The sequence below is a fragment of the Enterobacter sp. R-25 genome (genome assembly GCF_049913205.1).
Lineage (GTDB): Bacteria > Pseudomonadota > Gammaproteobacteria > Enterobacterales > Enterobacteriaceae > Enterobacter > Enterobacter ludwigii.
Genome location: NZ_CP183982.1, coordinates 3,673,898 through 3,786,870, shown reverse-complemented (window position 1 = coordinate 3,786,870; position 112,973 = coordinate 3,673,898). Strand labels below are relative to the sequence as shown.

Genomic DNA, 112,973 nt, shown 5'->3' with positions numbered 1-112,973 from the left:
CTGACGAAACGCCTGGAACAGACGGGACTGATCCCGCTCCGGAATACCGATGCCGGTATCGCGGATCTGAACTTCAATCTGAACCTTGTTATTACTGATGGAGCGCTTTTCCACCAGAATATCAATGTTGCCGCTTTCGGTGAATTTGATGGCGTTACCGACAAGGTTTGTAATCACCTGCTGCAGGCGCAGCGGGTCGCCAATGACGTTATCCGGCACGTCATTTTTAATGTTGAGCGTCAGCTCCAGGCCTTTATCGTGCGACGAGTGTGCGAGCAGCGTCACCACTTCATCGAGCGTGCTGCGCAGCGGGAACGGGATGCTCTCCAGGATCAGCTTGCCGGCCTCCAGCTTGGAGAAGTCCAGCACGTCGTTGATGATCGCCAGCAGGTTGTTGGCCGAGCGTTCAATGGTGTGCAGATGATCGCGCTGGGTTGGGTTCAGCTCGCTTTTTAGCGTCAGACGGGTAAAGCCAATCACGCCATTGAGCGGCGTACGCAGCTCGTGGGACATATTCGCGAGGAACTCGGATTTGATACGTGCGGCTTCCTGCGCGCGTTTTTTCGCCAGATCCAGCTCAACGTTCTGAATCTCCATCTGCTCCAGGGTTTCGCGCAGGTCAGAGGTCGCCTGGTCGACGTTGTGCTGCATCTCTTCGTGATACGCTGCCAGCGACATCGCCATCGAGTTAATGCCGTTTTTGAGCATATCGAGCTCGCCCAGCATAAACCCTTCCACCCGGCTGTCGAGCTGGCCCCGGCGAATGCGGTCGACGGTGTTAACCATGTTGCGAATGGGCCCCGTCACGTCACGCATCAGGCGCCAGCCGAAGATAAGTGCTATCCCGATACAGAACAGCATCATAACGCCGGAGATGAAAATTTCTTTGTACTGCTGCAGACGCACCGACTTGAGATCCAGCTCCAGCGCCACATATCCGAGCATATTGTCGCTGGATTTGGCGTCAGACTGGGCGGATTCATCGGGTGAATAGCTTTCCGAAATAATCGGGGTGCGCAGGATCATGATATCGCCGCGTCGCAGCACGGTGAGGTGGCGCGGGAAGGGCGTACCGTCAGGAATTTTCAGGGCCGCTGGATCCAGATGAAAATTTGAGGTGACAAAGAGGCGGTTATGCTCGTCGTAAACGGAGATGGCACGCACGATATCCGAATGACGGCGGTGCAGCACGCTGATTAACTGACCTATCGATTCGCGGTTTTGCAGGTTCATCCCATACTCACTGGAGACGGCCAGCGGTTCGATAATGCTGGCACCGGCATCTTCCAGTTGCCGCTGCAAATCGTTATAGCGGTGCACCACAAAAAAGATACTCAGCAGCAAACCGATGAGAACGGTGGGGGCGAGGATCAAAATCATCATGCGCGCGCGCAGGCTGTAGTTGGTCATGGCGTTCCGTTATGGGACAATTAGGATAATTATGTTTATGTGAGAAAAATCTCGGCGATGGCGCAATTCTACTCTGCAAAGCGACGCGTGACGACGCGTCAGATCATAACTGTTGAAGCCACTGACCTCGATCCCTTTGGCCAGGGGGTTGCGCGTCATAATGGTAAGACGCTGTTTATAACAGGTTTACTGCCAACAGAACGAGCAGAAATTACGCTGACGGAAGATAAACGCCAGTTTGCACGCGGGCAGGTTAAGCAGCGTCATAACGATAGCCCGGACCGCGTGAAGCCTCGCTGCCCGCATTTTGGCGTCTGCGGTGGCTGCCAGCAACAGCATGTCAGCACAGAATTACAGCAAAAAAGTAAAAGCAGCGCCCTGGCCCGCCTGCTTAAGCACGACGTCAACGAGATCATCGCCGACCAGCCCTGGGGCTATCGTCGTCGCGCGCGTTTGAGCCTGAACTATCAGCCAAAAACTGAGCGGCTGGAGATGGGGTTTCGCAAAGCCAGCTCCAGCGATATCGTCGATATCAGGCAGTGCCCCATTTTGGTGCCCCGTCTTGAAGCATTGCTTCCTGACGTGCACGCCTGCCTCTGCGGACTGGACGGCGTTCGTCACCTCGGGCACGTTGAACTGGTCATGGCCAACAATGGCCCGCTGATGGTGCTGCGCCACACCGCGCCGCTGTCGACAAAAGATCGCGAAAAACTGGAACGCTTTTCGCATTCCCACGAGCTGGCGCTTTTCCTTGCCCCCCAAAGCGAGATACTTGAGCAACTGACAGGTGAAGCGCCCTGGTATGCGTCAAACGGGCTACGCTTAACGTTCAGTCCGCGAGATTTCATTCAGGTAAATGATGGCGTCAATCAGCAAATGATTGAAAAAGCGCTGATGTGGCTCGATGTGCAGAAGAGCGATCGGGTACTTGACCTGTTTTGCGGAATGGGCAATTTCACGCTGCCTTTGGCCCGGCAGGCGGCAAGCGTTGTGGGCGTCGAAGGCGTTGAGGCGCTGGTGGCTAAAGGGCAGGAGAACGCACGACAGAACGGCTTGCAAAATGTGACATTCTTTCACCAAAATCTTGAGGAAGATGTGACGCAGCAGCCGTGGGCGACGCAGGGGTTTGACAAAATTCTTCTCGACCCGGCGCGCGCAGGTGCACCGGGTGTAATGCAACATATAATTAAACTCGCGCCCAGGCGCGTGGTCTATGTTTCCTGTAACCCGGCAACGCTTGCCCGAGACAGTGAGGCATTAATCCGTGCGGGTTACCAGATTCAGCGTCTGGCAATGCTGGACATGTTCCCGCACACTGGGCATCTGGAATCGATGGTGTTGTTTGAGCACATCTAATTAGTTTGGCTTGTCGACTTCGACAGGCCCTGGTCCCTAAAGGAGAGGACAATGGTTGCGGTAAGAAGTGCACATCTTAATAAAGCTGGGGAGTTTGACCCACAAAAATGGATAGCAAGTCTGGGGATTTCCAGCCAGCAGTCGTGTGAACGCTTAACCGAAACCTGGGCCTACTGTCAGCGCACCACTCTGGGGCATCCTGACGCCGAACTGTTATTGTGGCGCGGCGTGGAGATGGTTGAAATCTTATCCATGCTGAACATGGATATCGAAACGCTGCAGGCCGCGCTTTTGTTCCCTCTTGCCGATGCGGATGTCGTCACTGAAGACGTGCTGCGCGACAGCGTCGGGCAATCCGTCGTGGCGTTGATCCACGGCGTACGGGATATGGCGGCAATCCGCCAGCTCAAAGCCGCACATACCGATTCCGTCTCCTCGGAGCAAGTTGATAACGTTCGCCGGATGCTGCTGGCCATGGTGGACGATTTCCGCTGCGTGGTCATCAAGCTCGCTGAACGCGTTGCCCACCTGCGCGAAGTAAAAGATGCGCCGGAAGACGAGCGCGTACTGGCCGCGAAAGAGTGTACGAACATCTATGCACCGCTGGCGAACCGCTTAGGGATTGGTCAACTGAAATGGGAGCTGGAGGATTACTGCTTCCGTTACCTGCACCCGGCAGAATATAAGCGGATTGCAAAACTCCTGCACGAGCGGCGCATTGACCGCGAGCACTATATTGAGGAGTTCGTCAGCGGATTGCGCCAGTCGATGAAAGAAGAGAATGTGCGGGCCGAAGTCTATGGTCGACCCAAGCACATCTACAGCATCTGGCGCAAAATGCAGAAGAAACATCTCGCCTTTGATGAGCTGTTTGACGTGCGCGCTGTGCGCATCGTTGCGGAGCGTCTGCAGGATTGCTACGCCGCGTTAGGGATAGTACATACTCACTTCCGCCATCTACCGGATGAGTTTGATGACTATGTCGCGAACCCGAAACCTAACGGCTATCAGTCTATTCATACCGTGGTGCTGGGGCCTGGCGGCAAAACGGTCGAGATTCAAATTCGTACCAAACAGATGCACGAGGACGCTGAGCTTGGCGTCGCGGCGCACTGGAAATACAAAGAGGGGACGTCAGGTGGCGTGCGCTCTGGTCATGAAGACCGCATTGCCTGGCTGCGTAAGCTGATTGCGTGGCAGGAAGAGATGGCGGATTCCGGCGAAATGCTGGATGAAGTGCGAAGCCAGGTCTTTGACGACCGGGTCTACGTCTTTACGCCGAAAGGTGACGTGGTCGACCTGCCAGCAGGCTCCACGCCGCTGGACTTTGCCTATCACATCCACAGTGATGTGGGGCACCGCTGTATCGGGGCGAAAATCGGCGGGCGTATCGTACCGTTTACCTATCAGCTGCAGATGGGCGACCAGATTGAAATCATCACGCAGAAGCAGCCTAACCCGAGCCGTGACTGGCTTAACCCGAACCTGGGTTATGTCACCACCAGCCGCGGGCGCTCAAAAATTCACGCCTGGTTCCGTAAGCAGGATCGTGACAAGAACATTCTTGCCGGTCGCCAGATCCTCGACGACGAGCTGGAACATATCGGCATAAGCCTGAAAGAGGCCGAGAAATTCCTGCTGCCGCGCTACAACTTCAACGAGCTGGATGAACTGCTGGCGGCGATTGGCGGCGGTGATATCCGTCTTAATCAGATGGTGAACTTCCTGCAGGCGCAGTTCAACAAGCCAAGCGCGGCGGAGCAGGATGCGGCGGCGCTGAAGCAGCTGCAGCAGAAAACCTATGCGCCACAGCAGCGCAGCAAAGACAATGGCCGCGTTGTGGTGGAAGGGGTGGGTAATCTGATGCATCACATTGCCCGCTGCTGCCAGCCAATCCCGGGTGATGATATCGTTGGCTTTATCACTCAGGGACGCGGGATTTCCATTCACCGTTCAGACTGCGACCAGCTTGCCGAGCTGCAGTCGCATGCACCGGAACGTATTGTGGAAGCGGTCTGGGGGGAGAGCTACTCGGCGGGGTACTCACTGGTGGTTCGCGTCACCGCAAACGACCGCAGCGGCCTGCTGCGTGATATTACGACCATTCTCGCGAACGAGAAGGTCAACGTGCTGGGCGTGGCCAGTCGCAGCGATACGCGCGAGCAGCTTGCCACCATCGATATGACCATCGAAATCTACAACCTGCAGGTGCTGGGCCGCGTGCTTGGCAAACTGAACCAGGTCCCGGATGTGATTGACGCACGTCGTCTGCACGGCGGGTAAGCCCACCTTTCTGTAAGCCGGGTAAGGCGTAGCCTTTACCCGGCATTTATTTTTAATCAGGACAGAATTATGACCCAAATTGACCGCCTGCTTGGCATCATGAAACGCCTGCGCGATCCGGAAAACGGCTGCCCGTGGGACAAAGAGCAGACTTTCGCCACCATCGCCCCGTACACCCTCGAAGAGACCTATGAAGTGCTGGACGCCATTTCACGCGAGGATTTTGACGACCTGCGTGGTGAGCTGGGTGACCTGCTGTTCCAGGTGGTGTTCTATGCGCAAATGGCGCAGGAAGAGGGGCGTTTTAACTTCGACGACATCTGCGCTGCCATCAGCGACAAACTGGAACGCCGTCATCCGCATATCTTTAGCGATGCCACCGCAGGCGATAGCGCGGAAGTACTGGCGCGCTGGGAACAGATTAAAAGCGCCGAGCGCGCGGAGAAATCCCAGCACTCGGCACTGGATGATATTCCCCTGAACCTGCCTGCGCTGATGCGGGCGCATAAAATTCAGAAACGCTGCTCCGCGGTTGGCTTTGACTGGACGTCTCTTGGCCCGGTGCTGGAAAAAGTGCATGAAGAGATCGACGAAGTGATGCACGAAGCGCAACAGGCTGTGGTAGATGAAGCAAAGCTTGAAGAAGAGATGGGCGATTTGCTGTTCGCGACCGTCAACCTTTCTCGCCATCTGGGTGTAAAAGCGGAAACCGCCCTGCAAAAAGCCAACATTAAGTTCGAACGACGTTTTCGCGAAGTTGAGCGGATTGTGGCCTCGCGCGGCCTGGAAATGAGCGGAATTGACCTCGATGCGATGGAAGAAGTCTGGCAAGAAGTAAAACGCCAGGAAACTGATCTCTAACGAAATTTTGCGATCAAGCGCAATTTGTGTGATTTTTTAAATGACAAGCGCTTGATTTGCGTCAAAAACATTTACCCAAAAGGGGCTATTTTCTCACTCCTTATGTTTGTCATTGGCTGGACAGGAGACGGAGAATGAAAGTTTGTGGCGCTCGCCGTGTTCGGGTATACTACTTTCCCGTCTTGGTTATTCCATCGTTTCACCCTAACTTCTCAGGTTCAGCATGACAACGAACTATATTTTTGTGACCGGCGGGGTCGTATCCTCTCTGGGTAAAGGCATTGCCGCAGCCTCCCTCGCAGCCATTCTTGAAGCCCGTGGCCTCAATGTGACCATGATGAAACTGGATCCGTACATCAACGTCGATCCGGGTACCATGAGTCCAATCCAACACGGGGAAGTGTTCGTTACTGAAGACGGCGCTGAAACCGATCTGGATCTTGGCCACTACGAGCGTTTCATCCGCACTAAAATGACCCGTCGTAACAACTTCACGACAGGCCGCATCTACTCCGACGTTCTGCGTAAAGAGCGCCGTGGTGATTATCTTGGTGCTACCGTTCAGGTTATCCCACACATCACTAACGCTATCAAAGAACGCATTATTGCGGGCGGCGAAGGCCACGACGTGGTGCTGGTTGAAATCGGCGGTACCGTGGGTGATATCGAATCCCTGCCATTCCTGGAAGCGATTCGTCAGCTGGCGGTTGATATTGGCCGTGAAAACGCGCTGTTCATGCACCTGACGCTGGTGCCTTACATGGCAGCCGCAGGTGAAGTGAAAACCAAACCTACTCAGCACTCCGTTAAAGAGTTGCTCTCCATCGGTATTCAGCCAGACATCCTGGTTTGCCGTTCCGATCGCGCGGTTCCGGCGAACGAACGCGCGAAAATTGCATTGTTCTGTAACGTGCCGGAAAAAGCCGTTATTTCAATGAAAGATGTCGATTCCATTTATAAAATCCCGGGCCTGTTGAAATCACAGGGCCTGGACGATTATATTTGTAAACGATTCAGCTTGAACTGTCCGGAAGCTAACCTGTCTGAATGGGAACAGGTTATTTACGAAGAAGCGAATCCGGCTGGCGAAGTGACTATCGGCATGGTTGGCAAGTACATTGAACTGCCAGATGCCTATAAGTCAGTTATCGAAGCGCTGAAACACGGTGGTCTGAAGAACCGCGTCTCCGTTAACATCAAGCTGATTGATTCGCAGGATGTTGAAACGCGTGGCGTTGAAATTCTGAAAGATTTGGATGCGATCCTTATCCCTGGCGGCTTCGGCTACCGTGGTGTAGAAGGCAAGATCGCCACCGCACGCTATGCGCGTGAAAACAATATTCCATACCTCGGTATCTGCCTGGGTATGCAGGTTGCGCTGATCGAATTTGCGCGCAACGTAGCGGGAATGGAAAACGCGAACTCTACGGAATTTGTGCCAGACTGTAAGTACCCTGTCGTGGCGCTTATCACTGAATGGCGCGACGAAGAAGGTAACGTCGAAGTCCGTACCGAGAAGAGCGACCTGGGTGGCACGATGCGTCTTGGCGCACAGGCCTGCCAGCTGTCTGACGATAGCGTCGTTCGCAAGTTGTATGGCGAGCCGGTTATCACCGAACGTCATCGTCACCGCTATGAAGTCAACAACATGTTGTTGAAACAAATTGAAGCTGCGGGTCTGCGTGTTGCGGGCCGCTCCGGGGATGATCAGTTAGTCGAGATCATCGAAGTGCCAAACCATCCGTGGTTTGTCGCCTGCCAGTTCCACCCGGAATTTACTTCAACGCCACGTGACGGGCATCCGCTGTTTGCAGGCTTTGTGAAAGCCGCCAGCGATTACCAGAAGCGCCAGGCGAAGTAAAAAAAGTTAGAACGGCAACGCGTACCTCTGGTACGCGTTGTTTGTCTGGAGTTTTAGTTTAACTTGTACTGAGGAAAATCTAATGTCCAAAATCGTTAAAGTCATCGGTCGTGAAATCATCGACTCCCGTGGTAACCCGACCGTTGAAGCCGAAGTTCACCTGGAAGGTGGTTTCGTCGGTATGGCAGCTGCTCCGTCAGGTGCTTCTACTGGTTCCCGCGAAGCGCTGGAACTGCGCGATGGCGACAAATCCCGTTTCATGGGCAAAGGCGTACTGAAAGCTGTTGGCGCCGTAAACGGCCCTATTGCTCAGGCAATCATTGGCAAAGACGCTAAAGACCAGGCTGGCATCGACAAGATCATGATCGATCTGGACGGTACTGAAAACAAATCTAACTTCGGTGCTAACGCAATCCTGGCCGTTTCCCTGGCGAACGCCAAAGCTGCAGCGGCTGCTAAAGGTATGCCACTGTTCGAACACATCGCTGAACTGAACGGCACTCCAGGCAAATACTCCATGCCTGTACCGATGATGAACATCATCAACGGTGGTGAGCACGCAGACAACAACGTTGATATTCAGGAATTTATGATTCAGCCAGTTGGCGCGAAATCCCTGAAAGAAGCAGTACGTATGGGTTCTGAAGTGTTCCACAACCTGGCTAAAGTTCTGAAAGCTAAAGGTATGAACACGGCTGTTGGTGACGAAGGTGGCTATGCGCCAAACCTGGGTTCTAACGCAGAAGCACTGGCTGTTATCGCTGAAGCGGTTAAAGCAGCAGGCTACGAGCTGGGCAAAGACATCACTCTGGCGATGGACTGTGCAGCGTCTGAATTCTACAAAGACGGTAAATACGTTCTGGCTGGCGAAGGCAACAAAGCGTTCACCTCTGAAGAGTTCACTCACTTCCTGGAAGACCTGACCAAACAGTACCCAATCGTTTCTATCGAAGACGGTCTGGACGAGTCTGACTGGGATGGCTTCGCATACCAGACTAAAGTACTGGGCGACAAAATCCAGCTGGTGGGTGACGACCTGTTCGTAACCAACACCAAGATCCTGAAAGAAGGCATCGAGAAAGGCATCGTTAACTCCATCCTGATCAAATTCAACCAGATCGGTTCTCTGACCGAAACGCTGGCTGCGATCAAAATGGCGAAAGACGCTGGCTACACCGCTGTTATCTCTCACCGTTCTGGCGAAACTGAAGACGCTACCATCGCTGACCTGGCTGTTGGTACCGCGGCTGGCCAGATCAAGACCGGTTCTATGAGCCGTTCTGACCGTGTTGCTAAATACAACCAGCTGATTCGTATCGAAGAAGCACTGGGCGAAAAAGCACCATACAACGGTCGTAAAGAGATCAAAGGTCAGGCATAATCGCTAAGCCTTAAAAGGAAAATGCCAGTCGCAAGACTGGCATTTTTTTTGGCTATTTAAAATCGACCGCCATTTGTTCCGGAATGGTCAGCCCCTGAGTGGTTTGCACGCAGCGGGCAATATAGTCCGTAAAGCGGGGTGGCTTAGGCATGCCCATGCTAAGCAGCTTATCATTGCTGAAGCGCACGTTGAGTGTGGCAAAAGCACCGTATAAACGCATTGCTTTCAGCATCAGGCGCTCGTTGCACGGCCCAAAAATATCCTTCAGTTCGCGGCGCATTCTGACCAGCGTTTCGTAACTTACCTGAGCGTATCGATCTCCGACAGGGGCTTTCTCCAGCGCCTGCGCCATTGCCTTATCAATATCAGCAAAGCGAACGCTGTTCTCTTCCCCGGCAGAAATATGTACCACTTCCCCTGAACGTGCATCACTGGTAAGCAGCATTAACAGCGCGTCGGCACAATAGTCCACCGGAACGACATCGATTTTGTCTTCCATCGAACACATGAATTTTTGCAGCATTAACCCCATGCTAAAGACCCAGAAAATACTGCTTGAAGGCGTGCAGCCGTGACGGGTATGGCCGACGACGATAGACGGGCGGGCGATGAGCAGCGGCAGGTCAGGACAGTGCTGGCGCATCAGCTGTTCAATGGTGGATTTCGAATAGGTATATTCCACCAGATGCTCGGCGTTCTCTCTGAATTCTGCACTTTCGGCGACCAGCGAATCCTGCTCCGGCGTGCAGGACATCGCCGTGCCAACGTGCAGGAAGCGCTGTAGGGTCGACACCCGTTCCATGCGGCGCGCCAGCGCCAGGGTTCCCTCGACGTTCACCTTCCAGATAAGCGGATTGTTGCCAAATGACGCGACGGCCGCGCAGTTAACGACATGCGTCACCTGTTCAAGACGCGGATCGTTCAGGAAGGCTTCCGGCTGGCTGAGATCGCCAATGAGGATATTCTCCACGCTCAGCGAGGCCAGTGCATGCTCAGGCACGTTGAACTTACGCATATTCTCCTGCACTCGCGCCAGCCCACCTTGCGGGTCGCTGGCGCGCGCAAGCAGAAGTAAATTTACGGCGCTCTCGCCGGTCAGGATTTTTTCAAGTACTGCACCACCCAGAAATCCGGTCACGCCTGTAATCAGTAAGGTTTTCATTGATACCGTCTCATTATGATTGATGAGGCGGATTGTAGGCGGGCGAAAGTAAACGGCGTTTAAATAAAAAAATGGCCAGCCTTACCGTTTCTTAAGCTTATTTTAAGGTAAGGAATTCAGGGGGTGAGATTGGACATTGCAGGAGGGAAGAAAATTCAATTTATAAAGATATTTATTTTAAATTACTGATTTATATATTATTAATGTGCTTCCTGTGTCGTGGGAATATTAAGTCAAAATGTAATTATAAAAATACTTTGTAACATCATTCATTGATGCGGTAAATAATTTAACGGATGCTTAAGTACACTTAAAATAACGAACTCGCAGGCTATTGATATATAGCCTGCGAAGGTTTTTTACAGCAACAGCGGAAGCGTTGCGCTGGCGGTTTGTTGGCTGACCTCGCCGTAATGACCGTCTATTGCAATAAGGGAGTGGGTAAGCAACTCGACCAGCAACATAACGCCCACTTTGGCATTGAGTGCGCCTGCGCTAAGCGGCCCCTCGGGTTTGGCTGCAACCAGAAGCATATCGCTAAGGGACGCCAGCGGGCTACGCGGCGTATTGCTGAGCGCCAGCACGGGGACGCCACGTTTGCGCGCAAGTTTTACGACGTGAAGTAAATCCCGCGTTGAGCCTGAACTGGAGATGGCTACCACCAGCGACGCTTTAGAGAGGGTGGTCGCATTCATGGCTGCACGGTGCATATCGCTGAAGAGCTGCACAGGTTTGCCCAGGCGCAACAGCTTATAATGCAGATACTCGCCGAGGATCGCACTGGCAGCGACCCCATAAATCTGGACTGACTGCGCCTGATGCAGTGCCTGCGCCGCCTTTTCCAGCAGCGCTCTGTCGAGCAGTCTGGCGGTATCCTGCAGAGCCTGTACAGACTCTTCCACTACGCTATCAATTTCATCACCGGCCTGACGCTCTGGCTGACCCTGCTGAATGTCCAGCGCAAGTGCCATTTTGAATTCCGTGTACCCCTTACAGCCCAGCGTGCGGCAAAGACGCGTCACGCTGGCCTCGCTGGTATGACTTTCGCGCGCCAGCTCAGTGATCGTCAGGTAAAGCACCCGGGCAGGATCGTTGAGGACAAACTCTCCCAGTTTTCGTTGCGTTGGGCTGTACCCGGAAGCCTCCTGGCGTAGCTTCAGCAGCAGGTTTTCATGGTCTGACATGCGAGATCCTTAATGCATTCTTCTGTCGACTAGTGTGGCGGAAAGCGGGGGAAAGATGCCAGTCATTTCGAAAAAGTATGATCGTCCTCCTGGTTATTGATGATAATTTTCACTATTAATAATTAATGTGGTAAAAATTTTCATCTATACACGAGGGGATGAAAAAATGATGCAAATATTCAGTGGGGCTTCTTCTGGCGGATGGTTTGAGAAAGCGCAGCGCTTTGGCAAATCATTTATGTTGCCCATCGCCGTCTTGCCCGCGGCGGGTTTGTTGCTGGGGATTGGAGGCGCGTTATCAAACCCCAATACCCTCACGGCCTACCCGTTTTTAGATGTCGCGTGGCTACAGGCCATCTTTACCATTATGAGCAGTGCCGGTTCGATTGTGTTCGCCAACCTCTCGGTGCTGTTTGCTGTCGGGGTCGCCGTCGGGCTGGCAAAAAATGACAAAGGAACCGCAGGGCTGGCGGCATTGCTCGCTTTTCTGGTGATGAATGCCACCATCAATGCGCTGCTGATCCTGACCGGAAAACTGGCGCTTGAGAACCCGGGTGCCGTAGGGCAGGGAATGACGCTGGGGATCCAGACGCTGGAAACCGGCGTATTTGGTGGCGTCGTCATCGGGCTTGTGACCTGCGCGTTACATCATCGGTTCAATAAGATCGCGCTTCCGCAGTTCCTGGGTTTCTTTGGCGGTTCACGTTTTGTACCGATCGTCAGCTCGCTGGCGGCAATACTTGTCGGGGCATTAATGACCGTCATCTGGCCGCATTTCCAGAAGCTGATCTTCGGTCTGGGCGGGCTTGTGGATGCCACCGGTTATCTGGGGACGATGCTGTACGGTTTCATTTTGCGCATGCTCGGGCCGTTTGGTTTACACCACATCTTCTATCTTCCCTTCTGGACGACCGCGCTTGGCGGCAGTGAGATCGTTAACGGTCAGCTGGTAGAAGGTACGCAGCGGATCTTCTTCGCCCAGCTTGCCGACCCGACAACACGCCAGTTTTATGAAGGCACGTCGCGTTTCATGTCCGGACGCTTCATCACGATGATGTTTGGTCTGCTGGGTGCCTGCCTCGCGATGTACCACACGGCAAAACCGGAGAACAAAAAACGCGTCGCGGGGCTGTTACTTTCGGCGGCATTGACCTCGTTCCTGACGGGGATTACTGAACCTATTGAGTTCTCATTCCTTTTTGTTGCACCGGTGCTGTACGTCATTCACGCCCTGTTTGACGGGCTGGCGTTTATGCTCGCCCATATTTTACACATCACTATCGGGCAAACCTTCTCAGGCGGTTTTATCGACTTCGTGCTGTTCGGCATTCTCCAGGGCGAGGCCAAAACCCACTGGATGTTCGTGCCGCTGGTAGGGGTGCCGTGGTTCTTCCTCTACTACTTTACGTTCCGCTATCTGATTAATCGCTTTGATTTTGCCACGCCGGGGCGTGAGAAAGAGGCGATGGTGGATGAAGTGACCTTTTCGCAGAGCGAGCGTGCTGTTGCGGTGATCGCCGGGTTAGGTGGCAAAGACAATCTCGAAGAGGTGGACTGCTGCGCGACGCGTCTTCGCGTCACGGTGAAGGATGGCAGCAAAGTGAATGAATCGGCGCTGAAAGCGACCGGCGCGCGTGGCGTTATCGTCCGCGGCAACGGTGTTCAGGTCATTTATGGGCCGCATGTCACGATTATTAAAAACGAAGTGGAAGAGATCTTATCGTAATGAAAACTGTACTGGATAACCTGAAGGGAAAACTGGTCGTCTCCTGCCAGGCGCTGGAGAATGAACCTCTGCATAGCGCGTTTATTATGTCACGAATGGCGCTGGCCGCCGCGCAGGGTGGGGCGGCAGCGATCCGTGCCAATAGCGTGGTGGATATCGAAGCCATCAAGCAGCAGGTAGCGCTGCCGGTTATCGGCATCATCAAACGCGATTATCCGGATAGTGAGGTGTTTATCACCGCCACGATGAAAGAGGTGGATGAGCTGATGACGGTTTCTCCGGAAATCATTGCCCTGGATGCGACTGCGCGACAGCGCCCTGGCGGCGAAGACCTGGCGACGCTGGTCGCGCATATCCGCACGCGGTACCCGTCGGTACGCCTGATGGCGGATATTTCCACAACAGAAGAGGCCGTGACGGCGCAGGCGCTGGGTTTTGATTGTGTGGGGACCACGCTTTACGGTTATACGACAGAAACCGCAGGCCATGCGCTACCGGACAATGACTGCGCATTTCTGAAAGAGGTACTGGCTGCCGTCGACATTCCCGTGGTGGCCGAAGGCAACGTTGACACACCTGAACGGGCGGCGAGGTGCCTGGAACTTGGTGCCTTTATGGTCGTTGTCGGCGGGGCCATCACCCGCCCACAGCAAATTACTGCGCGGTTTATGGCAGCGATTGGCGCTCAAAGCACCGATGGAGCATGACCATCTGACGGGGATCTGCGATACTTATCGTTTATCCCCTTAACTGAGATGACTATGCAGTACCCGATTAACGAGATGTTCCAGACCCTGCAAGGCGAGGGTTACTTTACCGGCGTTCCCGCCATTTTTATTCGATTACAGGGATGCCCGGTTGGCTGTGCCTGGTGTGATACCAAACATACGTGGGATAAACTCGCAGATCGGGAAGTGTCGCTGTTTAGCATTCTGGCTAAAACCAAAGAGAGCGATAAGTGGGGCGCGGGAAGTGCAGAAGATCTGCTGGCGATCATTGGCCGTCAGGGCTGGACGGCGCGCCACGTGGTGATTACCGGGGGGGAACCCTGCATCCACGACCTGACGCCGCTGACCGAGCTGCTCGAAAAGAACGGCTACAGCTGTCAGATTGAAACCAGCGGCACGCATGAAGTGCGCTGTTCTCACACCACCTGGGTGACGGTTTCGCCGAAAGTTAACATGCGCGGCGGCTACGATGTACTCTCTCAGGCGCTGGAGCGTGCTGATGAGATTAAACACCCGGTTGGCCGCGTGCGTGATATCGAAGCGCTGGATGAACTGCTCGCCACGCTGACGGATGAAAAGCAGCGCATCATCGCGCTGCAGCCTATCAGCCAGAAAGAGGATGCCACGCGCCTGTGTATTGAAACCTGTATTGCCCGCAACTGGCGGCTGTCGATGCAGACGCACAAGTACCTGAACATCGCCTAAAAAAAAGCCCGGATATTCCGGGCTTTTTTTACTCACCGCGATAGATACAGCCCGCGGTGCAGGTCTCTTTGATCATCACCGCGCTCAGCAGAGGCACCTGCGGTTTCATCTGATCCCAAATCCATTTAGCCAGCACTTCACTGGTCGGGTTTTCAAGGCCCGGGATATCATTCAGATAGTAGTGATCCAGACGATCGTAGGTCGGTTTGAATGCCGCCTTCAGCTCGGCAAAGTCCATGATCCAACCGGTATGCGGATCGACGTCACCGGTTATCTCAAGACGCACCATAAACGAGTGCCCGTGCAGACGGCCACATTTATGCCCTTCAGGAACATGCGGAAGGTGGTGGGCGGCTTCGAAGGTGAAATCTTTAAACAGTGTGGTGGACATTATTGCTCTCAGTAATGCGGAAAAAACCGCCGCATAGTACCGGAAAGCACAATTTTTATCATTAACTAAAACGGCTCTGTTGCCGCAACGTGGTGCATACGAGAAAGAACTACTATTTTATGATTGAATTTCAATGGGTTAGTTAATCGCTTTTACCGTTAAGAACGATAACTAAAACAGGTTAGTCCATTTGGTTATTTATTATTTCCATCCCTTCTTTAATTGTTATTATCCTCGCCGTTAACCTTATCTTCAGTTTGGATTTATTCGCTTAAAGTCCGCTTGGCTACTGGAACATAACGACGCATGACAACACAGGCCCCACCTTCAAATTTGCTTCCCCTGAACCCGGAGCAACTGGCGCGCCTTCAGGCTGCCACCTCTGATTTTTCTCCCACCCAGCTTGCCTGGGTCTCCGGCTATTTCTGGGGAATGCTTAACCAGCAACCGGGCGCTGTGGCTGCTGCACCGGCAACTGCGGTAGAAATTCCGGCGATTACGCTGATTTCTGCCTCGCAGACGGGCAATGCTCGCCGTGTGGCCGAAGCGCTGCGCGACGACCTGCTGGCCGCCAAACTGAACGTGAACCTGGTGAACGCCGGGGACTATAAATTCAAACAGATCGCGTCCGAAAAACTGCTGGTTGTGGTTGCCTCAACCCAGGGTGAGGGTGAGCCGGCTGAAGAAGCAGTGGCCCTGCATAAGTTCCTGTTCTCGAAAAAAGCCCCAAAACTGAACGGGACGGCGTTCGCCGTGTTTGGCCTGGGCGACACCTCCTACGAATTTTTCTGCCAGTCCGGTAAAGATTTCGACAGCAAACTGGCGGAACTGGGCGCTGAGCGCCTGCTGGACCGCGTTGATGCGGATGTGGAATACCAGACTGCAGCCGCTGAATGGCGTGCGCGCATCGTTGACGTGCTGAAAGCGCGCGTGCCGAAAGAGACCCCAGCGCAGGCTGCCGTCACCGCGGCGGGTGCAGTCAATGATATTCACACCAGCCCGTATACCAAAGAGGCACCGCTGGCAGCGAGCCTGGCAGTTAATCAGAAAATTACCGGTCGCGCCTCTGAGAAAGACGTGCGGCATATTGAAATCGATCTCGGTGATTCCGGTCTGCGTTACCAGCCGGGCGATGCACTTGGGATCTGGTACCAGAACGATCCGGCGCTGGTTAAAGAGCTGGTCGAACTGCTGTGGCTGAAAGGCGATGAGCCTGTCACCGTCGACGGTAACACGCAGCCGCTCTCTGAGGCGCTGCAGTGGCATTTCGAGCTGACGGTCAACACGCCAAACATTGTTGAAAATTACGCTACCTTAACGCGCAGTGAATCGCTGCTGCCTCTGGTGGGGGATAAGGCGAAGCTGCAGCATTACGCCGCGACGACGCCGATTGTCGATATGGTGCGTTTCTCTCCGGCACAGCTGGATGCGGATGCGCTAATTGGCCTGCTGCGTCCGCTGACGCCGCGCCTCTACTCCATTGCCTCTTCCCAGGCCGAAGTGGAGAGCGAAGTGCATATCACCGTGGGCGTGGTGCGTTATGACATCGAAGGCCGTGCCCGTGCGGGCGGGGCATCAAGCTTCCTGGCCGATCGCGTGGAGGAAGACGGTGAAGTGCGCGTGTTTATCGAGCACAACGACAACTTCCGTCTGCCTGCGAACCCGGAAACACCGGTCATCATGATTGGGCCGGGTACAGGTATTGCGCCATTCCGCGCCTTTATGCAGCAGCGCGCTGCAGATGAGGCGCCGGGTAAAAACTGGTTGTTCTTCGGCAACCCGCACTTTACGGAAGATTTCCTCTACCAGGTTGAGTGGCAGCGTTACGTCAAAGAAGGCGTCCTGACGCGCATCGACCTGGCCTGGTCCCGCGATCAGCAAGAAAAAGTATACGTACAAGACAAACTGCGCGAACAGGGCGCAGAGCTGTGGCGCTGGATCAATGACGGTGCCCACATTTATGTCTGCGGCGACGCCAATCGCATGGCGAAAGACGTTGAGCAGGCATTGCTGGAAGTGATTGCCGAATTCGGCGGTATGGATGCCGAAACGGCGGATGAATTTTTAAGTGAGCTGCGCGTTGAGCGCCGTTATCAGCGAGATGTCTACTAATGAGCGAAAAACATCCAGGGCCACTGGTGGTCGAAGGTAAACTGACAGACGCCGAGCGCATGAAGCTGGAAAGCAACTATCTGCGCGGCACCATTGCTGAAGATCTGAATGACGGTCTCACCGGCGGCTTTAAAGGCGACAACTTTCTGCTGATCCGTTTCCACGGTATGTATCAGCAGGACGACCGTGATATCCGCGCCGAACGTGCAGAACAGAAGCTGGAGCCGCGTCATGCGATGCTGCTGCGCTGCCGTCTTCCGGGCGGGGTGATCACCACGAAACAGTGGCAGGCGATCGATAAGTTTGCGGGTGAAAATACCCTTTATGGCAGCATCCGTCTGACCAACCGTCAGACCTTCCAGTTCCACGGCATTCTGAAGAAGAACGTGAAGCCGGTACACCAGATGCTGCACTCTGTCGGGCTGGACGCGCTGGCCACGGCCAACGACATGAACCGTAACGTGCTCTGCACCTCGAACCCGTACGAGTCCGAGCTGCACGCCGAAGCCTATGAGTGGGCGAAGAAGATCTCCGAGCACCTGCTGCCACGCACCCGCGCCTATGCGGAGATCTGGCTCGATCAGGAAAAAGTGGCCACCACCGACGAAGAACCGATCCTCGGCCAGACCTATCTGCCGCGTAAGTTCAAAACCACCGTGGTGATCCCGCCGCAGAACGATATCGATCTGCACGCCAACGACATGAACTTCGTGGCGATTGCCGAAAATGGCAAGCTGGTGGGCTTTAACCTGCTGGTGGGCGGCGGTCTCTCCATCGAACACGGTAACAAGAAAACCTATGCCCGCACCGCAAGCGAGTTTGGTTTCCTGCCGCTGGAGCACACGCTGGCCGTGGCTGAAGCGGTAGTCACCACGCAGCGCGACTGGGGTAACCGTACGGATCGTAAAAACGCGAAAACCAAATACACCCTGGAGCGCGTGGGCGTAGAGACGTTCAAAGCGGAAGTGGAGCGTCGCGCGGGGATTAAGTTTGAGCCGATCCGTCCGTATGAATTTACGGGACGTGGCGATCGTATTGGCTGGGTTAAAGGCATCGACAATAAATGGCACCTGACGCTGTTTATTGAAAACGGCCGTATTCTTGATTATCCGGGCCGCCCGCTGAAAACCGGTCTGCTGGAAATTGCGAAGATCCATAAAGGTGAATTCCGTATCACCGCTAACCAGAACCTGATCGTTGCCGGCGTGCCGGAAAGCCAGAAAGCGAAGATTGAGAAACTGGCGCGCGACCATGGGTTGATGGACGCGGTGAAGCCGCAGCGTGAAAACTCAATGGCCTGCGTGTCGTTCCCGACCTGCCCGCTGGCGATGGCGGAAGCAGAGCGTTTCCTGCCGTCATTCACCGATAAGGTGGAAGCGATTCTGGAAAAACACGGTATTCCGGACGAGCATATTGTTATGCGTGTCACCGGCTGCCCGAACGGCTGTGGCCGTGCGATGCTGGCCGAGCTGGGGCTGGTGGGTAAAGCGCCGGGTCGCTATAACCTGCACCTCGGCGGCAACCGTATCGGAACGCGTATTCCGCGCATGTTCCGTGAGAACATCACCGAGCCGGAAATTCTTGATTCTATCGACGAGCTTGTCGGGCGCTGGGCGAAAGAGCGCGAAGCGGGTGAAGGCTTCGGCGACTTTACGGTGCGTGCGGGCATTATTCGCCCGGTGCTCGATCCCGCAAGGGATTTCTGGGAGTAAACACGAGAGGTAATTATGTCCGTACTCGATCTAAACGCCCTAAATGAACTGCCAAAAGTCGATCGCATTCTGGCGCTGGCAGAAACCAATGCGCAGCTTGAAAAGCTCGACGCCGAAGGCCGCGTGGCATGGGCCCTGGAAAACCTGCCGGGTGATTATGTGCTCTCGTCGAGTTTTGGTATCCAGGCAGCGGTGAGTTTGCATCTGGTGAACCAGATTCGTCCGGACATTCCGGTGATCCTGACCGATACCGGCTACCTGTTTCCGGAAACCTACCAGTTTATCGATGAGCTGACGGACAAGCTCGGGCTGAACCTGAAGGTCTACCGCGCGGAGCAAAGCGCGGCCTGGCAGGAGGCGCGGTATGGCAAACTGTGGGAACAGGGCGTTGAGGGCATTGAGAAATACAATGAGATCAACAAGGTCGAGCCGATGAACCGGGCACTGAAAGAGCTTAACGCGCAGACCTGGTTTGCGGGGTTACGCCGCGAGCAGTCCGGAAGTCGCGCCACGCTCCCGGTGCTAGCGGTTCAGCGCGGGGTGTTTAAAGTGCTGCCGATCATCGACTGGGATAACCGTACGGTTTACCAGTACCTGCAAAAACACGGACTGAAATACCACCCGCTCTGGGACCAGGGTTATCTGTCCGTTGGCGATACCCATACCACGCGTAAATGGGAACCGGGCATGGCGGAAGAAGAGACGCGATTCTTTGGACTTAAGCGCGAGTGCGGATTGCACGAAGGGTAAATTCTGTTCCCTTTTCCCTCACCCTCTTACAAAGGGTGAGGGACATGTTCTGTTCTACGCTTTCCCAGCTTTTGCCAGCTCTTTCACCAGCGGCAGCATCACTTTAACCACATCCCGACTGCGATGTTCAATCCGCTGCGGCAGTGCGCTATCAATATGCTGCTGATTATCCAGCAGCACGTTATGCCAGCTCGTCCCGTCCGGGAAAGCCTTCGATTTCACCCGCTGCTGATAACCGTCTTTCTTACCCAGCATCCAGTTAGTGGCTTCCACGTACAGAACAGGAATGCCCGCTTTATCGAACACTTCACCATCATTACAGCAGCCGGTTCCGCGAGGATAATCGGGATTCCCGCCCGGGTTGCTGGTGGCATACACCCCATGGCTGCGGGCGATTGCCAGCGCGCGGTCGCGCGTCAGTTTACGCACGGTACCCGGCGTACTCTGTCCGCTGTTGAAATAGAGCTTATCGCCGACGATCAGATTATCGAGGTTAATCACCAGCAGCGTATTTTTCCTCTCCTCGGCACTCATGCGTTTCAGGAGATTCTCCGCGCCAAGTTTTCCCTCTTCTTCACCGCTGGTGGCAACGAAACGGATCCCGTATTGGGTTGGAATGTCTTTCATTCGCTCTGCCAGTTCGAGCATCACGCCCAGACCCGCCGCGTTATCGTCCAGCCCCTGTAACGTCAGCCCGCCGAGATTATTGTCGGTATCGACGTCGCTCATTGGCGCGTAGGTGTCCAGGTGCGCCATGATAATGATCTGTTCCGCCGCGCTACCTTCATGCGCCGCAATGACCGTACTGCCGGTCACGTTGTGCCAGTTTTTTGTTTTATTGCGCGAGGTATAGACGTAGCGGCTGTGAAACGATCGAATATCGCTCTGGTAACCCATGTCAGCAAATTGCTGGCGAATATAATCGGCGGAAAGCATTTCCGCTGGCGTGCCGGTCATACGACCCGGAAAGACGGTCGCAATATGCCGCGCCTGCATATTCGCGATTTCACCATAGGGCTGATTTTTTGCCTGGGCCGGAAGGATAAAGCAAACGCCGAGCGCCAGGGCAGCGATACGGTGGCGCGTTGCGGAAAACATAGTGAGTCCTTAAAAACAGAGCAAAATTTTAACCCGCCTAGTATGAAACTGTGATCGACCATACACAATTTGAATTGCTCTTAAATGCCCGAAAATTCGCGTGTTAAGCACTTTTTGATCTTTGCTTTTCCACGGCGTTATTCCATTGAGTAACTACTCATTCCAATTCGTAATTTCATTCGATCTAAGCCGCCCCCTATAGTCCCACTATTCCTTGTTGTTAGTGAGTTGTAGCTTGTGGACTATCTGCCCCTTTTTGCCGCGATAAAAGACAGACCTGTGCTGGTAGTCGGCACCGGTGAGGTTGCCGATCGCAAAATCGCGTTTCTGCAGCGAGCGGGGGCGCAGGTACGGATAGTCGACGAGGCGGATTTCGACGAGTCGCAAATCGACAGCGTGGTGCTGGTGATTGCGGCAACCGATAACCGTGAGCTCAACCGCCGTATTTCAGAGGCGGCTCAGGCCCGTCACCGTCTGGTGAACGTGGTGGACGATCGGCCGCTGTGTTCGTTTATCTTCCCGTCGATTGTTGACCGTTCGCCATTGCTGGTGGCCATCTCCTCCGGCGGGACCGCGCCGGTGCTGGCACGCGTGCTGCGGGAAAAAATCGAAGCGCTTTTGCCTACCAGCCTTGGGCGGATGGCGGAGAAAGCGAGCTTCTGGCGTAACCATCTGAAAACGCGGCTGACCAGCGTGACGGAACGCCGTCGCTTCTGGGAGCGCGTGTTCCGCGGCCGATTTGCCAGCCTGATGCATGCCGGAAATGAAACGGCGGCGCAGCAGATCCTCGAAGATGAGCTGGATAACCCTGGCAGTAGCGGCGGCGAGATCATTCTGGTCGGTGCGGGGCCGGGTGATGCCGGGCTGCTGACCCTGCGCGGCCTGCAGGTGCTTCAGGATGCCGATGTGGTGTTCTATGACCATCTGGTCACCGACGGGGTGCGCGAATTGATTCGCCGTGACGCAGAACAAATCTGCGTAGGCAAACGGGCGGGCGAGCACTCTGTACCGCAGCATGACACCAACCAGATGCTGGTGGCGGCGGCAAAAGCGGGCAAAACGGTGGTGCGGCTTAAAGGTGGCGACCCGTTTATCTTTGGTCGCGGCGGGGAAGAGCTGCAGGCGGCGGCTGAAGCGGGCGTGCCGTTCCAGGTCGTCCCGGGTATCACGGCGGCTTCTGCAGTGACGGCCTACGCCGGTATACCGCTTACTCACCGCGATTACGCCCAGAGCGTGACCTTTGTCACGGGCCATTACAAGGCGGACAGCGCCCCGTTTGACTGGTCGCATCTGGCCCAGAGTCGTCAGACGCTGGCTATCTATATGGGCACGATGAAGGCGGCGGACATCAGTGAACAACTTATTCAACACGGTCGAGAGGCAACCACGCCGGTCGCCGTGATTTCTCGCGGCACGCGCGTCGATCAGCATGTGGCTATCGGTACGCTACAGGATCTTGCCACCCTGGCGAAAGAGGCCCCTATGCCCGCGCTTATCGTGGTAGGGGAAGTGGTGCACCTGCACAGCACACTCGCCTGGTTTCAACATACAACAGACTCAGAGGGGTTTGGCTCCTCTGTGGTGAATCTGGCTTAAGGAACGGTTATGGACCAAAAACGACTTACTCACCTGCGGCAGCTCGAAGCGGAAAGTATCCATATTATCCGCGAAGTGGCAGCCGAATTCTCTAACCCGGTGATGATGTATTCCATCGGTAAAGATTCCAGCGTGATGCTACACCTGGCGCGTAAAGCGTTTTACCCGGGTACGCTGCCGTTCCCGTTGCTGCACGTTGATACCGGCTGGAAGTTCCGTGAAATGTATGAATTCCGCGACCGTACGGCAAAAGCCTACGGCTGCGAACTGCTGGTGCATAAAAACCCGGAAGGGGTGGCGATGGGCATTAATCCGTTCGTGCACGGTAGCGCCAAACACACTGACATCATGAAAACCGAAGGGCTGAAGCAGGCGCTGAACAAATACGGTTTTGACGCGGCCTTCGGCGGCGCACGCCGTGACGAAGAAAAATCCCGTGCGAAAGAGCGTATCTACTCTTTCCGCGACCGCTTCCACCGCTGGGATCCAAAAAACCAGCGCCCGGAGCTGTGGCATAACTACAACGGCCAGATCAACAAGGGCGAAAGCATCCGCGTGTTCCCGCTCTCCAACTGGACCGAGCTGGATATCTGGCAGTACATCTATCTGGAAAATATCGAGATCGTGCCGCTGTACCTGGCCGCTGAACGTCCGGTGCTGGAGCGTGACGGCATGCTGATGATGATCGATGACGATCGCATCGACCTGCAGCCAGGCGAAGTGATCAAAAAACAGATGGTGCGTTTCCGTACCCTCGGCTGCTGGCCATTGACCGGTGCCGTGGAGTCCAGTGCGCAGACGCTGCCGGAGATCATTGAAGAGATGCTGGTGTCGACCACCAGTGAGCGACAGGGCCGCGTGATTGACCGCGACCAGGCAGGCTCCATGGAGCTGAAGAAACGTCAGGGTTATTTCTAAGGAGCCGCCATGAACACGACCATTGCTCAACAAATTGCCAATGAAGGCGGCGTAGAAGCTTATCTGCACGCGCAACAACACAAAAGCCTGCTGCGCTTTCTGACCTGCGGCAGCGTCGATGACGGGAAAAGCACGCTGATCGGCCGTCTGCTGCACGATACGCGTCAGATTTACGAAGATCAGCTCTCTTCCCTGCACAACGACAGTAAACGTCATGGTACCCAGGGCGAGAAACTCGACCTGGCACTGCTGGTGGACGGCCTGCAGGCCGAGCGCGAGCAGGGCATCACCATTGATGTGGCATATCGCTATTTCTCCACCGAGAAGCGCAAATTTATTATTGCCGACACCCCGGGGCACGAGCAGTACACCCGTAACATGGCGACCGGTGCGTCTACCTGTGAACTGGCGATCCTGCTGATTGACGCCCGTAAAGGGGTACTGGATCAGACTCGTCGCCACAGCTTTATCTCCACGTTGCTGGGGATCAAACACCTGGTGGTGGCGGTCAACAAAATGGATCTGGTGAACTTCAGCGAAGAGAAGTTTGATGAGATCCGCCAGAGTTACCTGACGTTTGCTGAACAGCTGCCGGGTAACCTGGATATTCGCTTTGTGCCGCTCTCTGCGCTGGAAGGCGACAACGTGGCTTCCCAGAGCGCCAACATGCCGTGGTATAGCGGCCCGACGCTGCTCGAAGTGCTGGAAACCGTGGAGATCCAGCGCGTGGTCGACACCCAGCCGATGCGCTTCCCGGTTCAGTACGTTAACCGTCCTAACCTTGATTTCCGCGGTTTCTCCGGCACTCTCGCGTCGGGCACCGTGGCGGTCGGGCAGCGCGTTAAAGTTCTGCCGTCTGGTGTGGAATCCACCATCAGCCGTATCGTCACCTTTGATGGCGATCTGCCGCAAGCCGGCGCGGGTGAAGCGGTCACGCTGGTATTGAAAGATGAAATTGATATCAGCCGCGGCGATCTGCTGGTGGACGCTCAGGAGACGCTGGCAGCGGTGCAGGGGGCTTCCGTTGATGTGGTGTGGATGGCTGAACAACCGCTGACCGCCGGTCAGAGCTACGACATTAAAATCGCGGGTAAGAAAACCCGAGCCCGCGTGGACGGTATCCAGTTCCAGGTGGACATCAATAACCTGACCCAGCGCGACGTCACCGAACTGCCGCTGAATGGCATTGGTCTGGTCGACGTGACCTTTGACGAGCCGCTGGTGCTGGATCCCTACCAGCAGAACCCGGTAACGGGTGGGCTGATCTTTATCGATCGCCTCTCCAACGTGACCGTGGGTGCCGGTATGGTGCGTGAGCCAAATGAACAGGCTACGGTGGCCTCTGAGTTCAGCGCTTTTGAGCTGGAGCTGAATGCGCTGGTGCGTAAGCACTTCCCGCACTGGGGTGCGCGCGATCTGCTGGGAGGCAAGTAATGGCCGCCCATGATGAGAACGTCGTCTGGCATCCTCATCCGGTCACCGTCGCGCAGCGCGAGAAACTTCACGGTCATCGTGGTGTGGTACTGTGGTTTACCGGGCTATCCGGCTCTGGTAAATCCACGGTAGCGGGCGCGCTGGAAGAGGCGCTACACCAGCAGGGGGTCAGTACCTACCTGCTGGATGGCGACAATGTGCGCCACGGCCTGTGCAGCGATTTGGGCTTCAGCGACGACGATCGTAAAGAGAATATTCGCAGGGTGGGGGAAGTGGCCAGCCTGATGGCGGATGCCGGGTTAGTGGTACTGACCGCGTTTATCTCACCGCATCGTGCCGAACGCCAGATGGTGCGCGAGCGCGTCGGGCAGGATCGCTTTATCGAAGTGTTTGTCGATACGCCGCTGGAAATTTGCGAAGCACGCGATCCCAAAGGGCTGTATAAGAAAGCGCGCGCGGGAGAGCTGCGAAACTTCACCGGGATTGACTCGGTGTACGAAGCGCCTGAATCGCCTGAAATTCACCTGGAAGGTCAACAATTGGTAACAAATTTAGTAAGCCAATTATTAGACCTGCTCAGACGGGACGATATTATCAGATCCTGAGACGGTATCGTTCGGGAGCTGTCTTCCCGAACGATCAGTCACGGTCACAGGATCAGCTATGCGCAACAGTGAGAACTACATTATTACCACCGGGTCGGAGCCGTTAGCGACCGACGACGAGACGACCTGGTCCTTTCCTGGGGCCATAGTCGGCTTCGTCTCGTGGTTGCTGGCCCTGGGCATCCCTTTTCTTATCTACGGCGGTAATACGCTGTTCTTCTTTCTCTATACCTGGCCTTTCTTCCTGGCGCTGATGCCTGTGGCGGTTGTCGTCGGTATTGCGCTGCACTCGCTGCTTAATGGCAAACTCCTTTACAGTACCGTGGTCACGATTGTGACGGTGGTTCTGATGTTTGGTCTGTTATTTTTGTGGCTCATGGGCTAACTTCAGCCATAATTCAAACCGTAAACAACTGTGTGACGATATTGAGCAAGGCGATTCTGCGGAAAAAATGTGGTACATTTGCCCGCGATGTTGCGGCATCTCTGTTACCCCGGCAAAGAGATCTGGGGGCGTTTTGGGATGATGATGCCGTTTTTCAGGGGGCAGGATGGGTAAACTAACGCTGCTGTTGCTGGCTTTGCTGATCTGGCTGCAATATTCGCTGTGGTTCGGTAAAAACGGACTGCACGACTATAGCCGTGTAAGCGATGACGTCGCGGCTCAGCAGGCAACAAACGCCAAACTTAAGGCGCGAAACGATCAACTCTTTGCTGAAATTGATGACCTCAATGGCGGGCAAGAGGCGATTGAGGAACGCGCACGCAATGAACTCAGTATGACTAAGCCGGGCGAAACTTTTTATCGTCTGGTTCCGGATGCGTCTAAACGCAATCAGGGCTCAGCACAAAACAATCGATAATCAGGCCCAGGATTACGACATGGCAGTAACTTTTTCGGACGTATGCGCCGTGGTGCCGGCTGCGGGTTTTGGCCGGCGCATGCAGACAGAATGTCCCAAGCAATACCTCTCTATTGGCGATAAAACGATCCTCGAACACTCTGTGGCGGCGCTGCTGGCGCATCCGCGGGTGACGCGCGTGATTATCGCTATCAGCCCGGGTGATGCGCGTTTCGCGCAGTTACCGCTGGCAAATCATCCGCAGATTACCGTTGTTGACGGCGGCGCCGAGCGTGCCGATTCCGTGCTGGCGGGCATTCAGGCCGCCGGTGAGGCACCATGGGTTCTGGTCCATGACGCTGCCCGTCCGTGCCTGCATCAGGATGACCTTGCGCGCCTGCTGGCGCTTAGCGAAACCAGCCGGGTAGGTGGTATTCTTGCCGCCCCGGTACGCGACACCATGAAGCGCGCTGAGCCGGGCAAGCAGGCTATCGCGCACACCGTTGAGCGCGTCGATTTATGGCACGCGCTGACCCCCCAATTTTTCCCCCGCGAATTACTCCACGACTGCTTAACGCGTGCGCTTAAAGAAGGTGCGACCATCACGGACGAAGCCTCGGCGCTGGAGTATTGCGGTTTCCATCCTGAGCTGGTTGAAGGACGCGCTGATAATATAAAAGTGACGCGTCCGGAAGATTTACAGCTCGCGGAATTTTATCTTACCCGTTCGACCCATCAGGAGAAGGCATAATGCGAATTGGACACGGTTTTGATGTACACGCCTTTGGCGGAGAAGGCCCAATTATCATTGGCGGCGTACGCATTCCTTATGAAAAAGGGCTGCTTGCGCATTCTGATGGCGACGTGGCATTACATGCCCTGACCGATGCATTGCTGGGTGCTGCGGCACTGGGCGATATCGGTAAGCTGTTCCCGGACACTGACCCGTCCTTCAAAGGCGCGGACAGCCGTGCGCTGCTGCGTGAAGCCTGGCGTCGTATTCAGGCGAAAGGCTACGCCCTCGGCAACGTGGATGTGACGATCATCGCTCAGGCCCCCAAAATGCTGCCGCATATCCCGCAGATGCGCGTGTTCATTGCAGAAGATCTCGGTTGCCACATGGATGATGTTAACGTCAAAGCGACGACGACAGAGAAACTGGGCTTTACCGGTCGTGGTGAAGGGATTGCCTGTGAGGCCGTGGCGCTGCTGGTGAAGGCAAGCCAATGATGGACTTCGACAACCTGACCTGGCTACACGGTAAACCGCAGGGGAACGGGCTGCTGAAAGCCAGCCCTGAAGATTTTGTTGTGGTGGAAGACCTGGGATTCGCGCCGGATGGCGAAGGCGAACATATCCTGGTACGCATTCTGAAAAATGGCTGCAATACCCGTTTTGTGGCCGATGCGCTGGCAAAATTCCTGAAGATTCATGCCCGCGAAGTGAGCTTTGCCGGGCAGAAAGATAAACACGCCGTCACCGAACAGTGGCTCTGCGCGCGCGTGCCGGGTAATACGATGCCTGATTTAAGCAAATTTGAGCTTGAGGGCTGTAAGGTACTGGAATACGCGCGCCATAAGCGCAAACTGCGTCTGGGCGCGTTGAAGGGCAATCATTTTACGCTGGTACTGCGTGAGATTTCGGACCGTGACGATGTGGAAAAACGCCTGAACGCTATCAACGCATGCGGCGTACCAAACTATTTTGGCGCACAGCGCTTTGGTATCGGCGGCAGCAACCTGCTCGGCGCACTGCGCTGGGCGCAAAGCGATGCCCCGGTCCGCGACAGGAATAAACGCAGTTTTTGGTTGTCGGCGGCCCGCAGTGCGTTGTTTAATCAGATTGTGAGCGAACGGCTGAAAAAACCGGACGCGAATCAAGTTGTTGTCGGCGATGCGCTACAATTAGCGGGACGCGGGAGCTGGTTTGTGGCAACGGCTGAAGAAATGGCCGATGTGCAGTCGCGCGTGGATACTCAAACGCTGATGATTACCGCAGCCTTGCCCGGCACGGGCGACTGGGGTACGCAGGGCGATGCGCTGGCTGCTGAGCAGTCTGCTGTCGCTGATATGCAGGCATTACAAACATTGCTGGTGCGGGAAAAAGTCGAGGCGGCACGCCGTGCGATGCTGCTCTATCCGCAACAGTTGAGCTGGAACTGGTGGGACGACGTAACCGTCGAGTTACGCTTCTGGCTGCCGGCAGGTAGCTTTGCCACCAGTGTTGTCAGGGAACTTATCAACACGTCGGGTGATTATGCGAATATTGCTGAGTAACGATGACGGGATCCATGCGCCGGGTATACAGACCCTGGCGAAACACCTTCGCGAATTTGCGGAAGTGCAGGTCGTGGCACCCGATCGTAACCGCAGTGGAGCGTCTAACTCTCTGACGCTGGAGTCGTCGCTTCGCACCTTTACCTTTGAAAATGGTGATATCGCCGTCCAGATGGGCACGCCGACCGACTGCGTTTTTCTGGGCGTGAACGCGCTGATGCGCCCGCGCCCGGACATCGTCGTCTCCGGTATTAACGCCGGGCCCAATCTTGGCGACGATGTGATTTACTCCGGAACCGTGGCCGCCGCCATGGAAGGGCGCCATCTGGGGTTCCCTGCGCTGGCCGTTTCGTTAAACGGCCACACGCACTACGACACGGCGGCAGCGGTGACCTGTTCTCTCCTGCGGGCGCTCAATCGCGAGCCGCTGCGTACCGGGCGCATCCTCAATATTAACGTGCCGGATCTGCCGTTGAATGAAATCAAAGGCATTCGCGTAACACGTTGCGGAAGCCGACACCCGGCTGACCAGGTGATCCCGCAGCAAGATCCGCGTGGCAATACGCTTTACTGGATTGGTCCTCCTGGCGACAAGTGTGACGCCGGACCGGATACCGACTTTGCCGCTGTTGATGAAGGATATGTCTCGGTTACGCCGCTGCATATAGATTTAACCGCGTATAGTGCGCATGATGTGGTGTCGGGTTGGCTGGATCGCGCAGGAGTGAACGCGCAATGGTAAGCAAACGTGTACAAACTCTTCTGGAACAGCTACGCGCTCAGGGGATCCGCGACGAGCATGTGCTCGACGCGCTCGCCCAGGTGCCGCGTGAGAAATTTGTAGACGAGGCGTTTGAACACAAAGCGTGGGAAAACGTGGCGCTGCCTATCGGGCAGGGCCAGACGATTTCACAGCCTTACATGGTGGCGCGTATGACGGAGCTGCTGGAGCTCACGCCCCATTCGCGCGTGCTGGAAATTGGCACCGGGTCGGGGTACCAAACCGCGATCCTGGCGCATCTGGTGCACCATGTTTGCTCCGTTGAGCGTATTAAAGGTTTGCAGTGGCAGGCGCGTCGTCGCCTGAAACAACTTGATTTACATAACGTTTCGACACGACACGGTGATGGATGGCAGGGTTGGCAGGCACGCGCCCCGTTTGACGCGATCATCGTGACGGCTGCTCCACCTGAAATTCCCGCTGCTCTGTTATCGCAGCTGGATGAAGGCGGCATTCTTGTTCTGCCTGTCGGGGACGAGCAACAGCTCCTGAAGCGCGTTCGTCGGCGTGGCGGCGAGTTTATTATCGATACCGTGGAAGCCGTGCGCTTTGTTCCTCTGGTAAAGGGGGAGTTGGCCTGAGACTCAGAATTATCCAGGGTTATTAAGGCAAATTCAGCGTATGGTGTGGCGCGAAAGATTCGTGTCATCACGGTAAATTTTAAGTCACTGGTAGTTAACACATTCCTGGGGGATAAATGAGCGCGGGAAGCCCTAAATTCACCATCAGCCGTGTTGCGGCATTATCACTGGTTTCGCTCTGGCTGGCAGGCTGTACAAGTTCTAATAATGCACCTGCGCCCGTCAGTTCCGTGGGAGGATCCAGCAGCTCGGGTAACACGTCCAGCGGAATGTTGATCACGCCTCCGCCTAAAATGGGCACTGCTGCGGCACAACAAAATCCGCCCATTCAGCCAATGCAGCCTCCTGTTACGCAGCCAACACAGGTTCAGCCAGTGGAACACCCTGTGCAGACTCAAAATGGCCGCATAGTGTATAACCGCCAGTATGGGAACATTCCGAAAGGTAGCTATACCGGTGGGAGCACCTATACCGTAAAACGCGGCGACACGCTGTTCTATATTGCGTGGATCACCGGGAACGATTTCCGTGACCTGGCGCAGCGTAATAACGTCCAGGCCCCGTATGGTCTGGAAGTCGGCCAGACGCTCCAGGTGGGCAATGCGACGGGTACGCCGCTCACGCCTGGCAACACCGTTTCAGCGGCCGATGTCACTGCGCAAAATAACAGCGTTAAGCCTGCACAAAAATCCACCACGGTGGTTGCTTCACAACCGGTAATTACGTATTCTGAGGATTCAGGTGATCAGACTGCTAACAAAATGTTGCCGAATAATAAAGGGACTGCGACTGTTGTCACAGCACCGACTACGGCACCTGTGGTTAGCTCTACTGAACCGACTGCCAGCAGTATGACCTCCAGTTCGCCAATTTCTGCATGGCGCTGGCCAACTGACGGCAAGGTTATCGAAAACTTCTCTTCCTCCGAAGGAGGAAATAAAGGGATCGATATCGCAGGGAATAAGGGACAGGCTATTATCGCGACCGCAGATGGTCGTGTTGTATATGCCGGTAACGCTCTGCGCGGTTACGGTAATCTTATTATCATCAAACATAACGATGATTACCTGAGTGCCTACGCCCATAACGACACAATGCTGGTCCGGGAACAACAAGAAGTTAAGGCGGGGCAAAAAATCGCTACCATGGGTAGCACCGGCACCAGTTCTACACGCTTGCATTTTGAAATTCGTTACAAGGGGAAATCCGTAAACCCGCTGCAGTATTTGCCGCAGCGATAAGTTGACGGGGCATGCCAGCCAGGGTGTCTCGTTCAGGGATCACGGGTAGGAGCCACCTTATGAGTCAGAATACGCTGAAAGTTCATGATTTAAATGAAGATGCGGAATTTGATGAGAACGGAGCAGAGGCTTTTGATGAAAAAGCCTTAGTAGAAGAGGAACCCAGTGATAACGATTTGGCTGAAGAAGAGCTGTTATCGCAGGGCGCCACACAGCGTGTACTGGACGCGACTCAGCTTTACCTTGGGGAGATTGGTTACTCCCCACTGTTAACGGCCGAAGAAGAAGTCTATTTCGCACGTCGTGCTTTGCGTGGTGATGTTGCCTCGCGCCGTCGCATGATTGAAAGTAACTTGCGTCTGGTCGTGAAAATTGCCCGTCGTTACGGCAATCGAGGTCTGGCTCTGCTGGATCTGATTGAAGAGGGCAACTTAGGTCTCATCCGCGCAGTTGAGAAGTTTGACCCGGAACGCGGGTTCCGTTTCTCAACCTACGCGACCTGGTGGATTCGTCAGACCATCGAACGGGCGATTATGAACCAAACCCGTACGATTCGCCTGCCGATTCACATCGTCAAAGAGTTGAACGTCTATCTGCGTACTGCGCGCGAGTTGTCCCATAAACTGGACCACGAGCCAAGCGCGGAAGAGATCGCCGAACAACTTGATAAACCGGTTGATGACGTAAGCCGTATGCTGCGTCTCAACGAGCGCATTACCTCCGTTGACACCCCGTTGGGTGGCGACTCCGAAAAAGCGCTGCTGGACATCCTGGCCGATGAAAAAGACAACGGTCCGGAAGACACCACGCAGGACGATGACATGAAACAGAGCATCGTCAAATGGCTGTTCGAACTGAACGCCAAACAGCGTGAAGTGCTGGCACGTCGTTTCGGTTTACTGGGGTATGAAGCTGCAACACTGGAAGACGTCGGCCGCGAAATTGGCCTGACCCGTGAACGTGTTCGTCAGATTCAGGTTGAAGGTCTGCGTCGCCTGCGTGAAATCCTGCAGGGGCAAGGTCTGAATATCGAAGCGCTGTTCCGCGAATAAGCAATCTTTCATCAAAAAAGGCCCGTCGTGAGACGGGCCTTTTTCTTTTGCGTTACGGTTGTGCCGTTTCGTGCAGCAAACGCCACGTTATCTTGCCATCCTTCTGATTGAGCACGGCGGTTGACCAGCGCACATTGACGGGCTGATCCGGGCGAGTTTGCGTTTCCCGGTAGTGAAGCACTGCGCCGTTGGCCCACGTCTGTAGCGTCGTTATCTCATCAAGAACAATCTCCAGACCAGGACGGCTGCCGCGCTGAAGGTCCAGGAAACCGACAAGCGCGTTATAGTCAAAATGGACGCCACCTGGGGTGAGCATCATAAAATCCGGCTGAAAGTGGGCAAGCAGGGCGTCAACATCCCCTTCGCCCTTACCCAACCAGTTCTCCAGCTTAACGTGAACGTCGATAATGTCCTGTTCGAAATGGGTCATGGTTTCTCCTGTTGCACCTCTGAAAGCACCTGCGTGTTGTTAAGACGAAAGACGTACACGACGGGCAGTAATGTGATGGCCGCAGCAACACTAAACATCCAGTGCCATGCGGCGAGCGGCGTGAAAAACGCCAGTGTCAGGTTCAGCACCTGCGAGAGCAGGAATGCCCCGGCAAAAAAACTGATCTGACGATTAAGATTCCATAGCGCGCTGGCGTCAGGCATATCGTCGCGCGCCGTCGTTAAAAATGCGCTGCTTTGCGCCGTACTGCTGCAAAGACTGCCGCCCGCGCCCATTAACGTAAACGCGGCGCCAGGCAACAACACTGTGGTAGTGGGGCTGACGTTAAGCAGCAGTAAAACGCCCAGCGCCTGTAACAGGCAACCCACGACAATGAGAGGCCGGGGACCCACGCGGTTAAAATAACGTCCGGTCGCGGTGATCGCCATAAACGAGGCCAGAGACCATGGCAGCATCAGCATCCCCGTTGCGGCAGGTGTCATGTGCGCCTCGCTCTGAAGATAATACATCCCCGTGACGTTCACCCCAATAAACATGCCGGGTACGCACAAATAGACAAGCATGGAAAAACGCAGCAGCGGGTCGGCCAGCAGGGGCAGGTTTAACAGCCTGCTCGCTTTCACGGGGGCCCTCTCATTCTTAAGCCACACGCAGGCCAGGAAAAACGTCACGGCGGCGACAGGCGTTGTGGCAAAAAATATCCATCGCCAGCTGAGTGCCTGAACCAGCACTCCCCCCACGGCGGGTGAGCATGCAGGCGCAAGCAATGCAACCAGCATGACCGCTGAGGAGAGCCTGGCACGCTCATGGGGTTTAAATTGTTGCCAGGTCAGCGCCTGTCCGACCGGGATCAGTAAACCCCCTCCCATGCCCTGCAGCACTCGCCAGGCAATCAGGCTCTCAAGTGAGGACGACAAACCTGCCGCAACGGAGGCGGCGCTAAAGAGAAAAAGCGAAAGCAGAATGACATGCTTCGGCCCGAGCCTGCGCGTCAGCAGGGTGCTGAAGGGGATGACGAGTGTCAGACCGGCAATATAGCCGTTACTGACCCAGGCAAGCGATGAGGGCGTGGCGTTGAACGCCTGAGCCATTGCCGGAAAAGCGACGCTGGCGATAAACATATTAATTAAATCAAGAAAAAAGCCCAGCAGATAGACAACGGCGACTTTGCTGCGATACGACATGGCGGCACCTCCAGTGAGGGGCGTATCGTATCGGGCAGGGAGGAACGGATAAACGTTATAAAGCGCGATATACTGTCAAAAAATTTTTGACAGTAATAGGGCTGACCATGATTAATTTGCAGCGTACCGCGATGTTTGTCGCCGTCGCGGATAGCGGCAGTTTCACCGCCGCAGCAGAGGCAATGGGGCTGACAAAAGCGGTGGTCAGCTTCAATATCCGCCAGCTGGAAGATGAACTGGGTGTCACCCTGTTGCTGCGTTCCACCCGTCGACTGACGTTAACCGAGGCAGGGAGGCTTTTCCATCAACGGAGCGTCGCGCTTTTAAAGGATGCGGAACGCCTGAAGGACGACGTCCGTGCAAACCATGCAGGTCTCACGGGGGAGTTGCGGATCACCACCACACCGGAGTACGGCTCGCAGGTTGTGGTCCCGTTACTGGCTGAGTTTAGCCAGCAACACCCGGACCTTCGCGTGCGTCACGTTTCGTCTTCACTGCATGCCGATCTGATTTCAGAGCGCTTTGATGTCGCCATCCGGCTGGGAACCCTTGCCGATTCACGCTACCACGCGGCACTGATAACGCAGTTCACTATTTTCCCCGTAGCAACGCCCGGCTGGCTGCGTAACCATCCTGTAGAATCGCTTGAACAGCTGGCGAAAGCTGACTGGATTATTCATGAGCGCTTAGCCTCGCCGCTGCGCTGGCAGGTGAACGATGCCTGCGGTGAGCCCGCCACGCTGGAAATTAAAAAAGCACCGCGTTTGTTTGCGGACAGTGCTCAGGCGCTGATGGCCTTTGCGCTCGCGGGATGTGGCGTGGCGCTGTTGCCGGCGTGGCTGGTGCGCCATGCGCTTGATGACGGCACGCTGGTGTCGGTTTTACCGGAATATACCTTTGCGCGGCAGGGCATCTATGCGGTTTATCCCGATGCCCCGCATGTGCCTGCGAAAGTGCGCACCTTTATCGACTTTATGCGCACCCGGGTTAACTAGTCGCGCATCATTTTTTTGACGAGTGCGGAGAATTGCGCCCGCTCGTCGTTGCTCAGCCGCCCTAAAAACGCCTCATCCACGTCATTGCCGAGCGGTTTACAGCTGGCAAGCAGCGCTTCACCTTCCGGCGTCAGAAAGACGAAACGACGGCGCTTGTCCGCCGGATCGTGCTCGCGTTTTACCAGTCCACGCGCCTCCATGCGGCTCAGCATCTCCGCGAGCGTCGCCTTTGTGCTGACCGCCACTTCTGTCAGCGCAACTTGCTCAATCCCCGGATTTTCGGCAATAGACCGCAATACCGCGTACTGCGGTTTGGTCAGTTCCGGCAATGCATGTTGCCAACGGGCAGTATGCTGTTGAAAAAGCTGGCGTAACAGGTGAAACGCCTCTTGTCTCAGTTCCATGAACACTCCGACGAAAAATTCTCTCCCTATGATAGCCGCTCTTGCCCAGGATTTTAACGCGGCAATTTTTAGCAATTAATGTGATCGTGTACGAACAATATTGTCAGAAACAGGATCCGGGAGTAACGTATTTAATATGTTCGTATGCGAACGAATTAATTGAGGTGCTGAATGAGATTGATAGTTGGAATGACGGGCGCAACGGGAGCGCCGCTGGGCGTAGCGTTGCTGCAGGCATTACGTGACATGCCGGAGGTGGAGACCCATCTGGTCATGTCGAAATGGGCAAAAACCACCATTGAGCTGGAGACACCCTACACCGCACAGGATGTGGCTGCGCTGGCCGATGTTGTCCACAGCCCGGCCGATCAGGCTGCCACTATCTCATCCGGCTCGTTTCGCACCGACGGCATGATCGTCATTCCCTGCAGTATGAAAACCCTGGCAGGCATTCGCGCAGGCTACGCCGAAGGACTGGTGGGCCGTGCGGCAGATGTGGTGCTGAAAGAGGGGCGCAAACTGGTGCTGGTTCCTCGTGAAACCCCGCTCAGCACCATTCATCTCGAGAATATGCTCGCACTGTCCCGTATGGGCGTGGCAATGGTGCCGCCGATGCCCGCGTATTACAACCACCCGCAGACCGCCGACGATATCACCCATCACATTGTGACCCGCGTGCTCGACCAGTTTGGTCTGGAGCACAAAAAAGCGCGCCGCTGGAACGGGTTGCGGGAAGCAAAACATTTTTCACAGGAGAATAAAGATGGCATTTGATGATTTGAGAAGCTTCCTGCAGGCGCTCGATGAGCAAGGGCAACTGCTGAAAATTGAAGAAGAGGTGAATGCAGAACCGGACCTGGCCGCGGCAGCCAATGCCACAGGCCGTATTGGTGACGGCGCACCGGCGCTGTGGTTCGATAATATTCGCGGGTTTACCGATGCCCGGGTGGTAATGAACACCATTGGTTCCTGGCAGAATCACGCCATTTCTATGGGACTGCCCGCGAACACCCCCGTCAAAAAACAGATTGATGAGTTTATTCGCCGCTGGGATAAATTCCCCGTCACGCCAGAGCGCCGTGCAGATCCCGCCTGGGCTCAAAATACGGTGGAGGGTGAAGGCATTAACCTTTTCGACATCCTGCCGCTGTTCCGTCTGAACGACGGTGACGGCGGTTTTTACCTCGACAAAGCGTGCGTCGTTTCGCGCGATCCGCTTGATGCGGATAACTTCGGCAAGCAGAACGTCGGTATCTATCGCATGGAAGTGAAGGGAAAACGCAAGCTGGGTCTGCAACCGGTTCCGATGCACGATATCGCCCTGCATTTGCATAAAGCGGAAGAGCGCGGTGAAGATCTGCCGGTCGCGATTACGCTTGGCAATGATCCGATTATTACACTTATGGGCGCGACGCCGCTGAAATACGATCAATCTGAGTATGAGATGGCCGGTGCGCTGCGCGAAAGCCCCTATCCCATTGCGACGGCACCGCTGACCGGCTTTGATGTACCGTGGGGATCTGAAGTCATTCTGGAAGGGGTGATTGAAGGCCGCAAGCGCGAAATCGAAGGACCCTTTGGTGAGTTTACCGGGCACTACTCTGGTGGCCGTAACATGACGGTGGTGCGTATTGATAAAGTGTCTTACCGCACAAAACCCATTTTTGAATCCCTCTACCTCGGCATGCCGTGGACCGAAATTGACTACCTGATGGGCCCGGCTACCTGTGTACCGCTCTACCAGCAGCTGAAAGCAGAATTTCCGGAAGTGCAGGCGGTCAATGCCATGTATACCCACGGTTTGCTGGCGATTATCTCCACCAAAAAACGCTACGGTGGCTTTGCCCGTGCAGTCGGCTTACGTGCTATGACCACGCCGCACGGCATGGGCTATGTGAAGATGGTGATTATGGTGGATGAAGACGTTGACCCGTTCAACCTGCCGCAGGTGATGTGGGCGCTGTCCTCGAAGGTGAACCCGGCGGGCGATCTGGTGCAGTTGTCGAATATGTCGGTGCTTGAACTGGACCCGGGCTCCAGCCCGGCAGGCATTACCGACAAACTGATTATTGATGCCACCACGCCTGTTGCACCCGACAACCGGGGCCACTTCAGCCAGCCGGTACAGGATTTACCTGAAACCAAGGCCTGGGCCGAAAAACTGACTGCGATGCTGGCTGCACGCCAATAAGGAGGAAAAGATGATATGTCCACGTTGTGCTGATGAGCATATTGAGGTGATGGCAACATCACCGGTGAAAGGGGTCTGGACTGTCTATCAGTGCCAGCATTGTCTGTATACCTGGCGTGACACGGAACCGCTACGCCGGACCCACCGCGATCATTATCCGCAAGCGTTTCGCATGACGCAGAAGGATATCGATGACGCACCACAGGTGCCGACGATCCCGCCGTTACTGGCCGACGATAAGCGCTAAAAAAAAGCCGGGAGGCGGTTTCGCCTTACCCGGCCTGTTTGTTTCAGATACCGCTACTTCCCGGCAGGCCCGGTAAGCATTGCGCCACCGGGTGCAGACTACACCAGGCTTTTCAGGCGATAAATCCACTCCAGCGCCTGACGCGGCGTGAGCGAGTCCGGATCGAGATTTTCCAGTGCCTCAACGGCCGGTGACGTCTCTTCTGCCGGGGCTAGCAATGACATTTGCGTGCCATCAATCTGCGTGGCCGCGGCATTCGGTGACAGGCTCTCCAGCTCACGCAATTTCTGGCGCGCACGTTTGATCACCTCTTTTGGAACCCCCGCCAGCGCGGCCACGGCCAGGCCATAGCTCTTGCTCGCGGCACCATCCTGTACGGTGTGCATAAAGGCGATGGTATCGCCGTGTTCCAGCGCATCGAGGTGGACGTTTGCCACGCCTTCCATCTTTTCTGGCAACTGTGTCAGCTCGAAATAGTGGGTTGCGAACAGCGTCATTGCCTTGATCTTATTGGCAAGGTTTTCAGCGCAGGCCCATGCCAGTGACAGACCATCATAGGTTGATGTTCCGCGCCCGACTTCATCCATCAATACCAGGCTGTATTCGGTCGCGTTATGCAGAATATTGGCGGTTTCGGTCATCTCCACCATAAAGGTTGAGCGGCCGCTGGCCAGATCGTCCGCTGCCCCGACACGGGTAAAGATACGGTCGATAGGGCCAATCTCCACTTTTTGCGCAGGAACGTAGCTGCCGATATAGGCGAGCAGAGCAATAAGCGCTGTCTGGCGCATATAGGTACTTTTACCGCCCATGTTTGGACCGGTAATGATCAGCATTCTTCTCTGCGGCGACAGGCTTAGCGGGTTGGCGATGAACGGCTCGTTCAGCACCCGTTCCACAACCGGATGACGGCCTTCGGTGATGCGAATACCGGGTTTATCGGTAAAGGTCGGGCAGGTGTAGTTCAGCGTTTCAGCGCGTTCTGCCAGGTTGACCAGCACGTCCAGCTCTGCCAGCGCACTGGCGCTTGACTGCAGGTCTGCAAGGTGCGGCATCAGCATGTCGAACAGCTCTTCATACAGCTGTTTCTCCAGCGCCAGCGCCTTGCCTTTCGAGGTGAGAACTTTGTCCTCGTACTCTTTCAGTTCAGGGATAATGTAACGCTCAGCGTTTTTCAGCGTCTGGCGGCGCACGTAGTGGATGGGGGCCAGATGGCTTTGTCCACGGCTGATCTGAATGTAGTAACCGTGAACCGCGTTATAGCCCACTTTGAGGGTGTCGAGCCCAAGGCGTTCGCGCTCGCGAATTTCCAGCTTATCCAGGTAGTCCGTGGCACCGTCGGCCAGCGCACGCCATTCATCCAGCTCTTCGTTGTAGCCCGGGGCAATTACGCCGCCGTCACGCACCAGAACCGGAGGTGCGTCAATAATGGCGCGTTCGAGCAGCTCGCGCAGCTCGCTAAATTCACCCATGGTTTCACGCAGTTTCTGCACCGGCGCGCTATCCACATCGGCGAGCAGGCTGCGCAATTCCGGCAACTGCTGGAAGGCATGACGCATGCGGGCGAGGTCGCGCGGACGTGCCGTACGCAGCGCCAGACGCGCAAGAATACGCTCCAGATCGCCGACCTGACGCAGCACGGGCTGCAGTTCACTGTAGCGATCCTGCAACGCGGCAATCGTCTGCTGACGACAGGTAAGCGTGTCGGTATCGCGAATGGGCATATGCAGCCAGCGTTTTAACATACGGCTGCCCATCGGCGTCACCGTGCTGTCGAGGACGGAAGCGAGGGTGTTTTCCATGCCTCCGGCCAGATTCTGGGTGATCTCCAGATTACGACGCGTCGCGGCATCCATAATGATGCTGTCCTGCTGCCGCTCCATCGTGATCGAGCGGATATGCGGCAGGGTGGTGCGCTGAGTATCTTTGACGTACTGCAGCAGGCAACCCGCGGCACACAGTCCGCGCGGGGCATTTTCCACACCAAAGCCAATCAGATCGCGGGTGCCAAACTGCAGATTCAACTGCTGGCGCGCGGTATCAATTTCGAACTCCCACAGCGGACGACGGCGCAGACCGCGGCGGCCTTCAATCAGCGCCATCTCGGCAAAATCTTCGGCATAGAGCAGTTCTGCCGGGTTCGTGCGCTGCAATTCAGCCGCCATCGTTTCACGATCTGCCGGTTCGCTCAGACGAAAACGTCCGGAGCTGATATCCAGCGTCGCATAACCGAAACCTTTGCCGTCCTGCCACAGTGCTGCCAGCAGGTTATCCTGACGCTCCTGCAGCAGGGCTTCGTCGCTGATCGTACCAGGCGTGACGATGCGCACGACTTTGCGCTCAACCGGTCCTTTTGACGTTGCCGGATCGCCGATCTGTTCGCAAATGGCGACTGACTCACCCTGATTCACCAGTTTCGCAAGGTAGTTTTCTACCGCGTGATGCGGAATACCGGCCATGGGAATGGGCTCGCCTGCAGATGCGCCACGCCGGGTCAGCGAGATGTCGAGCAGCTGCGACGCACGTCTGGCATCGTCATAAAATAGCTCGTAAAAATCGCCCATACGGTAGAACAGCAAGATTTCCGGATGCTGTGCTTTCAGCTTCAGGTACTGCTGCATCATCGGCGTATGTGCGTCGAAATTGTCGATTGTGCTCATGGAGTTATGATGTCCATTTCTTTGAAAATAATACGCTTTGGGCGGCTCAGTGGCCGTTAGTTCCTTCTATTGTCGCATGAAAAAAAGGTACGGCGCAGAAAAATGTCGCGGCATTACGAGGTGCCTTCCTGCACTAACTCAATGACAATTTTTCCATGCTCAACCCCCACTCTGACCTGCGAATGGGTGGTAAACCCCGCTTTTTCAAGCCAGTCGCCCTTTAAGCTCAGCGCCGCATGCACGCTGTAGCGTTTGGGTATCTTGGTGTTACGGTCTTCATGACGCTTTCTGAAATACCCCACTTTCAAATGACGATAGGATTTGGTGATAGCGATCTTGTGCATACGGCCTCCGGACAACGTGGACAAGGGTCATTCCTGATGCTGTATAAAATACCAGTGATTTACTGCAGGTGTGGGCTTAATACTGGAATCAGCCTTCAGAAAACAGAATGCAACACCTGAAATCAGTAGCTGAAAGGCGTATTATAAATGCACTTTATTATCTGGTGAGCCGTTATGTCCGGAAAACGCATTACACGTGAGAAAGAGACGATCGCGAAAATGATCGCGCTGTATGAAACACAGTGTCCCCAGGCTTCGCAGGAAGAGGGGCATTATCAGGCGCTGAAAGCGTATGCCAATAAGCGCCTGGATAAATGCGTTTTTGGTGAGGAAAAACCCGCCTGTAAACAGTGCCCCGTTCACTGCTATCAGCCTGCCAGGCGCGAAGAGATGAAGCAGGTGATGCGCTGGGCTGGCCCACGCATGTTATGGCGTCATCCCATCCTGACGGTACGCCACCTGATGGATGACCGTCGCCCGGTACCGGAATTACCGGAAAAGTATCGCCCGAAAAAGTAACCGTTCAGGCGCTTCGCTGACGACCGTATCCCAACGCCTGCATGCGGGATCTCAGCCAGAATGACGCTACACCAGGCTCTCTTTATCAATCCCGAGACGTTTCATGCGCGACAGCAGCGTGGTGCGTTTTAGCCCCAGTCGCTGGGCGGCACCTTTCGGTCCGGCCACGACACCGTTAGTCTCTTTCAGCACGCGCATGATCAGCTGATATTCGTCTTCACCTTCCTGCGCCACGTCGGTGGCTGTAACCGGGGTTTCGGGCAGGGAAACTTCGGGCAGGGAGAGTTGCAGTACGTTACCGCGCGTCAGCAATACCGCACGTTCAATGACGTTTTCCAGTTCACGCACGTTACCCGGCCACTCCATCGAGGAGAGGGTACGTAGCGTCTCGGCGGGGATACTGTCGATGTTGCGGCCCATCCGGCGGGCTATTTTGGCGGTAAACGCTTTGACCAGTAGAGGGATATCTTCCGGCCGTTCACGCAGGGGCGGCAGGCAGATTGGGAAGACGTTCAGGCGATAATAGAGGTCGCTTCGAAACTCGCGGTCGGCGACCATTTTTTTCAGGTCGCGGTTGGTGGCGGCAATGAGCCGCACGTCAGTCTGGATAAGTTTGTTACTGCCAAGACGTTCAAACTCCTGCTCCTGCAGGACGCGAAGCAGTTTGGGCTGCAGCTCCAGAGGCATGTCACCCACTTCATCAAGGAACAACGAGCTTTTGTCCGCCAGCTCGAAACGGCCCAGGCGCTGGCTGCTGGCACCGGTAAACGCGCCGCGTTCGTGGCCAAAGAGATCGCTTTCCAGCAGGCCTGCGGGCATAGCGGCGCAGTTCATCTTCACCATGCGGCGGCTGTTACGGTTGCTGAGGTTGTGGATCGCACGGGCAATCAGCTCTTTACCGGTGCCGGTTTCACCGAGGATCAGCACCGTACTGTCACTTTGCGCCACCATCTCCACCTGTTTCAGCACGCTGTACATGGCATCGCTGCGGCCGATGATTTCGCCAAACTCGCTGTCCACGTTGTTAAGCTGTTCCGTCAGCGCCAGGTTTTCATCCACCAGCCGTTCTTTCAGACGGTGGATCTCCTGATAGGCCAGCGCGTTATCCAGTGCGATGGAGATACGCTCGGCAATCTGGCGCAACAGTTTCAGGTTGGCGGTGGTAAAGACGCCCTCTTCACACTGCGCCAGCTTCAGGACACCAAGCATAGTATTGCCGGACATCAGCGGCAGCAGGCACAGCGTCTGGATTTTATTCCCCCAGGTGTTAAACAGCATCCGCTCATAAGGCGCGAGCGCATCCTGCTCGTTGAGGTTGAGCAGCAGGATCTCTTTGCTTTTAAATACCCGCTCAGAGAGCGTGCCCGCCTCATCCACTTCACTCTGTTCGTGGGCGGGATTTGCCTCATCAAGATAGTGGGTGGAGTAGATGTTCAGCTTGCCTTTCCGGTGCCCCCGGAGCGCAATACTGATGGCGTCGATTTTGAAATAGTGGTGGATCTCTTTTGAGACTTCGCTGACCAGCTCATCCATATCGAGGCGCGAAAGCACCGCGTTGGTGATGGCCACCAGGATCCGGAAATTGTCACGTTCGCGGCTCAGCAGGTCGTAATCCACATTATTGGTGACGCGGCTTTGAATTTGCTCTGCGACCACGGCCACAATCTGGGTGAAGGTGTGCAGACGCTCGTATTCCGCCTCGCTCCACGGCTGGTCGGTGTGACGAATAAACTCGCAGCCGCCGAAGATATGCCCTTCCACCGCCAGTGGCAGCAGGCTGTAGTGGCCGAAAGGCGGGTATAACTGACTCTGCGCCAGCATCGGCCACGCTTCGCGGAATTCCTCAAAATTGCAGTGCAGCGCCTCCGGGCGGGAAAGAATACGCCGGACAGGACCATGAGCGAGGTAGGTTTCATCCTCGTACTCAAACGCTTTGCCATTGTCGCGCGTTGAATAGTAGCTCGCGCGATGGCTTGCGCTATGCCAGAGCACAATTGCGGCGCTGTCTGCCAGCGCTGATTGCCTGACCAGCCGCGTCAGGGCATCGCTCAGCGCGCCAAGATCGGGCTGCTGTAAAAGTGTGCGCGTAATGTCAAACAGGCCCTGCTGTCCAAGATCGCTCATCGGTGTATACGGCATATTGCTTTCCAATAGAAACTGGCAAAAAAGAGAAAGTCAGTGCTGACCGCTTTTGGCGCGGTTCTAGCAAATGCGGGGTAAAGGTTCCGCGTGCGGCAGATCCAGCGTCCGCTTGACGCCATACAACCCGGTCAGGCGTACCCCTTTGCGCTCAACCACTTCACCAACCAGCGCGGCCTCTTTCCCGAAAGGATGTGCCCGCAGCTGTTCAAGTACGGATTCGGCCGCCGCGCGCTCCACGCCAATGACCAGCTTGCCTTCATTTGCAAAGTTTAGCGGGTCGAGCCCGAGGAGTTCGCACAAGCCGCGAACGGCAGGCTTAACGGGCAGCGCGCGTTCAGTGAGTTCAATACCCAGACCGCAGCGTGCCGCGAACTCATGTACCACGGCGTTAACCCCGCCGCGGGTCGCATCGCGCAGGGCTTTCACGCCTGGAAGGGAACGCAGGGTCTGGATAAGCGGGGTCAGTACCGCGCAATCACTGCGTAATTCTCCGTCCAGCCCCAGGCCTTCACGCAGGTTCAGGATCGTCGCCCCGTGGCAGCCCAGCGATCCGCTGACGATCAGCACGTCGCCGACGGCAAGCTGCTGCGCGCCCCAGTGAATGTCGGCAGGGATCGCCCCCATGCCGGCGGTATTGATGAACAGTTTGTCGGCTGCGCCACGCTGGACCACTTTGGTGTCGCCGGTGACGATGGCGATACCCGCCTCGCGTGCCGTGTGCGCCATGCTGCTGACAACCGCAGAGAGCGTCTCCATCGGCAGCCCCTCTTCAAGGATAAAGCCGCAGGAGAGAAAGCGCGGAACAGCACCGCTGACGGCCACGTCGTTTGCCGTACCGCAGACCGCGAGCTTGCCGATATCGCCGCCCGGGAAGAACAGCGGGTCAATCACGTAGCTGTCGGTGGAAAAGGCCAGCCTGTCGCCCTGCGCGGTCAGGGTGGAGAGGTCAATGCGGGCCTGATCCTCCTGCTCCGCCAGCCAGGGGTTATCAAACGCGTCCATAAACAGACGGTTAATCAGCTGCTGCATCGCCAGGCCGCCGCTGCCGTGTGCCATTTCAACCGTATTCATGCTTCAGACTCCTGATTGCGATACTGATACCACGCGGCACACGCCCCTTCGGAAGAGACCATCAGCGCGCCAAAAGCCGTTTGCGGGTTACAGGTGTTGCCAAATAACGGGCAGTGATGGGGTTTGCATTTGCCGGTGAGCACTTCGCCACAGCGGGCCCGCGGGTCGTCACACACCTGTTGCGGCTGCGGGCGGAAGTGGGCTTCGGCGTCGAACGACCGGTAGGCTGGCGTCAGGCGCACGCCGGACTCAGCAATCAGCCCCAGACCACGCCATTCGCTGTCGCCCTCGACGCTAAATACCTCGGCTATCGCCTGCTGGGCCACCACATTTCCACTGTCGGGGACGACACGGCGGTACTGATTTTCTACTGCACTCTGGGCTGCTATTTTCTGCTCAACCAGCATGGTCACGCCTTGCAGTAGATCAAGAGGTTCGAAACCAGCCACCACTAAAGGCCGTTCGAACTGTTCAGCGATAAAGCCGTAGGCCGCCGTCCCGATAACCATGCTGACATGGCCCGGCGCCAGAAAAGCGTCAATTCCGTTGTCCGGCTCTTCAAGCAGGCTGCGTAACGTCGGGATGAGCGTAATGTGCTGGCAAAAAAAGAAAAAGTTATCAATGTCGCGGGCTTTGGCCTGCTGCAGCGTGATGGCCGTGGCGGGCATAGTGGTTTCAAAACCAAGCCCGAAAAAGACGACCTTGCGACCGGGGTTATGGGTGGCCAGCGTCAGGGCGTCCATCGGCGAGTACACGATCCTGATATCCGCGCCCCGGGCTTTTGCCTGCAGCAGCGAGCCGTTTTTGCCCGGCACGCGCATCGCATCGCCAAAGGTACAGAAAATCACGTCAGGCTGGTGGGCTATCTCAAGGCAGGCGTCGATGCGTCCCATCGGCAGGACGCACACCGGGCAGCCGGGGCCATGGATAAACTCGATGTTTTCCGGCAGAAGCTGGTCGAGGCCAAATTTAAAGATGGCATGCGTATGCCCGCCGCAGACTTCCATAATACGCAGCGGCTTTTCGGCGGTATAGCTCAGCCGTGCCGCCCGTGTTTTCAGATGTTCAATCAGCTGCATCACCTGCTCAGGCGCGCGATATTCATCAACGTAGCGCATGGTTTACCGCTCCTCGCCGTACAGCAATGCCCCGACGTCCGGCTCCACGTCGAACATATTCTGAAGGGCATCGAGCGTGTCGCGGGCCTCCGCTTCGTTGATGATGCTCATGGCAAACCCCACGTGCACCAGCACCCACTGACCGAGGCGTGAGGCGCCGGTTTCGTCGGTGCTGCCGACAAGCGTCAGGTCGACGTCGCGCAATATGCCACACACCTCAACGCGGGCCTGATTCCCGTCAATGGCGTGAATTTGTCCGGGGACGCCTATGCACATCGTTCGCTCTCCAGCCAGTTCAGCCAGGCGTCCATCCCGTCGCCGCGGGTGGCGGACACCAGCATGATGTCAATCTCCGGGTTCACTTCACGGGCATAGGCCATGCATTTATCCACGTCGAAATTCAGGTACGGCAGCAGGTCAACTTTGTTCAGCAACATCAGCGAAGCGGCGGCAAACATATGCGGATATTTAAGCGGCTTGTCTTCACCTTCGGTCACCGAGAGCACCGCGACCTTATGCCGCTCACCGAGATCGAAGCTGGCCGGACAGACCAGGTTGCCCACGTTCTCAATAAACAGGATGCCGTTGTCCGCAAGCGGCAAGCGCGGCGTGGCGTCGGCAATCATTTGTGCATCCAGATGGCAGCCTTTACCCGTATTAACCTGAATGGCGGGCGTGCCGGTTTCGCGAATACGCGCGGCGTCGTTCACCGTCTGCTGATCGCCTTCGATCACCGCGCAGGAGATGCGTCCGTTCAGGCGGTGGAGCGTTTGTGTCAGCAGCGTGGTTTTGCCGGAGCCGGGGCTGGAGACCAGGTTCAGGACCAGCTGTTTACGCGTGGCAAAGCGGGCGCGGTTGCGTGCTGCAATCTGGTTGTTTTTATCCAGAACGTTGATTTCCACCTCCAGCATCTGACGCTGGCTGAGCCCCGGCGCGTGGGTACCGGCGATGCCATGCCCGTAATGCAGGTCGCCCGCAGCGGAGTGTCGGGGGGCGAAGGTGATACCGGTTAATGCCGCTGCAGGACGAGGGGCAGGTGAAAAGGGTGCGGAGCGAAACGCGGCGTGAGGACGGTGTTCATCCCCTTCTATATACAGGTTGCCTTCAGCGCAACCGCAGGTACTACACATATTTTACTCCTTCTCGATTTCGAGACGTTGGATCTGCATGCCGTCATCCGCCACGATGCGAAGCTCGCTGCTCTGGCACTGCGGACAGCGCTGAACCTTCGATGAAAGCAGAGTGACGTATTGCTGACACTGCGCGCACCAGCACTCCGCCTGCTGTTCTTCAATATGCAGTTCACAGCCTTCCGCCAGCGTGCCGCGGCACACCAGCTCAAAGCAGAAGGTCAGGGCGCTGGTTTCAACGCAGGAAAAGGCCCCGACCTGTAGCCAGACACCGGTGACGCGTTTTGCATTGTTTGCCCGCGCCTGCTGTTCAATTAACTCGACGGCCCGCTGGCAGAGGGTGATTTCGTGCATGACGCCTCCTCAATGAATTGCCCCGATAATGCAATAACGGTGCCAGCTTGATTTTTGTTAAGGCGTGACGATGTCAATGCTGTCGAAATGACACGTCGACACGGCGCGATTGACACGCTTATTTTGATTAAAATACTTAAAAATCAATGCATTAAAAACTGGCATGGAATCTGCTTAACAGCCGCTATCTCCATTAACCGGATACCTTTTATGACTATTTGGGAAATTAGCGAAAAAGCGGATTACATTGCGCAGCGCCATCAGCAGTTACAGGAGCAGTGGCACCTTTACTGCAACTCTCTGGTTCAGGGCATCACCCTGTCAAAAGCCCGTCTTCACCACGCCATGAGCTGTGCAGCGCAGGGGGATATGCGCTTTGTGCTCTTCGGCCATTTCACGATAAACGTCACCCTGGCAGACACCTTCAACAGCCACACCATCGAGTACTACGTCGAAACAAAAGAAGGTGAAAAACAGTGTATTGCGAAGGCGCAGCTGATGGCCGACGGGATGGTCGATGGTCACGTCAGTAACCGCGATCGCCAGCAGGTGCTGGAGCACTATCTGGAAAAAATCGCGCCGGTTTATAACGGCCTGTACGCCGCTGTTGAACACGATCTCCCGGTCAACCTGAAACAGCTGATGGATGGAAATACCTCAGCGAACGTGGCCTGACCATTGCGTGTCGAGAAGTGTCGACAAGACAGTTTTTCGTCAAAAATGACTATCACCAGAGGATGACCCGGTGAACCGTTTTGTAATTGCTGACTCGACGGTCTGTATTGGCTGTCGAACCTGTGAGGCGGCCTGTTCGGAAACGCACCGTCAGCACGGGCTACAGTCCATGCCGCGCTTGCGCGTCATGCGTAATGAAAAAGAGTCTGCGCCGCAGCTCTGCCACCACTGTGAAGATGCCCCCTGCGCGGGAGTCTGTCCTGTTAATGCCATCACCCGTGTCGAGGGGGCGGTGCAGCTGAATGAAAGTCTGTGCGTGAGCTGCAAACTGTGCGGCATTGCCTGCCCGTTCGGCGCGATTGAATTTTCCGGCAGCCGTCCGCTGCATATCCCGGCGAATGCCAACTCCCCGAAAGCGCCGCCAGCGCCACCTGCGCCGGCGAAGGTGAGCACGCTGCTTGACTGGGTTCCCGGCGTGCGTGCCGTTGCCGTCAAATGCGACCTGTGCAGCTTTGATGAACAAGGGCCAGCCTGTGTGCGCACCTGCCCGACGAAGGCGCTGATTCTGGTCAATATTCGCGACATCGTTCGCACCAGTAAACGTAAGCGTGAGCTGACCATTAACAGTGATTTCGGCGATCTTTCTCTGCTTCAGGCGCTGAACGAGGGGGCGAAATGAACGCGGTGATGATGATTATCAGCGCGGTGGCCTATTTTGCCGCCGCCGCTGTGTTGGCCTTGATCTTCTCTTTCCATAAAACCCTGAGCGGCTGGATAGCCGGTATCGGCGGGGCGGTTGGCAGCGTGATGACGCTGGTGGCCGGTGGCCTCGTGTTAACAGGCGGACAATCTGTCGAAGCGGTGATGCCGCTGATACGGCACACCGTTGAAATTACGCCGCTGAATGCCATCTGGCTGGTGACCTTTGGTCTGTGCGGCGTGTTTATCAGCCTGTTTAATATTGACTGGCACCGTCATCAGCACACTCAGCCCAACGGTCTGCTGGTCAATCTGCTGATGGCCGCGGCGGTCTGTACCGTGACTGCCAGCAACCTCGGCGCGCTGGTGGTGATGGCCGAGATCATGGCGCTGTGCGGCGTATTCCTTACGGGCTGTAGCACCTCCGGCAAACTGTGGTTTGCGCTGGGGCGTCTTGGCACGTTGCTGCTGGCACTGGCCTGCTGGCTGGTGTGGCAGCGCTTCGGCACGCTGGACTTCTCCGCCCTTAACGGTCAGTCGCTGGGGAATGATGTCTGGCTCCTTGGCGTGATCGGCTTTGGTCTGCTGGCCGGGATTATCCCGCTGCACGGCTGGGTGCCACAGGCACATGCACATGCCTCCGCGCCTGCCGCAGCGCTCTTCTCGACGGTTGTCATGAAGGTTGGTCTGTTCGGCATTCTGACGATAACGCTCACTGGTGGGCAGCCACCGCTGTGGTGGGGCGTTGTACTGCTGGTCGCCGGGATGATCACCGCCTTCGTCGGAGGCCTGTACGCCCTGATGGAGCACAATATCCAGCGTCTGCTGGCATACCACACCCTTGAGAACATCGGCATCATCCTGCTGGGTATTGGCGCAGGCGTTACCGGGCTGGCGCTCAATCAACCGGCGCTGATTGCGGCCGGCTTTATCGGCGGCCTGTATCACCTGATCAACCACAGCCTGTTTAAAAGCACCCTGTTCCTCGGGGCCGGTAGCGTCTGGTTCCGCACCGGTCATCGCGATATCGAAAAACTCGGCGGCATCGGCAAAAAAATGCCCGTTATCTCTCTGTGCATGCTGGTGGGGCTGATGGCAATGGCTGCGCTGCCGCCGCTGAACGGCTTTGCCGGCGAGTGGGTTATCTATCAGTCCTTCTTCGCACTCGGTCAGAGCGAGGTGTTTATCGCCCGGTTGCTCGGCCCGCTGCTGGCGGTTGGGCTGGCGATAACCGGTGCGCTGGCGGTGATGTGTATGGCTAAAGTTTACGGCGTGACCTTCCTGGGGGCACCGCGCACGCGTGAGGCCGAAAACGCCTGCTGTGCACCGGCATTGATGGGGGCGAGCGTTGTCGCGCTGGCGCTGTGCTGCATCGCGGGCGGGGTGGCCGCCCCGTGGCTTCTGCCGCTGCTGGGTAACGCCATTCCTCTGCCGCTCACCACGGCGCATACCGCGGTGTCCCAGCCGATGATTGCGCTGCTGCTGATTGCCGCGCCGCTGCTGCCGTTCGTGCTGATGCTGTTCTTCAGACGCGATCGCCTCTCCTCCCGCGCACGCGGTACCGCCTGGGCTTGCGGTTACGCACACGAGCAATCCATGGTGATCACAGCGCACGGCTTTGCCATGCCGGTCAAAGAGAACTTTGCCGCGGTGCTGAAACTGCGGGACTGGCTTAACCCGGTGGGGTGGGTGCCGGGCTGGCAGAGCGCTGCCGTGCCCGTGCTGTTCCGCCGACTGGCGTTGATCGAACTGGCGGTACTGGTTGTGATTGTGATTTCACGAGGAGCCTGACATGAGTCTGTTACTGGCAATACTTCAGGCGCTGGTGCTATTTGCCATGGCGCCGTTGCTCTCCGGGGTGAGCCGCGTGGCGCGTGCCCGGATGCATAACCGTCGCGGGCCTGGTGTACTCCAGGAGTACCGTGATTTGTTCAAGCTGATGGGACGTCAGAGCGTTTCCCCGGACGCGGCAGGATGGGTCTTTCGCCTGACACCGTTTGTGCTGGCTGGCGTCATGCTCACCATCGCCACGGCGTTACCGGTCGTCACCGTCGGGTCGCCACTGCCGGTGCTGGGCGATCTCATTACGCTTATCTACCTCTTCGCCATCGCGCGTTTCTTCTTCGCGATTGCCGGCCTCGATACCGGCAGCCCGTTTACCGGGATTGGTGCCAGCCGCGAGGCCATGCTCGGCGTGCTGGTTGAGCCGATCCTGCTGCTCGGCCTGTGGGTCGCTGCGCAGGTCGCGGGGTCAACCCATATCAGCTTTATCACTCATACCGTGTATCACTGGCCCGTGGACCGTTCCCTTCCGTTGCTTTTGGCGCTCTGCGCCTGCGCTTTCGCGACGTTTATCGAGATGGGCAAACTGCCGTTCGACCTCGCGGAAGCGGAGCAGGAGCTGCAGGAAGGTCCGTTGACCGAGTACAGCGGTTACGGCTTTGCGGTGCTGAAATGGGGCATCAGCCTCAAACAGCTGGTGGTGCTGCAGATGTTTGTCGGTGTCTTCTTCCCGTGGGGGCAGATGACGCACTTTTCCGCGGCCGGTCTGGTGCTGGCGGTGGTCGTTGCCGCGCTCAAGCTACTTGTCGGCGTGCTGGTGATTGCCCTGTTTGAGAACAGCATGGCGCGTCTGCGTTTTGTGGCGACGTCGCGCATCACCTGGGCCGGTTTTGGTTTTGCATTTTTAGCGTTCGTCTCCTTGCTGGTGGCGTGATTAAAGAGAGTTTTTATGTCTGAAGAAAAGAAAGGTCAGCAGTATCTCGCCGCGTTGCACCAGGCCTTCCCGGGCGTGGTGCTGGAGGAGTCCTGGCAAACCAAAGACCAGATAACGGTGACCGTGAAAGTGAACTACCTGCCGGAAGTGGTGGAGTTTCTCTACTACCAGCAGGGCGGCTGGCTGTCGGTGTTGTTCGGCAACGACGAGCGTCAGCTGTGCGGAAACTATGCGGTTTACTACGTGATGTCGATGGAGCAGGGCGAGAAGTGCTGGCTCACCGTGCGTGTCGAAGTGGATCCTAACAAACCGGAATACCCGTCTGTCACCCCGCGCGTGCCCGCCGCCGTCTGGGGCGAGCGCGAAGTGCGCGATATGTATGGTCTGGTCCCGGTTGGGCTTCCGGATGAGCGCCGTCTGGTGCTGCCGGACGACTGGCCAGACGAACTCTATCCCCTGCGCAAAGACAGCATGGATTACCGTCAGCGTCCGGCCCCGACCACCGACAGCGAGACTTACGCGTTCATCAATGAGCTCGGCAGCAAAAAGAACAATGTGGTGCCGATAGGCCCGCTGCACGTCACGTCTGACGAGCCGGGCCACTTCCGCCTGTTTGTCGACGGCGAGAATATTATTGATGCCGACTACCGCCTGTTCTACGTCCATCGCGGGATGGAAAAGCTGGCGGAAACCCGGATGGGATATAACGAAGTGACGTTCCTCTCTGACCGCGTGTGCGGCATCTGCGGGTTTGCCCACAGTACCGCCTACACCACCTCGGTGGAGAACGGCATGGGGATTGTGGTGCCGGAACGCGCGCAGATGATCCGCGCCATCCTGCTGGAGGTGGAGCGTCTGCACTCGCACCTGCTGAACCTCGGTCTGGCCTGTCACTTTGTCGGTTTTGACTCCGGCTTTATGCAGTTTTTCCGCGTACGTGAAGCCTCCATGAAGATGGCGGAGATCCTGACCGGGGCGCGTAAAACATACGGTCTGAACCTGATCGGCGGGATTCGTCGCGATCTGCTGAAAGATGACATGATCCAGACCCGCCAGCTGGCGCAGCAGATGCGTCGCGACGTTCAGGAGCTGGTGGATATGCTGCTCAGCACGCCGAACATTGAGCAGCGTACCGTCGGTATTGGCCGGCTGGATCCGCAAATCGCCCGCGATTTCAGTAACGTTGGCCCCATGGTTCGTGCCAGCGGCCACGCCCGCGATACCCGCGCCGATCATCCGTTCGTCGGCTACGGCCTGCTGCCTATGACCGTGCACAGCGAGCAGGGTTGCGACGTTATTTCGCGTCTGAAGGTGCGTATCAACGAGGTCTTCACCGCGCTGAACATGATCGACTTCGGTCTGGATAATCTGCCGGGCGGTCCGCTGATGGTCGAGGGCTTCACCTACATTCCAAACCGCTTTGCGCTGGGGTTTGCCGAAGCCCCGCGTGGAGACGATATCCACTGGAGCATGACCGGTGACAACCAGAAGCTCTACCGCTGGCGCTGCCGTGCGGCAACCTACGCCAACTGGCCAACCCTGCGCTACATGCTGCGCGGCAATACGGTATCCGATGCGCCGCTGATCATTGGCAGCCTCGATCCGTGCTATTCCTGCACCGACCGCATGACGGTGGTGGATGTGCGCAAGAAGAAAAGCCAGGTGGTGCCATACAAAGAGCTGGAGCGCTACAGCATCGAGCGTAAGAACTCACCGCTGAAATAGGGGATTTTGTGCAGGCTGATGCCCTCACCCTGACCCTCTTTTTGATGAGAGATCCGGGGTGCGGAGCACAGGCAGCACATAAGCAGGAGTCAACATGTTTACCTTCATCAAAAAAGTGATCAAAACCGGGACGGTGACCAGTCGCTATCCGCTGGAGCCGATGCCGGTCGATAAAAACTTTCGCGGCAAGCCGGAGCACAACCCGCAACAGTGCATCGGTTGTGCTGCCTGCGTTAACGCCTGCCCGTCAAATGCCCTGACGGTGGAAACCGATCTGAAAACGGGCGAGCTGGCCTGGCAGTTCAACCTCGGGCGCTGCATTTTCTGCGGCCGCTGCGAGGAAGTTTGCCCGACGGTGGCGATCCGTCTTTCGCAGGAGTACGAGCTGGCGGTCTGGAAGAAAGAGGATTTTCTGCAGCAGTCGCGTTTCGCGCTGTGTAACTGCCGTGTCTGCAAACGCCCGTTTGCCGTACAAAAAGAGATCGACTACGCCATCGCGCTGTTGCAGCACAACGGTGATGCCCGCGCGGAGCATCATCGCGAAAGCTTTGAAACCTGCCCGGACTGCAAACGGCAGAAATGCCTGCTGCCGTCGGACCGCATCGATATTACCCGTCATATGAGAGAGGCCAGCTGATGGAAAACCTGATCGGCCCACGCGACGCTAACGGCATTCCGGTGCCGATGACGGTGGAGGAATCCATCGCCAGCATGAAGGCCTCGCTGCTGAAAAACATTAAACGTTCGGCCTATGTGTACCGCGTGGACTGCGGCGGCTGCAACGGCTGTGAGATTGAGATCTTTGCCACGCTGTCGCCCCTGTTCGACGCCGAACGCTTCGGTATTAAAGTGGTGCCTTCGCCGCGTCATGCGGACATTTTGCTGTTTACCGGTGCCGTTACCCGCGCCATGAGATCGCCAGCATTGCGTGCCTGGCAGTCCGCACCGGATCCAAAAATCTGTATCTCTTACGGTGCCTGCGGCAACAGCGGCGGTATCTTCCATGACCTGTACTGCGTCTGGGGCGGCACCGATAAAATTGTTCCGGTGGATGTCTACATTCCCGGTTGTCCGCCAACGCCTGCGGCCACGCTGTACGGTTTTGCCATGGCGCTCGGGCTGCTGGAGCAGAAAATACATGCCCGTGAACCGGGTGAACGCGACAACCAGGCTGCCGCAATTCTGCACCCGGATATGGTGCAGCCGCTGCGCGTGAAGGTCGATCGCACGGCGCGCCGGCTCGCGGGGTATCGCTATGGTCGCCAGATTGCCGACGATTATCTGCGTCTGCTGAGTCAGGGCGATCATCAGGTCACGCGCTGGCTGGAGGCGGAAAACGATCCTCGTCTTAATGAGATCGTCGCGAACCTGAATCAGGTGGTGGAAGAGGCGCGTATCCGATGAGTGAAACGGTGGTGTTCAGTCAGCTGAGCCGTAAGTTTATTGATGAGAACGATGCCACGCCGGATGCGGCGCAGCAGGTGGTCTATTACAGCCTGGCCATTGGGCATCACCTCGGGGTGATAGATTGTCTCGAAACGGCATTAAGCTGCCCGTGGCCTGACTATCTGGCGTGGATCGCCACGCTGGCGGAGGGCAGTACGGCGCGCCGCAAAATGGAAGGCGTGCCGAAGTACGGTGAGATCGTTATCGACGCCAACCACATTGCGATGCTCGCCAGTGCTTTCGACGCTGCGCTGAGCGTGCAAACCCCACAGCAGCAGGCCTGGAGCAAAATTTTGCTCAGCATGCTGCATGATATTCATCAGGAGAGTGCCATCTACCTGATGGTGAGGAGATTACGTGACTGATGTTTTACTGTGTGTCGGCAACAGCATGATGGGCGACGACGGCGCGGGCCCGCTGCTTGCACAAATGTGTGCCGCGCATCCGCAGGGTGAATGGGTGGTTATTGACGGCGGCAGCGCACCGGAAAACGATGTGGTGGCGATCCGTGAGCTGCACCCGGACAGGCTGCTGATTGTGGATGCAACCGATATGGGACTTAATCCGGGGGAAACCCGCCTGATTGATCCGGATGACATCGCCGAGATGTTTATGATGACCACCCACAATATGCCGCTGAACTATCTGGTCGATCAGATTAAAGACGACGTGGGTGAGGTATTGTTTCTGGGCATTCAGCCGGACATCGTTGGGTTTTATTATCCGATGACGCCGCCGGTGAAAAAGGCCGTCGAAGAGGTTTACTCCCGGCTTGCCGGATGGCGTGGGGACGGCGGTTTTTCCCGACTGTGAGCAGTGCCGGGTAGTGGTAGCTTCCACCCGGCCTGGACACTCCCTCGCCCTCGCCCTGTGGGAGAGGGCGAGGGCAATAGGCTACGCCAGATCCGCGCCGTTACTTGCAATGACCTTCTTATACCACCAGAACGATTTCTTACGCGTTCTGTCCAGCGTACCGTTGCCCGCGTCGTCGCGGTCAACATAGACAAACCCGTAGCGTTTGCTCATCTCGCCCGTGGATGCGGCCACCAGATCAATGCAGCCCCAGGTGGTGTAGCCCATCAGCGGCACACCGTCTTCTATAGCATCGCCCATCGCACGAATATGTTCGCGCAGGTAGCTGATACGGTAGTCGTCATTAATCTCACCGTGTTCATCCATAACGTCTTTCGCACCGAGGCCGTTTTCCACCAGGAACAGCGGCTTCTGATAGCGGTCGTACATCATGTTCATGGTGATGCGCAGCCCCAGTGGGTCGATACCCCAGCCCCATTCGCTGACCTGGATGTGCGGGTTGCGCAGGGATTTCACGATATTCGCCGCATTGGTATTACTGGCGTTCATGTCCGCCGACGCGCAGCGCGAGGCGTAATAGCTGAACGAAACAAAATCGACGGTGTTTTTCAGCAGTTCATCGTCGCCAGGGTCTTTGACAATCACCACCCCTTTTTCGCGGAACACGCGGGCAGAATAGGCCGGGTAGCTGCCGCGCGCCTGCACGTCGATAAAGAACAGGTTTTCGCGGTCCTTCTCCAGCGCCATCCACACGTCTTCCGGTTTGCAGGAGTAGGGGTAGAAGTTGCCGCCGGCCAGCATGCAGCCGACCTGGTTTTCCGGGTTGACCTCATGGGCGATTTTGGTCGCCAGCGCGCTTGCCACCAGTTCGTGATGCGCGGCCTGATATTTCACCTGATCTTCGTTCTCACCCTCTTCAAACACCAGCCCCGCGCCGGAGAACGGGCTGTGCAGCATGATGTTGATTTCGTTGAAGGTGAGCCAGTACTTCACCAGACCGTTAAATTCTTCGAAACAGGTACAGGCATAGCGGGCGAAGAAATCGACCATCTTGCGGTTGCGCCAGGATCCATACTCCGTGACCAGATGCATCGGTACGTCGAAATGGCACAGGGTGACCAACGGTTCGATGTTGTATTTTTTGCACTCTTCGAACACTGCGCGGTAGAAGGCAATCCCCTCTTTATTGGGCAGTGGCTCATCGCCGTTCGGATAGAGGCGGCTCCAGGCAATCGAGGTACGAAATACCGTAAAGCCCATCTCCGCCATCAGGGCGATGTCTTCTTTGTAGCGATGGTAAAAATCAATCGCCTCGTGGCTCGGGTAAAACTCGTCGTCACGCAACGTAAAACGTTTTTCCTTACCGACCTTCACCGCCAGACGATCCGCGCCGTGGGGGATCATATCGACCGTCGTCAGTCCTTTGCCGCCTTCACGGTAAGCCCCTTCACTCTGGTTGGCGGCAAGCGCGCCGCCCCATAAAAATCCTTGTGGAAAAACAGACATCTTTACCTCGCTATAAATTTAGACTTGTGCTGCTTTGGCCTGAACCGGAGCGCTCTGCAGGGCGCGTGCTTTCTCAGCGTCGTCTTCGACCGGGATATCTTCAAAACCTAAAATCAGGGTCAGAACAAACGAGAGCACAACCGCCAGCGCCATGATCCCGAATACCCAGACGATGGTCATTGGGTTGGCCGGATCGAAGAACTGTACGCTGGTAAACAGCCCCGGCGCCGCCATTGAATGGCTGGCAAGACCGGCTATGCCAGCCACTGCCCCGCAGATGAAGCCGCTGATAAGGCTCGCAATCAGCGGGCGTTTCAGGCGTACCGCCACACCATAGAGGGCAGGTTCTGAAATGCCTGCCATGATGGCAGAAGCCGCTGCCGCCAGCGCCGTCTGGCGCAGTTCCGGGTTTTTCGTTTTCCATGCCACCGCCAGCGATGAACCGCCGAGCGACAGGTTGGCTCCGATTTCCGACGGCATAACCATTCCCTCTTTGCCCGTCTCGGCAATGGTCTGAATGATCGTCGGCGTAAATACGCGGTGCATCCCGGTCATCACCAGCAGCGGCCAGAGGGCGCCCATAATGGCCACGGAGAGCCAGCCCAGATAGCCGTGAATAGTGTAGACCAGCGCTGAAATCGCGCTCCCGATCCAGATCCCGAGCGGCCCTATCAGCACAATGGCGAGCGGGGCGGCAATCAGAACGATCAGCATCGGTTTAAGGAAGTTTTTCGTGACCGCCGGCGTAATACGATCAACCCAGCGTTCGATGTACGACAGGCACCAGGTCATCACCAGCGCCGGGATGACCGTGTAGGTGTATTTCACTGCCGTCACCGGAATAAAGGCGAATTCAACGTGCTCGCCCTGTGCGGCTTTCGCCATCAGTTCGATAAAGCCCGGGTGTACCAGCACGCCCGCGATGGCAATCGCCAGCGACATGTTGGTTTTGAATTTCACTGCGGCAGAGGCGGCGACCATCAGCGGCAGGAAGAAGAACGCGCCATCGCCAATCAGCGTCAGAAGGGTGAGCGTCGGTGCTCCTTTTTCCAGCGCGCCGGTCATCTCCAGGATCATTGCCAGCAGTTTGACCATTGAACCGCCGATGATCGCCGGGATCAGCGGTGACATGGTGCCGATCAGCGCATCGAGGATCCCGGCACCGATGCGGCGCAGGGTCATTTTCTGCGGGCCTTCCGGTACGGCAGGCTGCAGGTCGGTGGGCAGCAGGCTTACCACTTCGCGGTAGGCCTGAGACACGGTGTTGCCAATGATCACCTGGCACTGGTTGTCGTTGCGGACCACGCCGAGCACGCCGTTAATGCTTTTCAGGCGCGGGGCATCGGTGAGGCTTTCGTCTTTGAGGACGAAACGCAGTCGCGTCATGCAGTGGGTGACGGCGACGATGTTGTCTCTGCCGCCGAGCGCGCTGACAACGTCATTCGCCAGCGCAGCGTAATTTTTGGCCATCGGATGTAATCCTGTTATCGTTGTGAGAAATGTAGGAAACCGGTTCCACATAATCATCAATAGTTTCTTTGAATGAAACAAGATCACATTTTGTACATTTTTTCATTTCGTGATGATGATCACCTAGAGGGGTAAAAAGCGTGATATCGCCGCTGCGACAATTTTTCTGCAGTGCAGTACACTGCGCCCTGGTAGTTTCAAACGGAAGATTACGATGACCACGATGCTTGAAGTCGCGAAGCGGGCAGGCGTTTCGAAAGCGACGGTTTCCAGGGTATTGTCGGGCAATGGCTACGTCAGCCAGGAGACCAAAGACCGGGTGTTTCAGGCGATTGAAGAGAGCGGCTATCGCCCGAATTTGCTGGCACGAAATCTGGCGACCAAACGTACCCAGACGCTGGGTCTGGTGGTCACCAACACCCTTTATCACGGCGTCTATTTTAGCGAACTGCTCTTTCACGCCGCCCGCATGACGGAAGAGAAAGGGCGGCAGCTGATCCTGGCGGACGGTAAGCACAGTGCGGATGAAGAGCGCGAGGCCATTCAGTATTTGCTCGATATGCGCTGTGACGCGGTGATCATTTACCCGCGTTTCCTGAGCGTGGATGAGATGGACGACATCGTTGAGAAATGCGAACAGCCGATTATGGTCCTTAACCGCCGCTTACGGAAAAACAGCAGTCACAGCGTCTGGTCAGATCATAAAGCCTCCTGCCAGGACGCCGTGTCGCAGCTTATTCAGAAAGGGCACCGGGAGATTGCGTTTATCACCGGTTCGCTGGATTCCCCCACGGGCGTTGAGCGTCTCTCGGGCTACAAAGACGCCCTGGCACAACACCAGATCCCGCTGCGCCCGTCGCTGATTGCGCAGGGAAAATGGAACCCGGCCAGCGGTGCGGCAGCGGTGTCTGAGCTGCTTTCGCGCGGTGAAACCTTTTCGGCGCTGGTGGCGAGTAATGACGATATGGCGATTGGGGCCATGAAACAGCTGCATGAGCGCGGGATCGCCACCCCGGATGCCGTGTCGGTGATTGGCTTTGACGATGTGGCCATCGCCCCCTACATCGTCCCCTCGCTCTCCAGCGTGCGCATTCCGGTGACGGAGATGATCAAAGAGACCATTAGCCGCCTGATCTTCCTGCTGGATGGCGGTGAGTTTAAGTACCAGCAAACCTTCTCCGGCGAGCTTATCCTGCGTGACTCGGTCATTGACGGGCCTCACCGCTGATGTCGACAGCTGTCATCGTCAGAAGTGACGATGACAGCCCTGCTTTCATTTTATAAACTTCATAAAATCAACAGGTTAATAATTGGCACGGTTTATGTATATCTCCGCGCAGGACTGTAATGCTGGAGAAGCAGATGAACCGTTTTATTATGGCCGATGCCAGTAAATGCATAGGCTGCCGTACCTGTGAAGTGGCGTGTGTGGTTTCCCATCAGGCGGAGCAGGATTGCGCATCGCTCACCCCTGATACCTTTTTACCGCGGATCCACGTCATTAAAGGCGTGAATATCTCCACGGCCGCTATCTGTCGCCAGTGTGAGGATGCGCCGTGCGCTAACGTCTGCCCAAACGGGGCCATCAAACGTGAGAAAGGATTCGTGCATGTGATGCAGGAGCGCTGCATCGGCTGCAAAACCTGTGTGGTTGCCTGCCCGTACGGTGCGATGGAAGTCGTGGTGCGTCCGGTTGTGCGCAACAGCGGCATGGGGCTGAGCGTGCGCGCGGAAAAAGCGGAAGCCAATAAATGCGACCTCTGCTACCACCGTGATGCCGGCCCGGCCTGTATGGAAGCCTGCCCGACGCACGCCCTGGTCTGCGTGGATCGCGACAAGCTTGAGCAGATGAGCGCGGAAAAACGCCGTCGTGCCGCGTTCGACACGTCATCGTCACTGCTGTTTTAAGTCGCGATGGGCGATAACGGCGTACAGTTGCGGGTGCGCGGCAAGGTGCAGGGGGTAGGGTTTCGTCCCTTCGTCTGGCAGCTGGCGCATCAGCTACAGTTGACGGGTGACGTTTGTAATGACGGAGAGGGCGTGCTGGTGCGTCTCGCGGGTAATGGGGGGGCCTTTACCGCGAGGCTGCATCAGGACTGCCCACCGCTGGCACGTATCGATGCTGTCGACAGCCAGCCGTTCACCTGGGCAACGGTGCCGCAGGCGTTCACCATTCGCCATAGCGCGGGCGGAGCGATGGACACCCAGATTGTGCCGGATGCCGCTACCTGCCCGGCGTGCCTGGCTGAAATGCGCGATCCCCGAGCGCGGCGTTATCGCTATCCATTTATCAACTGTACCCATTGCGGTCCACGTTTTACCATCATTCGCGCCATGCCCTATGACCGCCCGGCCACGTCAATGGCGGCATTTCCCCTCTGTGAGCCGTGTGAAACCGAGTACCGCAATCCCGCTGACCGCCGTTTTCACGCGCAGCCGGTAGCCTGTCCGGATTGTGGACCCGAGCTGGAATGGCGCGCGGGCGAGACCGTTGCCACCCGCGAGTCTGCGCTGAGTGCGGCGGTCCACATGCTCAAAAATGGCGGGATTGTCGCCATCAAAGGGCTGGGCGGTTTTCACCTTGCCTGTGACGCATCCAACGCGCAGGCGGTGGCAACCCTGCGGGCGCGCAAACAGCGCCCGATGAAGCCACTGGCGGTCATGATCCCGCAGGCGGAGGGACTGCCGGAATCAGTGCAAACGCTGCTGCGCTCGCCTGCAGCGCCCATCGTGCTCACGCCAAAAGCATGGTGTCCTCCGCTTCCTGACGCGATCGCGCCAGGGCTGGACACCGTTGGACTGATGCTGCCCGCTAACCCGCTACAGCATGTGCTGATGATGGACTGCCAGCGCCCGCTGGTGATGACCTCCGGCAACCTCAGCGGGCGTCCGCCGGCCATCACCTGCCAGCAGGCACTGGATGAACTGGGCGACATCGCTGACGGATTCCTGCTGCACAACCGCGACATCCTGCAGCGTATGGATGATTCCGTGATGGATCAGGACGGTATGATGCTGCGCCGCGCGCGCGGTTTTGTGCCGGATGCCATCACGCTGCCCGCCGGTTTCAGCGCTGTCCCGGCGATGGTGTGCACCGGTGCTGATATGAAAAATACCTTCTGTCTGGTGCGCGGTAACCAGGCGGTACTGAGTCAGCACTTTGGCGATCTGAGTGACGACGGTGTCGAGGCCCAGTGGCGTTCGGCGCTGTCGATGATGCAGCAGATCTATGCGTTTCAGCCGCAGCGCGTGGTATGCGACGCCCATCCGGGCTATCACGCCCGACAGTGGGCGCAAGCCCAGGCTTTGCCGATCGACACCGTGCTTCACCACCACGCTCACGCGGCGGCATGCATGGCAGAAAACGGCTGGCCGCTTGAGGGCGGAGATGTCATTGCCCTGACGCTGGATGGGATCGGCATGGGTGAAAACGGCGCGCTGTGGGGCGGGGAGTGCCTGCGGGTAAACTATCTCGACTGCGAACGTCTGGGCGGTCTGCCTGCGGTTGCGCTGCCGGGCGGGGACAGGGCTGCCATGCAGCCGTGGCGCAATTTACTCGCCCACTGCCTGGCGTTTGTGCCGGACTGGCAGCAGTACCCGGAAACGCGTGACGTTCAGCGGCAAAACTGGCCGCTGCTGGCTACGGCCATTCAGCGCGGTTTAAACGCGCCGCTGGCCTCATCCTGCGGACGTCTGTTCGACGCGGTGGCCTGCGCGCTCGGCATCACGTCAGAAACCCAGAGCTATGAAGGTGAGGCCGCCTGCCGGCTTGAAGCGCTGGCCGCGCAGTGCCACGACGTTCAACATCCGGTTACGCTTCAGGCCGAAAACCTTACGCGCTTCTGGCAACAGTGGCTGAACTGGCAGGCGGAACCCTGCGAGCGGGCATGGGCGTTTCACGATGCGCTGGCGAAAGGGCTGGCGGAGCTTGTCACCTCCCATGCCCGGCGACTGGGGCTTTCCACCGTATGCTTCAGCGGCGGCGTGTTACATAACCGTCTGCTGCGCGCGCGACTGCGCCATTACCTCTCAGACTTCACGCTGCTTTTTCCTCATCATCTGCCGTCAGGTGACGGCGCTATCTCCTTCGGGCAGGCGGTGGTTGCTGCCGCCCGGTCATGTTCACAAAGGATGTAAAATGTTACGACTCTTACGCAATGAACCCCGCGCGGCGTTTCTGCTGCTGGCTTTGGTAATGGCTAATCTTCTGGCATGGGGCTGGGCATGGCAAACCTTCAGCGGCAGTACGGCGCTGATGGCCGCCAGCCTGCTGGCCTGGTGTTATGGACTCCGTCATGCGGTGGATGCCGACCACATCGCGGCCATTGATACCGTCACGCGTAAGATGATGCAGCAGGGTAAACGCCCTTCCGGCGTGGGGGCGTGGTTCTCTCTGGGACACTCCACCATTGTGGTGCTGGCCTCCATTGCCATTGCGGCCACCGCCACGGCGTTTCAGAAGAATATGGCATGGTTTCATGAAACCGGCAGCCTGATTGGCACCGCCGTTTCTGCAACGTTTCTGCTGGCGATGGCGCTGGTCAATCTGGTGATTTTGCGCGGCGTGTGGCGTAATTTTCAGGCGCTGAAGAACGGTCAGGTCACGCGTGACGACATCACGCTTCCGGCATCAGGCGGAGTCATGAACTGGCTGTTTGGCGCAACGTTCCGCCTGGTGAACAAGAGCTGGCAGATGTACCTGGTCGGTTTCCTGTTTGGTCTGGGGTTTGATACCGCGACGGAAATCGGTGTGCTTGGGATTTCGGCCGCCAGCGCGTCAAACGGGATGTCAGTCTGGTCCATCATGATCTTCCCGGCGCTGTTTGCCAGCGGTATGGCGCTGGTCGATACCCTCGACAATCTGCTGATGGTCGGTGCTTACGGCTGGGCGTTTAATAAGCCGCAGCGCAAGCTTTACTACAACATGACCATCACCGGCACCTCCGTGGTGGTGGCGCTGTTTATCGGCGGGCTGGAAGCTCTGGGTCTGTTGATGGATAAATTTGCCCTCAGCGGAGGCTTCTGGGATCGCATTGGCGCAGTTAATGACAACCTCGGTAACGCCGGGTTCGTGGTGGTCGGGCTGTTCGTTGCCTGCTGGCTGATTTCCATGATCAACTATCGCTGGCGCGGCTACGATGCGCTTGTCGTGCGTTCCTGACGCGGCGTCTGAACATCATTGTCGTTATCTGGCTAAACGACGTTGAAAAAAAAGCCCCGGGACATCGGGGCTGTGGACCATAAAATCCAAAGGTTACGTTAGCGTGGCAGGCGAATCAGCGTTAAGCGGGTAATGATTTCAGCAGAGCGAAAGCCTCTTTCATCCGGTCTTCGCTCACTACAAAGGCGCGCATCTGTCCTTCGCTGTCGCACCCACGAGCCACCATTCCCTGAGGTTCAATGGTGAGTTGCCAGTGCAGGTCCGGACGCTCGGTTTCGCCTGCCAGGTGCAGCGGGAGCGCTGGCGTTTTTACTTTTACCAGCATGGCGGGTAATTTCAGTGGCGCACTGCCGCCAGACAGGTTTTTCGCGAGGTACATGGCGCTCAGTTGAATGGGCTGCAGGAAGGGCAGGACCTGTCCGTTAATTTCAGCGCAGTCACCCAGGGCGTAAATATCGGGCTGCGTGGTTTGCAGGTAGCTGTCTACCTTCACGCCACGGCCTGTTTCCGCGCCGGCGCGATGCGCCAGCGCCGTTTCCGGACGCAGGCCCGTGGCGGCAACCACCACATCCACCTCAACGCTGCGGCTGCGGTCGAGCGTTGCATGAATCCCACTCCCGGTTTTCTTCAGGCTTTGCAGCTGGGATTTCAGCAGCAGATGTACGCCCATATCGGTCAGACGATGCTGTAAGCGACTACTTACTTCTGCAGGCATCAGCGCCGACAAAATGCTTGCCGCATGGTCGACCAGGGTGACGGATTTACCCGCCCGGTTAAAATCCATCGCCAGCTCTGTGCCAATCAACCCTGCGCCGACAATCATCACCCGCTTCGCGTCACGCAGCAGGGTTTCACTGGCCTGATACGCCTGCTGGCTGTTGAGGGTGATCATCAGTTCCCGGCCTTCCACCGGCGGGACAAAAGCAGACGCCCCTGTCGCCAGTACCAGCTTGTCGTATTGCCAGGTTTTGTCTTTTGCTTTCACCACATGGGCGGCGGCGTCGATATCGGTTATCCAGGTGTGCGGAAATAACCGCAGACTAAACTGTTCCGCGAACGCCCCTGCGGTCTGGCGGGTGAGGTCTTCGGCTCGCTGATTCTGGCTGATAACGTGGCTTAAATCAGGCTTGTTGTACTCGTCCATGCTGTCGGCGGCAATGAGCGTCAACGGCACGCTGGCGTCTTGCTTGCGAATGTTTTTCACCAGCTGGCGGGCGGCAAAGCCCGAGCCGATGATAACGATACCGTGGTTCATTGTGCCTCCGTTGCCAGTTCGCCAAAGACCTCTTTTCCCAGGGAACATTCCGGGCAGAGGAAATTGTCCGGCACGTCGCACCAGGGGGTACCGGGGGCAACATCCTGCAGCGGCTCGCCCTGTGCCGGGTCGTAAATCCACTGGCAGACGCTGCACTGCATGCGAGGGCCAACGTCAGCGACCGCTGTGGCGCAGGCTTGCTGCGGCGCGGGGTTTTTAGCGTTCATGTCGGGGAGCGGCGCGAGCGCCCACTGACGCGCAATGTCACGGCCATGCTGGCGACACAATTCAAGCGCGTCGATGTCCGGACGCCATTTCGCCTTCAGGCTCATGGACATCTCAAAACCGGCGTCCTGCAAACGCGTGGAGAGCCGGTCTACTGCGCCGCCGCTCCAGCCGTGGGAGCCAAATGCGCTGGCCCGTTTATTACGAAAGCGCAGGCCGGTCATCTCTTCCACAAGGCCTGCAATTTTCGGCATCATCACGTTGTTCATCGTGGAGGTGCCCACCAGCACGCCCTTGGAGCGGAAGACGTTGGTCAGGATCTCGTTTTTATCGCTACGCGCCACGTTGAAGATTTTCACCGCCACGTTCGGGTCGACTTCGTTAATACCCTGCGCAATGGCGTCCGCCATCATGCGGGTGTTATTAGACATGGTGTCGTAGAAAAGCGTGATACGGTCTTCCTGATAATCCGCGGCCCATTTGAGGTACAGCTCCACGATCTGGGTGGGGTTTTCGCGCCACACCACGCCGTGAGAGGTGGCTATCATATCCACGGGCAGGTTAAAGCCGAGGATTTCGGTGATTTTTGGCGTCACCAGACGGCTGAACGGCGTCAGGATATTGGCGTAGTAGCGCTGACACTGTTCGAATAGCTCAGTTTGATCCACTTCGTCGTTAAACAGGCGCTCGTCACAATAGTGCTGGCCGAAGGCATCGTTGCTGAACAGCACCGCATCGCCGGTCATGTAGGTCATCATACTGTCGGGCCAATGCAGCATCGGGGTTTCAACGAAGATCAGCTGTTTGCCGTTGCCGATATCCAGCGTGTCGCCGGTTTTGACGGTGTGGAAATTCCACTCCGGGTGGTGGTGATGGCCGTTAATCGAGTCGATGGCGTTGGTGGTGCAGTAAATCGGGGTGTCGGGAATGCAGGACATTAACTCGGTCAGCGCCCCGGCATGATCCTCTTCCGCATGGTTAATGATGATGTAGTCGATATCCGCAAGATCGATTTCACTGCGCAGATTTTGCACGAACTCCCGGCTGAATTTGTGATCGACGGTATCGATGAGCACGTTTTTGCCTTCACGGATGAGATAGCTGTTGTAGCTGCTGCCGCGCAGCGTTTTGTACTCCGTTCCGTGGAAGTCACGCACTTCCCAGTCACGTTGGCCAACCCAATGAATGTTATTTTTAACCAGAATAGACATAGCAACCTCAATTAATACGGCGTTTTTCAAATAAGATGACTAGCCTTTATCAAGTTGCGTGCCAGTTTTTCATGTTGCTGTTTTTTAAGGTTTTTAAATTTTATTACTCGTAATGGGTAGTCAATATGACTATCTGATTTATGGTCATTGTGACAATATGAATGGTCAAAATGACAGTGAGGCGCAGATGAGCTTTTCCGTGGACGTACTGGCAAAAATTGCCATTGAACTGCAAACCGGTATCGGTCATCAGGACCGTTTTCAGAGGCTGATTTCGACGCTGCGCCACGTGCTGGCGTGCGATGCGTCGGCACTGCTGCGCTACGACGCCCGGCAGTTTATTCCGCTGGCTATCGACGGGCTGGCGCAGGACGTTCTTGGGCGACGCTTCTCCCTGGAAGGCCATCCGCGTCTGGAAACCATCGCCCGGGCCGGTGACGTGGTGCGCTTTCCGGCGGACAGTGATTTGCCCGACCCTTACGACGGGCTGATCCCGGGGCAGGAGAGCCTGAAAGTTCATGCCTGTATCGGTCTGCCGCTGTTTGCCGGACAAAACCTGATTGGGGCATTAACCCTCGACGGCCTGTCGCCGGATCAGTTCGACACCTTTAGCGATGAAGAGCTGCGGCTGATTGCCGCGCTGGCCGCCGGTGCGCTGAATAACGCGCTACTGATCGAACAGCTGGAGAGCCAGAACATCCTTCCCGGCAGCCCGTCGGCGTTTGAACCGGTGGCACACACGGAGATGATTGGGCTGTCACCGGGGATGGTGCAGCTAAAAAAAGAGATCGATATCGTGGCGGCCTCGGATTTAAACGTGCTGATTTTCGGGGAAACCGGCACCGGTAAAGAGCTGGTGGCGAAGGGCATCCACGAAGCCTCGCCGCGCGCGGTCAACCCGCTGGTGTACCTCAACTGCGCCGCGCTGCCGGAAAGCGTGGCGGAAAGTGAGCTGTTTGGTCACGTCAAAGGGGCGTTTACCGGGGCGATCAGCAACCGCAGCGGCAAATTCGAAATGGCGGATAACGGCACGTTGTTCCTCGATGAAATTGGCGAACTGTCGCTGTCGCTTCAGGCCAAACTGCTGCGCGTCCTGCAGTACGGCGATATTCAGCGCGTCGGCGACGATCGCAGCCTGAGAGTCAACGTGCGTGTGCTGGCGGCAACCAACCGTGACCTGCGCGAAGAGGTGTTGGCCGGGAATTTCCGCGCTGACCTGTACCATCGTCTGAGCGTGTTTCCGCTTACCGTGCCGCCGCTACGCGAGCGCGGCGACGATGTGGTGCTGCTGGCGGGGTTTTTCTGCGAGCAATGTCGGTTACGAATGGGGCTTTCCCGCGTGGTATTAAGCCCCGGCGCGCGAGCCCATCTGATGCGCTACGGCTGGCCGGGTAACGTACGCGAACTGGAACATGCGATTCACCGCGCCGTGGTGCTGGCGCGGGCGACACGTTCGGGAGATGAGGTGGTGATCCACGCGCGGCATTTCGCATTGCGCGATGATACCGCTTCGTTCGTTACGCCTGCCACGCCGGAAATGGCCCATGAGAACCTGCGGGACGCAACGGAAGCGTTTCAGCGTCAGACTATCGCCCGCGCGCTGGAGCAGAATAACCGCAGCTGGGCGGCGTGCGCGCGAGCGCTGGAAATGGACGTCGCCAACCTGCACCGGCTGGCGAAACGTCTGGGACTCAAAGGTTAAATAATCCCGGCCTGGTAGAAATCCTGCAGGTTGATGGCGCCGCACAGCTTGCCGTGCTCATCCACCACCGGCGCGGCGGTGATTTTGCGTTTCATCAGCACCTCTTTGGCTTCGATGGCGCGGCTCTCGGCGTTCAGGGTCAGCCCGCCCCGGGTCATCGCTTCCGAAATCTGGGATTCCAGCTTGCCGCCGCCCACCAGCCAGCGGCGCAGGTCGCCGTCGGTAAACACGCCTTTAACGCTACCGGTTTCATCGCACACCGCTACCAGACCCAGCCCGGTGCGGCTCAGTTCCAGCATCGCATCCATTACGCTGGTGTTGAGTTTGACCTGCGGAATGGCCTCGTCGGTCCGCATCAGATGATGAACTTTATTGAGCAGTCGCGCACCGAGCGCGCCCGCCGGGTGCGAGCGGGCAAAATCTTCTTCGTTAAAGCCGCGTGCCTGCATTACCGCCATTGCCAGCGCGTCGCCCATCATCAGCGTATTCACGGTGCTGGAGGTGGGGGCGAGGTGCATCGGGCAGGCTTCGCGCTCAACGGAGATATCAAGCGTGGCCTTGGCCGCCAGTGCCAGCGGTGAGCGGGATTTACCGGTCATCGCCAGCAGCGCGACCGATTTTTCCTGCAGACGCGGGATGATGAGATCCAGCTCTTTGGCCGAACCGGAGTAGGAGATAAACAGCATCACGTCGCGGCTTTCAATCATCCCCAGATCGCCGTGCAGCGCTTCGGCCGGATGCACGAAGAACGCCGGTGTGCCGGTGCTGGCAAGCGTAGCGGCAATCTTTTTGCCGATATGACCGGACTTGCCGATCCCGGAGACCACCACTTTACCTTCGCACTGGATAATGGTGTTTGCCGCGCGCACAAAATCCTCGCCCAGACGTTCCGGCAGGCGGCTGGCTTCCTGCAGCTCCAGCATCAGGGTCTGGCGGCCTGCGTTTAACAGAAAATCACTCATCTCTCTCTCCGGTTACAATCACGTCGATCCCTTTCTCTTCCAGCGCTTTTTTGAACGCCGGGTCGATACCTGCGTCGGTAATGAGCTTATCGACGCTTTCAAGGCTGCAGACAATGTTGGGACTTTTACGGCCAAACTTCGACGAGTCTGCCATCAAAATCACTTCGCGCGCGGCGTTGCACATCGCTTTGCTGACGCTGAACACCTCGTTAAAGGTCGTCACGCCGGCGTTCAAATCGATACCGTCCGTGCCCATAAAGAGTTTATCAAAGCTGAAGTGTTCAAAGGCGTTTTCCGCCAGTTGACCGTGAAACGACGCAGATTTTTTACGGAACGTCCCGCCGGGCATCAGAATGGTTTGCTCGCTGTCGAACTCCGACAGGGCGTTGACGATGTGCAGACTGTTGGTCATCACCGTGATGTTGTTAAAGCGGCTGAGCATCGGGATCATCTGCAGCACGGTGCTGCCTGCATCAAGGATAATGGAGTCGCCATCATGGATAAATTTTACGGCGGCCTCGGCAATCAGCGCTTTCTGGTGAGTATTGATCAGCGTTTTGTGATCGATAGGCGGGTCGGCTTCATCTTTGTTGAGCATCACGCCGCCGTAGGTTCGGATGACTGCACCAGAGTTTTCGAGCAATACCAGATCCTTTCGTATTGTCGTGCCGGTGGTGTCAAAGTAGTGGGCCAGTTCTTCTACCGAGCATTTTCCCTGCTTTTGCAGATGCTCCAGAATGGCCGCCTGACGCTGACGTGGTTTCATAGGCGCTCAATTCCTTAGGTTGCGAAATGATAATTTCGCAAGCTTATCGCGTTCACAACGAAATTATCCATGTTTCAGATTAAGCGCTAATGATAGAGCATTCTGACAGAGCGAATCATGGGGAAAGATCACATCGGGTTGTAATTCCTGCAGCGATATCCCGTTAATCGCCTGGATTTTCGCCGGGCGGGCAAAAACGGTCATCCCGCGCATGATGAGGGAATCGCAGACCCTATTGTGTTCGTCCAGCGCAATGGCAACCACCACGCGCGGTTTGAAACGCCCGCCGGAACGCCCGACGCCCACGCGCCCTTTCTGACACAGGGCATCAAACGCGCGGTTAAACTGGCGGATTTGCCAGCCGCCAAAGATCAGCTGGCACATCCAGGCGATGGCGGCAACGGTAATGAGTGCGGTAACCATACGAGCTCCTTGTTGTTCCCTCTCCCGAAGGAGAGGGGGATACGGGCATCAGCGTGTTCGATCAGAACATCACCTGCCCGCCGGTGACATTAATGGACTGCCCGGTGCAGTAAGAGGCTTTGGGGCTGGCATAAAACAGCAGCATGTTCAGCACGTCCTGATAATCGCAGCCGCGCTTCAGCGGCACTTTGTCGATGTAATACTGCTCCACTTCCTCCTCTTTCAGCCCGAGCTTGGTGGCATATTGCGGCAGCAGGGACTGGAACATCGGCGATTTCAGCAGGTTGCCCAGCATCAGCGAGTGAACGGTAATGCCATATTCGGCCAGATCGAGGGCCAGAGATTGCGTCAGCCCTACGCCGCCAAATTTCGCCGCGCTGTAACCGGAGTTGTGTTTGCTGCCCACTTTGCCCGATTTCGAGTTGATCTGGATGATGCGCCCCTGAATGCCATCGCGGATCATCAGACGGGAAAACTCGCGTGCGCAGAGGAAATAGCCCACCAGGTTAACCTGCAGGGAGCGGTCGAAGTCCCCCAGTTCGAAATCGCTGATAAAGGCCGCTTTGGCTATCCCTGCGCTGTATACCAGCAGGTCGGTACGGCCAAAAATCTCGTCCACGCCGCGGGCCAGCGCCATCACGCTCTGCTCGCTGGTGGCATCAGCACCAAATCCGTAGGCCATCCCTTCACCCAATTCGGTGTTGATGGTGTCCGCCACGCGTGCGGCTTTTTCACTCTGAATATCCACTACCGCCACGCGGTAACCCTCTGCAGCAAGCCCACGGCAGAGGAACTCGCCTAAGGTTTGTCCCCCACCAATGACAACGGCAACCTGACTCATATCTTTCTCCTTAAATTACGCAACAAACTTCAACGTGCAGCCTGGGGTGACAGCCTGCGGAACCGGGCCATCCACATGAACCGTACCGGGATATTCCGCCTGCGGCTGGCCATCAAAACGCAGGGTGATATGGCCGAGCTCCCGCAGGTTTTGTCCGGCCACGTCGCCGACGGCGGTCACGGCGTAGCGCGCGTCGCCCAACTCCAGCTGACTCCCGGCCTTCAGCTCGCCGTTCATCTCGCCGTGACAGTGGATAAAGCAAAACTCTTCGATATCCGCGGGCGCGCCTTCGCGGAAGGTAATCAGCATCTTGTCGCTGAGCGCATCGGCCGCGCTCTGGCCAATGCGGGTGATGGTGGTCTGGTAAATTACGGTCATCACAGGAACCTCTTATTGGTAAATAAAGCCGGAGACAAACCAGGCAATCAGCACCGTCGGTGCGCCGGTCAGGAAACGGCTGACCAGTACAGAGGGCACGCCAACGCGCACGGTGTCCTGGCGCGCTTCCGCCAGCGACAGCCCGACAGGAATGAAATCACACGCCGCCTGGGCGTTAATGGCAAACAGGGCGGGCAGAGCCAGATGCGGGGGAATGTTGCCAAGGCCAATCTGCACGCCAATCAGCACGCCGATAACCTGCGCAATGACCGCGCCTGGGCCGAGAAACGGCGACAGCAGCGGGAAGGAGCAGATCAGCGCCAGCGTCACCAGCCCGAGCGGGTGGCTCGCCAGCGGGGCGAGGCCGTGAGCAATCCAGTCGCCAAGACCCGAGGCCATGATGATGCCGATCAGCGCCGAAACGAATGCCATAAACGGCAGAATGGTTTTCAGCACCGTGTCGATGGTGTCGCGCCCGGACTGGAACAGCACGGCCACGGCAGAGCCCATCCCCATTCCGACTTTTGCCAGCAGGCCGTCACTCTGTTCGGTGATTTTTTTACTCGTGTCGTAATCACGCGGGGCCGCTTTCTGAGGGGCAGCAGACCCTTGTGCCAGGTGAATGTTTTCCTCCTTCACGCCGGAGACGTAAATGTCCTCCAGGATGTACTGCGCCAGCGGACCTGATTTACCGGTGGAATGGATATTCACGGTAGGAATACGCCGCTTGGGGTAGATGCCGCAGCGCAGCGTGCCGCCGCAGTCAATCACCGCCACGCCAATTTCCGCTTCAGGCGGTTCGCCCTCTTTGAAGCCGTCGACCGCTTCCCAGCCGGTCAGCTCACGCAGTTTGTCGACAATGGCCGGACGTGTGCCTGCGGTGATATAGACGATTTTTTTGCCTTCAGTGGCGTCGAATTCCAGCGGGCCGCCCCAGCCGCCCGTTCCTTTTTCAATGCGAATACGGCTCATGCTGCGGCTCCTGAAAGATGGACTTTCTGTTCAAGCTGGATACCCATTTTCTTCTCGAAAATGGCGGTGGTGAGGTCCGTGACCCAGCCGCGGAAAAAGTTGGTGACCAGACCGACCAGCAGATAACTCACCGCCAGCGGACCGAGCGGCAGGCCAAGCGTGGTCAGGCCGCTGGCAATGCCCAGATAGACAAACAGCTCGCCGGGGTTGATATGCGGGAACAGGCCATTCATGGAGTGGCAGCTGTAGGAGGCTGCGGCGTAATAGCTGGGCTTGTATTTTTCAGGCATAAAGCGGCCGAGGCTCAGCGTCATCGGGTTGCAAAAAACAAACGTGCCGATGAAGGGCAGAACCAGGTAACGGGACAGCGGATTGCCGGCGCAGCGCTGGGCAAAGCGTTCAATGCGTTGCTGGCCGATAAAGTTAATCAGCGCGTTCATTATGACCAGCAGGCTAATCAGCAGGGGCAGGATCCCGGTCACCATGCCGGTGAACACTTCTCCGCCTTTCTGAAACAGCCCGATGAACCACTCGGCGCCGTGGGTGATGGTTTCTATCATTCTTCTCTCCTGTGGGGCTTTTTTGTTTTTGTATAACCGAGGCTAATAATAATCACTTTGAAAGGTTTTAAAGTGTTAATTAGATCTCACAATGAAAGAAAAATGGATTATTTTGAAAGTTAATTGACGGTGGGAGTCTTGGGTGGACGAAAATTGCACAGATTTGCGATGGGGTGCGTAAAGATTTGGTGGGGGAGGTGCGTACCACTTCCTTGAGGTGTTGCGGATGCTTTACCATACTGGGTTCTTATCGAACCCGTTAAATGGATGTCACATGTTCAAGCGTCGTTATGCAGCGTTATTACCTGCGCTTATTCTGCTGTCTGCCTGTAGTAGCAAACCCAAGACCGAAGCCGTGCAGCAAACGGCTGGCGCGCCTTCCGGAGGATTCCTGCTGGAGCCGCAGCATAATATGATGCAGATGGGCGGCGACTTTGCGAATAACCCGGCGGCCGAGCAGTTCATCGATAAAATGGTGAGCAAACACGGTTTTGACCGCCAGCAACTGCATGAAATTCTGTCGCAGGCGAAGCGACTGGATTATGTTCTGCGTTTGATGGATCGCCAGGCACCGACGGCTCAGGTACCGACCGGGCCAAATGGCGCATGGCTGCGTTATCGCAAACAGTTTATTACGCCGGATAACGTGCAAAATGGCGTGGTCTTCTGGAACCAATATGAAGATGCGCTGAACCGTGCGTGGCAGGTGTATGGCGTACCGCCTGAAATCATCGTCGGGATTATCGGCGTGGAAACCCGCTGGGGCCGCGTGATGGGCAAAACCCGTATCCTCGATGCGCTGGCGACGCTCTCCTTCAACTACCCGCGTCGCGCTGAATATTTCTCGTCTGAACTGGAAACCTTCCTGCTGATGGCGCGCAATGAACAAGATGACCCGTTAGATCTCAAAGGCTCGTTTGCCGGTGCGATGGGCTACGGCCAGTTTATGCCGTCCTCCTATAAGCAATATGCCGTCGACTTTAACGGAGATGGTCATATCAACCTGTGGGATCCGGTGGATGCCATCGGCAGCGTGGCGAACTACTTTAAAGCGCACGGCTGGGTGCCGGGCGGTCAGGTGGCGGTGCAGGCTAACGGCCAGGCTCCAGGGCTTGAGAACGGCTTTAAAACCAACTACAGCGTTTCGCAGCTGGCCGCTGCAGGCTTAACGCCAACGCAGCCGCTGGGAAATACGCAACAGGCGAGCCTGCTGCGTCTGGATGTCGGTACGGGTTATCAGTACTGGTACGGGCTGCCTAACTTCTACACCATCACCCGCTATAACCACAGCACTCACTATGCGATGGCCGTATGGCAGCTGGGGCTGGCGGTGTCACAGGCGCGCGTGCCTGCCGCGTCGCCGTTCAGTCAGTAACGCTTGATGTTCAACCCTCTTCCGCCGGGAGAGGGTTGGGCTGATATCCAGAAACATTTCGCCACACTCCCGTTAATCTCCGCTCATTTACATCCGCATTATCTTTCATTATTGTTATGTTATAACATTTGATGTGGTGATGAGATGTCTACTTCCTTTTTTTCTCTGTCTGCGCCGGTCCGGCTTCTGATGGCGCTGGCGCTGATTGTCTTTATCGGACTGGCCGCGTGCTGGGCGGTGGCATTGCCATGATTGTGATGAATCAACTCACGGCGGGTTACGACCGCGAGCCGGTCGCGCGTCCTCTGTCCGGTGTGATTGAATGCGGGAGCATGACCGCCATCCTCGGGGCCAACGGCTGCGGTAAATCAACGCTTCTGAAAACCCTCGCCGGGTTTATCCCGCCGGTAAGCGGCCGTTTTCACTGGCAGAAAAAACGCCCGGTAATGGGCTGGCTGGCACAGCGTCATGCCCTGGAGGCGCAATTTCCGCTAACCGTGCAGGATGTGGTCAGCATGGGCTGCTGGCCTGAAGCGTCGCTTTTTTCTGGCCTTCGCCGTGAAATGCGGCTGCGCATTGCCGGTGCGCTTGAGCGGGTGGGGCTTGGAACGATGGCGCTAACGACCATTGATGAACTCTCCGGCGGTCAGTTTCAGCGCATGCTGTTCGCGCGGGTATTAGTGCAGCAGGCACCGCTGGTCATGCTCGATGAGCCCTTTACCGGCGTTGATGAAGCCACCTGCAATGTGCTGATGGACCTGATGCTGGAAATGTATATGCAGGGGCAAACGGTGCTTGCGGTGCTGCACGACAGCGAGCGTGTATCGCGCCACTTCCCGCAGACGTTACGGCTGGACGCTGACATTCCCCAGTGGAAAACCGAGCGGGTGAGGGTGGCATGATCTGGCATATCTTTTTTCAGCCTTTTATTGAGTATGGCTTTATGCGCCGCGCGCTGGTGGTTTGCCTGGCGTTGTCCGTCAGTACCACTGCTCTGGGCGTTTTCCTTCAGCTGCGCCGGATGAGTCTGATGGGCGATGCCCTCTCTCACGCCATTTTACCCGGCGTCGCGGTGGGGTATTTGCTCAGCGGTATGTCGCTGCTGGCCATGAGCGTGGGAGGCTTTATTGCCGGTATTACCGTGGCGCTGGTGGCCGGGCTGGTCAGCCGTCGAACGCCGCTTAAAGAGGACGCCAGTTTTGCCGGGTTCTATCTTGGTTCGCTGGCGCTGGGCGTCACGCTGGTATCACTGCGCGGTTCGAACGTCGATCTTCTGCACCTGTTGTTTGGCTCCATCCTGGCGGTGGATAACGATGCCGCGCTGTTTGTGGCAGGCGTTTGCATGTTCACCCTTATCACGCTGGCGATTTTCTACCGTGGGCTGGTGACCGAGGCCTTTGACACCGCCTGGCTGCAGGTAAACGCCCGCCATGTTCCCGGCTTATTACACGGCCTGTTTCTGGCGCTGCTGGTGCTTAACCTCGTTGCCGGTTTTCAGGTGCTTGGCACGTTGATGGCGGTCGGGCTGATGATGCTCCCTGCGGTAGCGGCACGCTGCTGGGCACGCACCTTACCCGGACTGCTATTGATGGCGGGTATCAGCGGTATTTTCTGCGCGTGGCTCGGACTCAGTCTCTCCTGGGCCGCCAGCCTGCCCGCGGGGCCATCCATCGTGCTTACCGCCAGCGCGCTGTTCTTTATTTCCATTTTATTTGGCACGCGCAGCAGGCTGGCTGGCAGCCTGCGTGCGCTTTTTTAACGCAAGGGGAAACGATGAAACGTACGGGATTCGTAGTGGCGCTCGCGCTAGGGATGATGTCGCAAACGGTGATGGCGAAAACGCTCAATGTGGTGACCAGCTTTTCCATTCTGGGGGATATGACCCGGGAGGTGGGCGGTGACCATGTGAACGTCACGACGCTGGTAGGGCCGGACGGCGATCCGCATACCTTCGAGCCCTCGCCAAAAGATAGCGCGGCGCTAAGCAAGGCAGATGTTGTGGTGGTCAATGGTCTGGGACTGGAAGGGTGGCTGGATCGTCTGGTGAAAGCCTCCGGGTTCAAAGGCCAGCTGGTGGTGGCGTCGCGTGGTGTGCAGACGCATACCCTCGAAGAAGAGGGCAAAACCGTCACTGACCCGCACGCCTGGAACAGCGCGGCGAACGGGGCGCTGTACGCGCAAAATATTCTCAACGGGCTGGTGAAAGCCGACCCAGAAGATAAAACCGCACTGGAAGCGACCGGAAAACCGTACATCGCGCAGCTTAAGCAGCTGGATAGCTGGGCCAAAACGCGTTTTAGCCAGATCCCGCTGGTGAAACGTAAAGTGCTGACCAGTCATGACGCGTTCGGCTATTTCAGCCGCGCCTACGGGGTGACGTTTATGGCGCCCCAGGGGTTGTCATCAGAGAGCGAGGCCAGCGCGGCACAGGTCGCTGAGATCATTAATCAGATTAAAGCGGACGGCGTGAAAACCTGGTTTATGGAAAACCAGCTCGACCCGCGGCTGGTTAAACAGATTGCTACAGCTACCGGCGCGCAGCCGGGAGGCGAGCTTTACCCGGAAGCGCTCTCGGCAAAAGGGGGCGTGGCAGAGACCTACGTTAAGGCGTTCCGCCACAATGTGGATACCCTCGCTGACAGCATGAAATAATCCTCGCCACCGCCGGTGCGCTCGCATCGGCTTTTTTCTGAAGCCCCCTCGTAAATCCCGCAGCGCATCCCCATATCTGACGAGAAAGTGCTATCTTGTGCTGCATGTTTTTCTAAGGCCTGGAGCGAGAATGACTGACCATGAATTGATGCAGCTTAGCGAAGTGGTAGGGCTGGCGCTTAAGCAACGCGGGGCGACCCTCACCACCGCGGAGTCCTGCACCGGCGGCTGGGTGGCGAAAGCGATTACCGATATTGCCGGCAGTTCCGCCTGGTTTGAACGTGGTTTTGTGACCTACAGTAATGAAGCTAAAGCGCAAATGATCGGCGTGCGGGAATCTACGCTCGAACAGCATGGCGCGGTCAGCGAGCCGGTGGTGATTGAGATGGCTATTGGTGCGCTCAAAGAGGCGCGCGCGGATTATGCAATATCGATTAGCGGCATCGCGGGCCCGGACGGGGGCAGTGACGTGAAGCCTGTCGGCACCGTCTGGTTTGGTTTTGCTACCGCCAGAGGAGAAGGGATCACCCGCCGGGAGTGCTTTAGCGGCGATCGCGAAAGCGTGCGTCGTCAGGCAACCGTTTATGCATTAAAAACGCTCTGGCAACAATTTCTACAAAATACTTGATACTGTATGACCATACAGTATAATTGCACCAACAGAACAGAAATCCACGGTGAAGCACAGTCGCTTCTCCCGGCATGACAGGAGTAATAATGGCTATCGACGAAAACAAACAGAAAGCGTTGGCGGCAGCACTGGGCCAGATCGAAAAGCAATTCGGTAAAGGCTCCATCATGCGCCTGGGTGAAGACCGTTCCATGGATGTGGAAACTATCTCCACCGGTTCGCTTTCTCTGGATATCGCGCTGGGCGCTGGCGGCCTGCCAATGGGCCGTATCGTAGAAATCTACGGGCCCGAGTCCTCAGGTAAAACAACCCTGACGCTGCAGGTTATCGCTGCGGCACAGCGTGAAGGTAAAACCTGTGCGTTTATCGATGCCGAGCACGCGCTGGACCCTGTTTATGCTCGTAAGCTGGGCGTTGATATCGACAACCTGCTGTGTTCTCAGCCGGACACCGGTGAGCAGGCGCTGGAAATTTGTGACGCGCTGGCCCGTTCCGGTGCGGTTGACGTTATCGTGGTCGACTCCGTTGCTGCTCTGACGCCAAAAGCTGAAATCGAAGGCGAAATTGGTGACTCTCACATGGGCCTCGCGGCACGTATGATGAGCCAGGCAATGCGTAAGCTGGCCGGTAACCTGAAGCAGTCCAACACGCTGCTGATCTTCATCAACCAGATCCGTATGAAAATTGGTGTGATGTTCGGTAACCCGGAAACCACTACCGGTGGTAACGCGCTGAAATTCTACGCGTCTGTCCGTCTGGATATCCGCCGTATCGGCGCGGTGAAAGAAGGTGAAAACGTGGTGGGTAGCGAAACCCGCGTGAAGGTTGTGAAGAACAAAATCGCAGCGCCGTTCAAACAGGCTGAATTCCAGATCCTCTACGGTGAAGGTATCAACTTCTACGGCGAACTGGTTGACCTGGGCGTGAAAGAGAAGCTGATTGAAAAAGCGGGCGCATGGTACAGCTACAACGGCGACAAGATTGGTCAGGGTAAAGCAAATGCAATCTCCTGGCTGAAAGAGAACCCGGCTGCGGCGAAAGAAATTGAGAAGAAAGTGCGTGAGCTTCTGCTGAACAACCAGGACGGTACGCCTGATTTCGTGGTGGATAACGCGGGTGCTGAAGAAACCAACGAAGATTTCTAATTCTCTCGTTTAAAGATGAAGGGCTGCTAATGCGGCCCTTTTTGCATTTCTGAATCAGCAGGTTTTTTATGAGTGAATCGACTTCACGCCGCCCTGCCTATGCACGCTTACTGGACCGTGCGGTGCGCATTCTTGCCGTCCGTGACCACAGCGAACAGGAGTTGCGGCGAAAACTGTCGGCCCCCGTAATGAGTAAAAACGGGCCGGAAGAGATTGATGCGACTGCGGAAGATTACGACCGCGTCATTGCCTGGTGCTATGAGCACCGCTATCTGGATGACGAGCGTTTCGCTTCCCGGTTTCTTGCCAGCCGTGGCCGCAAAGGATATGGCCCCGCGCGTATCCGCCAGGAGCTGAACCAGAAAGGGGTCGCCCGTGAAACCATTGAAAAGGCCATGCGCGAATGCGACACAGACTGGTGCGCGCTGGCAAAAGAACAGGCCATTCGCAAGTACGGCGAACCCTTGCCACGTGAATTTTCAGAAAAAGTTAAAATCCAGCGCTTTTTGCTCTACCGCGGCTTTCTGATGGAAGATATTCAGGATATCTGGCGTAATTTTGCGGATTGAACGCATGCGGGATTTTACTTCCCACTAAAGAAAACTTATCTTATTCCCACTTTTTCCAGTAGCTGGTCTGTCCAACGTTTTACCGATACAGGCTTGCTACGACATTTCGTTAGCTTGATTTCAGGATAATTATGAGCAAGAGCACCGCTGAGATCCGTCAGGCGTTTCTCGATTTTTTCCATAGTAAGGGACATCAGGTAGTTGCCAGCAGCTCCCTGGTACCGAACAACGATCCGACTCTGCTGTTTACCAACGCCGGGATGAACCAGTTCAAGGATGTGTTCCTTGGTCTCGACAAACGTAATTATTCCCGCGCCACAACCTCACAGCGTTGCGTGCGTGCGGGCGGTAAACACAACGACCTGGAAAACGTCGGTTACACCGCGCGTCACCACACGTTCTTCGAAATGCTGGGTAACTTCAGCTTCGGCGACTATTTCAAACACGATGCCATTCAATATGCGTGGGAACTGCTGACCGGTGAAAACTGGTTCAACCTGCCGAAAGATCGTCTGTGGGTTACCGTCTATGAAACCGATGACGAAGCCTACGAAATCTGGGAAAAAGAGGTTGGTATCCCGCGCGAGCGTATTATTCGCATCGGCGATAACAAAGGCGCACCTTATGCGTCTGACAACTTCTGGCAGATGGGCGATACCGGTCCTTGCGGTCCGTGCACCGAGATCTTCTACGATCACGGCGACCACATCTGGGGTGGTCCTCCAGGCAGCCCGGAAGAAGACGGCGATCGCTACATTGAGATCTGGAACATCGTCTTCATGCAGTTCAACCGTCAGGCTGACGGTACGATGGAGCCGCTACCGAAACCGTCCGTTGATACCGGTATGGGTCTGGAGCGTATCGCGGCTGTTCTGCAGCACGTTAACTCCAACTACGAAATTGACCTGTTCAGCACCCTGATTAAAGCCGTTGCGCAAGTGACGGGTGCAACCGATCTGAACAACAAATCGCTGCGCGTTATTGCAGACCATATCCGTTCCTGCGCGTTCCTGATTGCCGACGGCGTGATCCCGTCGAATGAAAACCGTGGCTATGTGCTGCGTCGTATCATTCGTCGTGCTATCCGTCACGGCAACATGCTGGGCGCGAAGGACACCTTCTTCTATAAACTCGTTGGGCCACTGATTGGCGTGATGGGCGCAGCCGGTGATGAGCTGAAACGTCAGCAGGCGCAGGTTGAGCAGGTTCTGAAAACGGAAGAAGAGCAGTTTGCTCGTACTCTGGAGCGCGGACTGGCGCTGCTGGATGAAGAGCTGGCGAAACTTCAGGGCGATACGCTGGACGGCGAAACCGCTTTCCGCCTGTACGACACCTACGGTTTCCCGGTTGACCTGACGGCGGACGTTTGCCGTGAGCGCAACATCAAAGTGGACGAAGCAGGCTTTGAAGCCGCAATGGAAGAGCAGCGCCGCCGTGCGCGCGAGTCCAGCGGTTTTGGTGCTGACTACAACGCGATGATCCGCGTTGATGGCGCATCAGAATTCAAAGGCTACGAAAATCTGGAACTGACTGGCAAAGTGACCGCCCTGTTTGTTGACGGTAAAGCCGTAGACAGCATCAACGCGGGTCAGGATGCGGTTGTCATTCTGGACAAAACGCCGTTCTACGCGGAATCCGGCGGCCAGGTTGGCGATAAAGGCGAACTGAAAGGCAACGGTTTCAGCTTCAGCGTAAGCGACACGCAGAAATACGGTCAGGCGATTGGCCATCAGGGCAAACTGACTGCCGGTTCTCTGAAAGTGGGCGAGGGTGTTCAGGCGAACGTTGATGAAGCTCGTCGTGCGCGCATTCGTCTGAACCACTCAGCTACGCACCTGATGCACGCTGCCCTGCGTGAAGTTCTGGGAACGCACGTTGCACAGAAAGGTTCTCTGGTTAACGATAAAGTGCTGCGCTTCGACTTCTCTCATTTTGAAGCGATGAAGCCGTCTGAAATCCGCGCGGTGGAAGATCTGGTGAATGCGCAGATCCGTCGTAACCTGCCAATCGAAACCCATATCATGGATCTCGAGGCGGCGAAGAAGAAAGGCGCGATGGCACTGTTCGGCGAGAAATACGACGACCGCGTTCGCGTGCTGAGCATGGGCGACTTCTCGACTGAGCTCTGCGGCGGGACGCATGCCTCCCGTACCGGCGACATTGGTCTGTTCCGCATAGTTTCCGAATCAGGAACGGCGGCGGGCGTGCGTCGTATTGAAGCGGTAACCGGTGAAGGCGCGATTGCCAGCCTGCATGCGCAGAGCGATCAGCTGCACGATATCGCGCAGTTGTTGAAAGGTGATAGCCAGAACCTGGGCGAGAAAGTGCGCGTTGCGCTGGATCGTACGCGTCAGCTGGAAAAAGAGCTGCAGCAGCTGAAAGAGCAGGCTGCGGCGCAGGAGAGTGCAAACCTCTCCAGCAAAGCTGTAGACATTAAGGGTGTCAAACTGCTGGTCAGCGATCTGGCGGGCGTTGAGCCTAAGATGCTGCGTACTATGGTCGACGATCTGAAGAACCAGCTCGGTTCCACAGTTATCGTGCTGGCGACAGTGGCAGAAGGTAAGGTTTCTCTGATTGCGGGCGTCTCTAAGGATGTGACCGACCGCGTAAAAGCAGGGGAACTGATTGGTATGGTCGCCCAGCAGGTGGGCGGTAAGGGTGGCGGTCGTCCGGACATGGCGCAAGCCGGTGGTACGGATGCGGCGGCACTTCCTGCGGCATTGGCCAGTGTTGAAAGCTGGGTGAGCGCGAAACTGTAATAACTACAAAGCACAAGCAGACGCCATAGCGGTAACGTTATGGCGTCTTGTTCACTGCGCTATCGATAACGATAAAGTCAGGTTGAGTTTGTGTATATCGGCTAAACTTACGTTTAACAGAATGTGATGCCGTGACTGCTTACACTTTACGTGTTTGTCATCGCTTACTTTTTGGCGTTATATGATGGATAATGCCGGGATACAAGAGACCCGACTCTTTTAATCTTTCAAGGAGCAAAGAATGCTGATTCTGACTCGTCGAGTTGGTGAGACCCTCATGATTGGGGATGAGGTCACCGTGACAGTTTTAGGGGTAAAGGGTAACCAGGTACGTATTGGTGTAAACGCTCCTAAAGAAGTATCTGTCCACCGTGAAGAGATCTACCAGCGTATCCAGGCTGAAAAATCCCAGCAGTCCAGTTACTGATATTGTCGCGTCTCGCTGTCGGGCGAGACGCAACCTCTCCTGCCATTTTTCCTGCTTAAAGTTACCGTTTAATTTCAATCGCTCTGTTTTTAACCACTCTCTTACCCTTAACTCGCCTCAACATCACTATTCTGTCATCAGTTTTCTGAGAAGATGCCTGCAAAATCCGCTTATAAAACACCCTCTTTGCAGCTTTTGCATGCGAATTGCGTGTGATTTGTGCAAACGATAAAAGCTTTTGGAAAATTGTTTGACTTATAAGTCCCAGAAAGTAATATATGCGCCACGCAGCGACGAGAAGCTCTTAACGAGTTACTTGAAGCACTCGAAAGAGGCGTTGTGTGGTGAGGTGGCCGAGAGGCTGAAGGCGCTCCCCTGCTAAGGGAGTATGCGGTCAAAAGCTGCATCCGGGGTTCGAATCCCCGCCTCACCGCCATTTTGCATCCGTAGCTCAGCTGGATAGAGTACTCGGCTACGAACCGAGCGGTCGGAGGTTCGAATCCTCCCGGATGCACCATCTATTACTTCATATTGCTTTCGAAGTGATATGAATATCGAGTAGTACAATAGTAAATCCCGATGCATCCGTAGCTCAGCTGGATAGAGTACTCGGCTACGAACCGAGCGGTCGGAGGTTCGAATCCTCCCGGATGCACCATCTTCTCCGAGATAACAGCAAAGCTGTTGTTTCAAGGTCTGCGGGTTAGCCGCAAGCACCAGGGAAGATAACGTTGCTTTAGCAACGGCCCGAAGGGCGAGGCGCAGCCGAGTAATCCTCCCGGATGCACCATTTACTATTTCTGAAAGCAGTACCCTGATGCATCCGTAGCTCAGCTGGATAGAGTACTCGGCTACGAACCGAGCGGTCGGAGGTTCGAATCCTCCCGGATGCACCATCTTCTCCGAGATAACAGCAAGGTTGTTGTTTCAAGGTCTGCGGGTTAGCCGCAAGCACCAGGGAGGATAACGTTGCTTAGCAACGGCCCGAAGGGCGAGGCGCAGCCGAGTAATCCTCCCGGATGCACCATTTACTGTTTCAAAAGCATTTCCCGATGCATCCGTAGCTCAGCTGGATAGAGTACTCGGCTACGAACCGAGCGGTCGGAGGTTCGAATCCTCCCGGATGCACCATCTTCTCCGAGATAACAGCAAGGCTGTTGTTTCAAGGTCTGCGGGTTAGCCGCAAGCACCAGGGAAGATAACGTTGCTTAGCAACGGCCCGAAGGGCGAGGCGCAGCCGAGTAATCCTCCCGGATGCACCATCTTCTTTTCTGTACCACTCTCTTTCTCCCTGGTTATTCCTTCGACGTTCCGTCAGCAATCATTTCTCTTTGAGCGACAAAAACCACCGTTTACGATAAAGTAATGCTTTGTTAATCGTTTAGCGAGAGCACGATGTACGCACAGTATGACGGTTTGATCTTCGATATGGATGGCACTCTCCTGGATACCGAACCCACGCATCGTCAAGCCTGGACTGATGTCCTTGCTCGTTACGGTATGCGTTTCGATCTTCAGGCGATGATCGCCCTCAACGGAGCCCCAACCTGGCGTATAGCGCAGGCCGTGATTGAACGTAATCATGCCGATCTCGACCCGCACCTTCTGGCCCGTGAAAAAACCGATGCGGTAAAAGCGATGCTTTTAGATACCGTGCGTCCGTTACCGTTAATTGACGTCGTAAAAGCATGGCACGGGCGTCGTCCTATATCCGTTGGCACGGGCAGTGAAAGCGCTATTGCGGAAGCGCTGCTCACCCATCTTGGCCTGCGCCATTATTTCTCTGCGGTGGTTGCCGCCGATCATGTTCAAAATCACAAGCCCGCACCGGACACCTTCCTGCGTTGTGCAGAACTGATGGGTGTGCCTGCGGTGAAATGTGTTGTGTTCGAAGATGCTGATTTTGGTATTCAGGCCGCGCGCGATGCCGGGATGGATGTTGTGGACGTCCGCTTACTGTGAGTGACGCGCTGTCACTTTTATCATTATTCGCCAGCAGTTTTTTAAGCGCCACGCTCTTGCCGGGAAATTCGGAAGTAGTGCTGGTAGCGATGCTGTTGTCTGGCGTGAGTCAGCCCTGGTTGCTCGTGTTAATAGCAACAATAGGTAATAGCTTTGGAGGGCTGACTAACGTTATTCTTGGGCGTTTCTTTCCGCTGCGTGAAAAATCGCGCTGGCAGGAAAAGGCAGTCGGCTGGCTAAAACGCTATGGCGCTGCCACGCTGTTATTAAGCTGGATGCCTGTAATAGGTGATTTACTGTGCCTGCTGGCGGGATGGATGCGCATCTCCTGGGGGCCAGTGCTCTTTTTTTTGTGCCTTGGCAAGGCGTTGCGCTATGTTCTCGTGGCATGGGCAACACTACAGGGTATGACGTGGTGGCACTAATTGGTGGAATGAATACGCGACCTTCAATCGTCAACCATTACAATTATGCTGAGTAACAATACTTTGACAGGCGGGAGGTCAATTTGATCCCGGACGTATCTCAGGCGCTGGCCTGGCTGGAAAATCACCCTCAGGCACTGAAGGGTATTCAGCGTGGTCTTGAGCGTGAAACGCTGCGCGTTAACGCGGACGGTAGCTTAGCGACAACGGGTCACCCGAAGGCGTTAGGCTCGGCGCTGACACATAAATGGATCACAACCGATTTCGCTGAAGCGCTGCTGGAATTCATCACGCCAGTGGATGGTGATATTGATCATATGCTAACGATTCTGCGCGACATCCATCGCTACACTGCCCGCAATCTGGGTGATGAGCGTATGTGGCCGCTCAGCATGCCGTGCTATATCGAACAAGGCCAGGAGATTGAACTGGCGCAATACGGCACGTCAAATATCGGTCAACTGAAAACGCTCTATCGTGAGGGGCTGAAAAACCGCTACGGTGCGTTGATGCAGACCATTTCTGGCGTGCATTACAATTTCTCTTTACCCATGGCGTTCTGGCAGGCGAAGTGTGGCGAAACGGATAAAGACGCGATCTCCGCGGGCTACTTCCGCCTGATCCGCAACTACTATCGTTTTGGCTGGGTCATTCCGTATCTGTTTGGCGCATCGCCTGCGATATGCTCGTCATTCCTGCAGGGGAAACCGACCACGCTGCCGTTCGAGAAGACAGAGTGTGGAATGTACTATCTCCCGTACGCCACCTCCCTGCGTCTTAGCGATCTGGGTTATACCAATAAGTCGCAAAGCAATCTCGGTATTACGTTTAACGAATTGCACGAATATGTGGCAGGATTGAAGCGGGCGATCAAAACGCCGTCGGAAGAGTACGAGAAAATCGGCCTCGAAAAAGACGGTAAGCGCCTGCAGATCAACAGCAACGTGCTGCAGATTGAAAATGAACTGTACGCGCCTATTCGTCCGAAGCGCGTTACGCGCAGCGGTGAAACCCCGTCGGATGCACTGCAGCGCGGCGGGATTGAATACATAGAAGTGCGCTCGCTGGATATCAACCCGTTCTCACCCATCGGCGTTGATGAGCAGCAGGTTCGCTTCCTGGATCTGTTTATGGTCTGGTGCGTGCTGGCGGATGCGCCGGAAATGAGTTCAGAGGAACTGCTCTGTACCCGTACCAACTGGAACCGCGTGATTCTGGAAGGGCGCAAGCCGGGTCTGACTCTGGGTATTGGCTGCGAAACAGCGCAGTTCCCGCTGACGAAAGTCGGTAAGGATTTGTTCCGTGACCTGAAGCGTGTTGCCCGGACCATGGACAGCATTGACGGCGGGGAAGCCTATCAAAACGTCTGCGACCAGCTGGTTGAATCGTTTGATAACCCGGAACTGACGTTCTCAGCGCGTATTCTGCGTTCTATGATTGATCAGGGTATTGGCGGCACCGGGCGTTCGCTCTCTGCGGAATACCGCGAGATGCTGAAGCAGGAGCCGTTAGAGATTCTGAGTGAAGCCGATTTTGTGGCGGAACGAGACGCCTCTGTCGTGCGTCAGAAAGAGGTTGAAGCGGCGGATACGGAGTCGTTTGAGGCGTTTCTGGCGAAACAGGCTTAACAGAAAAGAAAAAGGCCACATCGCTGTGGCCAAAATATACATCTCTGAATTCAGGGATGATGATAACAAATGCGCGTCTTTCATATACTCAGACGTGCATTTTGTAGAAGAGTTCAGTTTATTTTAAAAAAAATCACTATCGGAGGTGACGTATGCCGTTATTAGATAGCTTTACTGTCGACCATACCCGTATGGAAGCACCTGCAGTACGTGTGGCGAAGACCATGCACACCCCGCACGGCGACACGATCACCGTATTCGATCTGCGCTTCTGCGTGCCCAACAAAGAAGTGATGCCAGAGAAAGGCATTCACACCCTGGAGCACCTGTTTGCCGGGTTTATGCGTGACCACCTGAACGGTAATGGCGTGGAGATCATCGATATCTCTCCGATGGGTTGCCGTACCGGTTTCTACATGAGCCTGATTGGTCAGCCTGAAGAGAAACGCGTCGCGGATGCCTGGAAAGCGGCAATGGAAGATGTGCTGAAGGTGAAAGAGCAGAACCAGATCCCTGAGCTGAACGTATATCAGTGCGGAACTTACCAGATGCACTCTCTGGAAGAAGCCCAGGAGATCGCGCGTCATATCATCGAGCGTGACGTTCGCGTAAACAGCAACGAAGAGCTGGCGCTGCCAAAAGAAAAACTGCAGGAACTGCACATCTAGTGCACCTTTTCCCTCTCCCTCAGGGAGAGGGTAGGGTGAGGGGCGTTTAACCTCATGACCACAACCTCAACCTTCTCCTTTACCCATCGCCCACTTGTTCCTTATGCCCATGATTACCTTCATGGCGACAGCGAGCCGTGGCATCAGCACGACTGCGCGCAATTGCTGCACACCCTGAGTGGGGTGGTGAGAGTCGATACCGCATCAGGTTGTTGGGTGGTGCCGCCCGGACGCGGCGTCTGGCTACCCGCGGGCACTCCGCACTCTCTGCGTATTACCGGCAACGTTGCGGCGCGCACGCTGTTTATCGATCCCCTGGCGCGAGCCGATCTTCCGGCAACCTGTCAGATAGTCCAGATCTCCGGTCTGTTACGCGAACTTATCCTCACCTCGCTGACGCTTGAGACGTCCTACTCGCCGGGCAGTCGTGATGAGCGCGTATATGAGCTCATTCTGGATGAAATCCGCACGATGCGGGTGCTGCCGTTTCACCTGCCTGAGCCCGAAAGCGAGCCGTTGCGTACCCTTTGCCAGCAGATCCGGCTGTTGCCGGGGGAAAGCTGGGGCAGCATGCAGGCCGCAAACACGCTTGGTATGAGTGAACGCACGATGAACCGCCATTTCAAGCAGCAGACGGGGTTAAGCTACGGTGAGTGGCTAAGAAGGGCGCGACTGCTGGAAGCGCTGCTGCGCCTGGGACAAGGTCAGCCAGTGCTACGAGTGGCGCTGGATCTGGGCTACGGCAGCCACAGTGCCTTTACGGCGATGTTTCGCCGGGTGATGGGGATATCACCCAGCGATTATTTCAAAGACAGCTAGCTGACAGCATTGAACAGAGCCTGAAGAGACGCGCGGGCCACGTCGCTGTCAATGCCGACGCCCCAGCGGCTGCTACCATCCTGAAACAGACAGCGGATATACGCCACCGAGCGGCTGTCGCTGCGCTCCCCAAGCGTATGTTCGTGATAGTCCTTAATGACAAACGGGGTCGTGACCCAGCGGCTTAGACCATTGGCCGCCGCGGATAACAGCCCGTTGCCTTGCCCCTCCAGCTGGCGCATCCCGCCCTGCGTCGTGACGCTTGCCGTCAGATGTAACTGCCCGTCCTGCTGGCTGTCGCTACGGTAAGCGTGCAGGGCAAAGCCCGGCGTCTCTACCAGCCCATAACGTGTGCGGAACAGTTGCCACAGCGCATGCTGCGTCATCTCTTTACCGTGCTGGTCGGTTTCCTGCTGTACGTGCTGGCTAAAGTCCTGCTGCAGGGCGCGGGGTAATTTCAGACCATGGTTTTGTTCAATAAGCCACGCGCTGCCGCTTTTTCCTGACTGGCTGTTAACCCGGATCACCGCTTCGTAGGTGCAACCAATATCCTGTGGGTCAACCGGCAGATAGGGCATTTCCCAGCGTTCGTCAGGCTTGCGGGCATCAAAGCCTTTCTTGATGGCATCCTGATGTGAACCTGAAAATGCGGTATACGCCAGCCGTCCTGCCCACGGATGGCGCGGATGCACCGGCAGCTGGTTGCAGGTTTCTACCACCTCCACCACGTGATTCATGTCGCTAAAGTCCAGATTCGGGCTAATCCCCTGGCTGTAGAGGTTCATCGCCAGCGTGACCAGGCAGACGTTACCGGTTCGTTCGCCGTTACCAAACAGACACCCTTCGACACGGTCTGCACCGGCCATCAGGGCCAGCTCCGCGCTGGCGACACCGGTGCCGCGGTCGTTATGCGGATGGACGCTGATGCAGACATCGCTGCGGCGGCTGAAATGACGGCAGAAATACTCAATCTGATCGGCATACACATTCGGTGTACTGACCTCAACGGTGGCCGGTAAGTTGATCACCATCGGGCGTTCGGCGCACGGCTGCCAGATGTCTGCCACGGCTTCGCAAATCGCCAGCGCAAAGTCCGGCTCGGTAAAGCAGAAAGTTTCCGGAGAGTATTCGTATTGCCAGCGGGTGGCGGGATTCTCTTCGCACAGCGTGCGGATAAGACGCGTGGAACGGGTCGCCAGCTCAACGATTTGCGCTTTCTCCATACCGAATACCAGGCGGCGGAACAGCGGGGCGGTGGCGTTATACAGGTGTACAGTGGCCTGCTTCGCCCCGCGCAGCGACGCAAAGGTGCGCAGGATAAGGTCTTCACGCGCCTGGGTTAATACCTGAATGGTGACGTCATCCGGAATGCGGTTTTCGTCGATCAACTGACGCACAAAATTGAAGTCCGTCTGCGAGGCGGAGGGGAAAGCGACTTCGATTTCTTTGAATCCGCAACGCAGTAACAACGCCCAGAACTGCAGTTTGCGGTTGCTGTCCATCGGCTCGGCAAGGGCCTGATTACCGTCGCGTAAATCGGTGGAAAGCCAGCGCGGCGCCTGCGTGAGGCGTTGCTCAGGCCAGCGGCGATCGGGCAGGGAAATAGCAGGTTGAGGTTGGTATTTGTCGGAAGGTGTTTTCAGCATGGTGCGCTCCTGTTGTCTTTTCACTATCGTGAATCGATTTCAGGAGCGCTGCTTTATCGTTACTGACAATCGCTGTCGCGATCTGGACACCGCACGTTAGTGCGCACCGCCGCCACCGCCTCCGGCGCCAAACGGTGGTCGGGCAAACCATACCAGTCCCAGCAGGATGATAAAGATCCCCGCCGATATCCAGAATATCTCGTTTGCCGAGATAATCAGGCCCTGGTTGGTGATCTGCTGGGCGATCCAGCCGGAAGCCTGCTGCTCCGTCATTCCCATTCCCTGAAGCTGACTGTACATCTGCTGCGAGTTAGGGTTAAACGGGTTCACCGCTTCGGTCAATTGCGCATGGTGCATCGACTCGCGGTTGGTCCAAAGGGTCGTGGTGATCGACGTCCCGATGGAGCCTGCCAGCGTACGCGTAAAGTTCGACAGGCTTGATGCCGCCGCCATGCGCTCAGGCGGCAAGCCGGAAAGCGTAATGGTCGTCAGCGGCATAAAGAAGCACGCCACGGCGAAGCCCTGAATGAACTGCGGCCATGCGGATGCGCCAAAGTCCATGCCCGGCTCGAACGTATACGCGCGCCAGTAGAAGCACACCGCGTACATGATAAAGCTGAAGGTCACCAGCCTGCGCATGTCGAGCTTGTGAGCGAAGCGGCCGATAATCGGCGACAGCAGGACCGGAATTAACCCCACTGGCGCAGAAGCCAAACCTGCCCAGGTTGCGGTGTAGCCATATACCTCCTGCAACAGCTGCGGCAGCAGAACGATTGCGCCGAAGTAGAGCATGTAGGCCAGGCTGATACACAGGCAGCCGATGGTGAAGTTTCGCGACTTAAACAGCGAGAGATCGACGATGGGGTTATCGTCCGTCAGCTCCCAGACGATCAGGAAGCTCAGCGATATCACCGCCACAACGGTCAGGATGATAATCTCTGTCGAGTTAAACCAGTCCAGCTCTTTACCCTGATCGAGCATCACCTGCAGGCTACCGATCCCGACCACCAGCAGCGCCAGACCAATGGCGTCAATTCGCCGCTGCTCTGTTCGGGTTTCGCGACCGCGCAGCGTTTGCAGGGTCAGCATCACCACCAGCGCACCAATTGGCACGTTGATGAAGAAGATCCAGCCCCAGTGGTAGTTGTCGCTGATATAGCCGCCGAGGATAGGCCCGCAAATCGGTGCGACAATCACCGTCATTGACCACAGCGCCAGCGCGATAGAGCGCTTAGCGGGCGGATAGTTGTTCAGCAGCAAACTCTGCGACAGCGGAATCAGCGGCCCGGCCACAATCCCCTGAATGACGCGGAAGATGATCAGCATCGTCAGGCTGTTGGACATGCCGCACGCCCAGGAGGCGAGCACGAATAATACCGTTGACCACAGGAACAGCTTCACTTCACCGACGCGCTTTGCCAGCCAGCCGGTGATAGGGATGGAGATGGCGTTTGCCACCCCAAACGAGGTAATGACCCAGGTCCCCTGGCTCAGTGACGAGCCAAGGTTACCGGCGATGGTCGGGATCGCCACGTTTGCGATGGTAGAGTCCAGCACCTGCATGAATGTCGCCAGCGACAGCGCAATGGTCATGATAACCAGTTGCGCCCCCTCCAGCGGTTTTTGCGGCTTTTGCTGTTGCATAACGCTCACCTTCGGATTAACCGGCGTTTGCCTTCACGATGTCATCGATCAGTTTATTGACCGGATCGAGGCTAATTTCACGGGCGTTACTTTCATAAGCCGGGGTGCTGCGCACCTGACTTGCCAGGATCTGACCATCGCGGTTGGCGGTATCAACCGTTACCAGCGTAGAGAGGCCAATACGCAGCGGATGGTCCGCCAGCTGTTTTGCATCCAGTTCAATACGTACGGGCAAGCGCTGAACCACTTTGATCCAGTTCCCGGTGGCGTTTTGCGCTGGCAACAGGGAGAAGGCACTGCCGGTCCCCATATCCAGGCCGACCACTTTCCCGGTGTACTTCACGTCATCACCGTAAATATCGCTGATCACCGTCGCGGTCTGGCCGATACGCATATGGGCAAGCTGCGTCTCTTTAAAGTTCGCATCAACCCACAGGTTGTCCGCCGGAACGACCGCCATCAGCGGCGTGGTTGGGCTAATTTGGGCGCCAGGCTGGACGGAACGACGAGAGACGTAGCCGGTCATCGGGCTGACAATTTTAGTACGCTGCAGGGCAAGCCACGCGTTGCGTACTTCGGTGGCAGCCTGTTGCACGGCAGGCTGGTTTTCCAGGCTGGTGCCCAGCACCATCGCCTGGTTTGCGTTGTACTGTTGAATCGCCACGTCCAGCTGCGCCTGTGCGCTGGCAACGGCATCACGCGCGTGCTGCAGCTCTTCACGGCCAATCAGGTTGGCAGTGCCGAGGGGAACGCGACGGTTCAGGTCGCTCTGCGCCTGCGCCAGTGCGGTTTTCTGCACGTCGATGTTGGCCTGCAGCTGCTTGCTGTTGATCATCAGCTGGCGGGTCTGACGGACGCTGGAGGCCAGCGCGGTCTGGGCTTTTTCAAAAGCCTGTTGGGCGTCGGTCGGATCGAGCGTGACCAATACATCCCCTTTTTGCACAAAATCGGTATTATCAGCCCAGACTTTCGTCACGCTGCCCGATACCTGCGCCATAATTTGTACCTGGTTCCCTGCCACGTATGCATCGTCTGTCTCTTCAGCATGACGCAATACTAAAAACCAATAGATCCCATATGCCACGGCAATAATAATAAAGAGCAATGTCAGTACAATAAGGGCGCTTTTGCGTTTGCCCTTTTTATTGACCGGTTGCTGCGGGGTAGTGCTCTCCGCATTTGCGCTCATTGTTGTTCTCCACGATCTTCTTATTTTCACATCGGCTGAGCCGAGCTGTTGTCAGAAAGGCCAGCAGTGTGACGTGCTGGCCTGTCGGTTTTCTTATGAGTCTGGGATTGTTGAGCGTGTTGTCGCGTTAGCGCAGCGCCTCAAGAACAGCGCCGTCTTCATCCATCTGGTCCAGACGGGTCAGCAGCTTGCGAGTAATGTGCTCAAGCTGGTCGCGCTCGGTGGTGCTGAGGGCAGACCACAGTTGATGCAGGCAATTATGCTGAGGTGGCAGCACCTCACGCAGGAATTGGTGACCTTTGTCGGTCAGCTGCAGATGCAGGCAGCGGCGATCGTTATCGCTTTCACGGCGTTCAATCCAGCCGCGTTTTTCCAGTTCATCGGCAATACGGGTGGCATTAGTACGGGATGAACCCAGTGCGCAGCTCAGCTCTGACGGCTGAATGCTGTGATTTTCCTGAGACTCCAGCGTAATTAACGCCATAAACAACGTCTCGTTAATCCCTTGAGCTTTCAGCATTTTATTACGATTTTCCAGTAGCTTACCCTGCATGTGCATGCACAGGCGGGTCAGCAGGATCTCCTGATACGGGAAGTCCTCATGACGACTGGCGCGGAATTTAAGCATTTGTTCAATGGGCGTAAACGAACTATCCATTTGGGCATAACCTCATTAATTACAGCCGATATAGTAACGATAGTGACAAATAATGTAAATGAATTATTTGTGCGGTTATATCCGCCAAACTTATGTCACCATCAGAAAGCGCCGGGTAAGTCCGTGACCCGGTGAGCACAGAGAGCGTTGGGAGTGAACCCGCGGAAGAGAGGATGTGAGGACGGGGGTCTGAACTATTCATGCCGGTAGAAAATATGTCACCCACATTAAAATTTCTGGGATAAATGATTACGTTTACATTAACAGACTGCAGGGCCCCTTTACACCCTAAGAGGCCCAAAGCAATGTAAAACTTAGTTAATTACGTCCTGGCGATGGTACCCACGCCACCATACTAGCAGATTCAGTGCGGCGACGATTGCCCCTATCCCACACACGCCTGACCAACCGGCATGCTGCCACGCCGAGGCTGAAATCAACGAACCCGCTGCGCCGCCAATAAAATAGCTGGTCATGTATCCGGCCGTGAGGCGGTTACGCGCCTCTGGCTTCACGCGGTAGATGACGGTCTGGTTAGTGATATGCACGCCCTGTACGGTCAGGTCGAGTACCAGAATACCGACGATCAGCGCCAGCACAGAGGTATGGCCATACCAGATGGCTGCCCAGGAGAGCAGGAGCAGAACCAGCCCGGCAGAGGTCGTCAGATGGGATTTGCCTTTATCCGCCAGTCCGCCCGCCGGACGCGCGCCCAGGGCTCCCGCAGCGCCCGCCAGACCAAACAGACCAATCACCGCTTCGGAATAATTGAACGGCGGCGCGGCCAGCAGAAACGCCATTGAGGTCCATAAAATGCTGAAGTTGGCGAAGGTCAAACAGCCCAGCAACGCACGCGTACGCAGCAGTTTATCGTGTGTGAAGAGGCTGAAAACGGAGGCGAGAAGCTGCGGATAATTAAGGTGATTTTCCTGCTTCACCTTTGGCAGCCCGCGCCACAGGGCAAGCGCCATCACGGCCATCAGTACGCTCGCCACCCAATACACGGTACGCCAGCCACCAAGACTCGCCAGCAGCCCGGCGACGGTCCGCGCCAGCAAAATCCCCAGCAGCAGGCCGCTCATGATTGTTCCCACCACCTTGCCGCGCTTTTCTGGTGAGGCGAGAGTGGCGGCGAGCGGAACCAGAATCTGCGCCACGACGGAGAACAGACCCGTTAAGGCGGTGCCGATAATCATCATCGTTAACGAGTGGCTGCTGGCAGTGATCAGCATCCCGCCTGCGGCCAGCAAGGTCATGGAGACAATCAGCATCCGACGTTCAAACATATCGCCCAGCGGCACGAGGAAAAGCAGCCCGGCGGCATAGCCAAGCTGCGCGGCGGTGACAATAAAGCCAGCTGAGCTGGCAGAAAGGTTAAATGCGCGGGCGATGGTATCGAGCAGTGGCTGCGCGTAGTAGTTACTGGCGACGGCCAGACCCGTTGCCACGGACATTAAAAGGATGAGTGCCGGGCTAAGCCCTTGAGTTGTTTTAGTCATCAGGTTCAGGAATCGTGAGTTAAGTGATTATTTTTCCGTGAACCATAATAGCGAATGATTGTGAATGTGGTGGGATTGTTACGTGCTGGATTGTGCGGTTTAGGGGAGTTAACCCTCTCCCGTGGGGAGAGGGCAGGTCTGAAGGGCTCTTATGACTTCTGCGCGTCCATCGCTTCTTTTACCCAACCATCAAACTGCTGCTGGTGGGCTTTGATCCAGCCATCCACGTGGCCTTTGATGTCAGCTTCGGACGATTTCCCCGCGTGCATCATTGCGTTCTGGGCATTGATGTCCGCCAGAGGCAGTTTCATCACCGAGAACAGCTTCGCTGCCGCCGGGTTTTTCTCAGCCCAGGTTTTGTTAGCAACGATATGCATCGTGTTTACCGGGAAGCCATAGTTCATGCCGTTTGGCAGTTTGGTGTCGATATCTTTCTGCTCGCCCGGCAGGGAAGAGAAGGGCACCTGCAGCCACACCACGTCTTTCCCCGGCTTCAGCACGTCGCTCACCCAGTACGGTGTCCAGGTGTAATAGATGACCGGTTTACCCTCTTTGAAGCGGGCAATGGTGTCGGCCATCATCGCCGAGTAGTTACCGTGGCTGACGTCGACCGTTTTCGCCAGGTCAAAGGCTTTGTTCTGGTGATTAATCACCGCCTCACAGCCCCAGCCCGGCGAGCAGCCCATCATGTCAGCTTTGCCGTCACCGTTGGTGTCGAACAGTTTGGCAATCTTCGGATCTTTCAGCTGCTCGATATTGGTGATGTGGTACTGGTCGGCTGTTTTCTTGTCGATCAGATACCCCTGCGCTGCGCCGGTCACGAAGGTGCCTTCGCGGTAGAATTTCTTATCCCCGCCGGCGGCGGCATACATGTCGTCGTGCAGCGGCTGCCAGTTGACGGCGGTAAAGGTGGCATCACCGGAGGCAATCGAGGTGTAGCCCACGTTGTAATCCACTTCACTTGGGGTGTTGACCGTATAGCCCAGTTTTTCCAGCGCGCGGCTGACTAACAGCGTCTGGAAGGTCTCTTCTGAAATGGTGCTTTGCACCGGTTGCACGGTAATGCCTTTGCCCGGCAGGTCTGCTGCAAACGTGCTGGTGGAGACAAGGGTGGCAAACGCTGTGGCAAAAAGTACGCGATGTCGCATCGTTGTTCCTTATTTTCTGAATGGGCGGGTGATTAACCCGACAGGGCCGGTGCTATACCAGCGACGGTTGCCGCGACTGCGTGAATCACGACCGACAGCCTGCGTCAGGCGGTCAAGGATAATGGCGAGGATCACAATGCCGACGCCGCCCACGGTGGCCAGTCCCATATCAAGACGACCAATGCCGCGCAGCACCATCTGACCCAGCCCGCCGACGGCGATCATTGAGGCAATTACTACCATGGAGAGGGCCAGCATCAGCGTCTGGTTGACACCCGCCATGATGGTTGGCATCGCCAGCGGAAGCTGAACTTTAAACAGCATCTGGCGCGGGCTGGCACCAAATGAACGCGACGCCTCGATAAGATCGGCCGGTACCTGGTTAATCCCGAGTATCGTCAGACGAATGACCGGCGGCAGGGCGAAGATAATGGTCACCACGACGCCCGGCACGTTGCCGATACCAAACAGCATCACGATCGGCACCAGGTAGACAAACGCGGGGGTGGTCTGCATCGCATCCAGCAGCGGACGAATAATCTTCGCCGCCCGCGGACTGCGCGCCAGCCAGATCCCCATCGGCAGGCCGATAGCGACGCAGAAGAGCAGGGCGGTGAGCACCAGCGCTAAGGTGATCATTGCCTGCGACCAGGCGCCAATCGCGCCGATGGCTATCAGTGAGATCAGCGTGGCGACACCCATGCCGGCGCTGCCAAACTGCCAGGCAATCAGGGAGAAGAGCACAATAGCGACCGGCGCGGGCATGCCGAGCATCAGCTGCTGGAAACCGTTCAGGATGTAATCCACCGGTACGCGGATCCCCTGGAAGACCGGACGGAAGTGAGTCACTACCCAGTCGATCCCCTCCGTGACCCAGCTATCCAGCGGGATCAGCGTCTTATGAAACGGATCCATAATATTGAAGTGCTCTGGCGCAGGGGCCGGTGCACTGTTGAGCCAGTCCGCCGCGCCGCCATCGGTTGGCGCAGGCGTGGAAGACCCCCACGCATCGGCAGATTGAGCAGCGCTGTCCGCCGCCTCGGTGGTTCCCCACGGGTTAGATTGATCAGCCATTGTTTGTCCCCTCGCGATCTAAAGCCTGCAGCAACATGCGTTTTGAGATGATGCCGACGTACTGTTGTTCCTCACTGACTACCGGTACGGCACACGGGGCCTGACCAACGTGAGAGAGCAGCTCGCTGAGCGGCGTTTCGGCGTCCACGGCAAGCGGGGAGTCGATAACCGCCGCATCAATGCCCTGATTTTCGCTGAGTGCGGTTTTCAGGGAGTCGATGGAAACAATGCCAACAAATTTATTACCGCGTTCGATCAGATAACCGTATTCCCGATCTTCATCCTGCAACAGTTTCAGTGCAGAGCGCGGACCAAAGCCCGGTGTTTTGCGGATAAGACCGTTCGGTGAACGACGGGCGATATCTTTCGCACTAAAGACCTGACTAATATCCACGCCGCGGAAGAAGGTGCGCACATAATCATTGGCCGGATTATTCAGAATTTCATCCGGCGTACCGACCTGCACCACTTCACCATTTTGCATAATGGCAATACGGTCACCAATACGCATGGCTTCATCAAGATCGTGGGAAATAAAAACAATGGTACGTTGATGTTTAGCCTGTAATTTTACCAGCTCATCCTGCATCTCGGTGCGAATTAATGGATCGAGTGCCGAGAAGGCTTCATCCATTAATAAAATGTCTGGGTTAATGGCTAATGCGCGGGCTAATCCGACACGCTGGCGCATCCCGCCGGAAAGCTCATCCGGGTAGGCATGCGCATAATTCTCGAGGCCTACCTGACGTAATGCATCCAGCGCTTTTTCCTGACGTTCATTAGCGGTAACGCCCGCTAATTCCATGCCAAAGGCGGCATTATCCAGCACCGTCATATGCGGCATTAGCGCAAATGACTGGAACACCATTGCAATCTTCTTTCTGCGCACCTCGCGAAGTTCAGCCTCTGATATTCTGGCGATATCAATGCCATCAATCAGTACCTGTCCACGGGTGGGTTCAATCAGGCGATTGAGAAGGCGAACCATAGTGGATTTACCCGAACCGGATAACCCCATGATGACAAAAATCTCGCCTTCTTCAATGGCCAGACTGGCGTCTTTAACGCCAAGCGACAGCCCGGTTTTTTCCAGAATTTGCTCTTTTGAAAGGCCTTTCTCAATATATTTGAATGCGCGCTGAGGATGCTCGCCAAATACTTTATAAAGATTTTTCACTTCTAATTTAATTGCCATGCAATAGAGAGTGTCCTGTTATTTGTTTATGTCGATATCATTACCATGGTAAATAGTTAACTGGCATTACCCTAACATACTGAGAATCTGAGACAACCCTGGGTTTGCTTATGGCAGGAATTTTGCCGTAAGCGAAACGGCTGAATTTCCCATGAGTAAAGGGCTGAGCGTGGTTTGAATTTTTCTGAATTTTTTGCTTTTGCACAGCGAAATTTCGCCTGAATCGGAGTGATTCAGGCGAATATGAACGGGGAATTACAGTGTAGTTGCCCGTAAAATATTAGGGAGGAAATTGTTAGATTTATATTAAATTAATGAACGTTAACCCGCTCATTAAAAATCCCAGTCCTCATCTTCGGTCTCCACCGCTTTGCCCATCACATACGACGAACCAGACCCGGAGAAGAAATCGTGGTTTTCATCGGCGTTGGGTGACAGTGCCGCCAGGATCGCCGGGTTCACGTCGGCCATTTCCGGTGGGAAAAGCGCTTCGTAGCCGAGATTCATCAGCGCTTTATTGGCGTTGTAGCAAAGAAACGCTTTTACCTCCTCCTCCCAACCGGTACCGGCGTACAATTCTTCGGTATAACTCAGTTCGTTCTCGTACAAATCCATCAGCAAATCGAGGGCAAAACCTTTTAACGCTTCGCGCTTTTCTTCGCTGACGTTCTCCAGCCCTTTCTGATATTTATAGCCGATGTAGTACCCGTGTACGGCTTCATCACGAATGATGAGGCGAATTAAATCGGCGGTGTTGGTCAGCTTGCCGCGGCTCGACCAGTACATCGGTAACCAGAAGCCCGAATAGAACAGGAAGGATTCGAGAAACACGCTGGCAATTTTCTTCTTCAGCGGTTCGTCGGCCTGATAATACTCCAGCACCAGGCTGGCCTTTCGCTGCAATGACTCGCTTTCTTCGCTCCAGGTGTACGCCGCGTCCACATCTTTGGTCTGGCACAGCGTCGAAAAAATCGAGCTGTAGGAGCGGGCATGGACCGCCTCCATAAAGCTGATGTTCGACATCACCGCCTCTTCGTGAGGCGTCAGCGCGTCGGCCATCAGCGCAGGGGCACCGACGGTATTTTGGATGGTGTCCAGCAGCGTCAGGCCGGTGAACACACGGATCGTCAGCTGCTGTTCGGCGTGGCTGAGGGTTTGCCAGGCCGGAATATCGTTTGAAAGCGGGACTTTTTCCGGCAGCCAGAAGTTGCTGGTCAGGCGGTTCCACACCTCCAGGTCTTTATCATCCTGAATTTTATTCCAGTTAACGGCACTCACGCGTGACAGTTTCATCCTTTCTCCTTACAGCGCGCAGGACACGCAGCCTTCAATTTCGGTGCCTTCCAGCGCACGCTGGCGCAGGCGAATGTAGTAGAGGGTTTTGATCCCTCTCTTCCAGGCGTAAATCTGCGCCCGGTTAATGTCACGCGTGGTGGCGGTGTCCGGGAAGAAGAGCGTCAGCGACAGCCCCTGATCCACGTGTTTTGTCGCCTCGGCGTAGGTATCAATAATTTTCTCAGGGCCAATCTCATACGCGTCCTGATACAGGGCCAGATTGTCGTTGGTCATAAACGGGGCAGGGTAGTAAACGCGCCCGGTCTTACCTTCCTTGCGGATCTCAATCTTCGACACAATCGGGTGGATACTCGACGTGGCGTGGTTAATGTAAGAGATTGACCCGGTTGGCGGTACGGCCTGCAGATTCTGGTTATAGATGCCGTAACGCATCACATCGTCCCGCAGCTGCTGCCACATCTCGCGGGTGGGCAGGAGAACCCCGGCATCGGCAAACAGCTGGCGCACTTTGTCGGTTTTCGGCTGCCAGTCTCCTTCCAGATATGGCCTGAAGTACTCACCGCTGGCGTAACGCGACTGTTCAAAGCCCGCAAAGCGCTGGTTACGCTCGCGCGCCAGCATCATAGAGGTATGCAGCGCATGCCAGGTAATGGTGTAAAAATAGAGGTTGGTGAAATCCAGTCCTTCCGGGCTACCGTAGGCGATACCTTCCCGCGCCAGATAGCCGTGCAGGTTCATCTGCCCAAGGCCGATGGCGTGCGAGGCGGCATTACCGGCTTCAATGGACGGCACGCTGCGGATGTGGCTCATGTCTGACACCGCGGTCAGCCCGCGAATGGCGGTCTCCACCGTGCGGCCAAAATCGGGGGAATCCATGGTGTGGGCAATATTCAGCGACCCGAGGTTACAGGAGATATCTTTGCCGATGTCGGCGTAGTCCAGGTTTTCGTCATACGTAGATGCGCTATTCACCTGCAATATCTCCGAGCAGAGGTTGCTCATATTGATTCGCCCGGCAATCGGGTTCGCACGGTTGACCGTATCTTCATACATGATGTACGGATAGCCGGACTCAAACTGAATTTCGGCCAGCGTCTGGAAGAAATCGCGGGCGTTAATGTACTTCTTACGAATGCGATCGTCGGCCACCAGATCGTGATACAGGGCGCTTATCGCCACATCACCAAACGCTTTCCCGTAAATACGCTCAATGTCGTATGGGGAGAAGAGCGCCATCTCGGCATTTTCTTTGGCGAGTGCAAAGGTGATATCCGGAATCACCACCCCAAGCGACAGGGTCTTAATGCGGATTTTTTCATCGGCGTTTTCACGTTTGGTATCCAGGAAGCGCAGGATATCCGGATGGTGCGCATGCAGATAGACCGCCCCCGCGCCCTGACGCGCCCCCAGCTGGTTGGCATACGAGAAAGCATCTTCCAGCATTTTCATGACCGGAATCACGCCGGAGGACTGGTTTTCGATACGCTTAATTGGCGCACCGGCTTCACGCAGGTTCGACAGCAGAAACGCCACACCGCCACCGCGTTTAGAGAGCTGCAGCGCCGAATTCACCGCGCGACCAATCGACTCCATATTGTCTTCGATGCGCAGCAGGAAGCAGGAGACCAGCTCGCCGCGCTGAGCTTTTCCGCAATTGAGAAAGGTCGGTGTGGCGGGCTGGAAACGGCCGGAGAGCATCTCATCCATCAGGCGTTCTGCCAGGGTTTCATCGCCCTGCGCGAGCGTCAGGGCAACCATCACCACGCGGTCCTCGAAGCTTTCAAGATAGCGTTTGCCGTCGAATGTTTTCAGGGTATAGCTGGTGTAAAACTTCCATGCGCCAAGAAACGTCTGGAAACGAAAACCGCGGCTATGGGCTTGCCCGAACAGCGTCTCCACAAAGGCATGATCGTACCGGGCCAGCACGCGCTCTTCGTAATAGCCTTCCTTGACCAGATAATCGAGACGTTCATTCTGGCTTGCAAAGGTCATGCTGTTGGGGCGGACGTGGGTGGCGATAAACGCCTCCACCGCCTCATGATCTTTGCCAAACTGAATGTGCCCCTCACGGTCATAGAGGTTCAGCATTGCGTTTAATGCGTGGTAATCCGGTGTCGCCTGAATTACACGTTCTGCGGTTGTCGTTGCCAAAATTCGTTCACTCCTTTACGCACGTTCTCTACGTCCTGCTGTGTCCCCATCAGTTCAAAACGATAGAGATACGGCACGCCGCATTTTTGAGAAATGACATCCCCGGCACGGCCAAAGGCATCGCCGAAATTGCGATTGCCTGCCGCGATAACGCCGCGAATAAGCTGTCGGTTGTGGGGATCGTTGAGAAAGCGGATCACCTGGCGAGGCACGGCCCCCGCGGTGCCACCTCCACCATAGCTCGGGACCACCAGAATGTAGGGTTCGTCTACCCGGATCCGTTCCCGCTCGTTAAGCGGGATACGTATCGCAGGCAGCCCGACGCGCTCAATAAAGCGGAGCGTGTTTTCCGAGATGCTGGAGAAGTAGACCAGCCCACTCATGCCCTGGCGGCCTGGGCGGCGAGGCGGTTAATCATGTCGGGGCGAAAGCCGGACCAGCTGGTCTCCCCGGCGACGACGACCGGTAGCTGGCGAAAACCTTGCGCCCGCAGGGTATCGGCAGCTTCGGGCTGCAGGTCAATGTTCACCATCTCAAAGGCCACTCCACGGCTTTCCATTGCACGTTTTGTCGCGTGGCACTGAACACAATCGTTACGAGTGTAAATAATAATGCTCATGATTCGTATTTCCATTTAAAATGAGAGAGCGGCGCGAATCATCGCGTCAGGTTGTGTGTATCTTGCTAAAGGGAATACTAGATGTAGTTGTCTTAAGATTCAACCATACAAGATATGGGAATTTCAGATTAATATGGCCCCGATGATGAGCACAGCGGGGCAGGGCGGGCTGTACGGCTTTTTCAGGCGCGCAGGCAAAGAAAAGCCCCGGGGGCTGACGCGACCGGGGCGGATTCGGACAGGCTGAGACGACTATTTGCGCAGGCTAAGCAGCGCCCCCACGAAGATACCCACCGCGGCTACCGTACCAAGCGTACAGAGGGGTTTTTCGCGAACGAAGGTATTGGCGCAGCTGATGGCATCGCAGGCAGCCTGCGTGGTGCGCGAACGCCCATTCATGCGGGCGCGGGTTTCACGTAGCAAAGACTGAGCCTTACGTTTTGCGGCATCCGCTTCGTCCTTCGCACCGGAACCCCAGGATTTCAGCACTTCTTCCAGCGAGTCCGCTAATTGGCTGACATCGTTACGAATATCCTGTGTGTCGTCGTTAATATCGTTTCGGTTCGGTCTGTTAAACATACGATCCTCCGTAATTTTGCGTTCCCGTTTAGTTTAGTCCAGAAATTTAATATCTGAAGCGCGTCACGCGTTATCTGGCAGTTTATGGAATATTCTGAAAGCCCTGCTAATGCTGAATACTGTAAGGTTGCCGGGCAGGAAAAGATAACGAGGAAAAGATATGTATTTACGACCTGATGAGGTGGCGCGCGTTCTTGAAAAAGAGGGATTCACCATGGATGAGGTGACATCAAAAGCGTATGGATATCGCCGTGGCGAGAATTATGTTTACGTTAATCGTGAAGCAAGAATGGGACGTACCGCTCTCATTATTCACCCGACGCTGAAAGACAGAAGTTTGTCATTTGCTGAGCCTGCCTCGGATATTAAAACCTGCGATCATTATCAGCAATTCCCATTGTATTTAGGTGGTGAAACGCATGAACATTATGGTATTCCGCATGGCTTCAGTTCGCGTATGGCGCTGGAGCGGTTTTTGAAGGGACTGTTTGGCGACGTACAGTAAATCTGCGACTGGCATTCGCCAGTCGCCTCACATCATGCTTTGGCCTGGCTGTACTGGCTGACCTTAAACAGGCGGCGACAGTAGTCGAGAAAATAGCCATACACCGCACCCATCAGCATTGAAATCACGATATTTGAACTGACCGCTGCGACGATTTGATGCCAGTCTGCGCCCACTGTCAGCAGAATAGCCACGTAAACCGGCGACTGGAACGTCACGTATGCCAGAACGTCGGCGAGGTTTTTCACCCACCCTGACGGGCTAATACGACGCGCAAAGCGCATGACCGCATCGCGGTATAATCCGTAAGGCCACGCAATAATAATGTTGACCGGAATTGCCACCAGACGAGAAGAAAGTGACTGCTCAAAGGACATTCCGGAGAGGAAAATTTCGATCAGCATGTTCACGACGGAACAGTAAACAACCATCGCGAAGGTATCCGCTACCGCATGGCGCAGGCGAGATTGCGGTGAGAACATGTCTGAACTCCTTGAGAAGAACACAATAGAAACGATTTTCCCTCAGCGGTTAGTGCTTTAGGTTGGTTTGTCATGCATGTATAGCGTATATCTCTGCCTTTGAACTAACAACTAGTTATTAATTTTTATTTAGTCGCGTTTTGTCCACAAAATTCTCTAAAATTGCGTGTTTTTTGTTCGGTTCGTTATAATCTGTCCCTGCTGTCAGTTTTTGTATGTAAATCAATCTGTTGATCTTGAGCGTGCCGAAGCGAACGTTCTGCCCGAACGACGACAGTGCGGCATGCTTTGATTTGGATTAAATCTAACCGTTTATACTGAGATAAAGATTGAATCCGGCGGTATCGACAGTTATCTGCCGATATTATCAAACGCGATATTTTAAAACATTTACATTTTTAGCAAGACGTGCCCGCGGGTAGATATTCCAGGCGAAATGAATTATTCTCTTGTCGATTTTTCGATTTACCCTAAAGAAAAGGTTTTCAAATATATGTCTTTGACGTTACAGAATCTTAATAATATCCGAACTCTGCGTGCGATGGCGCGTGAATTATCCCTGGACGTTCTTGAAGAAATGCTGGAAAAAGTCAGGGTCGTTGCTGAAGAGAAACGGAGTGAGCTGGCTGAATTAGAGCAACAACGCGCTGAGCAGCAGGAAAAAATTAATGCCCTGCTGGAACTGATGAAAGCTGATGGTATTTCACCGTCCGATCTCCTCGGTTCAGATATGGCGCAGGCCGGTAAGCCAGCGAAAAAACGTAAACCGCGTGAAGCGAAATATCGCTTTATTGATCTCAACGGTGAAGAGAAAACATGGACCGGTCAGGGGCGTACGCCAAAGCCTATTGCCAATGCACTGGCAAATGGTAAATCACTGGATGATTTTCTGATTTAATCCATGAGCCGGGCGGAAGACACCGCCCGGTTGCCTGTTTAGCAGACGCCGAAATCACCCTCTTCGGTATACAGGGCCAGGTCTGCGGCCTTCAGGGTAAATTTCTCGCCTTGCTCATTGCTGGCCTGAACCGCCACAACGCTATCGCCGTTCACTTCGAGTACTTTCAGTTTTGGGCCGCCTTTACGCGGTTGCACATAATCACCGACAGAAAACATACTACCTCCTCATCGTTTCAATGATCTTCACCTTAGCCCACGTCTGATGCCGGGTACAGCGTATTTCACCGATTACTGCTTACGAGGTACGCCGGTTCCAGGGCATCACTTTCAGCAGTCTCGCCATTCCGCAAAACCCGGTCAGCCCGGCAAACAGCAGCCCGGCCCCCACAAAGCCGCTCAGCAGGAAAAAGCCGCTGGAGAGCGTAAAGCCCAGCACGACCCCGCACAGGGTGAGCAGCCCGGCGGCAATTTGCACCTGACGCATCAACGGCAGCGGCTGTGACGTGTCTTCCTGCGTGATCAACCCAGCCTGCTTCCACCCCTGAATTCCGCCTTCAACGATAAATGCCTGAGCAGGCGCGGCAGCCTGAGCAAGGCGGGCTGCGTTCGAGGATGTCCGGGCGCCAGACTGGCAGTGAAAAATCACCGTTTCGCCCGCGTGCGTCTCAAGCCCGCCGGGTAAGGTGTCCAGCGGCACGGACCGGGCGGCGGGAATATGCTCGCGGGCATATTCGTCGGGATCGCGAATATCGATCAGTTTTGCACCTTCAGCAACGAGCGCATTGGCCTGCTGGGGTGAAATGAGCGGTAGTGACATGGTGGCTCCTTACGGGCAATAGAGGCTTTTCAGGGTACTGATAAGCTGATGCACCGCATCGTTTTTAATGTAATACAGAATGCGCTGCGCTTCACGGGTGCTGTCGATAAGCCCCTCTTCACGCATACGCGCCAGATGTTGTGACGTGGCGGATGGGCTAAGCCCCGTCGCCCGCGCCAGATCGCCCGCGCTGGTACCCGGTGTACCGCACAACATGCAGAGGATCAGCAACCGACGCGGATTGCTCATCGCTTTTAACAGGGCTGCGGCCTGTCCGGCGCTGGCCTGAAGTTGTTCGAGTTCAGTCATATTAGTTTAGTCTTTACTTAATTAAGTAAACTCTAAACTAATGGGGAGGATTAAGCCAGTGTCAAAAGCGTAAAAGAGGGTAAAAGGGCGATAAAGAGATGGCGCAGGCCGTTAAACTGGCTACGCTTAGAGAATGTTCTCTTTTGTATTTTCAATTGGTTAGCTTGCACGGAGTCGTTATGGGTTTTTGGCGTATTGTCTTTACTATTATCCTGCCACCGCTGGGCGTGCTGCTCGGCAAAGGGTTTGGCTGGGCGTTTATCATTAACATCGTTCTGACCTTACTGGGCTACATCCCTGGTCTTATTCACGCGTTTTGGGTGCAAAGCAAAAACTAAGCGCGCCACAGTAGATCGCTGTATATCCCGGTCAGCACGCCCTGTGGACCAAACTGCTGTTTGATCCAGCGCGTGACCTGGCCGGTCGCCGCATGCTGCGTGGCAAGCAGCATGCGTGAATCCTGACGCGGATTATTAATTCGCCGCGTGACCAGCAGCCCGTCCTCCACCGCCTCGCGGGCCATATACTCCGGTAAAAAACCAATCCCGTCCCCAAGGATCTGACACTGGCATTTGGTGTTGAAGTCGGGCACCAGAATCGCCTCCTGGCCGTGCAGCAGCCAGCCGACCTTCTTGTTTATAGTGTGCGCCGTGTCTTCCACCATGATGTTGGGGTACAGACGCAGCTGGCTTTCGGCTATCGGCTCCGGCACGAAGGCCAGCGGGTGTTCCGGCGCGATGGCGAATACCCAACGGATGGCACCGATCTCGGTGTAATCAATGCCGCCGCCGTCGAGCAGCGTGTCCGGTGCGCCAATCGCGATATTGGCCTGGTTGTTGATGATGGAGTCCCAGACGCCGTTGTAGACCTCGGTCGTGACGGTGATCTGGCAGGTAGGAAACTGTTTTTTCAGCACCTGCAGCAGCCGCGCCGTATGGCGTGGGGTGTACAAAAGCTGGTTGATGCATATGCGGACCCGCGCCTCAATGCCCTGCGAAATGGTGTCTATCCCGCGCTTGATGGCATGAAAATCATTCAGCAGGTCGGTCGCTTTACGGTAAAAGTAAAACCCCGACTCGGTCAGCTCAATGCTGCGCGTATTGCGTACAAACAGCACCACATCCAGCCCGGTCTCCATTCGCTTGATGGTGTAACTGATGGCAGAGGTGGTTACGCCAAGCTCGGTGGCGGCTTTGCTGAAGCTGCCAAAGCGTGCCGCCGTGGTGAAGGCCAGCAGGTTCTCTTCAGTAAAGATGGAATTCATATTACGGCTCCTGTTAGCCATCAGTTTTGAACATATTTTAACAGCGTTGTTACAACGCATATGACGGCGGTCACAGTTCTGATTATTCGCGTCGAGCCGCGTCATGTCAGGCTTCATCAGGCATAAGCAGAATGCTGTCTGAGGCGAATAAAAGCGCTAAAACATAAGTAAAAGATTGCACGGCCGCACATTTTGGCTGAATTGTTGAATTTAACTCAATAATGAATTGACTGTCGATGAATGATTTTTAAGCGGATTCTTTTCTCACCAGGCTGTTGCTATTCTCAGGTCATGAGCAATACATCATGGGGAGTCTGAATATGTCTGCGAACGAACTCGTTACTGAATTTTTGCTGGCGGCAGAGCAGGGCAATATTGACGGGCTAAAAGCCTGCCTTGAAAAAGGTGTCGATATTAATGCCACTCAACGCCAGAAAAGAACGGCCGTTATTATTGCCAGTCTGAAAAAACATTATGACTGCGTGGCATTTTTAATTGCCGCCGGAGCAGATATTGATCAACAGGATCAGACCTGTTTTAACCCCTTCCTGATTAGCTGCCTGACAAATGATTTAACCCTGCTGCGGATAGTCTTACCCGCCAATCCGGATCTTGATCGCCTGACCCGCTTCGGTGGTGTCGGCATTACGCCTGCCAGCGAGAAAGGGCACGTTGAGATTGTGCGCGAGCTGCTGGAGAAAACCGATATTAACGTCAACCACACCAACTTCGTGGGCTGGACGCCGCTGCTGGAAGCGATTGTCCTCAACGATGGCGGCGCGAAACAGCAGGAAATTGTAAAGCTGTTACTGGATAACGGCGCAAATCCGCACATGACCGATAAATACGGCAAAACCCCGCTCGAACTGGCGCGGGAAAAAGGCTACCACCAGATAGCAGACCTGCTGCTGGCTGCAGGCGCGTAATTCCTTCGGCCAGCCTTTTCCGGCTGGTCGCTCATTCAGACAGTATTTTACCGACGTGCCTATTGCACGACGGCGGCCCCCTTTTATCCTCATTCAGGAGAAAATAATGCCCACCAAAATCGTCATAAAAAAGAATACCTATTTTGACTCGGTGTCATTGATGTCGGTTTCCACGAAGGCCAATAAATTGCCGGGCGTTGAGCAGGCTTTTGTGGCTATGGCGACAGAAATGAACAAAGGCGTATTAAAAAATCTCGGGCTATTAACGCCGGAATTAGCGGATGCCAAAAACGGCGACTTAATGATTGTGATTAAAGGCGAGGCGGCGAATGACGAAACGCTGGCAGCCATCGAAGCGCTTTTCACCCGCAAGGAGAGCGGCGGGAGCCATGAAGCGCGTTATGCCACCCTTGCCAGTGCGAAAACCCATCGTCCTGAGAGCAACCTGGCGGTGATTTCGGTAAACGGCACGTTTGCCGCCCGCGAAGCACGTCAGGCGCTGGAAAACGATCTCAACGTCATGCTCTTCTCCGACAACGTCAGCCTTGATGACGAGCTGGCGCTGAAGCAGCTGGCACACCAGAAAGGGCTGCTGATGATGGGGCCGGACTGCGGCACGGCCATTATCAACGGTACCGGGCTGTGCTTCGCCAATGCGGTGCGCCGCGGACCGATCGGTATTATCGGGGCGTCCGGGACCGGCAGCCAGGAGCTGAGCGTGCGGATCCATGAATTCGGCGGCGGCGTGTCGCAGCTGATTGGCACCGGCGGGCGCGATCTGAGCGAAAAGATAGGTGGCCTGATGATGCTGGATGCCATCGCGATGCTGGACGCTGACGACGCCACCCAGGTGATTACCCTCATCTCTAAACCGCCTGCGCCGTCGGTGGCAGAAAAAGTGCTGGCCCGCGCCCGCACCTGCCGCAAACCGGTGGTGGTCTGTTTCCTCGGTCGTCATCAGCCGCCGGCTGATGAAGGCAACCTGCAGTTCGCCCGTGGCACCAAAGAGGCGGCGCTGAAGGCCGTGCTGTTAACGGGGGTGAAAAAAGAGTCTCTCGACCTGCATCCGCTGAACTGGCCACTGATCGAAGAGGTGCGTGCCCGGCTGACACCCCAGCAGAAATACATCCGCGGCCTGTTCTGCGGCGGCACCCTGTGCGATGAGGCCATGTTCGCCGCGCTGGAAAAGTTCGACGACGTCTACAGCAACATTCAACCCGACCCGGCGAAACGGCTGGACGATATCAACGTCAGTAAAGCCCACACCTTCCTTGATTTTGGAGATGACGATTTCACCCACGGCAAACCGCACCCGATGATCGATCCGACCAACCGCATCAGCCGCCTGTTGCAGGAGGCGCGTGACCCCGAGGTGGGCGTGATCGTGATGGACTTTGTTCTGGGCTTTGGCGCGCACGAGGATCCGGTTGGCGTGATGCTTGAGGCCATAAAAGAGGCGCAGGCGACGGCGAAAGCCGATAACCGCCCGCTGGCAATTCTCGGCTATGTGCTCGGAACCGACCAGGACTCACCGTCCCTGGCACAGCAGTGTCAGCTTCTGACCGAGGCAGGGGTGATCTGGGCGAGCAGCAGCACCAACACCGGATTACTGGCACGTGAATTTGTCTTTAAAGGGGAGACTGCCTGATGACGACCTTATTTAACCAGCCGTTGAACGTGATTAACGTCGGTATCGCGCTGTTCAGTGCGGATCTCAAAAAGCAGCATATCCCCGTGACCCAGCTCGACTGGACGCCGCCGGGGCAGGGGAATTTGCAGGTTGTAGAAGCGCTGGATCAGCTGGCCCTTGCGCCACTGGCTGACAAAATCGCCGCCGCCAATAAGATTGCCCTTGAGCGCATTATCCAGTCCCATCCGGTGCTGGTGGGCTACGACCAGGCGATCAACGTTGTGCCGGGCATGACCCGCACCACCATTCTGCACGCCGGTCCGCCCGTCAGCTGGGAAAACATGTGTGGCGCAATGAAAGGGGCCGTGACCGGGGCGCTGGTGTTTGAAGGGCTGGCACGCGATATCGACGACGCGGAGCGCGTGGCGGCGTCAGGGGCGATCACCTTCTCGCCCTGTCACGAGCACGACTGCGTAGGCTCAATGGCGGGCGTCACTTCGGCATCGATGTTTATGCACATCGTTGAGAACAAAACCTACGGCAACCGGGCGTTCACTAACCTTAGCGAGCAGATGGCGAAGATCCTGCGCATGGGCGCCAACGACCAGAGCGTTATTGACCGCCTGAACTGGATGCGTGACGTGCTCGGCCCGATGCTGCGCGATGCCATGAAAATCATTGGTGAAATCGACCTGCGCCTGATGCTGGCCCAGGCGCTGCACATGGGCGACGAGTGCCATAACCGCAACAACGCCGGCACCACGCTGCTGATCCAGGCGTTGACGCCCGGGCTGATTCAGGCCGGGTATCCGGTGGCACAGCAGCGTGAGGTGTTTGAGTTCGTCGCCAGCAGCGATTACTTCTCCGGCCCGACGTGGATGGCGATGTGTAAAGCCGCCATGGATGCCGCACACGGTATTGAATACAGCACCGTGGTCACCACCATGGCGCGTAACGGCTACGAGTTCGGCCTGCGCATCTCCGGGCTGCCGGGGCAGTGGTTCACCGGCCCGGCGCAGCAGGTGATAGGGCCGATGTTCGCGGGCTACAGGCCGGAAGACTCCGGGCTGGATATTGGCGACAGCGCCATTACCGAAACCTACGGTATCGGTGGTTTTGCGATGGCCACAGCCCCGGCGATCGTGGCACTGGTGGGTGGCACGGTGGATGAAGCCATCGATTTCTCCCGTCAGATGCGCGAGATCACCCTCGGTGAAAACCCGAACGTCACCATTCCGCTGCTCTCATTTATGGGCATTCCAACCGCCATCGACATCACAAAAGTCGCGGGCAGCGGCATTCTGCCGGTCATTAACACCGCCATTGCCCACAAAGACGCAGGTATTGGCATGATTGGGGCGGGCATCGTTCACCCGCCGTTTAGCTGTTTTGAAAAGGCGCTGTTGACCTTCCGCGATCGCTACTTTTTATAAGGCATGCATCCATGAAAAACATGAAACTGGAGTGGAAAAGAGGTGACTGGGCGGCGTATTTCGGGTTGATGACCAACAACCTGACCAATTTGCTGACCATGATGGGGCTGCTCATTTTTGTCGTCGGCATCCCGAAGGAGATTGTTTATGGACGCATTGCGCCAGCCTTCGGGCTGGCGGTGCTGGTCGCGAGCGTCTGCTACGCGTGGTTTGGCCTGCAGATGGCGCGCCAGACCGGGCGTACGGATGTCACCGCGCTGCCGTCTGGCCCAAGCGCGCCGTCAATTTTCACCGTGACCTTTCTGGTGCTGATGCCGGTCTACCAGCAAACCGGTGATGCGGATTTCGCTATCCAGATTGGTCTGGTGTGGTGCTTCGTGGAGGCGATGATTCTGGCGGGCGGTTCGTTCCTGGGGGAAACCATCCGCAAGATGATCCCGCGTACCGTCCTGCTGTCGTGCCTGTCCGGGCTGGGCCTGCTGCTGCTGGCGATGAACCCGATGCTGCAGGCGTTTGAGGCGCCTACCGTGTCGTTCATCGTGCTGCTGCTGATCTTTATTAACTGGTTTGGTAAAAAGCCGATCTTCGCCAAAATCCCAACCGGCCTGCTCTTGCTGATTGCCGGTACCGCGCTGGCGTGGATCTCCGGTCTGCAAAGCCCGGAGGCCATCAAAGCCTCGATGTCGTCGTTTGGCTTTAACCCGCCGGAAGTGCATGTCGACAGCTTTATGCAGGGACTGCCGCACGCATTACCGTACCTGGCCTCTGCCGTCCCGCTGGGTCTGGCGAACTACATTTTTGACCTGGAAAACATCGAAAGCGCCCACGCGGCGGGGGATGAGTACCCGACCCGCAAGGTGATGCTGGCAAACGGGCTGGCCTCCATGCTCGGGTGTCTGATGGGTAACCCGTTCCCGGTGACGGTTTACGTCGGCCACGCGGGCTGGAAAGCGATGGGGGCCAGCATTGGTTACACGCTGGCCTCCGGTGTGACCATGTTTATCGTGCCGCTGTTCGGGCTGGGGGCGTTTATGCTCGCCATCATACCGATGACCGCCATCGTGCCGATTCTGGTGTTTATCGGGGTGGTGACCGCCAACCAGGTAGTAAGGGAAACGCCCAAAGTGGAGGTTCCCGTGATCTTCATCTGCCTGTTCCCGTGGATCGCCAACTGGGCGCTGACCATGATGAACAGCGTGATGGGCGCGGCGGGGACCAGTGCGGCGAAAATTGGCACCGACGTGCTGCACAGCAAAGGGATCTACTACCAGGGACTGGTGCATCTGGGTAACGGCGCACCGCTCGCCAGCATGCTGTGGGGCTGCATCGCTATCTTCGCCATCATCAACAAACCGCTGCGCGGAGCCGTGGCCGCCGCCGTTGGGGCGTTGCTGGCGCTGTTCGGCGTGATCCACGCGCCAGTGGTTGGCTTTGCTGAAGGCAGTTCGCTGATGTTTGTCACGGCCTACCTGATGATGGGGGGCATGTTTGTGGTGAAGCATTTTCTTGATAGCCGCGACGTGGTGAGCGCGGCAGCGCCGGTTTCGGAGTCCTGATAATGGCTGATGTCCTCACCCCGCACCATTTCAAAGGAAACACTATGAAAGAGCTCATGGTCGTCGCCATTGGCGGCAACAGCATTATCAAAGATAACGCCAGTCAGTCCATTGAACACCAGTCACAGGCCGTGAAATTGGTTGCAGAGTCAGTGCTGGAGATGCTGGCGTCTGACTATGACATCGTGCTCACTCACGGTAACGGCCCCCAGGTGGGGCTGGATCTGCGCCGCGCTGAAATTGCTCACGAGCGGGAAGGACTACCCCTCACGCCGCTGGCAAACTGCGTGGCGGATACCCAGGGCGGTATCGGCTACCTGATCCAGCAGGCACTCAATAACCGCATGGCCGCCCACGGCGAGCAAAAAGCGGTCACGGTCGTCACGCAGGTGGAAGTGGATAAACACGATCCGGGTTTCGCCCATCCCACCAAACCTATCGGCGCGTTTTTCAGTGAGACGCAGCGTGATGCGCTCCAGCGTGCCCATCCTGACTGGCATTTTGTTGAAGACGCCGGGCGCGGTTATCGCCGGGTGGTGGCCTCACCGCAGCCGCTGCGTATCGTTGAAGCGGAGGCTATCAAGACCCTGACGCAAAAAGGCTTTGTGGTGATCGGGGCGGGCGGTGGTGGTATTCCGGTGGTGCGCACAGCGCAGGGGGATTACCAGAGCGTCGATGCGGTGATTGATAAGGATCTCTCGACCGCGCTGCTGGCCCGCGAGATCCATGCCGACGTGCTGGTGATCACCACCGGGGTGGAGAAAGTGTGCATCAACTTTGGTAAGCCAGACCAGCAGGCGCTGGATACGGTGAATGTGGCGCAGATGAAACGCTACGTGGCGGAGGGGCACTTCCCGGCGGGCAGCATGCTGCCGAAAATCGTCGCCTCGCTGGCGTTTCTGAACGACGGCGGCAAGCGCGTGATCATCACCTCGCCGGACTGCCTGCCTGCGGCGCTGAGCGGTGAGACCGGTACCCACATTGTGAATGCGTAAGTAAAAGGAAGAGAAGATGAGTGAGAATAAAAGCCG

General features: G+C 56.1%; 111 protein-coding genes and 5 tRNA genes (2 of these 116 running past the window's edge). 71 read left to right on the top strand and 45 right to left on the bottom strand.

What is annotated here, in order from left to right; all coding sequences use genetic code 11:
* Positions 1–1,410, bottom strand: partial view of a two-component sensor histidine kinase BarA gene (gene barA, locus ACN9MQ_RS18010; protein ID WP_426021174.1) — the 5' portion only. Its footprint begins 1,350 nt before the window's first position; the window shows 1,410 of its 2,760 coding nt (coding positions 1–1,410); the start codon lies at positions 1,408–1,410; the stop codon falls past the left edge of the window.
* Positions 1,411–1,467: 57 nt separating this feature from the next.
* Between barA and rlmD the strand changes: the two genes are divergently transcribed.
* The 5 genes from rlmD to eno all read left to right on the top strand — a co-directional run bounded on the left by rlmD (position 1,468) and on the right by eno (position 9,152).
* Positions 1,468–2,766: a 23S rRNA (uracil(1939)-C(5))-methyltransferase RlmD gene (rlmD, locus tag ACN9MQ_RS18005; RefSeq protein ID WP_148576654.1), complete on the top strand. Its 1,299-nt coding sequence runs from the start codon at positions 1,468–1,470 to the stop codon at positions 2,764–2,766.
* Positions 2,767–2,817: 51 nt separating this feature from the next.
* Positions 2,818–5,049 (top strand): GTP diphosphokinase, encoded by a 2,232-nt coding sequence (gene relA / locus ACN9MQ_RS18000; RefSeq protein ID WP_014171414.1) that lies wholly within the window; start codon positions 2,818–2,820, stop codon positions 5,047–5,049.
* A gap of 69 nt (positions 5,050–5,118) precedes the next feature.
* Positions 5,119–5,910: a nucleoside triphosphate pyrophosphohydrolase gene (gene mazG, locus ACN9MQ_RS17995; protein WP_032680388.1), complete on the top strand. Its 792-nt coding sequence runs from the start codon at positions 5,119–5,121 to the stop codon at positions 5,908–5,910.
* Between the two features lie 223 nt (positions 5,911–6,133).
* Complete coding sequence (gene pyrG / locus ACN9MQ_RS17990; protein ID WP_014171412.1) at positions 6,134–7,771, top strand: glutamine hydrolyzing CTP synthase; 1,638 nt, start codon at positions 6,134–6,136, stop codon at positions 7,769–7,771.
* 82 nt (positions 7,772–7,853) lie between these two features.
* Positions 7,854–9,152 carry a phosphopyruvate hydratase gene (gene eno, locus ACN9MQ_RS17985; RefSeq protein WP_014885045.1) on the top strand — a complete coding sequence of 433 codons (1,299 nt, stop codon included), beginning with the start codon at positions 7,854–7,856 and terminating at the stop codon, positions 9,150–9,152.
* Positions 9,153–9,204: 52 nt separating this feature from the next.
* Here the strand turns inward: eno and ACN9MQ_RS17980 are convergent, their stop codons facing one another.
* Together ACN9MQ_RS17980 and ACN9MQ_RS17975 are read right to left on the bottom strand one after the other, a co-directional pair.
* Positions 9,205–10,314 (bottom strand): SDR family oxidoreductase, encoded by a 1,110-nt coding sequence (locus ACN9MQ_RS17980; protein WP_044857973.1) that lies wholly within the window; start codon positions 10,312–10,314, stop codon positions 9,205–9,207.
* 359 nt (positions 10,315–10,673) lie between these two features.
* Positions 10,674–11,498, bottom strand: a complete 825-nt coding sequence (locus ACN9MQ_RS17975; protein ID WP_020883807.1) for a MurR/RpiR family transcriptional regulator — start codon at positions 11,496–11,498, stop codon at positions 10,674–10,676.
* A gap of 166 nt (positions 11,499–11,664) precedes the next feature.
* Here ACN9MQ_RS17975 and ACN9MQ_RS17970 point away from each other — a divergent pair, with 166 nt between their 5' ends.
* From ACN9MQ_RS17970 to queE, 3 genes are read left to right on the top strand one after another with little or no spacing between them, the layout of a single operon-like run.
* On the top strand, positions 11,665–13,224 hold the full coding sequence (locus ACN9MQ_RS17970) for a maltose/glucose-specific PTS transporter subunit IIC (RefSeq protein WP_426021175.1): 1,560 nt from the start codon (positions 11,665–11,667) through the stop codon (positions 13,222–13,224).
* On the top strand, positions 13,224–13,931 hold the full coding sequence (locus tag ACN9MQ_RS17965; RefSeq protein WP_025203360.1) for an N-acetylmannosamine-6-phosphate 2-epimerase: 708 nt from the start codon (positions 13,224–13,226) through the stop codon (positions 13,929–13,931). The genes ACN9MQ_RS17970 and ACN9MQ_RS17965 overlap by 1 nt, the downstream gene beginning before the upstream one ends.
* A gap of 54 nt (positions 13,932–13,985) precedes the next feature.
* Entirely contained in the window at positions 13,986–14,657 is a 672-nt protein-coding gene (gene queE, locus ACN9MQ_RS17960) for a 7-carboxy-7-deazaguanine synthase QueE (protein ID WP_020883810.1), read from the top strand.
* A gap of 28 nt (positions 14,658–14,685) precedes the next feature.
* Here the strand turns inward: queE and queD are convergent, their stop codons facing one another.
* Entirely contained in the window at positions 14,686–15,048 is a 363-nt protein-coding gene (gene queD, locus ACN9MQ_RS17955) for a 6-carboxytetrahydropterin synthase QueD (protein ID WP_014171404.1), read from the bottom strand.
* Between the two features lie 306 nt (positions 15,049–15,354).
* Here queD and cysJ point away from each other — a divergent pair, with 306 nt between their 5' ends.
* Genes cysJ through cysH form a run of 3 tightly spaced genes read left to right on the top strand, consistent with a single transcriptional unit; the run spans position 15,355 to position 19,622 of the window.
* Positions 15,355–17,160, top strand: a complete 1,806-nt coding sequence (cysJ, locus tag ACN9MQ_RS17950) for an NADPH-dependent assimilatory sulfite reductase flavoprotein subunit (RefSeq protein WP_020883811.1) — start codon at positions 15,355–15,357, stop codon at positions 17,158–17,160.
* Positions 17,160–18,872, top strand: coding sequence for an assimilatory sulfite reductase (NADPH) hemoprotein subunit (cysI, locus tag ACN9MQ_RS17945; protein ID WP_014171402.1), 1,713 nt, complete (start codon positions 17,160–17,162; stop codon positions 18,870–18,872). Before cysJ ends, cysI begins: the two co-directional genes overlap by 1 nt.
* 15 nt (positions 18,873–18,887) lie before the next feature.
* The gene (cysH, locus tag ACN9MQ_RS17940; protein ID WP_014171401.1) at positions 18,888–19,622 is read left to right on the top strand and encodes a phosphoadenosine phosphosulfate reductase; all 735 of its coding nucleotides are present in this window, start codon (positions 18,888–18,890) and stop codon (positions 19,620–19,622) included.
* Positions 19,623–19,676: 54 nt separating this feature from the next.
* Here cysH and ACN9MQ_RS17935 read toward each other — a convergent pair whose 3' ends face one another.
* Entirely contained in the window at positions 19,677–20,720 is a 1,044-nt protein-coding gene (locus ACN9MQ_RS17935; protein ID WP_426021176.1) for an aminopeptidase, read from the bottom strand.
* A 246-nt stretch (positions 20,721–20,966) separates the two neighbouring features.
* Between ACN9MQ_RS17935 and cysG the strand changes: the two genes are divergently transcribed.
* The 13 genes from cysG (at position 20,967) to rpoS (ending at position 32,046) form a co-directional block, all read left to right on the top strand.
* Positions 20,967–22,316, top strand: a complete 1,350-nt coding sequence (cysG, locus tag ACN9MQ_RS17930; protein WP_223145389.1) for a siroheme synthase CysG — start codon at positions 20,967–20,969, stop codon at positions 22,314–22,316.
* A gap of 9 nt (positions 22,317–22,325) precedes the next feature.
* Positions 22,326–23,234: a sulfate adenylyltransferase subunit CysD gene (cysD, locus tag ACN9MQ_RS17925; RefSeq protein WP_006811770.1), complete on the top strand. Its 909-nt coding sequence runs from the start codon at positions 22,326–22,328 to the stop codon at positions 23,232–23,234.
* Between the two features lie 9 nt (positions 23,235–23,243).
* The gene (gene cysN / locus ACN9MQ_RS17920; protein ID WP_014171398.1) at positions 23,244–24,668 is read left to right on the top strand and encodes a sulfate adenylyltransferase subunit CysN; all 1,425 of its coding nucleotides are present in this window, start codon (positions 23,244–23,246) and stop codon (positions 24,666–24,668) included.
* A complete protein-coding gene (cysC, locus tag ACN9MQ_RS17915) occupies positions 24,668–25,273 on the top strand; it encodes an adenylyl-sulfate kinase (RefSeq protein WP_014171397.1) in 606 nt (201 codons plus the stop codon). The genes cysN and cysC overlap by 1 nt, the downstream gene beginning before the upstream one ends.
* A 58-nt stretch (positions 25,274–25,331) precedes the next feature.
* Complete coding sequence (locus ACN9MQ_RS17910) at positions 25,332–25,658, top strand: DUF3561 family protein (protein WP_014171396.1); 327 nt, start codon at positions 25,332–25,334, stop codon at positions 25,656–25,658.
* A gap of 166 nt (positions 25,659–25,824) precedes the next feature.
* Positions 25,825–26,136, top strand: coding sequence for a cell division protein FtsB (gene ftsB, locus ACN9MQ_RS17905; RefSeq protein ID WP_008499609.1), 312 nt, complete (start codon positions 25,825–25,827; stop codon positions 26,134–26,136).
* A gap of 19 nt (positions 26,137–26,155) precedes the next feature.
* Positions 26,156–26,866 carry a 2-C-methyl-D-erythritol 4-phosphate cytidylyltransferase gene (gene ispD / locus ACN9MQ_RS17900; RefSeq protein ID WP_040018909.1) on the top strand — a complete coding sequence of 237 codons (711 nt, stop codon included), beginning with the start codon at positions 26,156–26,158 and terminating at the stop codon, positions 26,864–26,866.
* Positions 26,866–27,345 carry a 2-C-methyl-D-erythritol 2,4-cyclodiphosphate synthase gene (ispF, locus tag ACN9MQ_RS17895; protein ID WP_328704199.1) on the top strand — a complete coding sequence of 160 codons (480 nt, stop codon included), beginning with the start codon at positions 26,866–26,868 and terminating at the stop codon, positions 27,343–27,345. The genes ispD and ispF overlap by 1 nt, the downstream gene beginning before the upstream one ends.
* Positions 27,342–28,391, top strand: coding sequence for a tRNA pseudouridine(13) synthase TruD (gene truD / locus ACN9MQ_RS17890; protein WP_328704200.1), 1,050 nt, complete (start codon positions 27,342–27,344; stop codon positions 28,389–28,391). Before ispF ends, truD begins: the two co-directional genes overlap by 4 nt.
* Entirely contained in the window at positions 28,372–29,133 is a 762-nt protein-coding gene (surE, locus tag ACN9MQ_RS17885; protein WP_426021177.1) for a 5'/3'-nucleotidase SurE, read from the top strand. The genes truD and surE overlap by 20 nt, the downstream gene beginning before the upstream one ends.
* Positions 29,127–29,753, top strand: coding sequence for a protein-L-isoaspartate(D-aspartate) O-methyltransferase (locus ACN9MQ_RS17880; protein WP_020883820.1), 627 nt, complete (start codon positions 29,127–29,129; stop codon positions 29,751–29,753). The genes surE and ACN9MQ_RS17880 overlap by 7 nt, the downstream gene beginning before the upstream one ends.
* Positions 29,754–29,869: 116 nt before the next feature.
* Positions 29,870–30,994, top strand: a complete 1,125-nt coding sequence (gene nlpD, locus ACN9MQ_RS17875) for a murein hydrolase activator NlpD (RefSeq protein WP_020883821.1) — start codon at positions 29,870–29,872, stop codon at positions 30,992–30,994.
* A 59-nt stretch (positions 30,995–31,053) separates the two neighbouring features.
* Positions 31,054–32,046 (top strand): RNA polymerase sigma factor RpoS, encoded by a 993-nt coding sequence (gene rpoS / locus ACN9MQ_RS17870; protein ID WP_013098493.1) that lies wholly within the window; start codon positions 31,054–31,056, stop codon positions 32,044–32,046.
* Positions 32,047–32,098: 52 nt separating this feature from the next.
* On the opposite strand, the gene ACN9MQ_RS17865 is transcribed toward rpoS, so the two are convergent.
* Both ACN9MQ_RS17865 and ACN9MQ_RS17860 read right to left on the bottom strand, forming a co-directional pair.
* Positions 32,099–32,476: a DUF4440 domain-containing protein gene (locus ACN9MQ_RS17865; protein WP_047743518.1), complete on the bottom strand. Its 378-nt coding sequence runs from the start codon at positions 32,474–32,476 to the stop codon at positions 32,099–32,101.
* Positions 32,473–33,681 (bottom strand): MFS transporter, encoded by a 1,209-nt coding sequence (locus ACN9MQ_RS17860; protein ID WP_219372373.1) that lies wholly within the window; start codon positions 33,679–33,681, stop codon positions 32,473–32,475. The genes ACN9MQ_RS17865 and ACN9MQ_RS17860 overlap by 4 nt, the downstream gene beginning before the upstream one ends.
* Positions 33,682–33,788: 107 nt before the next feature.
* Between ACN9MQ_RS17860 and ACN9MQ_RS17855 the strand changes: the two genes are divergently transcribed.
* Complete coding sequence (locus tag ACN9MQ_RS17855) at positions 33,789–34,676, top strand: LysR family transcriptional regulator (protein WP_219372372.1); 888 nt, start codon at positions 33,789–33,791, stop codon at positions 34,674–34,676.
* Here the strand turns inward: ACN9MQ_RS17855 and ACN9MQ_RS17850 are convergent.
* Positions 34,673–35,080, bottom strand: a complete 408-nt coding sequence (locus ACN9MQ_RS17850; RefSeq protein WP_020883824.1) for a MarR family winged helix-turn-helix transcriptional regulator — start codon at positions 35,078–35,080, stop codon at positions 34,673–34,675. The genes ACN9MQ_RS17855 and ACN9MQ_RS17850 overlap by 4 nt on opposite strands.
* 171 nt (positions 35,081–35,251) lie before the next feature.
* Here ACN9MQ_RS17850 and ACN9MQ_RS17845 point away from each other — a divergent pair, with 171 nt between their 5' ends.
* Genes ACN9MQ_RS17845 through ACN9MQ_RS17835 form a run of 3 tightly spaced genes read left to right on the top strand, consistent with a single transcriptional unit; the run spans position 35,252 to position 37,518 of the window.
* Positions 35,252–35,854 (top strand): non-oxidative hydroxyarylic acid decarboxylases subunit B, encoded by a 603-nt coding sequence (locus ACN9MQ_RS17845; protein ID WP_014171383.1) that lies wholly within the window; start codon positions 35,252–35,254, stop codon positions 35,852–35,854.
* The gene (locus ACN9MQ_RS17840; RefSeq protein ID WP_426021178.1) at positions 35,844–37,271 is read left to right on the top strand and encodes a non-oxidative hydroxyarylic acid decarboxylases subunit C; all 1,428 of its coding nucleotides are present in this window, start codon (positions 35,844–35,846) and stop codon (positions 37,269–37,271) included. Before ACN9MQ_RS17845 ends, ACN9MQ_RS17840 begins: the two co-directional genes overlap by 11 nt.
* A 10-nt stretch (positions 37,272–37,281) precedes the next feature.
* Positions 37,282–37,518, top strand: a complete 237-nt coding sequence (locus tag ACN9MQ_RS17835) for a non-oxidative hydroxyarylic acid decarboxylases subunit D (protein WP_014171381.1) — start codon at positions 37,282–37,284, stop codon at positions 37,516–37,518.
* 98 nt (positions 37,519–37,616) lie between these two features.
* On the opposite strand, the gene mutS is transcribed toward ACN9MQ_RS17835, so the two are convergent.
* Both mutS and ACN9MQ_RS17825 read right to left on the bottom strand, forming a co-directional pair.
* A complete protein-coding gene (gene mutS, locus ACN9MQ_RS17830; RefSeq protein WP_044857871.1) occupies positions 37,617–40,178 on the bottom strand; it encodes a DNA mismatch repair protein MutS in 2,562 nt (853 codons plus the stop codon).
* Between the two features lie 113 nt (positions 40,179–40,291).
* Entirely contained in the window at positions 40,292–40,522 is a 231-nt protein-coding gene (locus tag ACN9MQ_RS17825; RefSeq protein WP_032678858.1) for a SymE family type I addiction module toxin, read from the bottom strand.
* A 174-nt stretch (positions 40,523–40,696) separates the two neighbouring features.
* Between ACN9MQ_RS17825 and ACN9MQ_RS17820 the strand changes: the two genes are divergently transcribed.
* Positions 40,697–41,041 (top strand): nitrous oxide-stimulated promoter family protein, encoded by a 345-nt coding sequence (locus ACN9MQ_RS17820; RefSeq protein WP_040018915.1) that lies wholly within the window; start codon positions 40,697–40,699, stop codon positions 41,039–41,041.
* Between the two features lie 66 nt (positions 41,042–41,107).
* Here ACN9MQ_RS17820 and flhA read toward each other — a convergent pair whose 3' ends face one another.
* From flhA to hypA, 6 genes are all read right to left on the bottom strand, one after another.
* Positions 41,108–43,180 (bottom strand): formate hydrogenlyase transcriptional activator FlhA, encoded by a 2,073-nt coding sequence (gene flhA, locus ACN9MQ_RS17815; RefSeq protein WP_020883827.1) that lies wholly within the window; start codon positions 43,178–43,180, stop codon positions 41,108–41,110.
* A gap of 63 nt (positions 43,181–43,243) precedes the next feature.
* Positions 43,244–44,254 carry a hydrogenase expression/formation protein HypE gene (hypE, locus tag ACN9MQ_RS17810; protein WP_032678856.1) on the bottom strand — a complete coding sequence of 337 codons (1,011 nt, stop codon included), beginning with the start codon at positions 44,252–44,254 and terminating at the stop codon, positions 43,244–43,246.
* Positions 44,251–45,372: a hydrogenase formation protein HypD gene (gene hypD / locus ACN9MQ_RS17805; RefSeq protein WP_272755719.1), complete on the bottom strand. Its 1,122-nt coding sequence runs from the start codon at positions 45,370–45,372 to the stop codon at positions 44,251–44,253. Before hypD ends, hypE begins: the two co-directional genes overlap by 4 nt.
* A 3-nt stretch (positions 45,373–45,375) precedes the next feature.
* Positions 45,376–45,648 (bottom strand): HypC/HybG/HupF family hydrogenase formation chaperone, encoded by a 273-nt coding sequence (locus tag ACN9MQ_RS17800; protein ID WP_014171373.1) that lies wholly within the window; start codon positions 45,646–45,648, stop codon positions 45,376–45,378.
* Positions 45,639–46,502 carry a hydrogenase nickel incorporation protein HypB gene (hypB, locus tag ACN9MQ_RS17795; RefSeq protein ID WP_014171371.1) on the bottom strand — a complete coding sequence of 288 codons (864 nt, stop codon included), beginning with the start codon at positions 46,500–46,502 and terminating at the stop codon, positions 45,639–45,641. The genes ACN9MQ_RS17800 and hypB overlap by 10 nt, the downstream gene beginning before the upstream one ends.
* Positions 46,503–46,505: 3 nt before the next feature.
* Entirely contained in the window at positions 46,506–46,856 is a 351-nt protein-coding gene (hypA, locus tag ACN9MQ_RS17790) for a hydrogenase maturation nickel metallochaperone HypA (protein WP_014171370.1), read from the bottom strand.
* 210 nt (positions 46,857–47,066) lie between these two features.
* Here hypA and hycA point away from each other — a divergent pair, with 210 nt between their 5' ends.
* From hycA to hycI, 9 genes are all read left to right on the top strand, one after another.
* On the top strand, positions 47,067–47,531 hold the full coding sequence (gene hycA, locus ACN9MQ_RS17785) for a formate hydrogenlyase regulator HycA (RefSeq protein WP_020883831.1): 465 nt from the start codon (positions 47,067–47,069) through the stop codon (positions 47,529–47,531).
* A gap of 70 nt (positions 47,532–47,601) precedes the next feature.
* Positions 47,602–48,210: a 4Fe-4S dicluster domain-containing protein gene (locus ACN9MQ_RS17780; RefSeq protein ID WP_014171368.1), complete on the top strand. Its 609-nt coding sequence runs from the start codon at positions 47,602–47,604 to the stop codon at positions 48,208–48,210.
* A complete protein-coding gene (hycC, locus tag ACN9MQ_RS17775) occupies positions 48,207–50,021 on the top strand; it encodes a formate hydrogenlyase subunit 3 (protein WP_151711776.1) in 1,815 nt (604 codons plus the stop codon). Before ACN9MQ_RS17780 ends, hycC begins: the two co-directional genes overlap by 4 nt.
* Before the next feature lies 1 nt (position 50,022).
* Positions 50,023–50,946 carry a respiratory chain complex I subunit 1 family protein gene (locus ACN9MQ_RS17770; RefSeq protein ID WP_014171366.1) on the top strand — a complete coding sequence of 308 codons (924 nt, stop codon included), beginning with the start codon at positions 50,023–50,025 and terminating at the stop codon, positions 50,944–50,946.
* Positions 50,947–50,961: 15 nt separating this feature from the next.
* Positions 50,962–52,671, top strand: a complete 1,710-nt coding sequence (gene hycE / locus ACN9MQ_RS17765; protein ID WP_020883834.1) for a formate hydrogenlyase subunit HycE — start codon at positions 50,962–50,964, stop codon at positions 52,669–52,671.
* Positions 52,672–52,765: 94 nt separating this feature from the next.
* Complete coding sequence (locus ACN9MQ_RS17760; RefSeq protein WP_014171363.1) at positions 52,766–53,308, top strand: formate hydrogenlyase complex iron-sulfur subunit; 543 nt, start codon at positions 52,766–52,768, stop codon at positions 53,306–53,308.
* Positions 53,308–54,075 (top strand): NADH-quinone oxidoreductase subunit B family protein, encoded by a 768-nt coding sequence (locus tag ACN9MQ_RS17755; RefSeq protein WP_014171362.1) that lies wholly within the window; start codon positions 53,308–53,310, stop codon positions 54,073–54,075. The genes ACN9MQ_RS17760 and ACN9MQ_RS17755 overlap by 1 nt, the downstream gene beginning before the upstream one ends.
* Positions 54,072–54,482: a formate hydrogenlyase maturation HycH family protein gene (locus ACN9MQ_RS17750; protein ID WP_047956020.1), complete on the top strand. Its 411-nt coding sequence runs from the start codon at positions 54,072–54,074 to the stop codon at positions 54,480–54,482. The genes ACN9MQ_RS17755 and ACN9MQ_RS17750 overlap by 4 nt, the downstream gene beginning before the upstream one ends.
* Positions 54,475–54,930: a hydrogenase maturation peptidase HycI gene (gene hycI / locus ACN9MQ_RS17745; RefSeq protein WP_426021180.1), complete on the top strand. Its 456-nt coding sequence runs from the start codon at positions 54,475–54,477 to the stop codon at positions 54,928–54,930. Before ACN9MQ_RS17750 ends, hycI begins: the two co-directional genes overlap by 8 nt.
* Positions 54,931–55,011: 81 nt before the next feature.
* Here hycI and ACN9MQ_RS17740 read toward each other — a convergent pair whose 3' ends face one another.
* Together ACN9MQ_RS17740 and ascF are read right to left on the bottom strand one after the other, a co-directional pair.
* On the bottom strand, positions 55,012–56,436 hold the full coding sequence (locus tag ACN9MQ_RS17740; RefSeq protein WP_073396499.1) for a 6-phospho-beta-glucosidase: 1,425 nt from the start codon (positions 56,434–56,436) through the stop codon (positions 55,012–55,014).
* A gap of 18 nt (positions 56,437–56,454) precedes the next feature.
* On the bottom strand, positions 56,455–57,906 hold the full coding sequence (ascF, locus tag ACN9MQ_RS17735; protein ID WP_073396500.1) for a PTS cellobiose/arbutin/salicin transporter subunit IIBC: 1,452 nt from the start codon (positions 57,904–57,906) through the stop codon (positions 56,455–56,457).
* 214 nt (positions 57,907–58,120) lie between these two features.
* On the opposite strand from ascF, the gene ACN9MQ_RS17730 reads away from it, so the two are divergent.
* The 4 genes from ACN9MQ_RS17730 (at position 58,121) to ACN9MQ_RS17715 (ending at position 63,067) form a co-directional block, all read left to right on the top strand.
* Positions 58,121–59,134 carry a LacI family DNA-binding transcriptional regulator gene (locus ACN9MQ_RS17730; RefSeq protein ID WP_049022820.1) on the top strand — a complete coding sequence of 338 codons (1,014 nt, stop codon included), beginning with the start codon at positions 58,121–58,123 and terminating at the stop codon, positions 59,132–59,134.
* Positions 59,135–59,268: 134 nt separating this feature from the next.
* Positions 59,269–59,814 (top strand): electron transport protein HydN, encoded by a 546-nt coding sequence (hydN, locus tag ACN9MQ_RS17725; protein WP_023308960.1) that lies wholly within the window; start codon positions 59,269–59,271, stop codon positions 59,812–59,814.
* A 6-nt stretch (positions 59,815–59,820) separates the two neighbouring features.
* Positions 59,821–62,043 (top strand): carbamoyltransferase HypF, encoded by a 2,223-nt coding sequence (hypF, locus tag ACN9MQ_RS17720; RefSeq protein ID WP_426021181.1) that lies wholly within the window; start codon positions 59,821–59,823, stop codon positions 62,041–62,043.
* A 1-nt stretch (position 62,044) separates the two neighbouring features.
* On the top strand, positions 62,045–63,067 hold the full coding sequence (locus ACN9MQ_RS17715; RefSeq protein WP_063213980.1) for a HoxN/HupN/NixA family nickel/cobalt transporter: 1,023 nt from the start codon (positions 62,045–62,047) through the stop codon (positions 63,065–63,067).
* Positions 63,068–63,188: 121 nt separating this feature from the next.
* On the opposite strand, the gene norW is transcribed toward ACN9MQ_RS17715, so the two are convergent.
* A complete protein-coding gene (gene norW / locus ACN9MQ_RS17710; protein ID WP_073396503.1) occupies positions 63,189–64,322 on the bottom strand; it encodes an NADH:flavorubredoxin reductase NorW in 1,134 nt (377 codons plus the stop codon).
* Positions 64,319–65,758 (bottom strand): anaerobic nitric oxide reductase flavorubredoxin, encoded by a 1,440-nt coding sequence (gene norV, locus ACN9MQ_RS17705; protein WP_073396505.1) that lies wholly within the window; start codon positions 65,756–65,758, stop codon positions 64,319–64,321. Before norV ends, norW begins: the two co-directional genes overlap by 4 nt.
* A gap of 187 nt (positions 65,759–65,945) precedes the next feature.
* Between norV and norR the strand changes: the two genes are divergently transcribed.
* Positions 65,946–67,460, top strand: a complete 1,515-nt coding sequence (norR, locus tag ACN9MQ_RS17700) for a nitric oxide reductase transcriptional regulator NorR (protein ID WP_041162991.1) — start codon at positions 65,946–65,948, stop codon at positions 67,458–67,460.
* Here norR and gutQ read toward each other — a convergent pair.
* The 7 genes from gutQ to srlA form a co-directional block, all read right to left on the bottom strand.
* On the bottom strand, positions 67,457–68,422 hold the full coding sequence (gene gutQ, locus ACN9MQ_RS17695) for an arabinose-5-phosphate isomerase GutQ (protein ID WP_426021183.1): 966 nt from the start codon (positions 68,420–68,422) through the stop codon (positions 67,457–67,459). The two genes, norR and gutQ, sit on opposite strands and share 4 nt — an antisense overlap.
* Positions 68,415–69,188 (bottom strand): glucitol operon DNA-binding transcriptional repressor SrlR, encoded by a 774-nt coding sequence (gene srlR, locus ACN9MQ_RS17690; RefSeq protein WP_014171348.1) that lies wholly within the window; start codon positions 69,186–69,188, stop codon positions 68,415–68,417. The genes gutQ and srlR overlap by 8 nt, the downstream gene beginning before the upstream one ends.
* Positions 69,189–69,251: 63 nt before the next feature.
* Entirely contained in the window at positions 69,252–69,611 is a 360-nt protein-coding gene (gene gutM / locus ACN9MQ_RS17685) for a transcriptional regulator GutM (protein ID WP_020883847.1), read from the bottom strand.
* Between the two features lie 61 nt (positions 69,612–69,672).
* Entirely contained in the window at positions 69,673–70,452 is a 780-nt protein-coding gene (gene srlD, locus ACN9MQ_RS17680; protein WP_014171346.1) for a sorbitol-6-phosphate dehydrogenase, read from the bottom strand.
* Positions 70,453–70,467: 15 nt separating this feature from the next.
* Entirely contained in the window at positions 70,468–70,830 is a 363-nt protein-coding gene (gene srlB, locus ACN9MQ_RS17675) for a PTS glucitol/sorbitol transporter subunit IIA (RefSeq protein WP_020883848.1), read from the bottom strand.
* Between the two features lie 12 nt (positions 70,831–70,842).
* On the bottom strand, positions 70,843–71,802 hold the full coding sequence (gene srlE, locus ACN9MQ_RS17670; protein WP_014171344.1) for a PTS glucitol/sorbitol transporter subunit IIB: 960 nt from the start codon (positions 71,800–71,802) through the stop codon (positions 70,843–70,845).
* Positions 71,799–72,362 (bottom strand): PTS glucitol/sorbitol transporter subunit IIC, encoded by a 564-nt coding sequence (srlA, locus tag ACN9MQ_RS17665; protein ID WP_014171343.1) that lies wholly within the window; start codon positions 72,360–72,362, stop codon positions 71,799–71,801. The genes srlE and srlA overlap by 4 nt, the downstream gene beginning before the upstream one ends.
* A 274-nt stretch (positions 72,363–72,636) precedes the next feature.
* Here srlA and mltB point away from each other — a divergent pair, with 274 nt between their 5' ends.
* From mltB to ACN9MQ_RS17570, 19 genes are all read left to right on the top strand, one after another.
* Complete coding sequence (gene mltB, locus ACN9MQ_RS17660; RefSeq protein ID WP_025203388.1) at positions 72,637–73,737, top strand: lytic murein transglycosylase B; 1,101 nt, start codon at positions 72,637–72,639, stop codon at positions 73,735–73,737.
* Positions 73,738–73,985: 248 nt separating this feature from the next.
* A complete protein-coding gene (locus tag ACN9MQ_RS17655) occupies positions 73,986–74,639 on the top strand; it encodes a metal ABC transporter ATP-binding protein (RefSeq protein ID WP_073396508.1) in 654 nt (217 codons plus the stop codon).
* Entirely contained in the window at positions 74,636–75,496 is an 861-nt protein-coding gene (locus ACN9MQ_RS17650) for a metal ABC transporter permease (protein WP_025203390.1), read from the top strand. The genes ACN9MQ_RS17655 and ACN9MQ_RS17650 overlap by 4 nt, the downstream gene beginning before the upstream one ends.
* Before the next feature lie 14 nt (positions 75,497–75,510).
* On the top strand, positions 75,511–76,389 hold the full coding sequence (locus ACN9MQ_RS17645) for a metal ABC transporter substrate-binding protein (RefSeq protein ID WP_020883853.1): 879 nt from the start codon (positions 75,511–75,513) through the stop codon (positions 76,387–76,389).
* 130 nt (positions 76,390–76,519) lie between these two features.
* Positions 76,520–77,017 (top strand): nicotinamide-nucleotide amidase, encoded by a 498-nt coding sequence (gene pncC, locus ACN9MQ_RS17640; RefSeq protein WP_020883854.1) that lies wholly within the window; start codon positions 76,520–76,522, stop codon positions 77,015–77,017.
* Between the two features lie 89 nt (positions 77,018–77,106).
* Complete coding sequence (recA, locus tag ACN9MQ_RS17635) at positions 77,107–78,165, top strand: recombinase RecA (protein ID WP_020883855.1); 1,059 nt, start codon at positions 77,107–77,109, stop codon at positions 78,163–78,165.
* A 68-nt stretch (positions 78,166–78,233) separates the two neighbouring features.
* Complete coding sequence (recX, locus tag ACN9MQ_RS17630) at positions 78,234–78,734, top strand: recombination regulator RecX (protein ID WP_014171334.1); 501 nt, start codon at positions 78,234–78,236, stop codon at positions 78,732–78,734.
* A gap of 131 nt (positions 78,735–78,865) precedes the next feature.
* Positions 78,866–81,493, top strand: coding sequence for an alanine--tRNA ligase (gene alaS, locus ACN9MQ_RS17625; protein ID WP_025203392.1), 2,628 nt, complete (start codon positions 78,866–78,868; stop codon positions 81,491–81,493).
* A gap of 241 nt (positions 81,494–81,734) precedes the next feature.
* Positions 81,735–81,920 carry a carbon storage regulator CsrA gene (csrA, locus tag ACN9MQ_RS17620; protein WP_000906486.1) on the top strand — a complete coding sequence of 62 codons (186 nt, stop codon included), beginning with the start codon at positions 81,735–81,737 and terminating at the stop codon, positions 81,918–81,920.
* A 343-nt stretch (positions 81,921–82,263) separates the two neighbouring features.
* Positions 82,264–82,356 (top strand) — tRNA-Ser (locus ACN9MQ_RS17615).
* Positions 82,357–82,360: 4 nt separating this feature from the next.
* Positions 82,361–82,437, top strand: a tRNA-Arg gene (locus ACN9MQ_RS17610).
* Positions 82,438–82,501: 64 nt separating this feature from the next.
* Positions 82,502–82,578: transfer RNA gene (locus tag ACN9MQ_RS17605), tRNA-Arg, on the top strand.
* A 161-nt stretch (positions 82,579–82,739) separates the two neighbouring features.
* Positions 82,740–82,816 (top strand) — tRNA-Arg (locus ACN9MQ_RS17600).
* A gap of 158 nt (positions 82,817–82,974) precedes the next feature.
* A tRNA-Arg gene (locus ACN9MQ_RS17595) sits at positions 82,975–83,051 on the top strand.
* A gap of 264 nt (positions 83,052–83,315) precedes the next feature.
* Complete coding sequence (yqaB, locus tag ACN9MQ_RS17590) at positions 83,316–83,882, top strand: fructose-1-phosphate/6-phosphogluconate phosphatase (protein WP_426021184.1); 567 nt, start codon at positions 83,316–83,318, stop codon at positions 83,880–83,882.
* Positions 83,879–84,307, top strand: coding sequence for a YqaA family protein (locus tag ACN9MQ_RS17585; protein ID WP_426021185.1), 429 nt, complete (start codon positions 83,879–83,881; stop codon positions 84,305–84,307). The genes yqaB and ACN9MQ_RS17585 overlap by 4 nt, the downstream gene beginning before the upstream one ends.
* An 83-nt stretch (positions 84,308–84,390) precedes the next feature.
* On the top strand, positions 84,391–85,935 hold the full coding sequence (gene gshA, locus ACN9MQ_RS17580) for a glutamate--cysteine ligase (RefSeq protein WP_014171329.1): 1,545 nt from the start codon (positions 84,391–84,393) through the stop codon (positions 85,933–85,935).
* Between the two features lie 152 nt (positions 85,936–86,087).
* Positions 86,088–86,603, top strand: a complete 516-nt coding sequence (gene luxS / locus ACN9MQ_RS17575) for an S-ribosylhomocysteine lyase (RefSeq protein ID WP_008499539.1) — start codon at positions 86,088–86,090, stop codon at positions 86,601–86,603.
* A 54-nt stretch (positions 86,604–86,657) separates the two neighbouring features.
* Positions 86,658–87,422, top strand: coding sequence for an AraC family transcriptional regulator (locus ACN9MQ_RS17570; protein ID WP_426021186.1), 765 nt, complete (start codon positions 86,658–86,660; stop codon positions 87,420–87,422).
* Here ACN9MQ_RS17570 and leuA read toward each other — a convergent pair.
* The 13 genes from leuA to ACN9MQ_RS17505 all read right to left on the bottom strand — a co-directional run bounded on the left by leuA (position 87,419) and on the right by ACN9MQ_RS17505 (position 102,120).
* Complete coding sequence (gene leuA, locus ACN9MQ_RS17565; protein ID WP_426021187.1) at positions 87,419–89,068, bottom strand: 2-isopropylmalate synthase; 1,650 nt, start codon at positions 89,066–89,068, stop codon at positions 87,419–87,421. The genes ACN9MQ_RS17570 and leuA overlap by 4 nt on opposite strands.
* A gap of 96 nt (positions 89,069–89,164) precedes the next feature.
* Positions 89,165–90,712, bottom strand: a complete 1,548-nt coding sequence (gene emrB / locus ACN9MQ_RS17560) for a multidrug efflux MFS transporter permease subunit EmrB (RefSeq protein WP_020883860.1) — start codon at positions 90,710–90,712, stop codon at positions 89,165–89,167.
* Between the two features lie 16 nt (positions 90,713–90,728).
* Positions 90,729–91,901, bottom strand: a complete 1,173-nt coding sequence (emrA, locus tag ACN9MQ_RS17555; protein ID WP_040018933.1) for a multidrug efflux MFS transporter periplasmic adaptor subunit EmrA — start codon at positions 91,899–91,901, stop codon at positions 90,729–90,731.
* A 127-nt stretch (positions 91,902–92,028) separates the two neighbouring features.
* The gene (emrR, locus tag ACN9MQ_RS17550; RefSeq protein WP_014171323.1) at positions 92,029–92,559 is read right to left on the bottom strand and encodes a multidrug efflux transporter EmrAB transcriptional repressor EmrR; all 531 of its coding nucleotides are present in this window, start codon (positions 92,557–92,559) and stop codon (positions 92,029–92,031) included.
* A gap of 314 nt (positions 92,560–92,873) precedes the next feature.
* Positions 92,874–94,058, bottom strand: coding sequence for an MFS transporter (locus ACN9MQ_RS17545; protein WP_014171322.1), 1,185 nt, complete (start codon positions 94,056–94,058; stop codon positions 92,874–92,876).
* Positions 94,059–94,207: 149 nt separating this feature from the next.
* Positions 94,208–95,206 carry a glycine betaine/L-proline ABC transporter substrate-binding protein ProX gene (proX, locus tag ACN9MQ_RS17540; RefSeq protein ID WP_025203399.1) on the bottom strand — a complete coding sequence of 333 codons (999 nt, stop codon included), beginning with the start codon at positions 95,204–95,206 and terminating at the stop codon, positions 94,208–94,210.
* Between the two features lie 9 nt (positions 95,207–95,215).
* The gene (gene proW / locus ACN9MQ_RS17535) at positions 95,216–96,280 is read right to left on the bottom strand and encodes a glycine betaine/L-proline ABC transporter permease ProW (protein WP_014171320.1); all 1,065 of its coding nucleotides are present in this window, start codon (positions 96,278–96,280) and stop codon (positions 95,216–95,218) included.
* Positions 96,273–97,475, bottom strand: coding sequence for a glycine betaine/L-proline ABC transporter ATP-binding protein ProV (proV, locus tag ACN9MQ_RS17530; RefSeq protein WP_014171319.1), 1,203 nt, complete (start codon positions 97,473–97,475; stop codon positions 96,273–96,275). The genes proW and proV overlap by 8 nt, the downstream gene beginning before the upstream one ends.
* A gap of 333 nt (positions 97,476–97,808) precedes the next feature.
* Positions 97,809–98,768, bottom strand: coding sequence for a class 1b ribonucleoside-diphosphate reductase subunit beta (gene nrdF / locus ACN9MQ_RS17525; protein WP_020883863.1), 960 nt, complete (start codon positions 98,766–98,768; stop codon positions 97,809–97,811).
* 9 nt (positions 98,769–98,777) lie between these two features.
* Positions 98,778–100,922, bottom strand: coding sequence for a class 1b ribonucleoside-diphosphate reductase subunit alpha (gene nrdE / locus ACN9MQ_RS17520; protein WP_426021190.1), 2,145 nt, complete (start codon positions 100,920–100,922; stop codon positions 98,778–98,780).
* Entirely contained in the window at positions 100,895–101,305 is a 411-nt protein-coding gene (gene nrdI, locus ACN9MQ_RS17515) for a class Ib ribonucleoside-diphosphate reductase assembly flavoprotein NrdI (protein ID WP_426021191.1), read from the bottom strand. The genes nrdE and nrdI overlap by 28 nt, the downstream gene beginning before the upstream one ends.
* The gene (gene nrdH / locus ACN9MQ_RS17510) at positions 101,302–101,541 is read right to left on the bottom strand and encodes a glutaredoxin-like protein NrdH (protein ID WP_020883865.1); all 240 of its coding nucleotides are present in this window, start codon (positions 101,539–101,541) and stop codon (positions 101,302–101,304) included. Before nrdH ends, nrdI begins: the two co-directional genes overlap by 4 nt.
* A gap of 252 nt (positions 101,542–101,793) precedes the next feature.
* Positions 101,794–102,120, bottom strand: coding sequence for a DUF883 domain-containing protein (locus ACN9MQ_RS17505; protein ID WP_014171314.1), 327 nt, complete (start codon positions 102,118–102,120; stop codon positions 101,794–101,796).
* Positions 102,121–102,280: 160 nt separating this feature from the next.
* On the opposite strand from ACN9MQ_RS17505, the gene ACN9MQ_RS17500 reads away from it, so the two are divergent.
* On the top strand, positions 102,281–102,625 hold the full coding sequence (locus ACN9MQ_RS17500) for a DUF2002 family protein (protein ID WP_006811693.1): 345 nt from the start codon (positions 102,281–102,283) through the stop codon (positions 102,623–102,625).
* A gap of 32 nt (positions 102,626–102,657) precedes the next feature.
* Here the strand turns inward: ACN9MQ_RS17500 and alaE are convergent, their stop codons facing one another.
* Entirely contained in the window at positions 102,658–103,107 is a 450-nt protein-coding gene (gene alaE / locus ACN9MQ_RS17495; protein ID WP_020883866.1) for an L-alanine exporter AlaE, read from the bottom strand.
* Between the two features lie 493 nt (positions 103,108–103,600).
* Here alaE and stpA point away from each other — a divergent pair, with 493 nt between their 5' ends.
* Positions 103,601–104,005: a DNA-binding protein StpA gene (gene stpA / locus ACN9MQ_RS17490; protein WP_020883867.1), complete on the top strand. Its 405-nt coding sequence runs from the start codon at positions 103,601–103,603 to the stop codon at positions 104,003–104,005.
* A 38-nt stretch (positions 104,006–104,043) separates the two neighbouring features.
* Here stpA and ACN9MQ_RS17485 read toward each other — a convergent pair whose 3' ends face one another.
* The 3 genes from ACN9MQ_RS17485 to ACN9MQ_RS17475 all read right to left on the bottom strand — a co-directional run bounded on the left by ACN9MQ_RS17485 (position 104,044) and on the right by ACN9MQ_RS17475 (position 105,133).
* Positions 104,044–104,223, bottom strand: coding sequence for a hypothetical protein (locus ACN9MQ_RS17485; RefSeq protein WP_014171310.1), 180 nt, complete (start codon positions 104,221–104,223; stop codon positions 104,044–104,046).
* Between the two features lie 79 nt (positions 104,224–104,302).
* On the bottom strand, positions 104,303–104,824 hold the full coding sequence (locus tag ACN9MQ_RS17480) for a rhodanese family protein (protein ID WP_014171309.1): 522 nt from the start codon (positions 104,822–104,824) through the stop codon (positions 104,303–104,305).
* A gap of 9 nt (positions 104,825–104,833) precedes the next feature.
* Positions 104,834–105,133, bottom strand: a complete 300-nt coding sequence (locus ACN9MQ_RS17475) for an ArsR/SmtB family transcription factor (RefSeq protein WP_059306468.1) — start codon at positions 105,131–105,133, stop codon at positions 104,834–104,836.
* A 179-nt stretch (positions 105,134–105,312) separates the two neighbouring features.
* Between ACN9MQ_RS17475 and ACN9MQ_RS17470 the strand changes: the two genes are divergently transcribed.
* Positions 105,313–105,471, top strand: coding sequence for a YqaE/Pmp3 family membrane protein (locus ACN9MQ_RS17470; RefSeq protein WP_032678825.1), 159 nt, complete (start codon positions 105,313–105,315; stop codon positions 105,469–105,471).
* Here the strand turns inward: ACN9MQ_RS17470 and ACN9MQ_RS17465 are convergent.
* Positions 105,468–106,397 (bottom strand): LysR substrate-binding domain-containing protein, encoded by a 930-nt coding sequence (locus ACN9MQ_RS17465; RefSeq protein ID WP_020883871.1) that lies wholly within the window; start codon positions 106,395–106,397, stop codon positions 105,468–105,470. The two genes, ACN9MQ_RS17470 and ACN9MQ_RS17465, sit on opposite strands and share 4 nt — an antisense overlap.
* Positions 106,398–106,717: 320 nt before the next feature.
* Between ACN9MQ_RS17465 and ACN9MQ_RS17460 the strand changes: the two genes are divergently transcribed.
* From ACN9MQ_RS17460 to ACN9MQ_RS17435, 6 genes are all read left to right on the top strand, one after another.
* On the top strand, positions 106,718–107,323 hold the full coding sequence (locus ACN9MQ_RS17460; RefSeq protein ID WP_020883872.1) for an ankyrin repeat domain-containing protein: 606 nt from the start codon (positions 106,718–106,720) through the stop codon (positions 107,321–107,323).
* A gap of 106 nt (positions 107,324–107,429) precedes the next feature.
* The gene (gene fdrA, locus ACN9MQ_RS17455) at positions 107,430–108,971 is read left to right on the top strand and encodes an acyl-CoA synthetase FdrA (protein WP_032680425.1); all 1,542 of its coding nucleotides are present in this window, start codon (positions 107,430–107,432) and stop codon (positions 108,969–108,971) included.
* Positions 108,971–110,386, top strand: coding sequence for a DUF1116 domain-containing protein (locus ACN9MQ_RS17450; protein WP_032680426.1), 1,416 nt, complete (start codon positions 108,971–108,973; stop codon positions 110,384–110,386). Before fdrA ends, ACN9MQ_RS17450 begins: the two co-directional genes overlap by 1 nt.
* A gap of 11 nt (positions 110,387–110,397) precedes the next feature.
* The gene (locus ACN9MQ_RS17445) at positions 110,398–111,942 is read left to right on the top strand and encodes a hypothetical protein (protein WP_047742219.1); all 1,545 of its coding nucleotides are present in this window, start codon (positions 110,398–110,400) and stop codon (positions 111,940–111,942) included.
* A 44-nt stretch (positions 111,943–111,986) separates the two neighbouring features.
* Positions 111,987–112,937, top strand: a complete 951-nt coding sequence (locus ACN9MQ_RS17440; protein WP_182268865.1) for a carbamate kinase family protein — start codon at positions 111,987–111,989, stop codon at positions 112,935–112,937.
* A gap of 16 nt (positions 112,938–112,953) precedes the next feature.
* Positions 112,954–112,973 carry the 5' end (the start) of an amidohydrolase family protein gene (locus tag ACN9MQ_RS17435; RefSeq protein WP_182268866.1) on the top strand. 1,360 nt of this gene lie beyond the right edge of the window, so the window shows 20 of its 1,380 coding nt (coding positions 1–20); it begins with the start codon at positions 112,954–112,956; the stop codon falls past the right edge of the window.

Bases quoted from the DNA above. Each gene is read 5' to 3' on its own strand.
- srlE (WP_014171344.1), bottom strand. From the start codon at position 71,802: ATGAGCCGTATTCGCATTGAAAAAGGAACGGGCGGCTGGGGCGGCCCG.
- ACN9MQ_RS17850 (WP_020883824.1), bottom strand. From the start codon at position 35,080: ATGGAACTGAGACAAGAGGCGTTTCACCTGTTACGCCAGCTTTTTCAA.
- ACN9MQ_RS17800 (WP_014171373.1), bottom strand. From the start codon at position 45,648: ATGTGCATAGGCGTCCCCGGACAAATTCACGCCATTGACGGGAATCAG.
- cysD (WP_006811770.1), top strand. From the start codon at position 22,326: ATGGACCAAAAACGACTTACTCACCTGCGGCAGCTCGAAGCGGAAAGT.
- ACN9MQ_RS17440 (WP_182268865.1), top strand. From the start codon at position 111,987: ATGAAAGAGCTCATGGTCGTCGCCATTGGCGGCAACAGCATTATCAAA.
- ACN9MQ_RS17965 (WP_025203360.1), top strand. From the start codon at position 13,224: ATGAAAACTGTACTGGATAACCTGAAGGGAAAACTGGTCGTCTCCTGC.
- cysC (WP_014171397.1), top strand. From the start codon at position 24,668: ATGGCCGCCCATGATGAGAACGTCGTCTGGCATCCTCATCCGGTCACC.
- yqaB (WP_426021184.1), top strand. From the start codon at position 83,316: ATGTACGCACAGTATGACGGTTTGATCTTCGATATGGATGGCACTCTC.
- nrdF (WP_020883863.1), bottom strand. From the start codon at position 98,768: ATGAAACTGTCACGCGTGAGTGCCGTTAACTGGAATAAAATTCAGGAT.
- ACN9MQ_RS17865 (WP_047743518.1), bottom strand. From the start codon at position 32,476: ATGACCCATTTCGAACAGGACATTATCGACGTTCACGTTAAGCTGGAG.
- alaS (WP_025203392.1), top strand. From the start codon at position 78,866: ATGAGCAAGAGCACCGCTGAGATCCGTCAGGCGTTTCTCGATTTTTTC.
- emrA (WP_040018933.1), bottom strand. From the start codon at position 91,901: ATGAGCGCAAATGCGGAGAGCACTACCCCGCAGCAACCGGTCAATAAA.
- cysH (WP_014171401.1), top strand. From the start codon at position 18,888: ATGTCCGTACTCGATCTAAACGCCCTAAATGAACTGCCAAAAGTCGAT.
- ACN9MQ_RS17475 (WP_059306468.1), bottom strand. From the start codon at position 105,133: ATGACTGAACTCGAACAACTTCAGGCCAGCGCCGGACAGGCCGCAGCC.
- srlB (WP_020883848.1), bottom strand. From the start codon at position 70,830: ATGACCGTAATTTACCAGACCACCATCACCCGCATTGGCCAGAGCGCG.
- nrdH (WP_020883865.1), bottom strand. From the start codon at position 101,541: ATGAGCATTATTATTTACACTCGTAACGATTGTGTTCAGTGCCACGCG.
- ACN9MQ_RS17545 (WP_014171322.1), bottom strand. From the start codon at position 94,058: ATGACTAAAACAACTCAAGGGCTTAGCCCGGCACTCATCCTTTTAATG.
- srlD (WP_014171346.1), bottom strand. From the start codon at position 70,452: ATGAGTCAGGTTGCCGTTGTCATTGGTGGGGGACAAACCTTAGGCGAG.
- stpA (WP_020883867.1), top strand. From the start codon at position 103,601: ATGTCTTTGACGTTACAGAATCTTAATAATATCCGAACTCTGCGTGCG.
- norV (WP_073396505.1), bottom strand. From the start codon at position 65,758: ATGTCTATTCTGGTTAAAAATAACATTCATTGGGTTGGCCAACGTGAC.
- truD (WP_328704200.1), top strand. From the start codon at position 27,342: ATGATGGACTTCGACAACCTGACCTGGCTACACGGTAAACCGCAGGGG.
- hycC (WP_151711776.1), top strand. From the start codon at position 48,207: ATGAACGCGGTGATGATGATTATCAGCGCGGTGGCCTATTTTGCCGCC.
- luxS (WP_008499539.1), top strand. From the start codon at position 86,088: ATGCCGTTATTAGATAGCTTTACTGTCGACCATACCCGTATGGAAGCA.
- csrA (WP_000906486.1), top strand. From the start codon at position 81,735: ATGCTGATTCTGACTCGTCGAGTTGGTGAGACCCTCATGATTGGGGAT.
- surE (WP_426021177.1), top strand. From the start codon at position 28,372: ATGCGAATATTGCTGAGTAACGATGACGGGATCCATGCGCCGGGTATA.
- ACN9MQ_RS17485 (WP_014171310.1), bottom strand. From the start codon at position 104,223: ATGTTTTCTGTCGGTGATTATGTGCAACCGCGTAAAGGCGGCCCAAAA.
- rlmD (WP_148576654.1), top strand. From the start codon at position 1,468: ATGGCGCAATTCTACTCTGCAAAGCGACGCGTGACGACGCGTCAGATC.
- relA (WP_014171414.1), top strand. From the start codon at position 2,818: ATGGTTGCGGTAAGAAGTGCACATCTTAATAAAGCTGGGGAGTTTGAC.
- norW (WP_073396503.1), bottom strand. From the start codon at position 64,322: ATGAACCACGGTATCGTTATCATCGGCTCGGGCTTTGCCGCCCGCCAG.
- hycE (WP_020883834.1), top strand. From the start codon at position 50,962: ATGTCTGAAGAAAAGAAAGGTCAGCAGTATCTCGCCGCGTTGCACCAG.
- cysN (WP_014171398.1), top strand. From the start codon at position 23,244: ATGAACACGACCATTGCTCAACAAATTGCCAATGAAGGCGGCGTAGAA.
- ACN9MQ_RS17460 (WP_020883872.1), top strand. From the start codon at position 106,718: ATGTCTGCGAACGAACTCGTTACTGAATTTTTGCTGGCGGCAGAGCAG.
- ACN9MQ_RS17975 (WP_020883807.1), bottom strand. From the start codon at position 11,498: ATGTCAGACCATGAAAACCTGCTGCTGAAGCTACGCCAGGAGGCTTCC.
- ACN9MQ_RS17825 (WP_032678858.1), bottom strand. From the start codon at position 40,522: ATGCACAAGATCGCTATCACCAAATCCTATCGTCATTTGAAAGTGGGG.
- ACN9MQ_RS17480 (WP_014171309.1), bottom strand. From the start codon at position 104,824: ATGTCACTACCGCTCATTTCACCCCAGCAGGCCAATGCGCTCGTTGCT.
- ACN9MQ_RS17855 (WP_219372372.1), top strand. From the start codon at position 33,789: ATGATTAATTTGCAGCGTACCGCGATGTTTGTCGCCGTCGCGGATAGC.
- ACN9MQ_RS17860 (WP_219372373.1), bottom strand. From the start codon at position 33,681: ATGTCGTATCGCAGCAAAGTCGCCGTTGTCTATCTGCTGGGCTTTTTT.
- ACN9MQ_RS17970 (WP_426021175.1), top strand. From the start codon at position 11,665: ATGATGCAAATATTCAGTGGGGCTTCTTCTGGCGGATGGTTTGAGAAA.
- hycA (WP_020883831.1), top strand. From the start codon at position 47,067: ATGACTATTTGGGAAATTAGCGAAAAAGCGGATTACATTGCGCAGCGC.
- mazG (WP_032680388.1), top strand. From the start codon at position 5,119: ATGACCCAAATTGACCGCCTGCTTGGCATCATGAAACGCCTGCGCGAT.
- proW (WP_014171320.1), bottom strand. From the start codon at position 96,280: ATGGCTGATCAATCTAACCCGTGGGGAACCACCGAGGCGGCGGACAGC.
- ACN9MQ_RS17465 (WP_020883871.1), bottom strand. From the start codon at position 106,397: ATGAATTCCATCTTTACTGAAGAGAACCTGCTGGCCTTCACCACGGCG.
- hypE (WP_032678856.1), bottom strand. From the start codon at position 44,254: ATGAATACGGTTGAAATGGCACACGGCAGCGGCGGCCTGGCGATGCAG.
- hypA (WP_014171370.1), bottom strand. From the start codon at position 46,856: ATGCACGAAATCACCCTCTGCCAGCGGGCCGTCGAGTTAATTGAACAG.
- queE (WP_020883810.1), top strand. From the start codon at position 13,986: ATGCAGTACCCGATTAACGAGATGTTCCAGACCCTGCAAGGCGAGGGT.
- cysJ (WP_020883811.1), top strand. From the start codon at position 15,355: ATGACAACACAGGCCCCACCTTCAAATTTGCTTCCCCTGAACCCGGAG.
- ACN9MQ_RS17715 (WP_063213980.1), top strand. From the start codon at position 62,045: ATGTTACGACTCTTACGCAATGAACCCCGCGCGGCGTTTCTGCTGCTG.
- ACN9MQ_RS17835 (WP_014171381.1), top strand. From the start codon at position 37,282: ATGATATGTCCACGTTGTGCTGATGAGCATATTGAGGTGATGGCAACA.
- flhA (WP_020883827.1), bottom strand. From the start codon at position 43,180: ATGCCGTATACACCGATGAGCGATCTTGGACAGCAGGGCCTGTTTGAC.
- eno (WP_014885045.1), top strand. From the start codon at position 7,854: ATGTCCAAAATCGTTAAAGTCATCGGTCGTGAAATCATCGACTCCCGT.
- alaE (WP_020883866.1), bottom strand. From the start codon at position 103,107: ATGTTCTCACCGCAATCTCGCCTGCGCCATGCGGTAGCGGATACCTTC.
- proX (WP_025203399.1), bottom strand. From the start codon at position 95,206: ATGCGACATCGCGTACTTTTTGCCACAGCGTTTGCCACCCTTGTCTCC.
- gutM (WP_020883847.1), bottom strand. From the start codon at position 69,611: ATGGTTACCGCACTCATTACCGTTGCCGCCATCGCCTGGATGTGCCAG.
- ACN9MQ_RS17655 (WP_073396508.1), top strand. From the start codon at position 73,986: ATGATTGTGATGAATCAACTCACGGCGGGTTACGACCGCGAGCCGGTC.
- ACN9MQ_RS17770 (WP_014171366.1), top strand. From the start codon at position 50,023: ATGAGTCTGTTACTGGCAATACTTCAGGCGCTGGTGCTATTTGCCATG.
- ascF (WP_073396500.1), bottom strand. From the start codon at position 57,906: ATGGCCAAAAATTACGCTGCGCTGGCGAATGACGTTGTCAGCGCGCTC.
- ACN9MQ_RS17755 (WP_014171362.1), top strand. From the start codon at position 53,308: ATGGAAAACCTGATCGGCCCACGCGACGCTAACGGCATTCCGGTGCCG.
- ACN9MQ_RS17980 (WP_044857973.1), bottom strand. From the start codon at position 10,314: ATGAAAACCTTACTGATTACAGGCGTGACCGGATTTCTGGGTGGTGCA.
- hypD (WP_272755719.1), bottom strand. From the start codon at position 45,372: ATGCGCTACGTTGATGAATATCGCGCGCCTGAGCAGGTGATGCAGCTG.
- fdrA (WP_032680425.1), top strand. From the start codon at position 107,430: ATGCCCACCAAAATCGTCATAAAAAAGAATACCTATTTTGACTCGGTG.
- hydN (WP_023308960.1), top strand. From the start codon at position 59,269: ATGAACCGTTTTATTATGGCCGATGCCAGTAAATGCATAGGCTGCCGT.
- ACN9MQ_RS17750 (WP_047956020.1), top strand. From the start codon at position 54,072: ATGAGTGAAACGGTGGTGTTCAGTCAGCTGAGCCGTAAGTTTATTGAT.
- ACN9MQ_RS17500 (WP_006811693.1), top strand. From the start codon at position 102,281: ATGTATTTACGACCTGATGAGGTGGCGCGCGTTCTTGAAAAAGAGGGA.
- ACN9MQ_RS17470 (WP_032678825.1), top strand. From the start codon at position 105,313: ATGGGTTTTTGGCGTATTGTCTTTACTATTATCCTGCCACCGCTGGGC.
- queD (WP_014171404.1), bottom strand. From the start codon at position 15,048: ATGTCCACCACACTGTTTAAAGATTTCACCTTCGAAGCCGCCCACCAC.
- hypF (WP_426021181.1), top strand. From the start codon at position 59,821: ATGGGCGATAACGGCGTACAGTTGCGGGTGCGCGGCAAGGTGCAGGGG.
- mutS (WP_044857871.1), bottom strand. From the start codon at position 40,178: ATGAGCACAATCGACAATTTCGACGCACATACGCCGATGATGCAGCAG.
- ispD (WP_040018909.1), top strand. From the start codon at position 26,156: ATGGCAGTAACTTTTTCGGACGTATGCGCCGTGGTGCCGGCTGCGGGT.
- emrR (WP_014171323.1), bottom strand. From the start codon at position 92,559: ATGGATAGTTCGTTTACGCCCATTGAACAAATGCTTAAATTCCGCGCC.
- leuA (WP_426021187.1), bottom strand. From the start codon at position 89,068: ATGCTGAAAACACCTTCCGACAAATACCAACCTCAACCTGCTATTTCC.
- emrB (WP_020883860.1), bottom strand. From the start codon at position 90,712: ATGCAACAGCAAAAGCCGCAAAAACCGCTGGAGGGGGCGCAACTGGTT.
- pncC (WP_020883854.1), top strand. From the start codon at position 76,520: ATGACTGACCATGAATTGATGCAGCTTAGCGAAGTGGTAGGGCTGGCG.
- ACN9MQ_RS17445 (WP_047742219.1), top strand. From the start codon at position 110,398: ATGAAAAACATGAAACTGGAGTGGAAAAGAGGTGACTGGGCGGCGTAT.
- ACN9MQ_RS17845 (WP_014171383.1), top strand. From the start codon at position 35,252: ATGAGATTGATAGTTGGAATGACGGGCGCAACGGGAGCGCCGCTGGGC.
- ACN9MQ_RS17740 (WP_073396499.1), bottom strand. From the start codon at position 56,436: ATGTCTGTTTTTCCACAAGGATTTTTATGGGGCGGCGCGCTTGCCGCC.
- pyrG (WP_014171412.1), top strand. From the start codon at position 6,134: ATGACAACGAACTATATTTTTGTGACCGGCGGGGTCGTATCCTCTCTG.
- ACN9MQ_RS17505 (WP_014171314.1), bottom strand. From the start codon at position 102,120: ATGTTTAACAGACCGAACCGAAACGATATTAACGACGACACACAGGAT.
- ACN9MQ_RS17935 (WP_426021176.1), bottom strand. From the start codon at position 20,720: ATGTTTTCCGCAACGCGCCACCGTATCGCTGCCCTGGCGCTCGGCGTT.
- recA (WP_020883855.1), top strand. From the start codon at position 77,107: ATGGCTATCGACGAAAACAAACAGAAAGCGTTGGCGGCAGCACTGGGC.
- cysI (WP_014171402.1), top strand. From the start codon at position 17,160: ATGAGCGAAAAACATCCAGGGCCACTGGTGGTCGAAGGTAAACTGACA.
- ACN9MQ_RS17880 (WP_020883820.1), top strand. From the start codon at position 29,127: ATGGTAAGCAAACGTGTACAAACTCTTCTGGAACAGCTACGCGCTCAG.
- mltB (WP_025203388.1), top strand. From the start codon at position 72,637: ATGTTCAAGCGTCGTTATGCAGCGTTATTACCTGCGCTTATTCTGCTG.
- ACN9MQ_RS17910 (WP_014171396.1), top strand. From the start codon at position 25,332: ATGCGCAACAGTGAGAACTACATTATTACCACCGGGTCGGAGCCGTTA.
- proV (WP_014171319.1), bottom strand. From the start codon at position 97,475: ATGGCAATTAAATTAGAAGTGAAAAATCTTTATAAAGTATTTGGCGAG.
- srlA (WP_014171343.1), bottom strand. From the start codon at position 72,362: ATGATAGAAACCATCACCCACGGCGCCGAGTGGTTCATCGGGCTGTTT.
- norR (WP_041162991.1), top strand. From the start codon at position 65,946: ATGAGCTTTTCCGTGGACGTACTGGCAAAAATTGCCATTGAACTGCAA.
- ACN9MQ_RS17820 (WP_040018915.1), top strand. From the start codon at position 40,697: ATGTCCGGAAAACGCATTACACGTGAGAAAGAGACGATCGCGAAAATG.
- gutQ (WP_426021183.1), bottom strand. From the start codon at position 68,422: ATGAGTGATTTTCTGTTAAACGCAGGCCGCCAGACCCTGATGCTGGAG.
- ACN9MQ_RS17730 (WP_049022820.1), top strand. From the start codon at position 58,121: ATGACCACGATGCTTGAAGTCGCGAAGCGGGCAGGCGTTTCGAAAGCG.
- nlpD (WP_020883821.1), top strand. From the start codon at position 29,870: ATGAGCGCGGGAAGCCCTAAATTCACCATCAGCCGTGTTGCGGCATTA.
- ACN9MQ_RS17760 (WP_014171363.1), top strand. From the start codon at position 52,766: ATGTTTACCTTCATCAAAAAAGTGATCAAAACCGGGACGGTGACCAGT.
- srlR (WP_014171348.1), bottom strand. From the start codon at position 69,188: ATGAAACCACGTCAGCGTCAGGCGGCCATTCTGGAGCATCTGCAAAAG.
- hypB (WP_014171371.1), bottom strand. From the start codon at position 46,502: ATGTGTAGTACCTGCGGTTGCGCTGAAGGCAACCTGTATATAGAAGGG.
- ftsB (WP_008499609.1), top strand. From the start codon at position 25,825: ATGGGTAAACTAACGCTGCTGTTGCTGGCTTTGCTGATCTGGCTGCAA.
- ACN9MQ_RS17645 (WP_020883853.1), top strand. From the start codon at position 75,511: ATGAAACGTACGGGATTCGTAGTGGCGCTCGCGCTAGGGATGATGTCG.
- ACN9MQ_RS17570 (WP_426021186.1), top strand. From the start codon at position 86,658: ATGACCACAACCTCAACCTTCTCCTTTACCCATCGCCCACTTGTTCCT.
- ACN9MQ_RS17840 (WP_426021178.1), top strand. From the start codon at position 35,844: ATGGCATTTGATGATTTGAGAAGCTTCCTGCAGGCGCTCGATGAGCAA.
- ispF (WP_328704199.1), top strand. From the start codon at position 26,866: ATGCGAATTGGACACGGTTTTGATGTACACGCCTTTGGCGGAGAAGGC.
- recX (WP_014171334.1), top strand. From the start codon at position 78,234: ATGAGTGAATCGACTTCACGCCGCCCTGCCTATGCACGCTTACTGGAC.
- rpoS (WP_013098493.1), top strand. From the start codon at position 31,054: ATGAGTCAGAATACGCTGAAAGTTCATGATTTAAATGAAGATGCGGAA.
- ACN9MQ_RS17650 (WP_025203390.1), top strand. From the start codon at position 74,636: ATGATCTGGCATATCTTTTTTCAGCCTTTTATTGAGTATGGCTTTATG.
- ACN9MQ_RS17450 (WP_032680426.1), top strand. From the start codon at position 108,971: ATGACGACCTTATTTAACCAGCCGTTGAACGTGATTAACGTCGGTATC.
- nrdI (WP_426021191.1), bottom strand. From the start codon at position 101,305: ATGAGTGGGCTGGTCTACTTCTCCAGCATCTCGGAAAACACGCTCCGC.